General features: G+C 41.3%; 100 protein-coding genes, 1 rRNA gene, 4 pseudogenes, 1 riboswitch and 1 other annotated feature (1 of these 107 running past the window's edge). Of the genes and pseudogenes, 67 read left to right on the top strand and 38 right to left on the bottom strand.

Going from position 1 to position 115,343, the window contains the following annotated elements; genetic code table 11:
• The 5 genes from FTU39_RS04335 to FTU39_RS04315 all read left to right on the top strand — a co-directional run.
• Positions 1 to 798: the 3' portion of a mitochondrial fission ELM1 family protein gene (locus FTU39_RS04335; protein WP_180051772.1), read on the top strand. It extends 93 nt beyond the left edge of the window; the window shows 798 of its 891 coding nt (coding positions 94-891); its start codon lies off the left edge, out of view; its stop codon occupies positions 796 to 798.
• A 116-nt stretch (positions 799 to 914) separates the two neighbouring features.
• A complete protein-coding gene (locus FTU39_RS04330) occupies positions 915 to 1,943 on the top strand; it encodes a glycosyltransferase (protein WP_178318717.1) in 1,029 nt (342 codons plus the stop codon).
• A complete protein-coding gene (locus FTU39_RS04325) occupies positions 1,943 to 2,695 on the top strand; it encodes a polysaccharide deacetylase family protein (RefSeq protein ID WP_179991285.1) in 753 nt (250 codons plus the stop codon). Before FTU39_RS04330 ends, FTU39_RS04325 begins: the two co-directional genes overlap by 1 nt.
• Positions 2,692 to 3,462 carry a glycosyltransferase family 2 protein gene (locus tag FTU39_RS04320; RefSeq protein ID WP_179991284.1) on the top strand — a complete coding sequence of 257 codons (771 nt, stop codon included), beginning with the start codon at positions 2,692 to 2,694 and terminating at the stop codon, positions 3,460 to 3,462. The genes FTU39_RS04325 and FTU39_RS04320 overlap by 4 nt, the downstream gene beginning before the upstream one ends.
• Positions 3,459 to 4,490: a glycosyltransferase gene (locus tag FTU39_RS04315; RefSeq protein WP_180051771.1), complete on the top strand. Its 1,032-nt coding sequence runs from the start codon at positions 3,459 to 3,461 to the stop codon at positions 4,488 to 4,490. Before FTU39_RS04320 ends, FTU39_RS04315 begins: the two co-directional genes overlap by 4 nt.
• A 15-nt stretch (positions 4,491 to 4,505) precedes the next feature.
• On the opposite strand, the gene FTU39_RS04310 is transcribed toward FTU39_RS04315, so the two are convergent.
• Entirely contained in the window at positions 4,506 to 5,390 is an 885-nt protein-coding gene (locus FTU39_RS04310) for a hypothetical protein (protein WP_180051770.1), read from the bottom strand.
• A 219-nt stretch (positions 5,391 to 5,609) separates the two neighbouring features.
• On the opposite strand from FTU39_RS04310, the gene FTU39_RS04305 reads away from it, so the two are divergent.
• Both FTU39_RS04305 and FTU39_RS04300 read left to right on the top strand, forming a co-directional pair.
• On the top strand, positions 5,610 to 6,605 hold the full coding sequence (locus FTU39_RS04305; protein ID WP_180051769.1) for a glycosyltransferase: 996 nt from the start codon (positions 5,610 to 5,612) through the stop codon (positions 6,603 to 6,605).
• Positions 6,606 to 7,089: 484 nt separating this feature from the next.
• The gene (locus FTU39_RS04300) at positions 7,090 to 9,000 is read left to right on the top strand and encodes an acyltransferase family protein (protein ID WP_179991280.1); all 1,911 of its coding nucleotides are present in this window, start codon (positions 7,090 to 7,092) and stop codon (positions 8,998 to 9,000) included.
• Between the two features lie 59 nt (positions 9,001 to 9,059).
• Here the strand turns inward: FTU39_RS04300 and FTU39_RS13820 are convergent.
• The 5 genes and pseudogenes from FTU39_RS13820 to FTU39_RS04275 all read right to left on the bottom strand — a co-directional run.
• Positions 9,060 to 9,537 (bottom strand): annotated as a pseudogene (locus FTU39_RS13820) (hypothetical protein); the annotation flags it as partial.
• 44 nt (positions 9,538 to 9,581) lie between these two features.
• The gene (locus FTU39_RS04290) at positions 9,582 to 9,800 is read right to left on the bottom strand and encodes a hypothetical protein (protein ID WP_034686420.1); all 219 of its coding nucleotides are present in this window, start codon (positions 9,798 to 9,800) and stop codon (positions 9,582 to 9,584) included.
• Positions 9,801 to 9,923: 123 nt separating this feature from the next.
• A complete protein-coding gene (locus tag FTU39_RS04285; protein ID WP_180051783.1) occupies positions 9,924 to 10,793 on the bottom strand; it encodes a lysophospholipid acyltransferase family protein in 870 nt (289 codons plus the stop codon).
• 297 nt (positions 10,794 to 11,090) lie between these two features.
• Positions 11,091 to 12,875, bottom strand: coding sequence for an aspartate--tRNA ligase (gene aspS / locus FTU39_RS04280; RefSeq protein ID WP_104852494.1), 1,785 nt, complete (start codon positions 12,873 to 12,875; stop codon positions 11,091 to 11,093).
• Between the two features lie 209 nt (positions 12,876 to 13,084).
• Entirely contained in the window at positions 13,085 to 13,834 is a 750-nt protein-coding gene (locus FTU39_RS04275) for a DUF4184 family protein (protein WP_167846266.1), read from the bottom strand.
• 148 nt (positions 13,835 to 13,982) lie between these two features.
• On the opposite strand from FTU39_RS04275, the gene znuD reads away from it, so the two are divergent.
• Positions 13,983 to 16,145 carry a zinc piracy TonB-dependent receptor ZnuD gene (znuD, locus tag FTU39_RS04270; RefSeq protein ID WP_004975026.1) on the top strand — a complete coding sequence of 721 codons (2,163 nt, stop codon included), beginning with the start codon at positions 13,983 to 13,985 and terminating at the stop codon, positions 16,143 to 16,145.
• Between the two features lie 105 nt (positions 16,146 to 16,250).
• Positions 16,251 to 17,714, top strand: coding sequence for a phospholipase D family protein (locus FTU39_RS04265; protein ID WP_004975029.1), 1,464 nt, complete (start codon positions 16,251 to 16,253; stop codon positions 17,712 to 17,714).
• A gap of 78 nt (positions 17,715 to 17,792) precedes the next feature.
• On the opposite strand, the gene FTU39_RS04260 is transcribed toward FTU39_RS04265, so the two are convergent.
• A complete protein-coding gene (locus tag FTU39_RS04260; protein ID WP_004975032.1) occupies positions 17,793 to 18,245 on the bottom strand; it encodes a hypothetical protein in 453 nt (150 codons plus the stop codon).
• Between the two features lie 179 nt (positions 18,246 to 18,424).
• Between FTU39_RS04260 and FTU39_RS04255 the strand changes: the two genes are divergently transcribed.
• The gene (locus FTU39_RS04255; RefSeq protein ID WP_004975035.1) at positions 18,425 to 18,895 is read left to right on the top strand and encodes an RcnB family protein; all 471 of its coding nucleotides are present in this window, start codon (positions 18,425 to 18,427) and stop codon (positions 18,893 to 18,895) included.
• Positions 18,896 to 18,973: 78 nt separating this feature from the next.
• Here FTU39_RS04255 and FTU39_RS04250 read toward each other — a convergent pair whose 3' ends face one another.
• The 4 genes from FTU39_RS04250 to FTU39_RS04235 form a co-directional block, all read right to left on the bottom strand.
• A complete protein-coding gene (locus FTU39_RS04250) occupies positions 18,974 to 19,483 on the bottom strand; it encodes a phosphate-starvation-inducible protein PsiE (protein WP_004975036.1) in 510 nt (169 codons plus the stop codon).
• A 138-nt stretch (positions 19,484 to 19,621) separates the two neighbouring features.
• Positions 19,622 to 21,403, bottom strand: a complete 1,782-nt coding sequence (locus FTU39_RS04245; RefSeq protein WP_180051767.1) for an acyl-CoA dehydrogenase C-terminal domain-containing protein — start codon at positions 21,401 to 21,403, stop codon at positions 19,622 to 19,624.
• Positions 21,404 to 21,622: 219 nt separating this feature from the next.
• Positions 21,623 to 23,425: an acyl-CoA dehydrogenase C-terminal domain-containing protein gene (locus tag FTU39_RS04240; RefSeq protein WP_180051782.1), complete on the bottom strand. Its 1,803-nt coding sequence runs from the start codon at positions 23,423 to 23,425 to the stop codon at positions 21,623 to 21,625.
• Between the two features lie 310 nt (positions 23,426 to 23,735).
• Positions 23,736 to 24,353 carry a hypothetical protein gene (locus tag FTU39_RS04235; protein WP_180051766.1) on the bottom strand — a complete coding sequence of 206 codons (618 nt, stop codon included), beginning with the start codon at positions 24,351 to 24,353 and terminating at the stop codon, positions 23,736 to 23,738.
• Between the two features lie 138 nt (positions 24,354 to 24,491).
• Here FTU39_RS04235 and baeS point away from each other — a divergent pair, with 138 nt between their 5' ends.
• The 4 genes from baeS to FTU39_RS13815 all read left to right on the top strand — a co-directional run bounded on the left by baeS (position 24,492) and on the right by FTU39_RS13815 (position 29,502).
• Positions 24,492 to 26,147 (top strand): sensor histidine kinase efflux regulator BaeS, encoded by a 1,656-nt coding sequence (gene baeS / locus FTU39_RS04230; protein WP_180051781.1) that lies wholly within the window; start codon positions 24,492 to 24,494, stop codon positions 26,145 to 26,147.
• A 20-nt stretch (positions 26,148 to 26,167) separates the two neighbouring features.
• On the top strand, positions 26,168 to 26,854 hold the full coding sequence (locus tag FTU39_RS04225) for a response regulator (protein ID WP_131260771.1): 687 nt from the start codon (positions 26,168 to 26,170) through the stop codon (positions 26,852 to 26,854).
• A gap of 101 nt (positions 26,855 to 26,955) precedes the next feature.
• Positions 26,956 to 28,350, top strand: coding sequence for a hypothetical protein (locus FTU39_RS04220; protein WP_131260770.1), 1,395 nt, complete (start codon positions 26,956 to 26,958; stop codon positions 28,348 to 28,350).
• A gap of 138 nt (positions 28,351 to 28,488) precedes the next feature.
• Positions 28,489 to 29,502 (top strand): hypothetical protein, encoded by a 1,014-nt coding sequence (locus FTU39_RS13815; RefSeq protein ID WP_225543645.1) that lies wholly within the window; start codon positions 28,489 to 28,491, stop codon positions 29,500 to 29,502.
• 64 nt (positions 29,503 to 29,566) lie between these two features.
• Here the strand turns inward: FTU39_RS13815 and FTU39_RS04210 are convergent, their stop codons facing one another.
• The 6 genes from FTU39_RS04210 to FTU39_RS04185 all read right to left on the bottom strand — a co-directional run bounded on the left by FTU39_RS04210 (position 29,567) and on the right by FTU39_RS04185 (position 36,548).
• A complete protein-coding gene (locus FTU39_RS04210; protein WP_131260790.1) occupies positions 29,567 to 29,944 on the bottom strand; it encodes an MmcQ/YjbR family DNA-binding protein in 378 nt (125 codons plus the stop codon).
• Positions 29,945 to 30,071: 127 nt separating this feature from the next.
• The gene (locus tag FTU39_RS04205; RefSeq protein WP_180051765.1) at positions 30,072 to 31,517 is read right to left on the bottom strand and encodes a YdiU family protein; all 1,446 of its coding nucleotides are present in this window, start codon (positions 31,515 to 31,517) and stop codon (positions 30,072 to 30,074) included.
• Between the two features lie 124 nt (positions 31,518 to 31,641).
• On the bottom strand, positions 31,642 to 32,808 hold the full coding sequence (locus FTU39_RS04200) for an acyl-CoA desaturase (RefSeq protein WP_096901530.1): 1,167 nt from the start codon (positions 32,806 to 32,808) through the stop codon (positions 31,642 to 31,644).
• A gap of 289 nt (positions 32,809 to 33,097) precedes the next feature.
• Positions 33,098 to 33,811 (bottom strand): glycerophosphodiester phosphodiesterase, encoded by a 714-nt coding sequence (locus FTU39_RS04195; RefSeq protein ID WP_180051764.1) that lies wholly within the window; start codon positions 33,809 to 33,811, stop codon positions 33,098 to 33,100.
• A 168-nt stretch (positions 33,812 to 33,979) separates the two neighbouring features.
• The gene (locus FTU39_RS04190; RefSeq protein ID WP_180050503.1) at positions 33,980 to 34,564 is read right to left on the bottom strand and encodes a cob(I)yrinic acid a,c-diamide adenosyltransferase; all 585 of its coding nucleotides are present in this window, start codon (positions 34,562 to 34,564) and stop codon (positions 33,980 to 33,982) included.
• 139 nt (positions 34,565 to 34,703) lie between these two features.
• Positions 34,704 to 36,548 (bottom strand): TonB-dependent siderophore receptor, encoded by a 1,845-nt coding sequence (locus FTU39_RS04185; protein WP_180051763.1) that lies wholly within the window; start codon positions 36,546 to 36,548, stop codon positions 34,704 to 34,706.
• A 35-nt stretch (positions 36,549 to 36,583) separates the two neighbouring features.
• A riboswitch (cobalamin riboswitch) is annotated at positions 36,584 to 36,808 on the bottom strand.
• A gap of 192 nt (positions 36,809 to 37,000) precedes the next feature.
• Here FTU39_RS04185 and FTU39_RS04180 point away from each other — a divergent pair.
• The 23 genes from FTU39_RS04180 (at position 37,001) to der (ending at position 62,414) form a co-directional block, all read left to right on the top strand.
• Positions 37,001 to 37,654, top strand: coding sequence for a phosphoribosylanthranilate isomerase (locus FTU39_RS04180; RefSeq protein ID WP_004975062.1), 654 nt, complete (start codon positions 37,001 to 37,003; stop codon positions 37,652 to 37,654).
• Positions 37,626 to 38,870 (top strand): tryptophan synthase subunit beta, encoded by a 1,245-nt coding sequence (gene trpB / locus FTU39_RS04175; RefSeq protein ID WP_004975067.1) that lies wholly within the window; start codon positions 37,626 to 37,628, stop codon positions 38,868 to 38,870. Before FTU39_RS04180 ends, trpB begins: the two co-directional genes overlap by 29 nt.
• A 174-nt stretch (positions 38,871 to 39,044) precedes the next feature.
• Positions 39,045 to 39,566: a DUF1543 domain-containing protein gene (locus FTU39_RS04170; protein WP_096901526.1), complete on the top strand. Its 522-nt coding sequence runs from the start codon at positions 39,045 to 39,047 to the stop codon at positions 39,564 to 39,566.
• A 203-nt stretch (positions 39,567 to 39,769) separates the two neighbouring features.
• Positions 39,770 to 40,762, top strand: a complete 993-nt coding sequence (locus FTU39_RS04165; RefSeq protein ID WP_179995987.1) for a DUF2804 domain-containing protein — start codon at positions 39,770 to 39,772, stop codon at positions 40,760 to 40,762.
• 179 nt (positions 40,763 to 40,941) lie between these two features.
• Positions 40,942 to 41,748, top strand: a complete 807-nt coding sequence (locus tag FTU39_RS04160; protein ID WP_004975071.1) for an enoyl-ACP reductase — start codon at positions 40,942 to 40,944, stop codon at positions 41,746 to 41,748.
• Between the two features lie 176 nt (positions 41,749 to 41,924).
• On the top strand, positions 41,925 to 44,669 hold the full coding sequence (glnE, locus tag FTU39_RS04155; protein ID WP_096901524.1) for a bifunctional [glutamate--ammonia ligase]-adenylyl-L-tyrosine phosphorylase/[glutamate--ammonia-ligase] adenylyltransferase: 2,745 nt from the start codon (positions 41,925 to 41,927) through the stop codon (positions 44,667 to 44,669).
• A 34-nt stretch (positions 44,670 to 44,703) separates the two neighbouring features.
• Positions 44,704 to 45,630: a branched-chain amino acid transaminase gene (locus tag FTU39_RS04150; RefSeq protein WP_004975074.1), complete on the top strand. Its 927-nt coding sequence runs from the start codon at positions 44,704 to 44,706 to the stop codon at positions 45,628 to 45,630.
• Positions 45,631 to 46,308: 678 nt separating this feature from the next.
• A complete protein-coding gene (locus tag FTU39_RS04145; protein WP_180051762.1) occupies positions 46,309 to 46,839 on the top strand; it encodes a hypothetical protein in 531 nt (176 codons plus the stop codon).
• A 97-nt stretch (positions 46,840 to 46,936) separates the two neighbouring features.
• On the top strand, positions 46,937 to 47,653 hold the full coding sequence (locus FTU39_RS04140; RefSeq protein ID WP_180051761.1) for a molecular chaperone: 717 nt from the start codon (positions 46,937 to 46,939) through the stop codon (positions 47,651 to 47,653).
• A 3-nt stretch (positions 47,654 to 47,656) separates the two neighbouring features.
• On the top strand, positions 47,657 to 49,975 hold the full coding sequence (locus tag FTU39_RS04135; RefSeq protein WP_180051760.1) for a fimbria/pilus outer membrane usher protein: 2,319 nt from the start codon (positions 47,657 to 47,659) through the stop codon (positions 49,973 to 49,975).
• A gap of 31 nt (positions 49,976 to 50,006) precedes the next feature.
• Positions 50,007 to 50,432, top strand: coding sequence for a hypothetical protein (locus FTU39_RS04130; RefSeq protein WP_180051759.1), 426 nt, complete (start codon positions 50,007 to 50,009; stop codon positions 50,430 to 50,432).
• Between the two features lie 239 nt (positions 50,433 to 50,671).
• A complete protein-coding gene (locus tag FTU39_RS04125) occupies positions 50,672 to 51,955 on the top strand; it encodes a glycosyltransferase family 1 protein (protein ID WP_180051758.1) in 1,284 nt (427 codons plus the stop codon).
• Between the two features lie 25 nt (positions 51,956 to 51,980).
• A complete protein-coding gene (locus FTU39_RS04120) occupies positions 51,981 to 52,532 on the top strand; it encodes a phosphatase PAP2 family protein (protein ID WP_004975087.1) in 552 nt (183 codons plus the stop codon).
• A gap of 101 nt (positions 52,533 to 52,633) precedes the next feature.
• The gene (iscX, locus tag FTU39_RS04115) at positions 52,634 to 52,834 is read left to right on the top strand and encodes a Fe-S cluster assembly protein IscX (RefSeq protein WP_004975089.1); all 201 of its coding nucleotides are present in this window, start codon (positions 52,634 to 52,636) and stop codon (positions 52,832 to 52,834) included.
• 161 nt (positions 52,835 to 52,995) lie between these two features.
• Complete coding sequence (ndk, locus tag FTU39_RS04110; RefSeq protein ID WP_004975092.1) at positions 52,996 to 53,427, top strand: nucleoside-diphosphate kinase; 432 nt, start codon at positions 52,996 to 52,998, stop codon at positions 53,425 to 53,427.
• Positions 53,428 to 53,563: 136 nt separating this feature from the next.
• Positions 53,564 to 54,796, top strand: coding sequence for a 23S rRNA (adenine(2503)-C(2))-methyltransferase RlmN (rlmN, locus tag FTU39_RS04105; RefSeq protein ID WP_004975094.1), 1,233 nt, complete (start codon positions 53,564 to 53,566; stop codon positions 54,794 to 54,796).
• Between the two features lie 75 nt (positions 54,797 to 54,871).
• A complete protein-coding gene (gene pilW / locus FTU39_RS04100) occupies positions 54,872 to 55,660 on the top strand; it encodes a type IV pilus biogenesis/stability protein PilW (protein ID WP_371971077.1) in 789 nt (262 codons plus the stop codon).
• Complete coding sequence (locus FTU39_RS04095) at positions 55,651 to 56,460, top strand: RodZ domain-containing protein (RefSeq protein WP_004975098.1); 810 nt, start codon at positions 55,651 to 55,653, stop codon at positions 56,458 to 56,460. The genes pilW and FTU39_RS04095 overlap by 10 nt, the downstream gene beginning before the upstream one ends.
• A 22-nt stretch (positions 56,461 to 56,482) precedes the next feature.
• Positions 56,483 to 57,604, top strand: coding sequence for a flavodoxin-dependent (E)-4-hydroxy-3-methylbut-2-enyl-diphosphate synthase (ispG, locus tag FTU39_RS04090; protein WP_004975100.1), 1,122 nt, complete (start codon positions 56,483 to 56,485; stop codon positions 57,602 to 57,604).
• A 3-nt stretch (positions 57,605 to 57,607) separates the two neighbouring features.
• Entirely contained in the window at positions 57,608 to 58,903 is a 1,296-nt protein-coding gene (gene hisS / locus FTU39_RS04085) for a histidine--tRNA ligase (RefSeq protein WP_180051757.1), read from the top strand.
• Between the two features lie 30 nt (positions 58,904 to 58,933).
• The gene (locus FTU39_RS04080) at positions 58,934 to 59,638 is read left to right on the top strand and encodes a tetratricopeptide repeat protein (RefSeq protein WP_180051756.1); all 705 of its coding nucleotides are present in this window, start codon (positions 58,934 to 58,936) and stop codon (positions 59,636 to 59,638) included.
• Positions 59,635 to 60,783: an outer membrane protein assembly factor BamB gene (gene bamB, locus FTU39_RS04075; RefSeq protein ID WP_180051755.1), complete on the top strand. Its 1,149-nt coding sequence runs from the start codon at positions 59,635 to 59,637 to the stop codon at positions 60,781 to 60,783. Before FTU39_RS04080 ends, bamB begins: the two co-directional genes overlap by 4 nt.
• Before the next feature lie 218 nt (positions 60,784 to 61,001).
• On the top strand, positions 61,002 to 62,414 hold the full coding sequence (der, locus tag FTU39_RS04070; RefSeq protein WP_004975107.1) for a ribosome biogenesis GTPase Der: 1,413 nt from the start codon (positions 61,002 to 61,004) through the stop codon (positions 62,412 to 62,414).
• A gap of 93 nt (positions 62,415 to 62,507) precedes the next feature.
• On the opposite strand, the gene FTU39_RS04065 is transcribed toward der, so the two are convergent.
• Positions 62,508 to 63,281 (bottom strand): SDR family oxidoreductase, encoded by a 774-nt coding sequence (locus FTU39_RS04065; protein ID WP_180050489.1) that lies wholly within the window; start codon positions 63,279 to 63,281, stop codon positions 62,508 to 62,510.
• Positions 63,282 to 63,388: 107 nt separating this feature from the next.
• On the opposite strand from FTU39_RS04065, the gene mazG reads away from it, so the two are divergent.
• The 9 genes from mazG to yjgA all read left to right on the top strand — a co-directional run bounded on the left by mazG (position 63,389) and on the right by yjgA (position 70,099).
• Complete coding sequence (mazG, locus tag FTU39_RS04060; RefSeq protein ID WP_179988666.1) at positions 63,389 to 64,150, top strand: nucleoside triphosphate pyrophosphohydrolase; 762 nt, start codon at positions 63,389 to 63,391, stop codon at positions 64,148 to 64,150.
• A gap of 16 nt (positions 64,151 to 64,166) precedes the next feature.
• Positions 64,167 to 64,634: a ComEA family DNA-binding protein gene (locus tag FTU39_RS04055; protein WP_180051754.1), complete on the top strand. Its 468-nt coding sequence runs from the start codon at positions 64,167 to 64,169 to the stop codon at positions 64,632 to 64,634.
• 129 nt (positions 64,635 to 64,763) lie between these two features.
• Entirely contained in the window at positions 64,764 to 66,230 is a 1,467-nt protein-coding gene (gene pcnB, locus FTU39_RS04050) for a polynucleotide adenylyltransferase PcnB (RefSeq protein WP_096901516.1), read from the top strand.
• Entirely contained in the window at positions 66,227 to 66,715 is a 489-nt protein-coding gene (folK, locus tag FTU39_RS04045) for a 2-amino-4-hydroxy-6-hydroxymethyldihydropteridine diphosphokinase (RefSeq protein ID WP_004975118.1), read from the top strand. The genes pcnB and folK overlap by 4 nt, the downstream gene beginning before the upstream one ends.
• Positions 66,716 to 66,764: 49 nt before the next feature.
• A complete protein-coding gene (gene panB, locus FTU39_RS04040; RefSeq protein ID WP_096901515.1) occupies positions 66,765 to 67,574 on the top strand; it encodes a 3-methyl-2-oxobutanoate hydroxymethyltransferase in 810 nt (269 codons plus the stop codon).
• 1 nt (position 67,575) lies between these two features.
• Entirely contained in the window at positions 67,576 to 68,421 is an 846-nt protein-coding gene (gene panC / locus FTU39_RS04035) for a pantoate--beta-alanine ligase (protein ID WP_131260754.1), read from the top strand.
• 24 nt (positions 68,422 to 68,445) lie between these two features.
• Entirely contained in the window at positions 68,446 to 69,297 is an 852-nt protein-coding gene (gene rapZ / locus FTU39_RS04030) for an RNase adapter RapZ (RefSeq protein WP_154320378.1), read from the top strand.
• Positions 69,294 to 69,563 (top strand): HPr family phosphocarrier protein, encoded by a 270-nt coding sequence (locus FTU39_RS04025; protein WP_026438354.1) that lies wholly within the window; start codon positions 69,294 to 69,296, stop codon positions 69,561 to 69,563. The genes rapZ and FTU39_RS04025 overlap by 4 nt, the downstream gene beginning before the upstream one ends.
• 2 nt (positions 69,564 to 69,565) lie before the next feature.
• The gene (gene yjgA, locus FTU39_RS04020; RefSeq protein ID WP_154320379.1) at positions 69,566 to 70,099 is read left to right on the top strand and encodes a ribosome biogenesis factor YjgA; all 534 of its coding nucleotides are present in this window, start codon (positions 69,566 to 69,568) and stop codon (positions 70,097 to 70,099) included.
• Positions 70,100 to 70,208: 109 nt separating this feature from the next.
• On the opposite strand, the gene FTU39_RS04015 is transcribed toward yjgA, so the two are convergent.
• Positions 70,209 to 71,855, bottom strand: a complete 1,647-nt coding sequence (locus FTU39_RS04015) for an acyl-CoA synthetase (protein ID WP_104852462.1) — start codon at positions 71,853 to 71,855, stop codon at positions 70,209 to 70,211.
• Between the two features lie 202 nt (positions 71,856 to 72,057).
• Positions 72,058 to 73,086, bottom strand: a complete 1,029-nt coding sequence (locus tag FTU39_RS04010) for an AraC family transcriptional regulator (RefSeq protein ID WP_004975134.1) — start codon at positions 73,084 to 73,086, stop codon at positions 72,058 to 72,060.
• 121 nt (positions 73,087 to 73,207) lie between these two features.
• Here FTU39_RS04010 and FTU39_RS04005 point away from each other — a divergent pair.
• The 8 genes and pseudogenes from FTU39_RS04005 (at position 73,208) to FTU39_RS03970 (ending at position 81,913) form a co-directional block, all read left to right on the top strand.
• A pseudogene (locus tag FTU39_RS04005) lies at positions 73,208 to 74,925 on the top strand (neutral/alkaline non-lysosomal ceramidase N-terminal domain-containing protein).
• Between the two features lie 191 nt (positions 74,926 to 75,116).
• Positions 75,117 to 76,398 (top strand): annotated as a pseudogene (locus FTU39_RS04000) (D-arabinono-1,4-lactone oxidase).
• 58 nt (positions 76,399 to 76,456) lie between these two features.
• Entirely contained in the window at positions 76,457 to 77,626 is a 1,170-nt protein-coding gene (locus FTU39_RS03995; protein WP_178318757.1) for an alanine racemase, read from the top strand.
• A 188-nt stretch (positions 77,627 to 77,814) separates the two neighbouring features.
• On the top strand, positions 77,815 to 79,737 hold the full coding sequence (gene thrS / locus FTU39_RS03990) for a threonine--tRNA ligase (RefSeq protein ID WP_004975142.1): 1,923 nt from the start codon (positions 77,815 to 77,817) through the stop codon (positions 79,735 to 79,737).
• 5 nt (positions 79,738 to 79,742) lie between these two features.
• Entirely contained in the window at positions 79,743 to 80,291 is a 549-nt protein-coding gene (gene infC / locus FTU39_RS03985; protein WP_081402479.1) for a translation initiation factor IF-3, read from the top strand.
• 211 nt (positions 80,292 to 80,502) lie between these two features.
• A complete protein-coding gene (locus FTU39_RS03980) occupies positions 80,503 to 81,120 on the top strand; it encodes a glutathione S-transferase N-terminal domain-containing protein (protein WP_004975146.1) in 618 nt (205 codons plus the stop codon).
• Positions 81,121 to 81,192: 72 nt separating this feature from the next.
• Entirely contained in the window at positions 81,193 to 81,477 is a 285-nt protein-coding gene (locus tag FTU39_RS03975; RefSeq protein WP_131260748.1) for a hypothetical protein, read from the top strand.
• A 7-nt stretch (positions 81,478 to 81,484) separates the two neighbouring features.
• A complete protein-coding gene (locus FTU39_RS03970; protein WP_004975149.1) occupies positions 81,485 to 81,913 on the top strand; it encodes a YqaA family protein in 429 nt (142 codons plus the stop codon).
• A gap of 28 nt (positions 81,914 to 81,941) precedes the next feature.
• Here FTU39_RS03970 and FTU39_RS03965 read toward each other — a convergent pair whose 3' ends face one another.
• Positions 81,942 to 82,700, bottom strand: a complete 759-nt coding sequence (locus tag FTU39_RS03965) for an energy transducer TonB (RefSeq protein WP_026438356.1) — start codon at positions 82,698 to 82,700, stop codon at positions 81,942 to 81,944.
• A gap of 340 nt (positions 82,701 to 83,040) precedes the next feature.
• Between FTU39_RS03965 and rpmI the strand changes: the two genes are divergently transcribed.
• On the top strand, positions 83,041 to 83,235 hold the full coding sequence (gene rpmI / locus FTU39_RS03960; RefSeq protein WP_004975152.1) for a 50S ribosomal protein L35: 195 nt from the start codon (positions 83,041 to 83,043) through the stop codon (positions 83,233 to 83,235).
• Between the two features lie 11 nt (positions 83,236 to 83,246).
• Complete coding sequence (gene rplT, locus FTU39_RS03955) at positions 83,247 to 83,606, top strand: 50S ribosomal protein L20 (RefSeq protein ID WP_004975153.1); 360 nt, start codon at positions 83,247 to 83,249, stop codon at positions 83,604 to 83,606.
• A 602-nt stretch (positions 83,607 to 84,208) separates the two neighbouring features.
• Here the strand turns inward: rplT and FTU39_RS03950 are convergent.
• From FTU39_RS03950 to FTU39_RS03920, 7 genes and pseudogenes are all read right to left on the bottom strand, one after another.
• On the bottom strand, positions 84,209 to 84,511 hold the full coding sequence (locus FTU39_RS03950) for a TM2 domain-containing protein (RefSeq protein ID WP_167846242.1): 303 nt from the start codon (positions 84,509 to 84,511) through the stop codon (positions 84,209 to 84,211).
• Between the two features lie 112 nt (positions 84,512 to 84,623).
• Positions 84,624 to 85,265 (bottom strand): hypothetical protein, encoded by a 642-nt coding sequence (locus FTU39_RS03945; RefSeq protein ID WP_156157160.1) that lies wholly within the window; start codon positions 85,263 to 85,265, stop codon positions 84,624 to 84,626.
• Complete coding sequence (locus tag FTU39_RS03940; RefSeq protein WP_039964969.1) at positions 85,262 to 85,579, bottom strand: hypothetical protein; 318 nt, start codon at positions 85,577 to 85,579, stop codon at positions 85,262 to 85,264. The genes FTU39_RS03945 and FTU39_RS03940 overlap by 4 nt, the downstream gene beginning before the upstream one ends.
• Positions 85,580 to 85,649: 70 nt before the next feature.
• Entirely contained in the window at positions 85,650 to 86,111 is a 462-nt protein-coding gene (locus FTU39_RS03935) for an SRPBCC family protein (protein ID WP_154320384.1), read from the bottom strand.
• A gap of 110 nt (positions 86,112 to 86,221) precedes the next feature.
• The gene (locus FTU39_RS03930) at positions 86,222 to 86,629 is read right to left on the bottom strand and encodes a GFA family protein (protein ID WP_113907495.1); all 408 of its coding nucleotides are present in this window, start codon (positions 86,627 to 86,629) and stop codon (positions 86,222 to 86,224) included.
• Positions 86,630 to 86,736: 107 nt separating this feature from the next.
• Positions 86,737 to 87,969 (bottom strand): annotated as a pseudogene (locus FTU39_RS03925) (IS3 family transposase).
• Positions 87,564 to 87,681: a sequence feature (AL1L pseudoknot), on the bottom strand. Its footprint overlaps the pseudogene before it by 118 nt.
• Positions 87,970 to 88,186: 217 nt before the next feature.
• Positions 88,187 to 89,215, bottom strand: a complete 1,029-nt coding sequence (locus FTU39_RS03920; protein ID WP_180051753.1) for a hypothetical protein — start codon at positions 89,213 to 89,215, stop codon at positions 88,187 to 88,189.
• Positions 89,216 to 89,374: 159 nt separating this feature from the next.
• Here FTU39_RS03920 and pheS point away from each other — a divergent pair, with 159 nt between their 5' ends.
• The 3 genes from pheS (at position 89,375) to FTU39_RS03905 (ending at position 93,205) form a co-directional block, all read left to right on the top strand.
• Positions 89,375 to 90,355, top strand: coding sequence for a phenylalanine--tRNA ligase subunit alpha (gene pheS / locus FTU39_RS03915; RefSeq protein WP_004975156.1), 981 nt, complete (start codon positions 89,375 to 89,377; stop codon positions 90,353 to 90,355).
• A gap of 175 nt (positions 90,356 to 90,530) precedes the next feature.
• Positions 90,531 to 92,912 (top strand): phenylalanine--tRNA ligase subunit beta, encoded by a 2,382-nt coding sequence (gene pheT, locus FTU39_RS03910; RefSeq protein ID WP_104852457.1) that lies wholly within the window; start codon positions 90,531 to 90,533, stop codon positions 92,910 to 92,912.
• Complete coding sequence (locus tag FTU39_RS03905) at positions 92,909 to 93,205, top strand: integration host factor subunit alpha (protein WP_004649746.1); 297 nt, start codon at positions 92,909 to 92,911, stop codon at positions 93,203 to 93,205. The genes pheT and FTU39_RS03905 overlap by 4 nt, the downstream gene beginning before the upstream one ends.
• Before the next feature lie 370 nt (positions 93,206 to 93,575).
• On the opposite strand, the gene FTU39_RS03900 is transcribed toward FTU39_RS03905, so the two are convergent.
• The 3 genes from FTU39_RS03900 to trxA all read right to left on the bottom strand — a co-directional run bounded on the left by FTU39_RS03900 (position 93,576) and on the right by trxA (position 96,215).
• Positions 93,576 to 93,863, bottom strand: coding sequence for a hypothetical protein (locus FTU39_RS03900; RefSeq protein ID WP_004975160.1), 288 nt, complete (start codon positions 93,861 to 93,863; stop codon positions 93,576 to 93,578).
• A gap of 421 nt (positions 93,864 to 94,284) precedes the next feature.
• Entirely contained in the window at positions 94,285 to 95,553 is a 1,269-nt protein-coding gene (gene rho, locus FTU39_RS03895; protein WP_004975162.1) for a transcription termination factor Rho, read from the bottom strand.
• Positions 95,554 to 95,888: 335 nt separating this feature from the next.
• The gene (gene trxA, locus FTU39_RS03890) at positions 95,889 to 96,215 is read right to left on the bottom strand and encodes a thioredoxin (protein WP_004975164.1); all 327 of its coding nucleotides are present in this window, start codon (positions 96,213 to 96,215) and stop codon (positions 95,889 to 95,891) included.
• Between the two features lie 271 nt (positions 96,216 to 96,486).
• On the opposite strand from trxA, the gene ppx reads away from it, so the two are divergent.
• From ppx to FTU39_RS03865, 5 genes are read left to right on the top strand one after another with little or no spacing between them, the layout of a single operon-like run.
• Positions 96,487 to 98,007 carry an exopolyphosphatase gene (gene ppx / locus FTU39_RS03885; RefSeq protein WP_004975167.1) on the top strand — a complete coding sequence of 507 codons (1,521 nt, stop codon included), beginning with the start codon at positions 96,487 to 96,489 and terminating at the stop codon, positions 98,005 to 98,007.
• Between the two features lie 32 nt (positions 98,008 to 98,039).
• Positions 98,040 to 98,861 (top strand): acetyl-CoA carboxylase carboxyltransferase subunit alpha, encoded by an 822-nt coding sequence (locus FTU39_RS03880; RefSeq protein WP_004975170.1) that lies wholly within the window; start codon positions 98,040 to 98,042, stop codon positions 98,859 to 98,861.
• Positions 98,798 to 100,144: a tRNA lysidine(34) synthetase TilS gene (gene tilS, locus FTU39_RS03875; RefSeq protein WP_104852453.1), complete on the top strand. Its 1,347-nt coding sequence runs from the start codon at positions 98,798 to 98,800 to the stop codon at positions 100,142 to 100,144. The genes FTU39_RS03880 and tilS overlap by 64 nt, the downstream gene beginning before the upstream one ends.
• Before the next feature lie 30 nt (positions 100,145 to 100,174).
• Complete coding sequence (gene proC, locus FTU39_RS03870; protein WP_096902428.1) at positions 100,175 to 101,002, top strand: pyrroline-5-carboxylate reductase; 828 nt, start codon at positions 100,175 to 100,177, stop codon at positions 101,000 to 101,002.
• Between the two features lie 42 nt (positions 101,003 to 101,044).
• Positions 101,045 to 101,614, top strand: coding sequence for a YggT family protein (locus tag FTU39_RS03865; protein WP_004975174.1), 570 nt, complete (start codon positions 101,045 to 101,047; stop codon positions 101,612 to 101,614).
• Positions 101,615 to 101,776: 162 nt separating this feature from the next.
• Here FTU39_RS03865 and polA read toward each other — a convergent pair whose 3' ends face one another.
• Positions 101,777 to 104,536 (bottom strand): DNA polymerase I, encoded by a 2,760-nt coding sequence (gene polA, locus FTU39_RS03860; RefSeq protein WP_004975176.1) that lies wholly within the window; start codon positions 104,534 to 104,536, stop codon positions 101,777 to 101,779.
• A gap of 182 nt (positions 104,537 to 104,718) precedes the next feature.
• On the opposite strand from polA, the gene FTU39_RS03855 reads away from it, so the two are divergent.
• The gene (locus FTU39_RS03855; RefSeq protein WP_180051752.1) at positions 104,719 to 107,730 is read left to right on the top strand and encodes a DUF2339 domain-containing protein; all 3,012 of its coding nucleotides are present in this window, start codon (positions 104,719 to 104,721) and stop codon (positions 107,728 to 107,730) included.
• A gap of 48 nt (positions 107,731 to 107,778) precedes the next feature.
• Here the strand turns inward: FTU39_RS03855 and FTU39_RS03850 are convergent, their stop codons facing one another.
• Both FTU39_RS03850 and FTU39_RS03845 read right to left on the bottom strand, forming a co-directional pair.
• Positions 107,779 to 108,702 carry a mechanosensitive ion channel family protein gene (locus tag FTU39_RS03850; protein ID WP_096902425.1) on the bottom strand — a complete coding sequence of 308 codons (924 nt, stop codon included), beginning with the start codon at positions 108,700 to 108,702 and terminating at the stop codon, positions 107,779 to 107,781.
• A 9-nt stretch (positions 108,703 to 108,711) separates the two neighbouring features.
• Positions 108,712 to 109,533, bottom strand: coding sequence for a hypothetical protein (locus FTU39_RS03845; RefSeq protein WP_004975182.1), 822 nt, complete (start codon positions 109,531 to 109,533; stop codon positions 108,712 to 108,714).
• A 102-nt stretch (positions 109,534 to 109,635) separates the two neighbouring features.
• On the opposite strand from FTU39_RS03845, the gene gspE reads away from it, so the two are divergent.
• Positions 109,636 to 111,123, top strand: a complete 1,488-nt coding sequence (gspE, locus tag FTU39_RS03840; protein WP_180051751.1) for a type II secretion system ATPase GspE — start codon at positions 109,636 to 109,638, stop codon at positions 111,121 to 111,123.
• Positions 111,124 to 111,203: 80 nt separating this feature from the next.
• Here the strand turns inward: gspE and FTU39_RS03835 are convergent, their stop codons facing one another.
• The 4 genes from FTU39_RS03835 to FTU39_RS03820 all read right to left on the bottom strand — a co-directional run bounded on the left by FTU39_RS03835 (position 111,204) and on the right by FTU39_RS03820 (position 114,684).
• Positions 111,204 to 112,028 (bottom strand): carbon-nitrogen hydrolase family protein, encoded by an 825-nt coding sequence (locus FTU39_RS03835; RefSeq protein WP_154320390.1) that lies wholly within the window; start codon positions 112,026 to 112,028, stop codon positions 111,204 to 111,206.
• Between the two features lie 21 nt (positions 112,029 to 112,049).
• Positions 112,050 to 112,577, bottom strand: coding sequence for an anti-anti-sigma factor GigB (gigB, locus tag FTU39_RS03830; protein ID WP_004975187.1), 528 nt, complete (start codon positions 112,575 to 112,577; stop codon positions 112,050 to 112,052).
• A 113-nt stretch (positions 112,578 to 112,690) separates the two neighbouring features.
• Positions 112,691 to 113,659, bottom strand: coding sequence for an RsbU family protein phosphatase GigA (gene gigA, locus FTU39_RS03825; protein WP_180051750.1), 969 nt, complete (start codon positions 113,657 to 113,659; stop codon positions 112,691 to 112,693).
• A gap of 101 nt (positions 113,660 to 113,760) precedes the next feature.
• Complete coding sequence (locus tag FTU39_RS03820; RefSeq protein ID WP_180051749.1) at positions 113,761 to 114,684, bottom strand: VacJ family lipoprotein; 924 nt, start codon at positions 114,682 to 114,684, stop codon at positions 113,761 to 113,763.
• A gap of 546 nt (positions 114,685 to 115,230) precedes the next feature.
• On the opposite strand from FTU39_RS03820, the gene FTU39_RS03815 reads away from it, so the two are divergent.
• Positions 115,231 to 115,343 (top strand): 16S ribosomal RNA (locus tag FTU39_RS03815); the annotation flags it as partial.

The raw sequence follows: 115,343 nt of genomic DNA, 5'->3' as shown, positions 1-115,343 counted from the left end.
CTGACTTTTGAAGAAATTTCAATTGATCATTTACCACTGTTGAGTTTATTGACCGCATATAAAAAACAAAAACATGCGGCTGTATCGCAGCAACCAGATTACATTTTTGGGGTAGGCAGTCATACGCAATTACGTGTTTTCTTGATGGGTAAAGTTTTTCCATGTGCAAAAACTGTCATTTTAATGAAACCCAATTTTCCATTATCTTGGTTTGATCATGTGGTTATTCCTGAACATGATGGTGTGCCAGAGCAGGCAAATGTGATTGTTACACAAGGTGCGCTGAATCCAATTGAAAATGAGCAGCGACACATTCCAAACCGTATTTTGATCGCATTAGGTGGTTCATCTAAACGGCATCTTTGGAATGCAGATAAGGTGTTGTCTGCGATTGGGCAGATCGTGCAGCAGAATATGCAGTGTGACATTATTTTGACGAGTTCTAGGCGTACACCTGCTGATTTTTTAGCGACATTGGCTCAGCAAAGTTTTGCTTCACGACTACAAATTTTTCCAGTTGAAGAAACGCCGCAGGGTTGGATTTTTGAAGAGATGCAAAAAGCGGAAGCGGTATGGGTGACTGAAGATAGTGTGTCTATGATATACGAGGCCCTCACCGCAGGTTGTAAAGTAGGGCTTATTCAGATAGATCGAGTGAAAGAGGATCGTATCACCCGTTCGGTACAGCATTTGCTTGATCAAAAACTTGTATCGAATGCTAGACAAATTGCTGAATTATATTCTACGACTGCTTTTAAAGAAGCAGAGCGTGTGGCGAATAGGATGCTAGTTAAATGAGTTGTAGTTGTTTAAATTGTTATGATGGACTAGCTTATATCCTATTATTCTTTTTTAACAACGATTAAAATATACCAATCTATAAATGGAACATTCATTTGTTTCTTGAGTGATTTATGAAAATATTACATATTGCGAATTTTGGATTCAACAAACAAGGTGCTCATTTTTATTGTACAGACCGTAAGATTTCTGCGGGTTTGATTGAAAATGGTCATTTTGTATATGACTTTAGTTTTCGTGATATGGCTAGAATGGGAACTATTTTTAAAACAAAAAAATTAGGGGCAAATTGGGCAAATAAAGAAGTTCTTAAAATAGTTTCTAATTTAGAACCAGATCTAGTTTTGATTGGACATAGCGATTTAATGAGTCCAACGGTGTTAAAAGAGATAAAGCAACAATTCCCAAAGACAAAAATTGCATTTTGGTATGTTGATCCTTTGTATTTGGAGCAAAAACTTGGTTTTGTTCGTGAATTTTCTCCATATTTAGATGCTATTTTTTGTACGACTGGTGGAGAATATCTTCAAAAATTGAAACAGCCAAATTTAAAAGTAGCTTATTTTCCTAACGTCGGGCATTCAAATGTTGAAATACTAAAACAATTTGAATCTACAAATATTGATAAAGAATTTATATTCTGTGGTGTTGTTTATAAAGAACCAGAACGTGAAAAATTTTTGAAAGACTTGGCAAATACTCTCCAAGCACATTCATTGAAATACCAATATTATGGTTGTTTTGAGCAAGCTGGCGTGTATGGAAAAGGTTATTATAAAGTGCTTTCAGAAGCGCGTATGGGGTTAAATTATTCACGTAAAAACGATGTAACTTTATACAGTTCAGATCGTATTGTGCAGTTAACGGGTAATGGCCTGTTGACTTTTAGCCCTCGTATCCCTGATTTTGAAAAACTGTATAGTGAACAAGAAATTGTCTATTTTAACGACCAAAATGATTTAGCTGAAAAAATTAAGTACTATGCAGATCATCCTGATGAGGCAAGAAAAATTGCAGAATTGGGTTGGAGCAAAACGCGTCATAGTTTTAATGCTAAACGTATTACTCAATTTATGCTTGAAGTTACTTTTGATCAGCCGTTATCTGAAGCATATGAGTGGGCATATGAGGTGTATATCTAATGTGGTTTGTTTATGTGGTACTTGGTTTAATTGTTTTTGCTGCAATACTTTACTTATTGGGTAATTATACCTTTTGGTTACCATTACGCAGTGCAAAATTGCCACGTATCGTGATGTTGCATCAAGTAACCCCCCATGCAGAAGCTTCAGGTATGAATATGCCACCGGCTAAATTTGAACAGTTGTTGCAGTATTTGGTAAAAAAACGGGCTATTTTTTGTTTTGTTTCCGAACTTGACCAGTATGAGGGGCAGAGTAATGTTTTTGCCTTATCATTTGATGATGGCTTTCAGGATAACTACCAGTATGCATTTCCTTTACTCAAAAAATATAATGCGAAGGCAACAATTTATTTAGCAACACAAATTGAAGGTATTGAGAAGTTAAATACAGCACAAATTCAAGAAATGTCAGCTTCTGGCTTAATTGAGTTTGGTGCACATACTCAGCATCATGTAAATTTGCTGAAATTGTCTGATGAGGAAGCATTTGCAGAAATGCAGGCATCAAAAAAAGATGTGGAAGTTTTAGTAGGGAAATGTCCAAGCTTTGCTTATCCATTTGGGCGTTTTAATGACAAACATCAACAAATGGCAAAAAAAATTGGTTTTAAAAATGCTGTATCTACACGTAAAAAAGTAGAACCTTATACAGAAACTAATCAATTTAATATTCCACGTGTCAGTACACATGGTGCAATGAATGCTTTGCAAATGCGTATTGCTTTAGCCAAAGGACGTTATAAATTATGATTCCTTGTAGTGTTTATATCGTAACCTTAAATTGTGCTGAATGGCTTGAGAGTACACTGGAAAGTGTAAAAGACTTTTCAGAGGTCATTATTTTAGACTCAGGCAGTACAGATCATACTTATGCTATTGCAGAATCATTTCCCAATACGCGGATTTCTCATCAAGATTGGCAGGGCTATGCTGGTCAAAAAAGCTTAGCCTTGGCGCAATGTAAAAATGATTGGGTTTTAAATTTAGATGGTGATGAAGTTTTATCTTCTGAATTAAAAGCTGAAATTGAGCAAACGATACAAAGTAATCAATTGGATGCTTTAATTACACCAATTAACGATGTGTTTTTAGGTGTTCCCAATAGTAAACATACAAAAAAGCATGCCAAGGTACGTTTTTTTCGTAAATCTAAAGGGCGATATGACTTAGAAAATAAAGTGCATGAAAATGTGATTGTAGATGGTCAGAGTGTTCGTGCAGAAGGTGATATTTACCATTATGGTGAATCAAGTATTTTTGTTAAAGTTGAAAAGAATAATCAATATTCTGAATTAAAAGCACAAGAAAAATACCAAAAAGGTAAAGCGCCGAGTTTATTAAAGTTGGTTTTAGTCATGCCTCTTACTTTTGTGAAGTCTTATTTTATTAGACGTAGCTGCTTAAATGGGTGGAGGGGCTTTGTAAACAGCATGGTAAATGCTTTTTATGCATTTTTAAAGGAAGCTAAATTATTTGAGCAACATCAAAAAATGAAAAATAAACAGGATAATCTATGAAGATTGTTCAAGTTTTGGCAACAAGTGGTGGTGTTGGTGGTTTAGAACAACACACTTTTAACTTGGTTAATGAATTATCTCAGCAACATGAAGTACATATTATTGCACACCCTTGCTACGTGGATAAATTTAATGCGCATGTATGTTTTCATGCTGTAGATTTTTCTCGTAGTCGTTGGAATATATTTTTACTTTGCCAGCTAAAATCTATTATTAATAAAATTCATCCAGATATTGTACATGCACAAGCAGGAAAAGCAGCTGAATTGATCTCTAAAATAAGAACATGGCTAAAACCTGTTAAATTTGTAACAACAGTCCATGGTACGAAAAAGAAAAAATCAATTTATACTTTTGCAGATGCCGTTATTGCAGTAAGTCAGGCTTTAACGCAGGGAATTCCTAGTGAAAAAGCGTATGTGGTTTACAATGGTGTATATACACAACCAAATTTATCTGACGAGCAAAAACAACAACTAAAGTCGGAAATCTATACTCAATATTCTTTATTAAATTCTTCTAAAAAAATAGTAATGTGTATTGGGCGTTTAGAACCTGTAAAAAATATAAGTTTATTGCTTCATGCAATGTCTAATATAGATGCACATCTTTTTATTATTGGTGATGGGTCATTGCGCTCAGATTTAGAGCAACAAACAGCAGCACAAAAAATGCTAGATCGTGTTGCTTTTTTAGGTTTTAGGACAGATGCTCGTGATTTAATCCAAATCGCTGATGTTGTTGTATTGTCCTCGGATCGTGAAGGATTTCCATTAGTGATGGTTGAAGCTTTACAAGCAAATAAAACGATGGCATCTACTCGTGTAAATGGTGTTATAGAATGGTTGCCAGAGCCATATCTTGCAAATATTGGACAAGTGAAAGAGTTGCAACAAGCAATAGAAAATGCTTTAACTCTACAAGCACAAATAGATTTTTTACCTTTGTTCATGAGAGCAAGGCAAGAGTTAACTGTTACAGCCATGGCACAGCAAACGCTCAATATTTATGAGCATTTGCTAAAATAGTTGTTTTGGGCTTATTTACTTTTTAACTGATAAGCGTATTGCATCTAAAACTACAAAATTATGTTCAACATTTATTGTATGGCAACCATCATCGTTATTGTTCCATGTGGGTAAAACAACTTCCAAAAGTTGCTCTTTGTATGAGGTTGGGCTAAGTTCAAGAATTTCTTTGAATTCAATATTTCCGCCATAACGCTTTAATGAGTCTTGACTAGGTCTTATAAGTTTTTCTTTATAAATAAAAGGCTTACCAGCCATTCTGAATTGCTGATGACCTTTGCAGACTGGATTTTGTGGGTGTTCTTGCCAGTTAGGATTTAAAATATCTTGAGTAAAGAAAATATCTAAACGGTCACCAAATTTTTTGCAGTTTCTACGTGTGGAAGTCAATAAATACCACATACCCTCATGGTAAAAGGGAGTGGTATCTACAGCCTCAATATTTTCAAATAGGTTTGAATGTTTTTCCCATTTGAGAGGAAAATCAGTACATTTCCATAGTTCAATTGTTCTTTTAGCACTTGTTTCTGGAATCATATACCAGTCATTTTTTACCTTAAATACACAAGGATACGATAGGTGGTAGTCTAATTTTAAAATAGTTTGTGGCTTTGAGTAAGTTCCGTCTTTAAAAATCTCCAAGACTGATAAAAAACCTACGGGATGAACATCATTTACTTCTTCGAAAAATATAAAGTGTCGATCATTGTCTTGGATGTAGAAGCAATCGGCAAAAGTAAATTTGTGAGGTGAGTGAATTTCAAAAAGATCTTTAAGCTGTTCTTGATTGTTAAAGGATTCATCTAACCAACCAAAACGTATATACCAATGTGAATTAAATTTTTTGGCTTGTTGGTTTTGTTGAAATTTGTACCATTTCTTTAAAATTGTTCGCATCATAAAAATTAGATATATAAAACTATCTATCTAATTCTACATTAGATATTATACTTATTCAGTAAAATATTGGTGCTTAGCATGAGCTTATGCATCAATAGTATCGTATTTTTAGTCCGTATAACTTTATTTTCATCTTTATATTTCATTGTTTAGATTTTACAATTGAAATTTAAGGGATTTCTGAAAGTACTATAGTCATAGGGAAATTTAGGAAGACAGATGAGGATTCTTCATACACTGCATTGGGTTCAATTTGCTGGCACAGAAAAAGTCTGTGTTGATTTGTGCAATGAGATGGTCAAAGAACATCAAGTTTATCTTTTAAGTCAGGAGGAAATTCGTCCTTATTTGAATGATGAGGTACAGCTAATTGAATTTGATTTTGAGAAGAATCGTTATAACCCACTATTTTTGTATCAAACGGCTAAATTATTAGAAAAATTATCTCCAGATATTATTCATTGCCATAATACAAAAGAAATTGAGATTATGAAATATGCGCAATTGTTTCTGATAAAGAAAATACCAATTGTAGGCACTCGTCATAATCCAATATTAAAAAAGAAATTTGCTTATGCGGATTTAGGTATAGCTGTGTCTGAAGAAACTCTAAATTATACAAATGCAAAAAAAAATATACTTATTACAAATGGCGTAAAATATAATCCACCTAAAGACTTAGAATTTCCAGATGTTTTTAATATTCTTGCTGTTGGAAGGTTGGCTAAAGTCAAGGGTTTTGATGTATTAATCAAGGCTCTTGCTCAGGTCAATTTTGATTTCAAAATGAGAATTATTGGTGATGGGGAGTTAAAACAAGAGTTACAGCAACTAATTATTAATCTTGATTTAGAGAGAAAAGTTGAGTTAGTTGGTTTTGTTAATAATGTGAATGACTATTTGTATAGTTCGGATTTACAGGTAATTTCTTCTTTTGAAGAGGGATTGTCTATTGCTTTGATTGAAGGTATATTCTATGGCAAAGCTGTTTTAGCGAGCGATATTGCAAGTCATAAAGTATTACTTGGGAAAAGATCTGTATTTGATATTTCTAAATCAAATAATGTGCAATTGCTAGCACAAAAGTTAAATGAAATTTATGCTAATTATCAGGAATTTTTAGATTCATTTGCTGATCTAAAAGCTAGAAAACAAGAATTTAGCATTGAGAAAATGACAAGTAGCTATTTAGAAGCCTATCAAACGCTTATTTAGAACTAGAGTCTTAATTAATTTTTTTTCATCAGATTCTAACGCTTAAAATTTTTAAATTGTGAGGTAAAGCTATGTGATATAGCTAGCACTCTCCAATGCAAAAAGAATAGATAATATTTATCTAGGAGAGCGGTGGTAGTCAAATGCAGCCAAAATATCAATTATAGCGGTTGATTTACTTAATGATTTTCTATTACCTTTCTGTTAATCCCATAATTTACCAATTTGCACATTCTTACAGATAGAGAAACTGATTATTAGTGTAAGGTGGAACAATATGACTGTGAGTTTATTTAACCTTCAATAACATTGAACATGCGAAGGGCTTTGTTGAAAAAATATGTAATACTATGTTTTCATTGAACTTATTTTTAGATAGAAATTTATGCAAACCTTTAAAGATCAGTATCTTGCAAAATGTTTATACAACAATGTTAATTTGGTATAGAATTCGAGAAATTTTTGTTCTACAAACTTGTTATTTATGCAATTTAGACATGATATAAATGGACTCAGGGCATTAGCGGTACTTGCTGTTGTACTGTTTCACTTCAACCCTCAGTGGCTACCAGGTGGATTCGCAGGAGTAGATGTTTTCTTTGTCATTTCTGGATTTCTAATGACAGCTATTATTTTTAATGGCATAGAAAAAAATAATTTTAATTTATTTAAGTTTTATACAGCTCGTGCTAATCGTATTATCCCTGTTTTAGCATTAATGTCTACTGTATTGCTTGTATTCGGATGGTTTTATTTAACACCTGCAGATTATGAAGATTTAGGCAGACAAGTAGAAAGAAGTTCTTTCTTTATTTCAAACCTCCTTTTTGCCAGAGGTGGTGGATATTTTGACACTGCCGAACATACAAAATGGCTTTTACATACTTGGTCTTTGTCTGTGGAGTGGCAATTTTATATATTTTTTCCAATTATAATTATTACACTTAAAAAATATTTAAGTTTAAGAAAAATTAAGTATTTAGTTATCAGTTTATTCTTGATAAGTTTCATTTACTGTATTTATGCAACATATAAAGACAGTAAAACAGCTTATTTCTTATTAACGAGTCGTGCCTGGGAAATGCTTTTAGGAGGGATGGCTTTCCTTTATCCTTGGTCATTAAATAAAAAATTACATTGTATTATTATACAATGTTTTGGTTTAATACTAATAATAGCTTCATATTTATTGATTTCTAAAGATACTCCTTGGCCAGGTTATATTGCTTTAATTCCTGTAATCGGCGCTTATTTAATAATTGTGAGTAATTATCAGAGTAATTTTTTAATTAGCAATTCAATTTTTAATTATATTGGTAAATGGTCATACTCTATCTATGTATGGCATTGGCCATTAGTCGTTTTGGGATTCTTTTTTTCACTCAATGATTGGTGGATGTACGGCATTCCTCTTTCGATTTTACTAGGATTTTTAAGCTATCAATTCATTGAAAAAATTCACTTCCCTCGATATTCATTATGGAAAGATATATATAAAGTTAAAGTGTTTTATATGTTTTTGTTTATTTTAGCATTTGGGCATATAGTAAAATCTACTGATGGAATGGTGTTACGTCTTTCTAAAGCAGAAAAAATTGTAAATAGCGAAATCACCAACTCCAATCCTTATGAATGTGATAAAAATGAATTATATGAATGTGTTATTGGGAATTCTTCTAAGATTAAAGCAATTATTATTGGTGATAGTCATGCAGATTCATTAACAACGTCTCTAGCTTCTATTTTTGATTTAGAATCAGAAGGAATTATTTCATTATCAACAAGCTCATGTCCTTTGATCTATAACATGGAACTTTATGAAGATCACCCCTGCTCTGAGATCAATAAAAAACGATTGAATTTAATTTTATCAAACAAATATATAAATATTCCTATTTTTTTAGCAGGACGATATTCACACTATTTAATTGGAGAAAATGATCCAGATCGTATACCTACTGATGGTGCAAAACCATTAATATATTTTGAAAACCAGAAAAACGTATCTATGTATAATAGATTTACCTTGTTCGAAAAAAATTTAACAAAAACTTTATGTGAAATTTCAAAAAGCAATCCACTTTATATTATTCAACCTATTCCAGAGCTTGGTTTTAATGTTCCACAAAGAATTTTGAAAAACTCATATTACAATCAGAGCAAAAAAACATCAATTTCATATGAGAGTTATTTGGAAAGATCTAAAAAAACTCGTGAAATTATTAGTAGAAGTGCTGTTAAATGTAATGTGAAAGTTCTAGATCCTTCAATAATATTATGTAAGACAGGACAATGTATTAGTGAGTATAAAGGTCGTCCTATTTATCGTGATGGTGATCATTTAAGTGAATATGGAAATAAATTACTGATTCCTATGTTTAAAAATGCTATGTAATACATACCTAAATAAATACTGACTTTTTACATTAGACACCATTCGTGGTGTCTTTTATTTAACATATAGGCTTTTACCAGAGTATGTCCTTTTTTACTACTGTAGAACTTACCTCTGATTTTCGGGCGTTCTAAAGTGTTCATCTGCTGTGGCAATGCTGTTTTGGCTGAGTAAAACGTCTTGATTTCATCAATATATCTTCAACCATTTTTAATGGTTCGATTCACATTTTTTTTGGCTATATGGTAGTGTGCCTCCAATTCCAATTCCAATTCCAATTCCAATTCCAATTCCAATTCCAATTCCAATTCCAATTCCAATTCCAATTCCAATTCCAATTGAGTATTGTAGTTCCGTAAGTAATTGGGAGTTAATAACAACTGATTCTCTGGATTTAAGGTATTAGGATGACCTGATTTCTTTTTGTGTGATTCTGCTTTTTCTAAAATCTTTGCCTTTTGGAAAATACAGGTCGAAGTACGCTAACCAAGTGGTTAAATTCAGAATCTGAAAATGGACTAATTTCTGATATCTCATGAAATTTATATTCAGGGGGGGTACTTTCGCAAGAGATCTAATAATTACTGTTTATCCGCATTCCCCGCCAACACCATATAAATCAGCCCCACAAAAATCACAAATGCACCGCCAATAGAACTTAAGCTAAAGTACAAAATGCGGTCATTGGTGTCTAAGGCAAACAGGTTATTGGCCAGAATATAACGCATGAACAACCATTGAGCGACAGCAAATACAATTAGCATAATGCCACGATTACGAACTGCAGGACGCATAGCCATAGTAACGCTCAACTTAAAACTCAAAACGAAGCGCTATTATGCCATTGTTGAAAATTGATCTCAATTGAATAACCTAAATCTTGGTTTTATACGTGCAAAAAGAGCAAACGTATTTAAAAAAATCTACTCTTTACGGTACATATTGACATTGCCCAAGCAATTTCTAAAGCGCTTGTATGACCAAATATATTGCTCAGGTGCTTGATCAATCATATTTTGCATTGAAAGGTTTAGACAGTCTACAGAGTGCTGTAAATCTTGAGACAGAATAGCATCTGGCAATTTTTGACAGTGAATATTGAAATATCTTAAATCTGGACTTCGAATACAGCTTAATCCAATAATATTGCACTGTGTTTTTGCTGCAAGCTTGGAAACTAGCGTGATGGATAAAGTCTTTTTCCCAAAAAAAGCAGAATATATACCACCAGATGGCTTGGGTAAATGATCTGGTAAAATGACTGTTAAACCGCCGTGTTTCAAATGTTTAAAAATAGAACGAATACCAGTTTCATTGGTGGGTACTAAAGTGGCATTAAATTTTTCTCGAGCTTCTAGTAAATATCGGTTTATCCCTTTGTTTTTATTCGGCTTATACATAATCATGGGGGCTGTATATACACTGAGCCATGCATTGAGTAACTCCCAGCAACCAAAATGAGGAACTACCACGATAACTCCTTTTTTATTTGCAAGAGCGTCAGTTAAAACCGTTTCACCATAAACATTTTTTAGCAGATTCAAACTGTAATTTGGTGGCATTCCCCAGCATTTAATAAACTCTAGATAACTGAGACATTGACTTTGTACACTCTTTTTTATGAGCTGTTCTTGTTCGGCAGATGAAAGCTTTGGATAAGCCAGTTTAATATTAATTGCAGTGATGCGTTTGATAGATAAATTAAAATAATAAATAAGACCAGCAGCCATCATTGCAATTGCTTGCAGCAGGCGTAACGGAAAGACAGATATTATTTTTAAAATTAAGTACATCAGACAGCCGATCTCAAAATATAAGGTACAAATGAAGCATAAATTTTGCAGTGAACGCGAACGTGCTTGTTTCACAAGAAAAATGATCAGAAGCCTTAAAACAAAATAAAATGAGGTATGAAATTGAATTATTCAATGTTATTCATAATTAGGCAGTTTAGCATAGTGCAGTGTAATCGTTTTGCTATTAACAAAGTAAAGTAATTATTATTTTTATTGTTCAACTTGGAATTTATCCAAATTGAAGTTAATAAAAAACCCTGCAAATTTGCAGGGTTCTTCTCACATTCTCAAAACTTATTCTTGAGATTCTGCTTTGGGTTTTTCACGTAAACGAATACCCAAATCACGCAATTGAGTCGCCTCAACTGGTGCAGGTGCTTGAGTCAATGGACATTCAGCTGTCTTGGTTTTCGGGAAGGCAATCACATCACGAATAGACGATGCGCCTGTCATCAACATCACCAAACGGTCTAAACCAAATGCCAAACCACCGTGCGGAGGCGCACCGTATTTCAACGCATTCAATAAGAAACTGAATTTCTCTTCGGCTTCTTCTTCTTCAATACCTAAAGCTTCAAAAATCGCTTTTTGCATTTCTAAAGTATAAATTCGCAGTGAACCACCACCAATTTCAGTACCGTTCAATACCATGTCATACGCGACAGATAAAGCTTCACCAGGGTTGCTTTTCACATCTTCAACGCTTGATTTTGGTAAAGTGAATGGGTGATGCACAGAGGTCCATTTACCATCATCAGTTTCTTCAAACATTGGGAAATCAACCACCCAAAGCGGTGCCCATTCGCAGGTTGCAAGGTTCAAATCGTGACCGATTTTGACACGAAGTGCGCCCATTGCATCGTTTACAATTTTAGCTTTATCTGCACCAAAGAATACGATGTCGCCATTTTCAGCGCCTACACGTTTTAATAAATCAAGCACGATTGGCTCAATAAATTTCACAATTGGAGATTGTAAGCCTTCGATGCCTTTTTCAAGCTCATTGACTTTAATATACGCCAAACCTTTCGCACCATAGATGCCTACAAATTTAGTGTATTCATCAATCGCACTACGTGGCAATGAACCCGCGCCAGGAACGCGAAGGGCAACAATACGACCTTTCGGATCTTTCGCTGGGCCAGCAAATACTTTGAACTCAACGTCTTGCATCAAGTCAGCAACGTCTACCAATTTCAGTGGGATACGCAAGTCTGGCTTATCAGACGCATAATCACGCATCGCTTCTGAATACGGCATACGTTGGAATTTGTCGAATTTCACGCCTAGAAGTTCATCGAACATCTTCACGGTCATGCCTTCCATCAAATCCATAATATCATCGTCACTCATGAACGATGTTTCAATGTCGATTTGAGTAAATTCTGGCTGACGGTCTGCGCGTAAATCTTCGTCACGGAAACATTTAGCGATTTGGTAATAACGGTCAATACCACCCACCATCAACAATTGTTTAAATAATTGTGGAGATTGTGGCAGAGCATAGAAGCTACCGTTAGATACACGGCTTGGTACTAAATAGTCACGCGCACCTTCAGGCGTTGCACGTGTTAAAATTGGTGTTTCAACATCCAAGAAACCATGATCGTCTAAATAGTTACGAATTAGGTTGGTGACTTTAGAACGGAAACGTAAGCGATCTAACATTTCTGGACGACGGATGTCCAAGAAACGGTATTTCAAACGAATTTCTTCTGAAATGTTGGTATTTTCATCGTTCAATGGGAACGGAGGCGTTTCAGATGCTGCAAGAACTTCAATTTCCTTGCCTAACACTTCAATTTGTCCACTAACCATATTGGCATTTTCTGTGCCTGCATAGCGACGACGTACACGACCTGTGATTTTTAATACAAATTCTGAACGTGCTTTGTCTGCAGTTGCAAATGCTTCTGGAGTGTCTGGGTCAATCACGACTTGCACAAGACCATCACGGTCACGCATGTCTAGGAAAATTACACCACCGTGGTCACGACGACGGTGTACCCAACCACACAGGGTCACGGTTTGATCAATTTGAGCTTCGGTTAAAGAACCGCAATAATGAGTTCGCATCATAGCGTTAAAAATCCAACTATATGGGTTAAGGAAGCGAATACGTAAACAGCGCACCGCCTTTAGCAAAGGTAGGATTATGCCTCTTTGGGCATGTGGCTACAAGAACCTGCTGCAAAAACAGTGGGTTTTTACAAGGAATGTGTCTGAAATAGGATAATGCAGCAAGATTCAGGATAAAGTGATGAGCTTTGACTTTATTTTATCTACCCTTACCGATCCAAAAACAAAAATAACAGACAACCTAAACTGAACATGAGTAATGCCCCTTGGCTAAACTCATTGATGGCACGTCCCGTAAAATAATACAGTTCGGCTTGCCAAGTCGCATCGGGGATATAACGCGCATAATCCCAAAGGGAAAAACCACCAAATACAATCGACAAGAGAATGAGAGCAATGGCATAAACGCGAATTTTAGTGCTTACAGAACTGAGCTGTCGATGCTTGCGATAATAATGCAGGCTCATACATAACAAAAAAGGCAGCGCCAAAATAGAACTGCCAATTTGCAGTATGCGATGCATCGGATAAATACCTGTGCCTAATTGTACCGATTGCGCTAAAAAATCCTGAAAGGCAAAACTACGAAAGTCGTGATGGGTTAAACCATCCCAAATTAAATGGGTGGCATTGCCAATCAGTAAGGCCAGAATCAAGCCACATACAAACCCAAGTACAGATTTTATCGTGTTTAGATTTAACGGGTGATGCACGCCCACAAAGCGATACAATGCAGGGCGATAGAGTAAATACCACAGCGCACAAAAGACAAGACCCAATAATAAATTTGGATACAGCAATGCTGACCATAAATGTGGAGTGGGATCATGACGCAAAGTAAACAGACGGTGTAAATCTGGCAACATCGTACCTATAGCGAGTGCAGCGATAGGCAGACGTTGTCCTGAAAGCTTGGCGAGTGGTGGGGCAAGTACCGCATGTGAGAGCGTAAAGGGCATACCAATTCAAAGTAAAGAATATAAAAAATCAGAATAAATTGTGATGAATAGCTTAATTGAGAATACAGAGGAACAATGTTTTTTATTGCAACGTTAATGAAATGTTATATTATAACATCAATTATTTTTACTAATTTGAGCATGGGTCATGGCGTTCCATAAGAATTTAATAACAGTTTCAATTTTTGCAGTACTTAATCCAGCAGCATTTGCAAATACGGATGTTACCAATACACAACTGGAAACGATTCAGCTACAAGCACATCCTTTGGTACAAACTGCGGCAGATTTCGCTGTAGCAGATCATGTGATTGATCAGAAAACGTTGGCAGAGCGCAGCACCACTATAGGTGATGCAATGGCAGATGAGCTAGGGGTCTATTCTAACCAATATGGTTCAGGCTCTAGCCGACCTGTCATTCGTGGGCAAGATGGCCCACGTGTTAAAGTGCTGCAACATGCTTCAGAAACTGCCGATGTGTCTATGCTTTCACCAGACCATGCTATCACTGTCGATCCAATTTTGGCCAAACAGGTTGAAATTATTCGTGGCCCATCAACATTACTTTATGGTGCAGGAACGGTTGGTGGCTTAGTCAATGTGACTGATCAAAAAATTCCAACTCAAATGCCAAATAATGGTTTAGAAGGGCAGGTAGGTTTACGTTACAACACGGGTAGCGATGAAAAGCTGGCGAGTGCGGGTGTAACTGCCGCATTGAGTGATCAGTTTGCGCTGCGTATTGAAGGTTCTAAACGTAAAGCCAATGATTACATCACTCCCAATTATTGGGTAGAGCATCATAATGATGAAGCAGGGCATGACGATCATGATCATGGACATAATAACCCTGCGCATGATCATGATGATAAAGGCACGCATTTTGATAAAGCACGTCGTGTAGACAATACCTTTGCTGAAGGGCAAACGGTGAATATTGGTGGATCATGGATTCATGACCGTGGTTTTGTGGGGTTGTCGTACAGTAACCGTCAGGACAAATATGGTTTGCCAGGGCATAGTCATGAATATCATGATTGCCATCCACATGGGAATAAATTGCATTGCGGAAGCCACGACCCTGCACCACAACCAGATCCACATGACGAACACGAACATGCACATGGTGGCCCGTGGATTGATTTGGAATCACACCGTTATGATTTGCGTACTGAGCTTGATCAGCCCTTTGCTGGCTTTGAGAAACTGCGTGCGCATGCCAGCTTTACCGATTATGAACATGATGAATTAGAAGAAAACAAAGTCATTAGTAACTTTAAAAGCAAAGGCTATGATGCGCGTTTAGAGTTGGTGCATCAACCTATTGCGGGTTGGGAAGGTGTGTTTGGTACCCAGTATAGCCAGCAAAAAATTGATTTGACCGGACAGAAAGAAAAACATGGCGATCATTTTCATGAAAGCGTACCTATGCCAGATACCAAAACGCAAAAATATAGTTTGTTCGGTTTAGAGCATAAACAATTTGGCGATGTGCATGTTGAACTCGGCGCACGGGTTGAACATCAAAAAATTGATGTCGATGCGAAGCAAAAAGATTATTCAGATACGGGCGTATCTGCTTCTGCAGCAGCCAACTGGCAGTTTGCACCGAACTATAAACTATCCTTTACAGGCTCACACCAACAGCGTTTACCGTTGGCACAAGAGCTTTATGCAAATGGCATCCACTTTGCAACAAACACTTATGAGCGTGGCAATGCAAATTTAGATGTGGAAAAATCGAATAATTTAGAACTTGGTTTGCACTATGAAGCTGACAAACTGGATTATTCGTTGCATGTCTATCATAACTGGTTTGATAACTATATTTATGGTGCAACCACCGACCATATAGAAACTTTCCGTTTAATTGATTATCAACAAGACAAAGCCAAGTTTTATGGTACAGAAGCTAAGCTAGGGTATCAGATTAGCCCTGATTATAAACTCAGTGTGTTTGGTGATTATGTGCGTGGTGAAATTGACAATCAAAATGCACCACGTGTACCTGCAGGGCGTTTGGGGACTAAAGTGGATGCCAACTTTGCCGATGGTTGGTCGGGTATGGCGGAATATTATCGTGTCTTCAAACAAGACAAGGTTGCTTATTTAGAGCAAGAAACAGCAGGCTATAATATGGTCAATGTTGGTGTGGCTTATGCGGGCAACTATGCCAACAAACAAGATTACCGTGTGTATTTTAAAGCCAACAACTTGCTCGATGATGAAGTGTATTCACATACATCGTTCTTGTCGAATATTCCACAAGTGGGTCGTAACTTTACAGTCGGCGTGGAATTTGGCTTCTAAAATTCAATTTGCCTTGAGCAGGATGTCTGCGTGAAAACACAGAAATCCTCTTGAAAATCCAAACAATTAAACCTAGTCTGAGCGCATCGGACTAGGTTTTTTGTTATGCGTATCTTTCAGCGAATTCATCAAAAATTGAATTGGTCGCCTCGGGCGTATGTGGGACTTATTATAAGTTTTCTGGCTTTAGGTTATTTGGCGTCTGCGACCTACCACAGCTTAAAACCATTACCCGAAGGGCTGAATTACACTGGAAAATTACGTCATGCGCCTATTAAATTTATTGCCGATCAGACCTATATCGACGCGCAAGGTGTTCAGCAACAACAGCATCAAATTTTTAATGAAATTTTAGAGCTGATTGATGCAGCACAAAGCACGATTGTATTGGATATGTTCTTGTTTAATCCTGAAGTGGGAACATCTAAACAGCAGCATCAGCCACTGACACAGCAACTCACCGATGCTTTAATTCATAAACGTCAGCTGCAGCCAAATATTGAAATTAAGGTCATTACAGACCCAATTAACTCAGTATATGGCGGTATTGCACCTGAGCATTATCGTCAATTGCGTCAAGCAGGCATTGATGTGATTGAAACCGATTTAACGCCTTTACGGGCATCGAATCCATTGTGGTCAGGTTTTTGGTATCTCTGCTGTCAGGGTATTCCAAATAATGCAGAAAAAGGTTGGCTACCAAGTCCTTTCGGGCAAGATAAAATTACCTTGCGCAGTTATTTTAGTCTGTTCAATTTTAAAGCCAATCATCGTAAAACCATGGTGGTTGATACCACCGAAGGTTGGAAAGCGTTGGTGACCTCATTGAATCCGCATGATGGTAGTTCGCGTCATTCTAATATTGCCTTAGTGGTCACAGGCAATACAGCGGTTGATATTTTGCAGACTGAACAAGCCGTAGCACGTATGTCGCAAGGCAATGTGTCTGGGGTGATTGTGGGAGAGTTTGAGGCAGATTCGTCCTATCCTCAAGTGCAAGTCCTCACTGAACAAGCCATTTTAGAGGCCAGTTTGACACTGATTCGGCAGACCAAAGCGCAAGAACATCTGGATTTGGCAATGTTCTATTTATCGGAGCGACAAATCATCAAAGCACTGATTGCTGCACAGCAACGTGGCGTACAGGTGCGGGTATTACTCGACCCGAATAAAGATGCTTTTGGACGTGAAAAAAATGGCATTCCAAACCGACAGGTGGCGGCAGAATTACATGCTGCAGGGGTGAAGGTACGTTGGTGTAATACCCAAGGTGAGCAATGCCACAATAAAATGCTGATGAAATCGAATGCCACACAGGCTGAGTTGATTTTAGGTTCTGCTAATTTCACCGCACGTAATTTAAAAAACTATAATTTAGAAAGCAACTTGCGTGTGGTCGGACAGGTGCAAGACCCTGTATTTCAGGATGCTCAACACTATTTTAATACCGCATGGTCAAACCTTGAGGGTAAAAATATGAGTGTGGATTATGCGGTTTATGCCGATGAGTCGAAGTGGAAATATGCGCTGTATCGCTTTATGGAGTGGAGTGGTTTATCGACATTCTGACTTTAAACTTTTTCAGTCAGATGTAATATTCCTAGAAAAATCCCTCTTGTTTAAAGAGGGATTTTTTAGACCCGAATATTACTTTACAGGATTTGGCGGCACCATTTCATCCAAATCTTTATCACTCATTTGATCTAACTCGGCAATATCGGTTTTGATTTTCCATTGTGCTTCATCATCCACAGGATTCGGTAAACGCGCTTCTAACCAATCACAAACCACATCTGGGCTAAATTCTGGATGGTTGCATTGAATTACCCACGATAAAAAATCTTTGGCTTCACCATTCATATACGGTGGCGGTGAAACAGGTAAGAATTGAGTCGGCAAGCGCTCATCTCTGGAAATATAATTCAGCACATGTCCCAATTCCTGCACAGTTTGCCATGCTAACGGATGTTCTACATCAATTTGAAATTTGAACCACCATGCATGCTGACCGTCTGAACCATAAGCGTCTACACGGGCTTGCTGTACACTCGGAACTTTGCAGAAAAACTGATGAAGGCGGTCAAAATTTAATTCAGGCACGAGGTTTCATCCAATTTCAAAAAAAATGTATCTTAGCATAGGGGTTGGAGATATTTCATAAATGGCGAGCCGTGTCGGTGAAATCTGCGGAGATGAAAGTTTAAAATTGCTGATTTTTTATTCATTATTTATCCTTAATTTGAGCTTAGAATAAAAATATGAAAATAGGAGTGCTAGATATGAAAGTGGCGATTTTAACTGCATTGAGTGGCATGCTATTTTTAGGTGTGTCGATGCAGAGCTTGGCCGAAACCAATCGTTGGGCAGGATATACAGGCGTCAATACACAGCGTGATCAGCATCGTCCTTATTCGCCACAACATCGTCCTGCTTATCCGCAGCATCGACCTTATCATTCACAGCAACCCTATTCCTATCCACCACATTATCCATACCATCAACGACCTGTGCCGCAGTGGGGGCAGCCCACGATTCGTAGTGGCATCAATATTCAATACAATGCGCCAAGTACTGTGCAATATAACCACCAAAGTTACAGTTGGGTAAATGGTGAGCCAAGTAGCGCACATATTGAAAGTTCGACCTATCGTGTGGTGACCGACTGGCAGCACTTGGGTTTACCCGCTCCGCCACGAGGTATGTACTGGATTTTTGAACATGGGCGTTATGTGTTGGTGGCAAATCGTTGAGAAAAAAGTGAAATCATAGACATCAATGCTTCTAGATATTGAGTATCTAGAAGCATTTTTTTGACCTATTTTAGATTTTTACGCCAATTCATCATCTTCTGGGCGAGGGGTTTTGCCTTGTGCTAAAGGCTTTTCACTGTGCTTGTCTCGAATAACGGAAGGGTAATGCCAAGATGCAAAACGCACCACTAAAATTGCAGCGGCTAAAATTAAAATTGAACCAGTAATAATCACTAAGTCGAGATCAGCTTTATGGTCGTGTTGAATATCTGAAATTAGCAAACGGGTTAGTGCGGTAATGGCAATATAAATTAAAAAACGCACAGGCATGTGATTGGTTTTAAAATAAATACCCACCATTGCACCTAGTTCTAAATAGATAAAAAGCAATAAGATGTCATCAATAGTGGCATATTGTTTGATGGTGAAAATATCAATTACCGTATGTCCAGCAGACCAAATGACCATACAGCCAATGATAAAGAGCGCAAGATAATGAAAACTTTCTACAGCCCAATTGCCATATTTGTCTAATAGGCTTTCAACTGCTTGAATATTTTTATCTATTTTTGAACGACGTACTGCCATTTTCACCTCCTGTTTAAGTATGGATATTCAGACTTCAACAAAGGTGATGCAAATTTCATGCACAAATTAGAATAGGGATATAAAATTTAGTATAAAAAAACGCCTGATGATTCAGGCGTTTTTGCGATACTGTATGAATTAAGACTGGTTGGTGAAGTAATCTTCACTGAAGTTCATTACCACTTCTGCACCCGCTTTCACTTTTGTAATGCGTAAAGCTAGTTCTGGCAAAATACGTTGTACAAAGTACAGTGCCAATGACAATTTGTTTTGATAGAACTCACCCTCTTTTTGTTTGGCTGCATTGGCAATGCGCGCAAACATATATGAGATGCTGAGCAAACCTACCGCATGTAAATAATCAACCGCTGCTGCGTTCGGGAAATCTACATTTTCTTTGGCTGCATTTAAAACGTATTGTGTAACAGATTCAACTTCAGTCGCTGCATCTAAAGTTGCATCTTTAATGAAGTTGAGGTCTGCATCTAAACCATTGGTAAAGTCACGGATTTCTGCAATGTATTCTGCAATAAATTCGCCATTACATTTAATGGTTTTACGACCAATCAAGTCTTGCGATTGTACGCCGTTGGTGCCTTCATAAATTTGGGCGATACGTAAATCACGAACACATTGCTCCATACCCCATTCACGGATATAACCATGACCACCGAAGCACATTTGCGCATCAAGTGTCGCATTGAAAGCAGTATCGGTTAAGTAGGCTTTGGCAATTGGAGTTAACAATGCAACACGGTCATTGGCTTTTTTCACAGCTTCTGCATCGGTAGAGAATTTAGTGATATCCAATTGTTGACCCACATATACCGCAAATGCACGTGAAGCTTCGTTATTGGCACGTGCATTGAGCAGCATACGACGTACATCGCCATGTACCAAAATGCTATCCGCTGCTTTGTTTGGTGATTTTACACCCGATGCACTACGACCTTGGATACGGTCAGTCGCATATTGTGCAGCATTTTGATAGGCAAATTCTGATGCACCTAAACCTTGAATTCCCATAGACAGACGTTCGTAGTTCATCATTACGAACATGGCAGCCAAGCCTTCGTTTTCTTTGCCGACCAAGTAACCTTTGGCGCCATCAAAGTTCATCACACAAGTTGCAGAGGCTTTAATGCCCATTTTGTGTTCGATTGAGCCTGGACCTACTGGGTTGCGCTCACCCAACGAACCATCTTCATTCACCAAGAATTTTGGCACGATGAATAAAGAAATACCGCGTGAACCTGCAGGAGCGTCTGGTGTTTTCGCTAAAACTAAGTGAATGATGTTTTCTGCGAGGTCGTGATCACCACCTGTAATAAAGATTTTAGTCCCTGTGATGTTGTATGTACCATCTGCATTTGGTTCAGCTTTGGTTTTAATAATCCCTAAGTCTGTTCCTGCATGCGGTTCAGTCAAACACATGGTACCTGACCATTCACCTGAGTAAATTTTAGGTAAATACGTTTCTTTCTGTTCTTGTGATGCATAGCTGCTTAATGCCATACCTGCACCGACAGACAGCAGTGGATACAACATGAAGGATGGGTTAGTGGCAAACAGCATTTCATCTGACAATACTGTCAGCATTTTTGGCATGCCTTGACCACCCCATTCTTCATCTGCGCCTAAACCAATCCAGCCGCCTTCGGCATATTGTTTAAATGCTTCTTTAAATCCAGCAGGTGTGGTGACTTCGCCATTGTTATAGGTCGCGCCTTCTTCATCACCCGTGCGGTTTAGGGGTAAAGTGACGTCTTGGGTAAATTTCGCCATACTTTCTAAAATCATGTTGGCGGTATCTGTATCAACATGTGCAAGTTTTTCATTGGCTTGCCAAAATTGTTCTGCATTGAATACATCATTTAAGATGAATTTCATATCGGCAAGTGGGGCATTATAAATTGGCATGTGAGTTCACCTGTTTATTGTTTGAATCTTGATTCGTTGAGTTCAGTGTAATCTACAATTGTGAATGTTGTAGACCACTAAAGCGAAAGAATGCTTTATTTATAAAGAAAAAGGACTGTCAATGCTATGACCGTCCTTTCTCAATTTCTGTACTCAAGAGTACAACATTTTGAATATCCCGCTAAATATGTTCAATATTTAGCGAGTTTCAATTTTCGCTTAGAAAGCAAAGTGTTCAGCATCTAATGCAAATAGTGGCTCTACACCTGTTGCAATCACGTCTACGTGTGAGCGAACACGTGGCAAGATTTTCTTGAAGTAGAAACGTGCAGTCGTCACTTTAGCATTATAGAAGTCTACATCGGTTGTGCCTGCTGCAAGTGCTTCTTGAGCGACCAATGCCATACGTGCCCATAGGTAAGCTAGTGTTACATAACCAGAGAAGTACATGTAGTCTACTGCTGCAGCACCTACTTCCTCAGGGTTTTGCATTGCACGCATACCAATTTGCATGGTCAAATCGCCCCATTCTTTATTGAGCGCTGCGAGCGGTTCAACAAATTCTTGCATTGCTGCGTTGTCTTTGTTGGCTTCTGCAAATTTATGGATGATTTTGGTGAAGTCTTTCAACATTGCACCTTGTGTACCCAAAACTTTACGACCTAACAAGTCGAGTGCTTGAATTTCAGTTGTACCTTCGTACAAGCATGAAATACGTGTATCACGCACAATTTGTTCCATGCCATGCTCAGAAATGAAGCCATGACCACCGAAGACTTGTACACCATGTTTTGCAGATTCAGAACCTGTTTCAGTTAAGAATGCTTTTGCAATTGGCGTCAATAAAGACAAGATGTTGTCAGAGTATTTACGCTCTTCTTCGGTTGCACCTTGTTCAACGATATCTGCGTGTAGAGACAACAGATACACTAGTGCGCGACCACCTTCAGCAAACGCTTTTTGAGTCAATAGCATATTGCGTACAGCAGGATGCACAATAATTGGATCTGCTTCTTTTTCAGGAGCTTTCGGACCAGAAAGTGAGCGCATTGCTAAACGGTCTTTGGCATAAGTCAACGCACCTTGGAAAGAACCTTCAGATGCTGCAAGACCTTGTACCGCTGTACCGATACGTGCAGTGTTCATGAACGTGAACATGCAGTTTAGACCACGGTTTTCAGGGCCAATTAGGAAGCCTTTCGCGTTATCAAAGTTGATCACGCAAGTCGCGTTACCATGAATCCCCATTTTGTGTTCGATTGAACCACAGCGTACGCCGTTGCGCTCGCCTACAGAACCGTCAGCATTGAGGTTGAACTTAGGAACGATGAACAGAGAAATACCTTTAGTTCCTTTAGGTGCACCAGGTAAACGTGCCAATACGATGTGCACGATATTCTCTGCCATGTCATGTTCACCAGCAGAGATAAAGATTTTCTCGCCCGAGATTGCATAGCTTCCGTCGGCCTGAGGTTCAGCTTTAGTACGGATAATACCCAAGTCAGAACCTGCATGAGATTCGGTTAAACACATGGTACCTGTCCACTCACCTGAAACAAGCTTTGGCAGATAGGTTGCTTTTTGTTCATCTGAACCGTGGTGTTCTAAAGTACGTACAGCACCATGAGAAAGACCTGGGTACATGCCCCATGCCCAGTTTGCTGTACCGACCATTTCTGAAATCACGTTTCCTAGAGAAACAGGTAGACCTTGACCGCCGTATTGTTCTTCAGCAGAAAGAGACGGGAAGCCAAGTTCGATATATTTTTGATACGCTTCTTTAAAGCCCGTTGGTGTAGTCACCACGCCATCATTCCAAGTACAACCTTCACGGTCACCGCTTTGGTTGATTGGAGAAAGTTCATTTTCACAGAAATCTGCTGCAGCTTCCAAATATTGGTCAACCAATTCACGGCTTACGTTTTCTTGGAATGCAGGTAATTTTGCATAGTGATCTTCGGCATTTAATAATTCATGCAAAACGAATTGCATATCACGTAAAGGCGCTTTGTATTGTGGCATATCGGTTTCCTCAATACTGGTTTGACCAGCGTTATATTTTAAATGGATTTCAGCACATGCCTTCTCAGACATGCCATGTTGGAATGGCTGTAATCGTGCAACATCTTCTAATTCGGTACAAGCATCTGCATAGCATTTCTTGGTGACTGTAAAGTCAAAGATTTTTACCTTGAAATGGCTAAGTTGTTTGAGTGTAAATAGTTTTGCTGAATTTGAAATGATACAAATAGTCAAAAAGCGTAAAGAGATATGTCCAATAAAAAAGGCGCAATTTGCGCCTTTTTTATCTATTTATGCTTTTTAGAGTGGCTTAAGCAGCCTTATCCGGTGCTGAAACAGGTGCGTTAGGCTGGAAGTGAACGATACATTTGCCATCTATTGTTTGTGTGCCGACTTTTAGCTGCACGGCTTTACCATGGGTTTGACCTTGGCAGGCTTTGGTCGCAGCTTGTTCACGCGCTTGACGTTCAGCTAAACGTTGATCGTATTGCTGGGTTAACTCAGCACGTTTCGCATCGGTTAGTGGTTCGCCACGTTGCATATGCATGCCACGGAATTCACCACGATCGACCTGATCGCCACGCATTGGGCGATGTTCACCACGTTTCATTTTATCACGGTTCGGTTTAAATGTAATCGCACATGTGCCTTGTAGTGTTTGCTCACCTGCTTTGACTTGGACTACTGAACCCACCACTTTGCCATCGCAGGCTTTTTTAATGTCTTGCATGACTTGTTTACGTTCAGTACGCATTTTTTCAAATTGTTTGCGTTGTTCAGGCGTCATGTGACGGTCTTTTTGATAATGACCATGCATATATTGCGACTGCTTCATATCTTTTGGTGCTTGGGTGGATTGACAGGCAGTCAACGCACCTACAGATAAAACGCTGGCAGTGGCCAAAGCAATTTTTATCATCTTATTCATTCTAAATTCCCCCATACAAGAGCATGTGATTTTGGATGATTAAAGATTAAATAATAAAGATGAAGAAACAATGGAGAGTTTTTTCTAGCACTGTTGGTTACAATGCTCAAAATCGACAAAAAAGCTGAGATTGCGCTTTTGAAAATTCGCCGTATACCCATCGCATTACGCCTGTTCTTAACAGTGCTGCTGACGACCTTTCTGATTACCACGGTCAGCTTGGGGGTATTGCATGTCAATATGCAGCGAAACTTCAGCAAATATGTGGCCGATGTCGAAATGCAAAAGCTGGACTTGCTCACTCAAAACTTGGCAGAAGTCTATGCGGTATATCACGATTGGGGCAATGCCATTCAGGCGCAAATTCTCCAAATTGAAGGTGAAGCTGCGCCCGATGATTATGACCGTTTATCGCGGTGGTGGTTGCGTCGTCAGTATGACATTGCTTTGCAGCAGCGTTATTTTCAGGAACACACCCTCGCCAATGTAAACCCAAGTGTGGTCGAGCCTGATCTAGCTAAACGACAAGCCAATGCCGCAGAACTTCGCTGGTTAGAACTGAATTTACCTTCACAGTTTCAGCCATTTGAAGGTTTGGTCTTTCCTTTAAGTGCCAATCAAAATGCTTTCCGTTCAGATCGTAAAAATGAAGGGCAAAACAACACGACAGAATCTTCAGGGAAAAAACAATTTATTTCGATGCCTGACCGTTTGGGTTTGAGTTCGCGTCTATCTTTATATGATGCACAGCGGCAATTTGTAGTGGGAGAGCCTGCTGAAACTCAAATTTCCTATCGTCCAATTATGGTCGGTGAAAAAATCGTGGGTTATCTGGGCTTAAAACCTGTTTTAGATCAGGAAGATGCTTTAAGTATTAATTTTTTTAGTAAACAAACTCGTTATTTATTATTGGCTTATGCTTTAAGTATTTTGGCGAGCTTGATTGCTGCCTTATTGTTGGCGACCTATTTTAAAAAGCCAATTCAGCGCTTATTAAATGGCACACGTGAATTAACCAAAGGCCATTATCAGCATCAGGTCAAGGTCAATCGTAATGATGAGTTGGGTGATTTATCTACCGAATTGAATCATTTGGCGGTGATTTTAGATCAACATGAAACTTCACGTCGTCAGTGGGTGGCAGATACTTCGCATGAATTAAAAACGCCATTGGCGGTGTTGCAGGCGCAAATTGAAGCCATGCAAGATGGTATCCGCAAAGCCACACCAGAGCATTTGGCTGCGATGATGCATCAGGTCAATAATCTGAAAAAACTCACACAGGATTTATCGGACTTGGCGCAAGCCGAAGCCATGCAGCTGAAATGCTATTTCTCGAGCATTGATCCATGGCAAGTGATTGAGCAGGAAATCGAAAGCTTTAAGCCGAAATTTGAACAGGCGCAGTTGGACTTGATCGTGTCGGGTGAAGGCACGCAATTACAATTGGATATAGACCGTTTTAAACAAATTATGCTCAACTTGCTCAGTAATAGTATTCGTTATACCGAAGCGGGTGGGCAGGTGCATATTCACACCAGTCAAAGTGCAACAGAATGGACAGTATATGTAGATGACAGTCCGTTTGGTTTAAGTGATGAACAGTTGGCACGTTTGGGTGAGCGTTTTTATCGTGCCGATGATTCACGTACACGCGCCACAGGTGGGACAGGTTTAGGTCTGGCTTTATCGGTCAAAATTGCCAAAGCATTGGGCGGAGAGTTAAGTTTTGCACATTCACCGTTGGGTGGTTTACGCTGCAAATTAAGCTTTCCCAAAACAATCAAATCTTGAAGGACTTTAAGGAATCGTGCATGAAACATATCTTGCTGGTTGAAGATGAAATTGAACTTGCCCAGTTGGTGCGAGATTATTTAGAAGCTGCTGGATTTGAAGTCAGTATGTTTCATGATGGACAAGAGGCCTATGACAGCTTTTTGCAGCGTAAACCGAGCCTGATGATTTTAGACTTGATGATTCCGCGTATGGATGGTTTGACCATTTGCCGCAAAGTGCGTGAACAGTCCGATGTGCCTATTATTATGGTCACGGCACGTACTGAAGAAATTGATCGGGTACTAGGTCTAAACATGGGCGCAGATGACTATGTGTGTAAGCCTTTTAGCCCGAAAGAGTTGGTGGCTCGTGTGCAGGCAGTATTGCGCCGTCTGGAACGTAAAAATGAGCCAGAAAGTAATGATTTATTCCGTATGGATAAAGCACAGCAGCGCATTTGGTATCAACAAAAAACCTTGAATTTGACCCCAACCGAATTCCGTTTATTGGAATTGTTTTTAGAGCATGTCGGGCAGGTGTATTCACGCGCGCAGTTGCTAGACCATATTAACCCAGACAGTTTTGAAGTGGCAGATCGTGTAATTGATAGCCACATTAAAAACTTGCGCCGTAAAATTTCTGACGCTGCCGAAACGGGAAATCGTCATGAATGGATTCAGGCGGTGTATGGTGTGGGCTATCGTTTTGAGTATCCTGAAGAGTGATTTAGAATAAAAGATATATTTATAATATATTGTTAAGCGGTTGAAAAAGTGATATTTTTCAACCGTTTTTTTATAACAATTATTTTAGAGGGAAACTCATGATGAAAAAAACGATTTTAACTGTGTCTTGTGCCTTAATTTTGACAGCTTGTGGTGGTGGTGGTGGAAGTGACACTTCACCCAAAAATCCTGCAGATGGTAGTGTCATTCAACAACCAGCCAATGATTTGTCTAATGCAAAAGAGTTGATTCAGACGGTAAATAATATTGTTGCGTATTATGATGGCTTTGCTGATATTAGTGAACGTTATCAACAACCAATACAGGCGATTAATGGTACAACAAGTGATTTGATTGACGCTGCGGATATTGTTATTACATTAGTACGTTTGGCACAGGCAGATGCGGGTGGGAGTAATAAAACATATACAGCCAAAGATTTAGAAAAATTATTAGCATTAGGTGGTTTTACTCAAGAGTACAACATAAAAAATAATACGTTGCAGGTGGTAACGAGTGCAAATAGTGTAAAAGTATCGGGTACATTAAAAGCTGAAACTTTTCAGAATTTTGATTTTGATAAAGCTCAACAAGATAATTGGCCTGATGGTTGGTTTTCAAATCCAGAATATGCTATTTATGGTGATGAAATGGCTATTACTGTAGGTAATTTTACAGTTGAGGAACCTGTTTTAGATCAGGTAAATACTACTTTAAATGCGACAATTGGTGCTAACAGTATTTTAGAAGTACAAAACTTAGCTAATAATAAAAAAGCAAAATTAAGTTTTAGTAACACCAGTGCAATTGCAGTAACGTATGCGGATGCAATGAAAATGGATGAGCGAGCTGCAGAAGAATTACCACAAAATGCTCAATTAAAGTTTTTAAATGTACAGTTTGAAAGTGAAGGATTAACTGCTATTTTGACTGAGTTTTCAGCTCAAGCTAAAGTTGCAAAGTTGACTGATGGCGTAGCTAGTTATGATCAGTTAATACCTGCAGAAATTATTTTAAAAGGTAGTCTTGATCTCAATGATGAATTGCTTCAACTAGATGCAAAGTTAAACTTAAATAATGATTTTAATAAAGTTTATAATATTCTTGTAGAAACACCAGATAATTTTATGGATGCAAGCGTATATCTTAAATTAGCTGGTAATTTAAAAGGTGCTCAAGCTACGACAAAACCATTTGTGTTAAGTGTAAATGCAAAGCGTTCAGAACTCACTAAGGGAACAGCGAATATTGAAGTTGCCGTAGATAAGTCTGTACTAGATATTAATCTAGTAGCACAACAGTTGAATGCTGAACCATTTTTATCTGCTGTTATTAAAAATAAAACAGGTGCTTCGGTCACTATTGAAAATATTGATACATTTACTCAGGCAGATATTATGGTAAATGGAAAATCTCAAGGTAAGGTGACAAAAAACTCAACAGGAAACTATATCGCTTCATTTGTTGATAATCAGATTCTTGTTATAGCTCCTTAATATTATAAGGAAATGGTTTCTTGATACAGTGATGTCTATACAAATAGATTTTTCTGAAATTAAGAAACCATTTTATTTTTTATGAAATATCTATTTTTAATTCTATGTTTTTTTTCAGTTTTCACCTATGCTGCGAGCGTGGAATATCGAGCGGATGCGTCATTATATAGTGAGCCTATTGCTATTGATGCTTTTTTAGATGATTGGCAAGATCCTGATTTTAAAAGTGGCAAGTACGCCTTTGCTCATGGTTTGATGCAGCTTTCTGTGCAACAAGATCAATGGAATTTAGGTTGGTTGTGGCGTTATGATTACATTTTAAAATTTAGTCCAGATATGGCAAAGCTTTATTACCAAATTGAAAATGATTTGCCTTTAGATGCAGAGAGTATGTATGAATTAACACTACATGCACAACATTTAGAGCGTATTGGCGCACGTATAGCATATGACTGGGTGCCCCAATCAAATTGGATACTTACAGCCGGTGTAAGTGCATTATATGGTCGACATTTTGTAGACGGTCAATTTAATGCTTTTGGTGAAACTAATTTAATGCCTCGTTTAGCAGACCGTGTGCAATGGTTGAATGGACAACTTAATTATTATTATGACCAGCCAGCATTAAAAGAGGATGAGTTAGGTCTTGGAGATTTTAGAGCAAAAGAAGGTTATGGTTATGCTTTAGATCTTACCTTACAAGGGGAGTGGTTAGAAAAATGGTACTTGAAATTCCAATTGGAGGATATTTTTAGCTATATGTATTGGGATGAAGCTCCCTATAGCCAATACCAAGCAACATTTGATCAAAACTCTCGACCTCGAATTAATTTAACCGGCACAGTAGCTACAGATAAGAGTTATAAGCAAAAAATTCCATATAAAATTTCGACCGAATTACTTTACAATATTCATTCAGAAATCCAATTAGGAGTTAGTAGTTTTTCTAACCCGTTCACAAGTTTATGGCAAATGCACTTTTTATGGCAACCTGACTCATTGCAATTAGGTCTACATTTTGAGCCACAAACCAAAAGCTTAGGTGTTTCTTTTAGGCATGAAAATATTGGAATGAAGTATTTGACGGATAATTTAAACACAAATCAAGCGCATAGAATGGAAGCCTATTTATTTGCACAATATCAATGGTAAAACTTATTTATTATATTTTTTTCTTTAAATAGGTGTGAGATATAATGATTCCAAAAGAAGAATATTAGGGTGATTTTGTATGAAATGCTTTAATTAGCCCAACCCGTTGTTTTTCTACTTTCCTTAATTTTGCGACCACCAATTCATACGAGTTTAAGACCAAATCTTGCACCAATTGCTCATCTAAATTGTCATCTGCAAAAATTGAAATCCAATGTTGTTTATTCATGTGCCAGCCCGCACGAATATAAGGATAAAAATCACGTAACATCGCACCATGCTCAGGTTTAACTTTTAGATTGATGATGGCATGACCATTTAAATACAGACTCAGCATAAATACTTTATCGAAAATTTTATGCACCAAGCAGCCATCACCAAAAGGTTCGCTCAGGCTAACCGCAGGCAATTGTGTTGCAACCCTTGCTGCGATTTGATGCATAGATGACGGTGTTTGTGCCACTTATTTTCCCCGAAAAGTTTATCCTGTGGATAACCACAGCTTTTTCCACAGAAAATGTGTATAACTTTGTTGGAATTCTAAACGTCCTTTGGCGAGTGCATCAGTATTAAGATGAACAACTCACCATCACTTCTGGCACATCACTTGGTAAAGGTGCTAAATCTTCAGGTTTTTCCAATGCTGTTTGCTGAATATAGGGTTGGCTGAGCAAGTTAAATAAACGCTCAACTTCTGAAAAATCATCACGCTCTGCTTGCTCAATCGCCTTTTGTGCCATGTGATTGCGCAAAATATACTGAGGGTTCACCTGTTGCATAGCAGTATCTAAGGCATCGGTATACTGATGTTCACGAATTTGTAAATACTGCGCCAAAAAGCTTTCCCACTGACGACGATCCAAACAATCATCCAGTATTTCAGTATATTGTTTATTTTGTAGGCGGATAAAGCTCTGGGTGTAATCCAGTTGCTCACTTTGCAAAATACGTAAGAAGTTGGTTGCGCAGTCAAAACTGTCTTTATGGAAGCTTGGCAGTCCCATTTTTTCACATAAACCGAGTTTATAATGCTCCAAAAAAGTGGGTTCAAAATGCTCTAAACATGCTGCCAGTGCTTGTTTCCAGTGTTCTTTCTGATTTGGGTTTTGTTCAAGCGGAATTAAGTTGTTCAACCAGACCCACAAATTCCAGTGCGCCACGCTTGGTTGTTGTTGGTAGGTATAACGTCCCTGATAGTCTGAGTGATTGTTGATCCAGTTGGGACGAAAACGCTCCATAAAGCCATACGGGCCGAAATCGAGTGTTGAACCTGTGATATTTAAATTATCAGTATTCATTACGCCATGTGCAAAACCGACCAATTGCCATTTGGCAATCATAACAGCAGTACGTTGAATGACTTGTGTAGCAAAGGCGAGTACAGGCTGTTCGGCTGCCAAGCATTCTGGATAGTGCCATTCGATACACTTTTGCACAAACTCTGGCAGTAATTCAGGTTGATACTGATTGATCCATTCAAAATGCCCCAAACGAATATGACAGTCTGATGTGCGTAATAGCATTGCACCAAGTTCTAATTTTTCACGTTGTACACCTTGAGTGGATGAGGTAAATCCAACAGCATTGCTTGATGGCACACCCAGCGCATTTAAAGCATGACCTGCCAAATATTCACGAATCACTGAACGTAACACGGCACGTCCATCGCCCATACGTGAATAAGGCGTTTCCCCCGCACCTTTTAAATGCAGGTCGATTGTACGTTGATGTGTGTCCAAAACTTGCGCAATGAGTAAACCGCGTCCATCTCCCAATTGACCTGCCCACTGACCAAATTGATGTCCTGCATAGACCATTGCCAAAGCAGGAAATTCTTTAAACGTCTTTTGACCACTGCAAATTTCCACCCATTGCTGTTGTTCTTCGGCTGTCCATTGCAGTTCTTTTGCCAAGGCTGCATTAAAGTGTCCTGCTTTTGTACCTTTTAAAGGTAAAGGCTGCTGCATGTGATAAAGACGGGCGGGCAGGGTCGGATAACGTGGATTAAATTGCATGATGATGAAGCGCTTGGCACAAAGTGAGTTTCACTATAGCAAACTTGGACTTTAAAAACTGTAGTCTAAAAATGCAGAAAGCCCTGAACAGGTCAGGGCTTTCGCAGTGCATCAGAACAGAGGTTTATTCAGATACAGGATTCTTTTTCAGGTTGCGCATCAGCAAGTTCAAGGTTTCACGATGGTGTGAAAGACGCTGTTCAACCAACTGGAATTCAACTTTCAATTTGTCATCCATTTGGTGAATTTTTTCTGCTACAGAAGCTTTTTTCGCCTGAATTTCTTGCTCTTTTAACTTTGCCCAATCGTTCAGGGTTTGGGTAAAGGCATCATATTCTTGCGAAATACGGCTTTTAACTTGGCCAATGTCATCATTTACATTGTGTCCATAGACCGCCAAGTCTTGCTCTGCATATTTAAAACGCATCGCCAATTCTGCTTTTTTAATATTAAAGCTTGGAATACGGCGTAAGTTTTTCGCTAAGCCCAACTTCGAGCATGACCAAATTAACCATTTGGTTGGGTCATATTGCCACCATTTTACGCCATTACGATAATCATACTGGAAAATGTGGTGATAGTTATGATAACCCTCGCCCCAAGTGGCAATTGCTAACCAGAAGTTATCACGCGCGGTATTTTCGTCAGTATAAGGACGCGAACCCCACATGTGGCACAGCGAGTTAATAAAGAAGGTAACATGGTGGCTTAAAATCAGACGCATTAAACCGCCCAATAACAACACGCCCCACATATCGCCCACAGCCCAACCAATTGGCACCAAAATGCCAACGTGAACTGCAATTACGAGCGGAATATAGTATTTGTGTTGGAACATCACCAGTTTGTCATTTAACAAATCTGGCGCATTTTTAAAGTTTGGCTCTGCGGCAGGGTAGTCACGTAGCATCCAGCCCATGTGCGCAAACCAAAAACCATTATTAATTGAATATGGGTCTTTTTCGACATCATCAACATGGCGGTGATGGGTGCGGTGACCTGAACCCCAGAACAAAATACTGTTCTGAACGGCAAATGTTCCCATAATCATTAAAATGATTTTCAAGGGAAGGGTAGCTTCATAAGCACGGTGTGCCCATAAACGGTGATAACCTGCTGTAATACCCAAGCTACTTACGCCAAGTAATACAAACATGCTGATCCAAGCGGCTAAGCTAAAATCATGGTGATAGGCATACCAAGGAATCGCGATCACTGCAACAATAGGTAAGAAAACCAGTGCAAAGATGGCAATCCAGTTGATTGGGGCTTTGGGTAAGGGAGCATTCATCTCCAACAGCACTCCTAGAACCTTGGGAGGTATAAATGGACGCTTAATCCGTTATAACGCTATGACCGATCTATAGATTGAAATCATAGTATTAAATTTTTTAGGGATTAATTTTTTCGCATATTAGCATGAGCGTATTCACGATCACAGCATTATTGTACAGTTGTATTGTACTGGGTGGTAACAGAATATAATGGTATCTGCGAGATTTTACGGAAATATGATATACGGTAGCCAAACAAGCACGATAAATCATTTATTTATTCATCAATATGCTTAAGGTTACCGCTTACAAGTGTTGCATCATCAGTTTAGGATAATCGGTAATTAAACCTTGAACACCCAAATCTTTAAGCTGTTTGGCGCGTTCAATCTGGTTGACTGTCCAAACGCTGATATTCAGTTTGGCCTGTTGTGTGGCTTGAATGAGCGCACCGGTTGCGAGTTCGTTCATCCAACCAATTTGGCAACAACCTAATTCTAAAGCCTGATCAATGGCTTGATATTGCAGATCATCTTCAACCAATAAACCGCGTTTAAAGCGTGATTTTTGTTGTTGCAAAGCCCAGTGAATTTTCGGATCAAAACTGGTGATGATGGCGTTGTGTTCAAAACCCTTCAAATGTTGCTCTAAACTTTGGGTAATTTTTTCGGCAGCGGCATGCGAGTTGACCGCTTTGACTTCTACTTCAATATGATCAAAATTTTGAATAATGGTCATGGTTTGATTGAGTAGGGGCGTGGTTTCGACTTTATTCCAGTCCGACCACATCACCGCATGGTTATAATGGTTTAAATCTTCCAGACTACATTCATACAGTGCTTTGTCTTGTCCTGTGGTGCGAATGAATTGATCATCATGCATAACCACTAAGGCATTGTCTTTGAGTTGACGCACATCAAACTCAACCGCACGAATGCCAATATTCTGAATGTATTCAAAACCACCGAGTGTGTTTTCAGGCGCTTCGCCACGCGCACCACGATGACCAATTATGCGCATAATGTGCCCATGAATTGAAAGTTTGCTTTCATTTTGCAAGTACGACGTGACAAAGAGATGACATCTCTTATTTTGGTCGGATGGTGTGAAATTTCAAGCAGCATCCGACGTGATTTTTTAGATGCAAAATCAGGGCTTTATTTTAGTTTCCGATTTTAGCTTGTAATGTTAGTTGTCGATACTGTCATTGATGTTCTTTTGCCATAACACTTCGCTGCCTCCTTCGGCACGTTGTAAGCTGCGAGATGCGACAAATAGCCAGTCAGACAGTCGGTTCAGTAATTGCAAAGACGGTGCCTGAATATTTTGATCACGGTTGTGTACGGTCATTAAACTGCGTTCTGCACGACGACATACAGCACGAGCTTGATGTGCATAACTGCATGCCAATGTACCTGCAGGTAAAATAAATTCTTTGAGCATTGGCAGGCTTTCATTCATACGGTCAATGTCTTGTTCTAGGTACTCAATTGCAAGCGGTTGTACGAGGTGGTAATTGGGGATACAGACTTCACCGCCTAAATCGAATAGCCAGTGCTGAATCAGGCTGAGCGATTTGTCCCAAGTGTTTTTGTCTTGAATGCTGCTATGTGTAATTTGTGAGCGCAATACGCCAATGCAGGCATTGAGTTCATCGACATCACCCAGTGCATGAATGCGTAAGTCGTCTTTGGCAACACGTGAGCCATCGCCCAGTCCTGTTGTACCTGAGTCGCCTGTGCGGGTGTAGATTTTGCTTAAACGGTGGCCCATGATCGTTCCTTGTTTGAAAGTGAAAGTTGCGTTTACTTGGTCGTAAGAAATAAAAGCTGGCGCAATAAAAAAGGATAATGTCGGTCATTACATTATCCATAAACTGCGCTGTTTTAAAGTTTTTGTTGTTATGCGGGTTTTAGTAGCGGAAAGTTACACCTGCTGAAGCGAGGCGACCGCCGTTGATGTAGTAATAACCTTGATCTTGGTATGCGGTCTTGTATTCAACATCCCCAATATTTTGAATATTGGTAAATAGTTTGACATTTGGGTTTACATTCCAGAAAGCATTTACATCAACTGTTGCATAACCTGGGTTCTTATAGTTTTTATCCCAATCTTTGGATTTGGATTTAGCGACCAAAGATGCGCTAATACCATATATTTCATTTTGTAAGCCAGTTGTTAAGGTAAAACCTTGACGTGGGCGACGATTTAAATCTTGATGAGTTGCAGCATTTTGAGGTTTAACGTAACTATAGGTTGCTTTAGCAAATAAATCATCTTGCTGCCAACCTAAATAAGCCTCACCCCCTTGGTACGTCGCCTTTTGAATATTTGTCAGTTTGCCATTGCGGTCTGAGGCGATTAAATCTTCAACTTCTGTATAGTAAGCAGATAAACCTGTTTGCAAGCCATAAGCTAGATTTTGGTCAAAACCAATTTCATAGGAGGTGCTTTCTTCTGGGTTCAGATTAGGGTTGCCATTCCATGAATTATAAAGTTCATTCAAGGTTGGCGATTTAAATGCTGTACCTACATTTACATATGCGCTAGTTGATGGTAGCAATTGATACCGAGCAGCAATTTGACCTACAGTATGCGTCCCATATTTTTCATTGTCTTCTACACGAACACCCACTTGGGTATTAAGTTTAGTCCCGTTAAGTTGATGCTGAATATAATATCCGGTTGAGTCTACTTCTTCATCATAGGGTGTGCCATAAGATAGAATATCGCCATCGAGATTGCGATGAGTCACACCCGTAAGTAAAGTCTGCTGAGGCATGAAGTTCCATTTACCATAGAATTCTGCTTCTTGAGTTTTACCATGTACAAAGTCGGTTGAATCTTTTTGGTCGACTTCATCTGTAAATTGAGACAAACGTGCATTCAGTTCAAATTGATCGGTCAGGTTTATACGACCGCGAAGATTGATAATTTCATTTTCAAAGTCTTGTTTCAGCAATGCACCGTTAAATGTATAAGCATCATATAAGCTAGTGCCTTTATTTGTGCTGTAGTCAATTGATGTTGCAAAGTTTTCTTTTTCTACACCAAGTTTGGTACTAAAGCCTTTTTGATCAAAAGAAGCAGTTTCATTGCTGCTAGTTTTTTGGTTGGTTACTTTTGTTGCATCAGATTCTAATCGTTGGCCGCGAATTTGAGCATAAAAACTGTCTTCATATAAATCAGCACCGATGACGGATTTATAGGTTTTGTTTTCGCCCACTTCACCTGTAATAAAGGCACCTGTTTTTTCAGGTTTTTTTGAAATCAATTGAATCACACCGCCAATAGCATCTGTACCATAGAGAACAGATGCAGGACCTTTTAGAATTTCGATTTGTTTGATATCTGTGGTGTCAATAAAAGCAAGATTTGCTGTACCCGAAGATGCATTATTTAATCGTATACCATCACGTAAAATCAAAGTATGGTCTGATTCAGTACCACGCAAATAAATATCGGCAAGTTGCCCCATACCACCACTTTGAACCATGTTGATGGCAGCATTGTATTTTAGTAAATCAGGAAAAGAAGCAATTGGCGATTGTTCCAAAATCTTTGGCTCAATAATATTAATCCGCGCAGGAACATCTTTAATATTTTGTTCACTACGTGAAGCAGTAACAACAAGCGTATCTAAAGCAGCATTCACCACACGCTGATCTTGCGATTCTGCAGCAAAAACTGAAGTTGAAAAACCCATTGCAAGCGCAATTGCGCCCACTAAAGCAGTAGGCTGAAAAAGAGTAGACATGACTTTGCTCCATACATTCACCCCACGTGAATGATTGAGTTAAGGGCACAACAAGCAGGTCTCCGGACTTCAATGTGCCAAGCATCTTCTAATTTATGATTGCTTCGCTATATATCCACCTTCCCATATTGTTCATACAGTGGTGTAAATCATAAGATTTAAATTGATATACGTTTCATGGTTACCGTTGCGGGGGCAGTGTTGGACTTTCACCAACTTCCCTAAAGCTCAAAGCTAGGACTCGTTGCATTTGCGCGAAGTATAAAGTCTGTATGCCATTTAAACAACGGAAATGCAGAATAATCCGCCTGAACTTCACTCAACCCCTTAAAATTGCATTACAATGATTCGCCCCAATATCTGATTCTGTGAGTGTGAACAGACAATTTTAAAGTCACGCACAGCAAGATCAGCAAAATGAAGATTGAAAATCAGGATTAGAGTCCAAAACGATGCGTACCCGTGCCAAAATTTGCGGAATCACGCGAATTCAAGATATAAACAGTGTGGTGCATGCGGGTGCAGATGCAATTGGCTTGGTGTTTTATCCTCCAAGTCCACGCAATGTGAGCATTGAGCAAGCACAAGGCTTGCTGCAACACATTCCCGCTTATGTGCAAGTGGTTGGTTTATTTGTCAATGCAACGGCAGAAGAAATAGCCGCTGTACTGAAACAAGTACCTTTAGATATTCTGCAATTTCATGGTGATGAAACACCCTTGCAATGTCAGCAAATAGCACAGCAAGTTGGACGTCGATGGTACAAAGCCATTCAGGTCAAACCTGATTTAAATGTGTTAGATGCGATAAAAAGCTATCAACAAGCAGGTGCAAGCGCAGTATTATTAGACGCGTGGCATCCTGAACTCAAAGGTGGAACAGGACACAGTTTTGACTGGTCAAAATTCCCCAAACTCGATATTCCTTTAATTTTGGCGGGTGGTTTAAACCCTGAAAATATTGAAGATGCAATTCAGACGACTCAAGCCTATGCCGTTGATGTCAGTGGCGGAGTTGAGTCTGCAAAAGGTATTAAAGACCAACAACTCATAGAAAACTTCATGCAAGGAGTCCAACGTGGATCAGCAAAGTACAAATCACAATAACTCAGTGATTGACTATACCCAATTCCCAGATGCAAAAGGGCATTTTGGTATCCATGGCGGACGTTTTGTGTCAGAAACGCTGATGGCGGCTTTACAAGATTTAGAGAAATTGTATTTCCGCATGAAAGATGATCCGCAGTTTTTGGCAGAATTCGACCGCGATCTCGCCTACTATGTAGGTCGTCCTAGTCCTTTGTATTATGCTGAGCGATGGTCAAAAGAGTTGGGTGGTGCACAAATTTACTTAAAACGTGAAGATTTGAACCATACTGGCTCACATAAAGTGAACAACACCATTGGTCAGGCACTGTTGGCAAAACTATCTGGTAAAAAACGCATTATTGCCGAAACAGGTGCAGGTCAGCACGGTGTAGCAACCGCGACCATTGCCGCTCGTTTAGGCTTGGAATGTGTGGTGTTCATGGGTGCAGAAGACGTGAAGCGTCAGGCCATGAACGTGTACCGCATGCGCTTACTCGGGGCAACTGTTGTACCTGTAGAAAGTGGCTCTAAAACCTTAAAAGATGCCATGAACGAAGCTATGCGTGACTGGGTGACCAATGTCGATTCAACGTATTATGTGATTGGTACTGTGGCAGGCCCACATCCGTATCCACAATTGGTACGTGATTTCCAATCTATTATTGGTCGTGAAGCACGTCGTCAAATTCAAGAGCAGGCAGGTCGTTTACCTGATGCATTAGTAGCTTGTGTAGGCGGTGGTTCTAATGCCATGGGCTTGTTCTATCCATTCTTGAACGATGCCGAAGTGAAAATGTACGGTGTCGAAGCTGCAGGTTTAGGCATTGAAACAGGCAAACACTCTGCACCATTGAATGCAGGACACGTGGGCGTATTACACGGTAACCGTACTTATTTAATGTCGGATGCACAAGGTCAGATCATTGAAACCCACTCTATTTCTGCAGGTCTGGATTATCCAGGTGTAGGACCAGAGCACAGCTTCCTGAAAGATATGCACCGTGTCGATTACGTGCCAATCAATGACCAAGAAGCCTTGCAAGGTTTCCGTGATTTAACCCGTATCGAAGGGATTATTCCTGCTTTAGAAAGCTCGCATGCTATGGCTTATGTGAGCAAGCTTGCACCAACGATGGATAAAGACCAAATCATTATTGCGACTGTTTCAGGTCGTGGTGATAAAGACTTAATGACTGTTGCCCGCATTGATGGCGTGGAAATGGTGGATATGTAAATCGTAAGCTGCTTGAAATAAAGTATGCTACATTTCAATTCAATCGTGCTGAAGCAATTCGGCACGATTTTTTATTTGGAGGATTGAAAAATTCTCGCTACTTTAAACAATCATGCTTAAAAATCATCAACCATAAAAGCCATCAAGCTTAGGATATTTGCGCAGGAGTCGGATATGCCCAGTTTATTTATCGTGATGTTAGGCGGACGTCATGCGCGAGCCAATACCGAAGTGCATGATGTGGTACTTGCGGTAGGTGATTCTTTAGAACAGACCTATCCGCAACTCAAGCAGGCTTGGTTTGCAGAACCGAAAGGTTTGCATATTGACGCATGGGCGCAAATTAATGGTGTTGAGTTTGAAGGTAAATCCTACTATTTAAAATTTACCGATGCGCAGCCGAATCAGGCAGAAAACCGACTGTATTTAATTAATTTAGGTGGATATGATCCGCGTGAGTTTGGCGAGTTACATCGTTATGTACTGGTGGTGGCGCAAAATCCAATGGTGGCAAAACAGCGTGGTAAAGCCTATTTTGCCCAGCACTGGCAAAAACAACATACCGATCGGGTCTTAGAGGTAGATGATTGTATTGCGATAGATCAGGTGCATGGTCGCTATGTGCAATTGGTTGAAGGCTCATTTTCAGGCAATCGTTGGGAAAATACCTATCTGACTTTGAATGCTGATGCTTAAATACCTTCAGAATATTGAGGGGAAGATATCTATTAATTTATATTTTGTATATTTAGTGAACGCTCAAGCCTTAAAATAGTAAAACAATCTATGCTTTTATAGTTTTTTGAACAAAATCATAAGCTGCGGGTTTTTTGTACATGCATTTGTAGGCATAATACGACCAAAGATGAATTGTTTTTAGACAATAGGGAATGTCTTCAATGGATTTAATTCAGGCGAATGGACAACCGCATTATGGACGTTTTAGTGAACTTCCCAAAAAAATTGATTATCAGGCTTATCAATATAAATCACCGTATGGTGAAGTATTGTCGGGTTGGCGTAAACGCTTAAAATATAAAAAGTTTAAATTTTGTAGTATTCAGCACGAACACTATACCATTGGGCTTGCGATTGCCGATATTGCTTGGGCAGGGCACGGTTTTGTCTATATTTATAATCACATGACGGGCGAAGTGCAGGAATGGAATGCGATTAATTTTTTATCGCGTAATACGGTTTTAGATGAGCAACCGTTATTTAATCAAAGTTTTTTTGAAAAATCGCCATTTCAAATTGAAATTCAACATGCCAATGGTGTGCGTTATATCTGCGTGACCAAATATGGTGAAATTAAACTCAGTGCGCGGATATTTTGTGCAGGCACAGACCCGCTAAGTATGTGTAGCCCAACAGGTATTAATGGTTGGACTTACACCCAAAAACTGACCACACTCGGCTGTGAAGGCTATTTTGTTAATAAAACAGGACAAACCATTCAATTCCATGAACGCACCTTTGCTTCTTTAGATGATACCTGCGGTTTTTTACGCCCTGAAACAGCATGGTTTTGGTTGTCGTGCAACTTTTGGGATACCGAAGACCGTCGTGTAGGCTTGAATCTGGCTTCTGGTGTGAATGAAAGTTTTGGCAACGAAAACTGTTTGTGGATTAATGGCGTGCTGTATCCCTTAACAGATGTGTTGTTCCAACCTGAGGATGATGGCTCGTGGAGCATTCGCTCACTGGATCATCGTTTGAATTTAACTGTCAGCACAGGTTGGCGCCGTTATGAAAACCTGAATTTGCGTCTAGTCGGCAGTCAGTTCAGCCAATGGCAAGCTAAAATTAGTGGTACTATTCAACAAGACGATACCGAAATTATTTTGTTAAACGAATACGGCTTGCTTGAACAGCATTATGCCAAGTGGTAGGGCAAGTTTTTAACCAAGATTGTACGTCACCACTTGCAGATTATCATGTGACGTCATCTATCACTCACTTGAATCGCCATTGAGTTTTTACATAAACGGCAAAAAAAGGCGCATTATGCAATTTCACTATGCGTTCAGAATTGGCATGATATTGCGAAATATATCAAGGTGAGTTTCACATGGCACAAGGTCTTTTGGCGGGTAAGCGTTTTTTAATTGCTGGTATTGCAAGTAAATTATCTATCGCATTTGGTATTGCAGAAGCATTGCATCGTGAAGGTGCAGAATTAGCATTTACTTATCCGAATGAAAAACTCAAAAAACGTGTTGATGACTTCGCTGCACAATTTGGCTCAAGCATTGTATTGCCTTGCGATGTAGGCGTAGATGCAGAAATTGAGCAAGCTTTTGCTGACTTGGCAAAGCACTGGGATGGTTTGGATGGTTTGGTTCACTCGATTGGTTTTGCGCCTGCGCATACTTTAGATGGTGACTTTACCGATGTTACAGATCGTGATGGTTTTAAAGTTGCGCATGACATTAGTGCTTATAGCTTTATTGCGATGGCACGTGCTGCAAAACCATTATTACAAGCACGCCAAGGTTGCTTATTGACTTTGACTTATCAAGGTTCTGAGCGTGTGATGCCAAACTACAACGTCATGGGTATGGCGAAAGCATCTTTAGAAGCAGGTGTACGCTACTTGGCTTCAAGCTTGGGTGCTGACGGTATTCGCGTGAATGCAATTTCTGCAGGCCCAATTCGTACGCTTGCCGCATCAGGCATTAAATCATTCCGTAAAATGTTAGACCTCAATGAAAAAGTTGCACCTTTAAAACGCAACGTGACCATTGAAGATGTTGGTAATGCGGCATTATTCCTTTGCTCACCATGGGCGAATGGTATTACTGGTGAAATTCTGTATGTCGATGCAGGTTTTAACACGGTTGGTATGAGCGCAGAATTAATGCTAGATGCTGAATAAGCATTGCATCAAGCAGATAAAACCGAAGTTTAGGCTTCGGTTTTTTTATCGCTGCATTTTAAGTAAGAGGTATTTTGCAGATTGCTGTAATTTTATTTTCTTCTTTGACGCATCTGCTGCTATAAATAGATGAGTTGACAATATTTCAAAATAAAACTGGGTTTTAGGTCTTAAAAATGAATGCGGAACAATTGCAAAAAACGTTACATGCCAGTCAATATGCAGAACAAGTCTTGGCAAATCACGAAAGCCTGTTACAGCAGGATTATGCAATTGACCAATTTCTAAAACCGCTGAGCGCAGACTATATTCATCAATTGGTGATTTCGACTTTACAAGACATTCAAGATGAAACCTTGTGGATGAAAACCCTGCGAATTTTACGCGCGCGTTTAATGTTCCGCTGGATTTGGCAAGATGCCAACCAACTCACCGATGTGGTGACGTTGACGCAGGAACTTTCAGACTTTGCTGATATTTGTGTGCAAGTAGCCAAAGATTTTGCTCGGATTCCGTTGGTCGCCAAGCATGGCGAACCGATGGGGTATAACGGTAAAGTCCAAGACCTGATTGTGGTCGCCATGGGCAAACATGGCGCGCAGGAACTGAATTTATCCAGCGACATCGACCTGATTTTTGCCTTTGATGAACAAGGCGAAACCAATGGACGCAAGTGTATTGAAGTGCAGCAATTCTGCATTTTATGGGGACAAAAACTGATCTATCTATTAGATCATATCACCGCCGATGGTTTTGTTTTCCGCGTCGATATGCGTTTACGCCCGTGGGGCGATGGTTCTGCTTTGGCGATTAGCCATGTCGCACTGGAAAAATATTTAAGCCAGCATGGACGCGAATGGGAACGCTATGCTTGGATTAAGGCACGTATTATCACAGGTGGGCAAGAAGGTTATGAACTGCTGGAAATGACCCGACCTTTCGTATTCCGCAAATATGTCGATTACACCGCCTTTGAAGCCATGCGCGAAATGAAAGCCATGATTGAGCGCGAAGTGCAGCGTCGTAATATTGAAGACAATATTAAATTGGGCGCGGGCGGTATTCGTGAAGTTGAATTTATTGTGCAGGTTTTTCAGCTGATTTACGGTGGTTCAAAACTAGAATTACAAGACCGCCAGTGTTTGGTGAGTTTGCGCCATTTGGGCGAAGCTGAATTGCTAGAGCCACAAGCCGTACTGGATTTGGAAGATGCCTATTTATTCCTGCGTCGAGTAGAACATGCCATTCAAGCCTTGAATGATCAGCAAAGCCAAGCTTTACCGACTGAACCTGAGTTACGCGCACGCATTAGCGATACTTTGGGCTTTGCCGATTGGGACAGCTTTATGCAGACCCTAAATGAAAAGCGTGTCAAAGTCATTTATCAGTTTGAGCATTTAATTAAAGAAAATGAACCCGATTCTTTGCTGGAAAATTACAGTCAGCTAGAAAAACAGCTCGATGCGGTACTAGACGATCAAGCGAAAAATTTAGTGCATGAGTTCTGGTATGGACATGCCATTAAAAAACTCACCGCCAAAGCTTTACAGCGTTTAAAAACCTTTTGGCCACACTTGATTGAAGCAGTGTTGCAGTCAGAAAATCCACAAATGGCATTGATGCGTTTAATGCCACTGGTCGAATCTGTTCTGCGTCGTACCGTGTATTTGGTCATGCTGATTGAAAGCAAGGGGGCACTGCAACGCTTGGTAAAAATGGCCACAGTCAGCCCGTGGATTTGTGAAGAATTGACGCAATATCCTGTGTTGTTGGATGAATTTTTATCTATGGATTTTGAATTGCCAAAACGCAGCGATTTGGAAGATTCTTTGCGCCAACAATTGCTGCGCATTGAACTGGATGAAGTTGAAGACCTCATGCGGGTGCTACGTTTATTCAAAAAATCCAACGTATTAACAGTTGCGGCCAGCGATGTACTGGCAGAAAGTCACTTAATGAAAGTGTCAGATGCGTTAACCGATATTGCCGAAGTGACCGCAAATGCAGCCCTACAACTGGCCTATCAGATGATTGTCAAAAAACATGGTTATCCGCTAGACAGTGAAGGGCAGCGCTGTGGTTTGGAGCATAACGCTTTTGCCATTATTGGTTATGGCAAAGTAGGTGGCATCGAACTTGGTTACGGCTCAGATTTAGACGTGGTTTTTATTCACAACATGGATGAACAAGCCGATACTGATGGCATTAAACCGATCAGTGGCTTTGAATTTGCTATGCGGGTGGCACGTAAATTTGTATCTTTAATGACCACGCAAACTTTAGATGGTCGAGTTTATGATGTCGATACCCGTTTACGTCCTTCGGGAGATGCGGGTTTATTGGTGACCAGTTTACGGGCCTTTGAGCAATATCAACTGAAAAGTGCGTGGCTGTGGGAGCATCAGGCTTTAGTGCGTGCGCGCAGTATTGCGGGTGAGCAATGTTTACGTGACAAGTTTGAAGTGTTGCGTTGTCAGATTTTAACCCAGCCGCGAGATGAAGCTTATGTCCGCAGTGAAGTGCTGAAAATGCGTCAAAAAATGAAAGATCATTTGGGTTCATCTAAAGAGCAAAAAAAAGATGGAATTTTTCATTTAAAACAGGATGCAGGTGGTATCGTTGATATCGAATTTATGGCACAGTATGCGGTATTAGCCTGGAGTGGGTCGAATCCTGATCTCGCCCATTATTCCGACAACGTAAGAATCCTTGAAGATGCCGCAAAAACAGGTTGCTTATCCAGCGACGATGCGACAGCATTGATTCAAGCTTATCTCCGTGAACGAGCCGAAAGCCACCGCTTAGCCCTTGCAAATCAATCCATGCAAGTCAATGCTGCGGACTGGTACGATACCCGTGAGGTCGTTTGCAAGTTATGGCAAAGATTAATTGATCCGACTGCTATGTCTGCGTTGGATTAAAATGACTATTGTATAAACATTTGGAGTGTGTGCCATGAATTTGGCTGATCGTGATGGTTTTATTTGGCAAGATGGACAATTGGTTGACTGGCGTGATGCAAAAATTCACGTCTTAACGCATACCTTACACTACAGTATGGGTGTGTTTGAGGGTGTCCGCGCTTATGAAACGCCAAACGGAACTGCGATTTTCCGTCTTCAGGACCATACTAAGCGTTTGTTAAACTCTGCAAAAATCTATCAAATGAAAGTACCATTTGATCAAGCAGCTTTAGAACAGGCGCAAATTGATGTGGTACGTGAAAACAAACTTTCATCGTGCTATTTACGTCCATTAATTTGGATTGGTTCTGAAAAACTGGGTATTGCTGCAACCAATAACACCATTCATGCTGCTGTTGCGGCTTGGGGTTGGGGTGCATACTTGGGTGAAGAAGCGATGGCTAAAGGTATTCGCGTTAAAACTTCATCGTTTACGCATCATCATCCAAACGTGACCATGTGTAAAGCTAAAGCTTCTGGTAACTACACCTTGTCTATTCTTGCTCACCAAGAAGTAGCGCAAGCAGGCTATGACGAAGCGATGTTGATGGATCCACAAGGTTATGTATGCCAAGGTTCTGGCGAAAACGTATTCTTAATTAAAGATGGCGTTTTACATACACCAGACATCGCAGGCGGTGCTTTAGATGGTATTACGCGTCAAACGGTGATCACCATTGCTAAAGACTTGGGTTATGAGGTAGTTGAACGCCGTATTACGCGTGATGAATTCTACATTGCCGATGAAGCTTTCTTTACAGGTACAGCAGCAGAAGTTACCCCAATTCGTGAATACGATGACCGTGTAATTGGCTGTGGTTCACGTGGCCCAATTACCACTGAAATTCAAAAAACTTTCTTTGACGCAGTTCAAGGCAAGAATGACAAATATGCACATTGGTTGACTTACGTTAAATAAGTCACGCGTGTGTACCTGAGTCTATATTACTGACTCAGGTGTGATGACCCTATTCAGGCAGTGGCTTGAATGGGGTTTTATTTTGTCTGCTATTGCGTTATTGAACGGCTAAACTTCTTGCGAGGTTTATTTCTCACGTTACAGACATAGATGAATGATCAACTGTTTCTTCGTTGAGTTAGTGATGTACAAATTTGATCTTTTGGATAAATTCAGTCGTTTAAAGCATGGTTTTTTATAGCGAAGGGTAATCCCTGTAATTGGTGAGATTTGATGTTAAAAAACGCTTAATCTGTCGAATATGATAGAAAATAGTGAATTAAATACATGAAAAGTGTAGTAAAAATTGAGTTGAAAATTAATTAAAAACAAAAACTTATTCTAGATGTAAATAAATATATATTTTTCATTATCCCTAAAATTTGGATCACAAATTTTAGGGAGTGAGCTGCTCCCTAGTTTTTTGTGATGTCATTTAAAACAGTACTTTAATCTCCTAATTAGCTGAATTCCAAGGTTTATTTAATATTGTGTGAATTAGGGCGTATAGATGGCTTTTTGTGAGAAATACCTAAAATGAAGAAGCTCGCTAAGGATTGAGTTTCAATAATTCTAACGATATCTCAAGTGAGTGAATGATTAAAAAATGGTTTTTTATAAGAGTTATGGAGAAGTGACATGTCTAAATTTATTAAAACTGCTGCTGCTTTGATGGTTTTCGGAGCTTTTTCAACGGTAACAATGGCGGGTGGTAATCATCATCCTAAACCAGACCCTAAGCCAACCCCAGTATGTAACGAAGGGCCATGTACAGGAAGTATTCCAATTCAAGTGATTGTGCCTAAGCGCTGTGAGCTGAAAGTGAAAACACCAAGTATCTCATTAAAAGATGGTGCAGAAGCTTCTGGTCAATTTATGGTTGGGGCGAATGCAAAGTACAACTTATTGGTCGATACCGACAACCGTGTTGGTGGAGGCAAAACAACCAAATCTGCAGCCAAATCAGGTAGCCATGCAGTGGGCTTAACAGTTGAAACCAAGCTTACGGGTTCATCGTCTGTGATTCAGTTAAATGATCAGCAAACCAACATTGCGCCAGGTAGCAATGGCTGGAATTCTTACAATGTCTTGGTTAAAAGTGAGGGCGTAGGTATTTCTAAACCAGCGGGTACTTATACCGATAATTACAGCATTGAAGTTTCATTCTAATACGTTTGAACTCAATCTGAATGAGTTGGCTTTGCCGATGGGTGGAGTCAACTTTTTAGTCTAAATAAATACAAAATAAGACATTGCTGGGGGAAGCATGAAACGATTATTGAAATATATGCTGATTGCAAGTTGCTTATGTGTAGAAGCTGTTTATGCAAACATGGTGATTTCACCTACACAAATGTATTTGGGCGATAAAGCACGACAACGCAGTGCAACGGTTGTGATGGAAGCCACTGATCTTACCGAACCGAAAAGCTTTGAAATGTTTGCCTATAAATGGTCGCAAAATGCTCAGGGTGAAGATGTACTAGAGCCAGATCAAGACCTTTTAATTAATCCAAAAAACTTTGTTTTACAACCTAATACACAACAAATTATTCGTGTAGGTTTTAGCCGACCACTTTTGAAGGAAGAAATGGCGCAAGAAAAAACTTGGCGCATTGTTTTTAAAGAAATTGCTCCTGTAGTGGAAGAAGACGCCTTACAATTTTTATTCACAATTTCTGTTCCTTTATTTGTGGGTAAGCAAGAAGCCATTCAGGTAACAGCAACTCCGCGTTATCAAAATGATCATTTATTTTTAGAGATAGAAAATCATGCTGCATCGCATGTGCAAATTTCTTCAATCAGCATTTTAAATCAACAAAAACAACCCATTGCAACCACACGTGAAATGAAATATTTGTTAAATCAACAAAAACACAGCTTTGATATGGGGCAAATCAAACTTAGTGATTTGAAAAATTACATACTCAAACTTGAAACAGATAAAAGTGAGCAAGCCATTGAGTTAAAAATGAAGGGCTAAATCATGCATAGAACTCGACTGTTTTTTGCGCTGCAATGTGTCCTGTGGGGGATACCATTACCTGCCAATGCTGCCAATGCTGCCAATGCTGAAATGGCGTTGAATAGTGTTTGGCTGAATGGCGTAGATCGTGTCATTGAAAGTTTGGTGTTGCAGCAGGATGGGCAACGCTATATGGAATGCGAGGTCTTGCAGCAACTTGGTTTACAGCAAGACCGTTTACAAAAACACAGTGCACAAACTCAGTTCTGTTCTGTAACCACCAATGAAATTCAGTCTGAACAAGACTTTGCGCTGCAAGCGATTAAATTGACCGTACCTGCCAGCTATTTTATAGATGCACAACTGAGCCAAACCCATGCGATTCCGTCTAAAGCAGAGTTGGGCGGTTTTTTAAATTATAATGTGCTGTATGCACGTTATGATAATTACAATGAATTAAATGGTTTGGCGGAGCTTGGTATTTTTAAAGATTACTGGATTTTTAAAAATGGCATGATGTATCGCAAAGAGGCAGAACAGGATCAAGATAAGCTACTGCGTTTGAATACCAGTTTTGAAATTGAATTTCCATCACGTTATCAGCGTTTAACTTTGGGTGATAACACCAGCGTTTACAATCCTTTATTAGATACATTCAGATTTGGTGGTGTGTCTTTTGGTTCAAATTTTAGTAGTTATCCAGACTTTATTTATTGGAATGTACCCACCTTAAGAGGCAGTGCTGTACTGCCATCCACCGTCGATTTATACATTAATGGCATCAATCTATATCAGCAACAAGTGACGCCTGGGCACTATACCTTAAATACGGGTGCAAATATTCAGCAGTCGGGCGAGGCGCAAGTGGTGGTGGAAGATGTATTGGGAAATCGTACCGTGCAATCTTTTCCAGTTTATGTCACCACGCAACTACTCAAACCAGGACTGAACGAATACAACTTTTCTGCAGGAAAGCTGCGTTATGACTACGACTACGTGTCGGATGATTATCGGGAGTTTTTTGGCAACCTTTATTTCAGACGTGGAATTACAGACAGCACGACTTTAGGAACCAATTTAAGTTATAGCAAAGATGTGCAGAATGTCGGGTTGCTATGGACGCAATCTCTCAGCAAATATGCCTTGTTAGATACGCATGCTGCGTCTAGCCACAGTGATTGGGGCGATGGTTATACCTTTGGCGCTTCGTTAAGCCGTAATGGAAGTCGGGTTGCACTTGGTGCAAGTCATAAATACTACAGTCCTGAATATCGTGGTTTGGGTTATAGCGATATGACACAAACAGTGGAATACGACAACTTAGCTTATGTCAGTATTTTCAATATTCCTTTCATTAATACCTTAAATGTGAACTATCTAGAGCGCCGTTATCATCCCAATGCAAATAATAGCTTTGCAGATAGCCAAATGCTTACAGTTGGTTTTTCTCGTATGTTTGGGCGTCAAACTTCACTGTCGTTTTCTTATTATAAAGATTTGAAAGTGCAGGATAGTGACGGGGCATATTTAACACTGAATTATCAATTTGACCAACGCCGTAGTGCGCAACTTTCACATAATTTTGATGAGCAAACCCAGTTGCGTTATGCACAAAGCAGCCTGACGCAAAATGGTGTGGATTACACTCTTGCTGTGCGTCATCAACAAGCAGAAGGGGATGTAGGAGTAAATGCCTATACCGCCCTGAAAATGCCGATGGGCAATTTATATTTAAGCCACGATGAAAGTGAGCGCTTTAGCTACAGTCAAGCCAATTATCAGGGGGCAGTAGTGTGGTTAGACCGTAAATGGGCCATGACCAAATACGTAGACAATGCTTTTGCTTTGGTGAATGTTGGTGATATTCCAAATGTGGAAGTACAACGTGCCTTAACACCTGTTGGTAAAACCAATCAACACGGCTATGCGTTTGTGCATGACATTGTGCCTTACGTCAATTACGACGTGTCTTTTGATCAAGACCAGTTAGATCTGTATGACAGCTTTGAATATTCAAGCCAAAAAGTGATTGGCATGAATCAACGCGGCTATAAAGTGAATTTCCCTGTTCAGCGTACAGGGTTGATCATATTGCGTTTACTCAGGTCCGATCAGCAGACCTTTGTGCAGGGCAGTGAAGTGTATTTAAGTGATGATGCAACTGAATTTGTACCTGTGGGCAGTGATGGAAAAGTACATTTATATGGTGTGAAAGCAGGCAGTTATACGCTGAAGGTTAAAACCAAAGGTGGAAAAGTTTGCCATAGTTCACTTGAAGTCCCTCAAATTAAAGCAGGCACTGTTCCACAAACCAGACAGTTAGATTTGATTTGTCAGTAAGTATATCAGCAGGATGATTGAGGATGAGAACATGAAAAAATTAGGGATGGTAAAAAAATTAAGTCTAGTGCTGTGTGGATGCTGGATTTGTTTTCCTGCACAGGATTGCACCATTGGTTCGGTCAGTGAATCTTTATTGCAAATGAGCTCACAATACCGTAGCCAGACTGCAACCAGTTTTAATGTGCGCTGTGATCGAGGTTATAGCATTCAGTTCAGTAGTCATAATTTACGTGACAAACATGGCAGCAGTTTTGTGAATAATGGCACACACCGTTTACGCACCAGTATGAGTATTATGGGAGCAAAAACAAATCTGTGGAACACGCCTATCGCAGGGCATGTTTCTACGACAGGACATAAATACAGTGTCGCGGTACGCTTGGATGAACAACCGAGTTTGACAACGCCAGCAGGTCGTTATACCGATGAGTTGTATATTAATTTACTTTTTTAGAGGGCTTCGATGTGCAGCAGATCAGGTATTCAGCAAACAAGATATTCAGCAGGCAGGTATCCAATATCTGCTTTTTTTATCTATTTTTTGCTGAATGACAGCAAAGGATATACATAAAACTAGGTATGAGTGGTCATCTAGTTGTTTAAAAAATGACAAATGTGTCACCAAAGCATCATATTACTGCAATGCTGCTGCTCTATGCTAGCAAGCATAAAATAAGAATTGAGCATAAGGCGATGAGCAATGTATTGGCAAAGCAGAGCAGTAAGTTAGAGCGTTACAGCGATGCGTTTAAATTTTATTTCAAACAAGATCAAAAACAAAAAAGCAGCCAGCCTACCTCTGAACTCTCAGACCTTGTCCGCCCACGTTTAAAAATTGCCCTTGTAACAGAAACTTGGCCACCTGAAATTAATGGTGTGGCACGTTCACTGTTGCAGCTTTGCAAAGGATTGCAGGAACTTGGACACAAAATTTTATTGATTCGCCCTGAACAAAAACAAGCCTGCACTCAATTCCAACCGTATCAAGAATGTCTGGTAAAAGCACAAGCCATTCCTAAATATCATAATTTACAATTTGGCTGGCCGCAGTGGTCTAAACTTTCGCAGGCTTTAGATGAGTTTCAACCTGATGTGGTGCATATCGTGACTGAAGGTCCTTTGGGTCTAGCTAGTTTACAAATTACAAAGTCCAAAAATATTCCAATATCGAGTGGTTTTCACTCTGCTTTTCAGGATTTTAGCCGTTTTTTCGATTTGGCATTTTTACTCAAACCCATTCAGCACTATCTAAAATGGTTTCATAACAATACATCGCTGACTTGTGTGCCAAGTAGCCACACCGAAAAATCATTGCGTCAGTTTGGCGTGCAAGGGCCTTTAGTGGTGGTTGGGCGTGGTGTCGATGTTGAATATTTTTCCCCGTATTTTCGTTCGACCCAACTGCGAGCAAGCTGGGGTGCGAGTGAAAATACGCGGGTGATGTTGTATGTAGGGCGTTTATCACCTGAAAAAGAAGTCAATCTTATTATTAATGCCTATCAGCGTATGCCAAAAAATACCGAACAGCCTGTGAAATTGGTGATTGTTGGAGATGGGCCAGACCGTGAACGTTTAGAAGCCATGAACGCTCAGGGAGATATCATTTTTACAGGTAGTTTAAGTGGCACAGCACTTGCACAAGCCTATGCCAGTGCCGATGTGTTTGCTTTTGCCAGTCAGGTCGAAACCTTTGGCAATGTCGTGTTAGAAGCCATGGCCAGTGGCTTACCTGTCATTGCGTATGATTATGCTTGTGCACGTTTACATCTAAAACCGAATGAAACAGGTTGGTTGAGTCCACTCGGTCAGCCAGAAGATTTGGTCGGTCATATCCACCGACTTCCCGATCTTACAACCCTTAGACAGATGGGCGAACACGCCCGCAAAGCGACTTTAAATATTGGCTGGCAGTATCCAGTCCAACAATTTGAGCAGGCGTTATATCTGGTGGCGAAGGAGCTACACATGCCATCTTAGCTATACGCCAAAGAGGAGAGAACTGATGAAGTTTAAAAATGCAAAAATAAGAATGCTGGATCTCGACTTAAAAGGCTGTTTGTATCTTAACCATTTTTCCCACTCTCAGCGGGTGGCACAATTTTTTAAAGTTATTAGCCGTTTGGGCGATGGTGTGTTCTGGTATGTCATGCTCGCAAGTGCATGGATGATGCAGGGCATTGGTTATAGTTTACAAATTATTTATCTGTTGTTAGGCGGATCTGTCGGCACAGGTATTTATAAATATTTAAAACAAAAAACCGTCCGTCCACGTCCGTATCAGGTACACCAAGTGATCCGTTTGGGTGAACGTCCCTTAGATCATTTTAGCTTCCCATCAGGTCACACTTTGCATGCAGTCATGACCACAACGGTTTTGGGTTATATCCAGCCAGTATTGTTGATGTTGATGTTGCCCTTTACGATTTTGGTGGCCGTTTCCCGTATGATTTTAGGCTTGCACTATCCGAGTGATGTGGCAGTCGGGGCGATGATTGGCGGTTCAGTGGCGAGTGCGATTATTTTGGCTGCACCTTATGTAAATATTGTTTTATAAGCTTGGATAAAACCAAATCGAAAATTCAGTGCAGTAATGGCAGGCAGCCCATGCGAAATTTGTTAAAGTAGTCGCTGTCTTGACTAGAATAGGGAATACACATGGGTTTACGTTGGACGGACAGCATCGACATTGCCATTGAGTTATATGAGGCGCATCCCGATGTCGATCCGCAATGGATTCGTTTTACCGATTTGCACGCTTGGGTCTGTGCTTTGCCAGAGTTTCAAGATGATCCCGAAAAATCGACTGAAGGCATCTTAGAAGCCATTCAAATGGCGTGGATTGACGAAGCACGTTAATCTAGCGGTGTGAAGCAAGATTGATTTGCCGATCAAGGTCCTGCACAATGCGCTTCATATCGAAAAAAGCAATTTTTTTACACATCAAAAGCAGAAAATAGCCCATTATTCGGTATAATGCGGCAAAATTTTCGCGTCAACATTGACTTAAGGAGCCAATCATGGCTATTGAACGTACTTTATCTATCGTAAAACCAGATGCAGTTGCTAAAAACCACATCGGTGACATCTTTGCTCGTTTCGAAAAAGCTGGTCTTAAAATCGTTGCGACTAAAATGAAACACCTTTCTCAAGCTGAAGCTGAAGGCTTCTACGCTGAGCACAAAGAACGTGGTTTCTTTGGTGACCTAGTTGCGTTCATGACTTCTGGTCCAGTCGTTGTTTCAGTTCTTGAAGGTGAAAACGCAGTTCTTGCTCACCGTGAAATTTTAGGTGCAACAAACCCTAAAGAAGCTGCACCTGGTACAATCCGTGCAGATTTCGCTGTAAGCATCGATGAAAACGCTGCTCACGGTTCAGACTCAGTTGCATCTGCAGAGCGTGAAGTAAACTACTTCTTTGCTCAAACTGAAGTTTGCCCACGTACTCGTTAATACGCAGTATTCAAACCAGATAAGTGTTATTATGCTTATCTGGTTTTTTATTCTCCGATTTTTATTTTCTGAATAAACCTTTGCTCACCTCTTGAGCTTCTCCTTTCATCTTTAGACATGGTTTAGGTATACACACATGAGTACAGAAGTCCTCGCTGCATCTGCGACAGATGTTCAGCAAGCATCTGCGTCCGCTCCTGCACAGTCTGCGACTGCAGAGAAAGTGAATCTCCTTGGCATGTCACGTCCACAAATGGAAAAATTCTTTGAAGATTTAGGCGAGAAGAAATTCCGTGCAGGGCAGGTGATGAAATGGATTCACCAGTTTTTTGTTACAGATTTTGCTGAAATGACCAATATTTCAGGCAAGTTACGTGAAAAACTGGAAAAGATTTGTGAAATTAAAGCGCCTGAAGTGGTGCATAAAAATTATTCTAAAGACGGTACTCGTAAGTGGGTATTCCGTGTCGGTGATGGTGAAGGCTCATTGGTCGAAACCGTTCTGATTCCTGCCGAAGACAAAACTGGCTCACGTAAAACCCTGTGTATTTCATCGCAAGTAGGTTGTGCACTGGACTGTTCATTTTGTTCTACGGGTAAACAAGGTTTTCAGCGTGACCTAACCCAAGCCGAAATTATTGGTCAGTTGTGGATGGCAAACTATTCCTATATGGAAGATGTGCCTGTGATTGAACGTGAGCGTTCTGTGACCAACGTGGTGATGATGGGTATGGGCGAACCGTTGTTGAATTACGATGCCGTCTTGAACGCCATGCGCATTATGCTAGATGACTTTGCTTATGGCATGTCTAAGCGTCGTGTGACTTTATCGACTTCGGGTGTTGTACCTAAAATTGACCAATTGGCACAAGATATTGATGTGGCTTTGGCAATTTCTTTGCACGCCACCAATAACGAACTGCGTGATGAACTTGTTCCAATCAATAAAAAATATCCATTGGAACAATTAATCGCAGCTTGTCAGCGTTATATTGGCAAAGATGGCAACGAAAGTGCGCGTAAACACGTGACCATTGAATATGTCATGTTAGATGGTGTAAATGACCATCCTGAACATGCGCAGCAAATGATTAAGCTACTCAAGAACCTGCCAAGCAAGATTAATTTGATTCCATTTAACCCATTTCCACACGCGCCGTATGGACGTTCAAGCCGAAATCGAATTATTTCTTTCCAAAAAACTTTGTCTGATGCAGGTTTTGTGTGTACGATTCGTCAGACACGTGGTGATGATATTGATGCCGCGTGTGGGCAATTGGTCGGACAAGTGGCAGACCGCACCCGCCGTGCCGAACAGTGGAAAAAGAAAGTTGCAGCGCAAAATGAAATCATACGCTCGCAAGGATAATGACTTGTATAGATAACTAACTTGCATCGAACGAAGACGCAAAGGGGATGTCCATTGAATAAGCCTGTATTTAAAATCGCACAAATTACAACTGTTTGTATTTCGGCAATTTTTGCTGCAGCTTGTCAAACCACAGCTCCAACCTTAGGGCAAAAAGACCCTGAAAAAGCGGTGCAAGTACGTACGCAGTTGGCAGCAGAATACTTAAAAAATGGCGATTTAGACTCAGCCAAACGCGCACTTGATCAAGCTTTGGAAAGCGATTCACGTGATTCCACCGCTAATATGATGATGGGCGTGTTGCTGCAACAAGAAGGCAGCAAGCTGAATTTAGAAAAAGCCGATGCGTATTTTAAGCGTGCCATTGCCGCTGACCCAAAAAATGCACAAGCGCGTAACAACTATGGTACGTATTTATATCAAGTAGAACGCTATAATGATGCGATTGAGCAGCTCAGTATTGCAGGTGCAACACTGGGTTATGATCAACGCTTTAGAGCATTGGAAAATGTAGGTCGTATTTACTTGAAATTAGGCGATATAGAGAATGCCGAAAAGTCATTCAAACAAGCCTTGCAAGCCAATCGCGATTCTTATGTTTCAATGTTAGAGTTGTCGGAAATTTTATATTTAAGACAACAATTTGCACCCGCGCGACAATTGTATGAACAATTTGTACGTGCTGTGGGGCAAAAAAATCAGGGTGCGCGTGCCTTATGGATTGGGATTCGTTTAGCACGTGCCAATGGCGATCAATTGGGAACTCAGGTTTTAGTGAACCAGCTGCGTGCATTATTTCCCAATAGCCAAGAATACCAACGTTATTTGCAATTACAGTACAGTACTGAGGCCGTATGGAAGTAAATCCTAATTCACCGCAACCCACACAGGGGACAACGCCTGTACCCCATGCATTAGGAAATGTTCAACGTCCAGGTGAGTACCTTCGTCAAATTCGCGTCAATCAAAAACGCGAACTGGATGATGTTTCAAAAGATTTGAAAATTCCATTAAAAACGCTGATGGCGCTAGAGCAAGACGAATATACCGCTTTGCCTGAAGCGACCTTTATTAAAGGTTATTATCGTACCTATGCCAAATATTTACAGGTCGATGCTTCAGCCATTATTCAGCGTTTTGATGAAATTTATGCCAACGATACAGGGTTGTTGCCAAATCACGCCTTGAACAATTCACCCATCAAAATTATGGGAAAACTGCCAGGCTCTAACCGCGATCGCAATAAAAAGTGGCTCACACGTATCGCTGTGATTGTGGCGGTATTGCTGTTGTTGTGGGCATTGGTCGCGCTAATTCAAAACTGGATGTCGTCTGGTCAAGAGGGTGCAGAACCTGAAATTGCAGTACTGCAATCCGATGTGCAAATCATTTCTGACAATGCGACAGGCAGCACGCCTGCACTTGCTTCGGGCGATCAGCTGAATTTGCAATTTGCTCGTCCAACTTCAGTGCATATTGTTGACTCTGCTGGCAATGTTTTAGCGACAGGACGTCAAGCCTCTACTTTAAATTTACAAGGCGAAGCCCCATTTCAAATTCGCTTAGATGATGCGACTGCTGTGTCATTAAGTTTGAACAATGAGTCGATTTCATTATCGCCATATACTGTGAACGGAAAAGCAGAATTCCGTTTATCTCGATAATGCAGCAAGGTAGAGCGATATCATGATTGTAAATCCAATTCAACGCCGTCCGACCCGTAAAATTCGTGTGGGTTCTGTCTATGTGGGTGGTGATGCGCCCATTAGCATCCAAAGTATGACCAATACGGAAACCTGTGATGTTGCTGCAACTGTGGCGCAAATTCAGCGTTGTGTAGATGCGGGCGTAGACATCATGCGTGTTTCTGTACCAACCATGGAAGCCGCAGCTGCATTTGGCGAAATTCGTAAGCAAGTATCTGTGCCGTTGGTGGCAGACATTCACTTTGATTATAAAATTGCATTGGCAGTTGCCGATGCGGGTGCAGACTGTTTGCGGATTAACCCGGGTAATATTGGTTCGGAAGCCAAGATTCGTGAAGTGGTGGCTGCTGCCAAACATCATGATATTTCTATGCGAATTGGTGTGAATGCAGGATCGCTGGAAAAAGATATTCAGAAAAAATATGGCGAGCCGACAGGTGCAGCATTGCTGGAATCTGCTATGCGTCATATTGATATTTTAGACCGTTTAGATTTTCAGGAATTTAAAGTTTCAGTCAAAGCATCGAATGTGTTTTTAACCATGGATGCTTATCGTTTGTTATCACAACAAATTGATAATCCATTACATTTAGGCGTAACTGAAGCAGGTATTTACCGTACAGGCACCGTAAAATCTGCAATTGCCTTGGGCGGTCTGCTCATGGAAGGTATTGGCGATACTATGCGTATTTCGCTTGCGGCAGAACCTGAAGATGAAGTCAAAATCGGTTTTGATATTCTAAAATCTTTAGGTTTACGCTCTAACGGGATTAACTTTATTGCCTGCCCAAGCTGTTCACGTCAGGAATTTAACGTCATTTCTGTAATGCAGGCATTGGAGGAGCGTTTAGAAGATATTCGTACTCCAATGGATGTATCGGTCATTGGTTGTAAAGTGAATGGCCCGGGCGAAGCTAAAGAAGCTGATATTGGTGTGGTGGGCGCAAGTCCGCGTTCATTGGTTTATCGTAATGGTGAAAAGAGCCATTTAATTGATACCAATCAACTCGTTGATGAAATCGAAAGCATGGTTCGTCAGCGTGTTACAGAGCTTGAACAAGCTAAATCTAAAGAGATTATTCGTACAAATTTTTCTGAGTAAGTCATGAGTTCAATTGTTGCAATTAAAGGTTTTAATGACATTCTTCCAACGCAAACACCTGCGTGGAGACGTCTAGAGCAACATTTAGCATCTTTAATGGATGCTTATGGTTATCAACAAATTCGTTTGCCAATGGTTGAGCAAACCAATTTGTTTAAGCGTTCAATTGGTGATGCGACCGATATTGTTGAAAAAGAAATGTACACATTCTTAGACAAGGGTAATCCGCCTGAGTCTTTGACTTTGCGTCCTGAAGGAACTGCGGGTTGTGTACGTGCCATGTTAGAGCACAATTTGCTACGTGGTGCGACACCGCGCGTGTGGTATATCGGCCCAATGTTTCGTTATGAAAAACCGCAAAAAGGTCGTTATCGTCAATTCCACCAATTTGGTGTAGAAACTTTTGGCGTTGCAACACCAGATATGGATGCCGAACTTATTTTAATGACTGCGCGTTTATGGAAACGTATGGGCGTTGCCGATAAAGTTCGCTTAGAGTTGAATACGCTGGGTGAGTCGGATGAGCGCGCAGCGTATCGTGCCGCTTTGGTTGAGTTTTTGGAAGCGCACAAAGCCGATTTAGATGAAGATTCACAGCGTCGTTTAAGTACTAACCCACTGCGTATTTTGGACTCGAAAGATGCTAAAACGCAAAGCATCCTAGAAAATGCTCCAAAATTGCATGATTTTATGGGTGAAGATACGCTGAATCACTTTGCCCAATTACAGCAGTATTTAACCGATGCAGGCATTGAGTTTGTGATTAATCAAAAACTGGTACGCGGTTTAGATTATTACAATAAAACCGTTTTTGAATGGACAACCACGCATTTAGGTTCGCAAGGCACAGTTTGTGCAGGCGGGCGCTATGATGGTTTGGTTGGGCAGTTGAAGGGTAAGGCAGATCAGTCCGTACCTGCCGTGGGCTTCGCCATGGGCATTGAGCGTTTATTGTTGTTGCTTGAGCAAGTCGAAGACAATACGCCTGTACGTGATTGTGAAGTATTCTTGTTGGCAGATCCAACAACTCAAGGCAAGGCGTTGGTTTTAGCTGAGCAAATTCGTGACCAATTCGAACAAGCGGGCAGCCAGATTCGCTTAAAAGTTGGTTCACAAGGCTCAATGAAAAGCCAAATGAAAAAAGCCGATCAATCAGGTGCAATCTATGCCTTGATTTTTGGTGAGCGCGAAGCGGAAGCACAGCAATTGGCAGTCAAAACTTTGGCAACTGCCGAGCAAACTGCAGTCGCTGTTGCTGAAATTGTGCCTTTCATCATTGAAAAATTTTCTTCACAATAAGCCAAATAACATAAGGAAAAGGGTAATCCAATGAGCGCATTGAGTGATGACGAACAACTTGATAGTTTAAAATCGTTTGCGAAAAAATATGGCTCGGCCATTATTAGCGGGATTTTAATTGCGTTGATTGCCTTTTTCGGATGGCAATATTGGCAGAAAAAAAACTTGGCTGAGCATCAAATGAATACTGCCAAAGTGCAGCAACTGATGGATGATGCACGTACAGCAGAAGGCAATCCAGATGCCTTCAGTCAATTGTCTGCAACTGCCGATAAAATTGTGAAAGAAGTCCCTGATTCTGCGCAAGCTATTCAAACTCAATTCTTAATGGCTAAACTCGCTTACGATCAGCAAGATTTTGCTGCCGCAGAAAAAGCCTTAAAGAAAGTTGAAAACTCTAAAGTAAAAGACCAAGGCTTAGTGCAATTGGTTAAGTTGCGTTTGGCTTATGCACAGTTGGCGCAAAAGAAATACGATGAAGCTATTCAAAGTTTGGCCGCGGTGACTGATCCTGCATTTAAAGCGACTGCAGATGAAGCGCGTGGCGATGTTTATGTCGCGAAAAATGACCGTGAAAATGCCAAAAAAGCCTATCAAAGTGCATGGGATACTTTGGTGGAACGTAAACAAGAACGTCAAATTTTACAAATAAAACTCGAAAGTGTTGGTGTTTTGGTGGATGATCCTGAAATTGAACGCCCAGTATTAGAAACACAAGTGGATGAGAGCCAATGAATAGAAAGTATAAAATACCGTTTGCACTGACCGTTTTAACCCTCGCTTTGGTGGGATGTTCTACAAATAAAATTAAAGTTGCAGAAGTTAAGCCAAATCCACTCCCAAAACTTGAACAAGCACAGAGTTTAGTGCCTGTATTTTCGCAAAATGTATCTTCTACAACGGCAGCAGATCCACTGCGTTTACAGCTCGATGCTGCAAATGGTGTAATTTTTACGGTTGATCCTAAAGGTGAAATGGCCGCCTATCAAGGCAAGCAACGTCTTTGGCAAAAACAAGTGTCTAAGCAAGGCTTAACTGCAGGTGTCAATGCTGCTGATGGCATTGTGGTTGCAGGAAACAGTAAAGGACAATTGTTTGCTTTAGATCAGCAAACAGGTGAGCAAAAGTGGGTTGCACAGTTAACAGGTGCAATTCTTGCGCCATCGTTAATTCAGGCGGGTCGTGTGGTGACTGTAAGTAATGACGGCACGGTATATGCACACAATGCCGAAACAGGTCAGTTGGTGTGGACTTACAACTTGCCAAACGTGCAATTTAGTTTGCGTGGTATGGCTGCACCTGTGGCGCTCGATTCACGTACTGTACTGATTGCTTCTGCAAATGCCTATGTCTATGCACTGGATATTGTTACAGGCGTACCACGTATGCAGCGCCGCGTTGCCATTAGTGAAGGCCGTTCAGACATTCAACGCTTAAATGACATTGATGGCGACCCAGTGGTTGCTGGTCAATTCTTGGTGACCACAAGCTACCAAGGTCAGGTCACCGTATTGGACTTGGCTTCACAACAAGTGATTTGGAGTGAAGATGCAAGCAGTACCAAACGTCCAGAAGTTGCGGGGAATGGTGTATTTGTCAGCACTGCAGATGGTAAAATTGCAGCTTACGAAATCACATCAGGACAAGCACTTTGGGAAAATGACAGTTTGCTCAACCGTCGTTTATCTAATCCTGTGTTGTTTGGACAATATTTAGTGGTCGGTGATTTAGATGGTGTTTTACACCTCATTGATCCAAGCTCAGGGCAACTGGTTGGACGTTCAAAAACCAATGGCGAAGTCCGTTCATTGCGTGTAATTGACAATCAACTCTATGTCGCAACGCAAAAGGGCGCATTAAGCGTTTGGCAGAACCGCTAATTTTGTTCTGACTTTTATGCTAAAATAGTTGTCCGTATTTTTACGCGGGGTAATTGAATCATCAATGCCCCGTGTTTTTATTTAATAGAGTGGTCGATGTTCTCTCTGTCGTTTGCGTGGTCGCAACGCTGAACCCAACATCCATACTCTGTTCTTTCTTCCACAGTTTCGGATGTACAGACCATTGAAACTGACTGATCTTGAATAAAGGTTAATCTATGAAACCCGTAATTGCGCTCATTGGTCGTCCGAACGTCGGAAAATCAACGCTGTTTAACCAGATTACCAAGAGCCGTGATGCACTTGTTGCTGACTTTGCAGGTCTGACACGTGACCGCAAATATGGTGATGCAACCTATCAAAATAAATCTTTCATTGTGGTCGATACTGGCGGTATTGGCGAAAGTGAAGGTGGCATCGACTCTTACATGGCTGAACAATCTAAAACAGCCATCCATGAAGCCGATATGATCATTTTTGTGGTCGATGCACGTGCAGGCTTGTTGGCATCGGATGAGCAAATTGCGCGTGAATTGCGTACTTTGGGCAAAAAAGTATTCTTGGTGGCGAACAAAGTAGATGGCGTACATGCCGAAGCCGCTTTGGTTGAGTTCTTTAAACTGGGTATGGGCGAGCCATTGCAAGTGGCTGCCAGCCATGGTCGAGGCGTTCAGCAAATGCTGGAAGACGTTTTGGCAGATGTTCCTGAAGATGAAAACCCAGATGCACATGATCAAGACACAGGTTTGCGTTTAGCCATTATTGGACGTCCAAACGTGGGTAAATCGACACTGGTTAACCGTTTATTGGGTGAAGAACGTGTAGTGGCATACGATCAGCCAGGTACGACACGTGACTCAGTCTATATTCCGTTTGAGCGCAACGAACGTAAATACACCTTGATTGATACTGCAGGTGTGCGTCGTAAAGGTAAGGTCGATGAAATGATCGAGAAATTCTCGATTGTGAAAACCTTGCAAGCCATGAAAGATGCACACGTGGTGGTGATTGTGGTTGATGCACGTGATGGTATTGTCGAGCAAGATTTGCACTTAATTGGTTACGCACTTGAAGCAGGGCGTGCCATGGTGATTGCGATTAACAAATGGGACAATATGTCCGAATATGATCGCAAACAATGTAAGTTAGATGTTGAGCGTCGTTTTGACTTTATTCCATGGGCAAAAATCCACCTGATTTCTGCCTTGCATGGTACAGGCGTGGGTGACTTATATCCATCTATCCACCGTGCGTATGAGTCATCGCACTTAAAAGTGTCACCTGCCAAATTGACGCAAATCTTGAATGATGCAACAGATGCACACCATCCACCTAAAGTGCAAGGTCGTGCTATTAAAATGCGTTATGCACACATGGGTGGACAGAACCCGCCAACCATCGTGATTCATGGTAATAAGGTCGATAAAACTCCTGCAGATTACCGTCGTTATTTAGAAAACGTGTTCCGTAAAGTCTATAAGCTAGAAGGTACACCTGTAAAAATTGAATTTAAAACCTCTGAAAACCCATTTGAAGGGCGTAAGTCACAAGTGGATGAGCGTACTGCGGCACGTCGTCGTCGTTATGTGCAGAAGTTTAAGAAAGCCGAGAAGAAGTTTAAGCGAGGCTAAGGCTTAAATTTTGACGCGTTTGATTAAAAAATCCCGAATGTGAATTCGGGATTTTTTTTGAGCAACTTAATTTAAATATAGATAGATGTAGAATTAATGACGCTTCGCCAACAAGCTATTCGACAGACGATTTAACCATTGTGGGCTAATACTCGAAAGTTGCATTAGGGTTTTGGCTTTTAAACCGACCGCACGATGCGTATTGGTCAGAATCGAATCTTTAACCGTCGCTTGTTGATACACCACCTGGGCGACATCTTCTGTCGATAAATGCACGCCCATGTTTTGAATGGTGGCTGCATCCATATCTTTCACCATTGCAGTTTGTACAAATAGCGGCATGACATCTAAGACCCGAGTGCCGTATTTTTGCCACTCTATATCTAAACCTTCCGTAATGCCACGTACTGCAAATTTGGAAGCAGAATAAGAAATTAAATCGGCTTGTCCATAAATCGCAGATGCCGAAGACAGGTTAATCACCCGTGCAAAACTTGCTTGTTTTAAATAAGGCAAAGCCGCATGACAACCGTTTAATACACCATTCACATTCACTGCCATAGTCCGATGATGCGCTTCTATGGGTGTGTCTTCAAATGCGCCTGAGTAGAGAATTCCTGCATTATTCACCAAAATATTCAATTCACCTGCCCATTGGCAAAAATCGGATAATGCAGCTTGCCAACTGGTATAGTCTGCTACATCAAGCAAACCTGCATGCGCACGCTCACCCAATTGTTCTGCCAATTGCTGTGCTTGTGTGAGATGAATATCATAAATACCGACACGGTAACCTTGCCGATAAAACAATTGTGCGATTGCCGCACCAATGCCTTGTGCAGCGCCACTAATCAAGATACTGTGCATTTGAACTTGCTCCCTGATGTTATTTTTGTTGTGCATATCGTCCTTGCCATCTGAGCATAACAAAAAAATGGTGCATTCGTGCAATAAATTGAAATAAGGAACAACCCATGCAGCAATTGCTTTCAATCATGCAACAGTTACGTCAACAATGCCCGTGGGATCAAAAACAAACCCCAGAAAGTTTGACTAAATACGCGATTGAAGAAGCTTATGAAGTTGAAGCGGCAGTGCGTTCAGGCAAGGTAGATGATGTACGTGATGAGCTGGGTGATTTGTTGTTGCAAGTGGTGTTTCAGGCACAAATGTATAGCGAGCAAGGTGCATTTGATTTTCAAGATGTGGTACAAGCCATTTGCGATAAATTAATTCGTCGGCATCCACATGTGTTTCAGGCAGAACAGTTTGCGCAGCTTAGCGCAGAAGATGTCGCTGCCTTATGGAAAACCATCAAACAACAAGAAAAACAGGGTAAAGCAAAGTCCCGTTTAGATGAGGTGAAACATGCACCCGCTTTGGTGCAGGCACAGCAAATTCAGCAGCATGCGGCACAATTGGGCTTTGACTTTCATACCGTGCAAGATGCGTATGGCAAGTTAGAAGAAGAATTGCAAGAATTACAACAGGCGATTCAACAGCAACAATCCGATGAAATACAGGATGAGTTAGGGGATTGTTTGTTTTCTTTAATCAATGTTGGGCGTAAACTTGGCGTGTCCAGTGAGTTGGCATTATTGGGCACAATTCATAAATTTAGAACACGCTTTGCTTACATTGAAGATCAGGCCGAATTACAACAAAAAACAATAGAAGATATGACTTTAGAAGAAATGGATCAACTTTGGGAGCAGGCAAAACAACAATTAAAATGACAGGTTTTGCGGCAACATGAATATATCGCAGCAATTAAAAGTTTCTTTTCGCTTTTTTTCTTTCGGATGGCAGTACTGGCTTGCATTGCTGTTATGCAGTATCAGTGTATGGACTACAGCACAAAATGTGCAATCTAAGCCTGCGCAGGTGGCTGGGCACAGCTATGATCAAAACTATTTAAAATGGAAAGCGCAGCAAGCCGCGCAAGATCAGCGTTTAAGTGCGGCTCAAACCACATCATCAAGCGCAGAACATTATTTAGCACGTCCTACTCAGCAAAGTGCGCATACAAATCAAGTGCGTTTAAATAGCGCTTCACTAGAACAATTGCAGCAATTGTCTGGGGTGGGCATGAAAAAAGCACAAGCGATTGTGGAATATCGAAAACAAAATGGAAAATTCCAAAGTATTGAAGAACTTCAGCAAGTCAAAGGGATTGGGTCTGCCTTATTTGCCAAGAATAAACACAAGTTGGCATTGTAGCTGCAAGCAGAATTTTAGCACTGCACATTGCAAAATTAGCATGTGAATCAAATTGCCCTTTGATTGTGTTAGAGATATGATTAGCGACATCTTATCTGTTTTACGTTCAGACGTAGGAGACAGCGTCTTTTGCAAACTTTGCGCGCGTCAAAATGTGGTTTATCTACCGCTCAATTACCTTCTTCCATTTTAGATGTTCTAGATGCTTTAACCAAAGCAGGCTATGAAGCCTATATCGTCGGTGGTGGAGTTCGTGACTTAATGTTAGGGCTAAATCCGAAGGATTTTGATGCCGTAACCAATGCCACACCCTCACAAGTGAAAGAAGTTTTCGGACGACGTTGCCGAATTATTGGACGACGTTTTGAGCTGGCGCATGTCTATGCAGGGCGTGAACTAATTGAAGTGGCCACTTTCCGTGCGCCACCGAAAAAAGCTGTGACTTCTGCGGCGGGGATGATTCTGCGCGATAATAACTGGGGCACAATCGAGCAAGATTTTGCCCGTCGTGACTTTTCAATCAATGCGTTGTATTACCAGCCACGCAAAGGCATCGTGTTAGATTTTTGCAATGCCGTAGATGATATAAAGCACAGAAACTTGCGTTTATTGGGCGATCCAACTTTACGTTTTGAAGAAGACCCAGTGCGTATGCTGCGTACTTTGCGTTTTGCTGCCAAATTAAATTTCAATATTGATCCAAAAATTCTTAAAATTTTTACGCCTGAAATGACGCAGTTATTGCGTGATGTATCGCCACACCGTTTATATGATGAGTCGCAAAAACTCTTTACGATGGGACATTTAAATAAAGTCCTGCCGATGTTGATTGAGTTTGGTATTTGGCGTCAGTTATTTGCCGACATCAAGCCAGACATCAACTCATTTATTGAACGTGCAGCAAAAAATACCGATCAACGGATTGCGATTGGTAAAACCATCAACCCTGCATTTTTCTATGCGGTGCTGTTGTGGCAACCGTTTTTAGAGCGTTGTGACTTTTATCTTTCTAAAGGTGTGGTGGCAGCCGAAGCGCGAGCCCAAGCAGGTTTAGATGTACTGAAACGTCAGGCGACACGTACCATTATTCCTCGTTTTGCTGAAACTTTTATTCGTGAAGTTTGGGAAATGCAAACCCGTTTATTGCAACCGAAACCACAGCAAATTGAAGCATTGTCTGGGCATGCGCGTTTCCGTGCAGGTTTTGACTTTTTATTACTGCGTGAAAAAGCAGGCGATAGCTCGACTTTAGGAATGGGTCAGTGGTGGGATGCCTACCAGCTTATGAGCACCGATGAAAAAGAACGTGCGATTGCCCAATATAACCGATTACGTGCCAAGAGCCGCCGTAAAACAGCGCAAGAACCTGTTGATGTGGCACCAGCAACACATGCTGCCGATATGCAGATTGAACCCTTGGTGAATGAGCCTGAGCCTCGTAGTCGACGTGCGCGTAAAGCCAAACAGTATGAAGAAAATCGGGCGCAATTGACTGCTACAGCAAACGGTTCAGGTATTGGTGCAGATCATCCGATTTTAAAACGTAAACGTGTGCAACGTGATTTAAGCCAAGTGATTTTTGGGCCAACACAATGAGCAACATCACCTATATTGGTTTAGGCAGTAATTTGGGCGATTCGCGTCAAATTTTGACTGAAGCGGTGCAAAAACTGGCAACTTTGGGGCAAGTGCAGACTTCTAAACTGTATCAAAGCCCACCAATGGGGCCACAAGATCAGCCTAATTATTTGAATGCTGTGGTACGTTTAGATACCGAACTTGAAGCCTTGGCATTGTTAGATGAATTACAGCGTTTTGAACAAGAGTCGGGTCGGGTGCGTTTACGTCATTGGGGTGAGCGTACGCTAGATTTAGACTTGTTGATTTATGCTGATGCCAACATTCAAAATGAACGTCTGACTGTACCGCATGTGGGGGTGTTAGAACGTGATTTTGTCGTCATCCCGTTGTTAGATTTGGATGCTAACTTAAGCGTTAAGGGACAATTATTAAAACACTCGCCATTGCTTGAACATCCGAGCTTAACTGTTGTAGATGCCAGCAATTGGGCAGGGCTATAAAGTTTTAAATTAAGCATGCGTGATGCTTTTTCCATAGAGGAATATTTTCATGATTAGTTTAAGTGACCTAAGAAAATTTAAAGCGGAAGGTCGAAAATTCTCCTGCCTGACTTGCTATGATGCAAGCATGGCGAAAGCAATGGAAATTGCTGAAATTGATACGATTTTAATTGGCGATTCTTTGGGGATGTCCATTCAGGGGCGTGACTCAACCTTGCCTGTCAGCGTGGCGGATATGGCTTATCATACTGCGGCGGTGCGTCGTGGTAATCAACATGCTTTTATTTTGACTGACTTGCCATTTATGAGTTATGCCACCTTAAATGATGCATTGCAAAGCTCGAAAGAGGTGATGCAAGCGGGTGCACAAATGGTCAAAATGGAAGGTGGTGCATGGCTCAGCGAAACCGTTGCAACACTGACCCGTAATGGTATTCCTGTCTGTGTACATTTAGGTTTAACGCCACAATCGGTGCATGTATTTGGCGGTTATAAATTACAGGCACGTACCCGCGAAGCTGCAGATAAACTGATTGCTGACTGTAAAGCTGTGGTAGAAGCAGGCGCGGCGATTCTGTTACTAGAATGTGTGCCAGCACAGCTAGGTCAAGAAATTTCTGCCTTGTTCCCTGAAATTCCAGTGATTGGGATTGGTGCAGGTGCAGACACTGACGGTCAGGTACTAGTGGTGCAAGACATGCTGGGGCTGACTTTTGGTCGTGTCGCAAAATTTGTACGTAACTTTATGAAAGAACAAGCGGGTGAAACTGCCATTTTGGATGCATTTAAAGACTATCATGCTGCAGTTCAAGATGGTTCTTTCCCAGCACGTGAACAAACTTTCCAAGTCGAGTTGTAATATGAAAACTGAAACCACAATTCAAGGCTTAGCGGCTTCATTACAGCCTGCACGCGCTGCGCGTAAAACCATTGGTTTTGTTCCGACCATGGGCAATTTGCACGAAGGGCATTTGACCTTGGTGCGCGAAGCGAAAAAAATATGTGATGTGGTGGTGGTCAGTATTTTTGTCAATCCAATTCAATTTGGCCCTAATGAAGACTTTGACAGTTATCCGCGAACTTTAGACCAAGACAGCCAATTGTTGGCAGAGGTCGGTTGCGACATTATTTTTGCGCCTTCAGTTGAGCAAATGTATGGTAACAAACCACGTTTGACCAATATTTCAGTGAGTGAGATTACGGCAGACTTGTGTGGCTTGCAGCGTCTTGGACACTTTGATGGTGTTGCGGTGGTCGTGACCAAATTATTCAATATGGTACAGCCAAACTATGCTTTCTTTGGTGAAAAAGACTATCAACAACTGGCAGTCATTCGTCAGTTTGTACGTGACTTGAATATTCCGCTAGAAGTGATTGGTGTGCCAATTGTACGTGCAGCAGATGGTTTGGCACTTAGTTCACGCAATGGGTATTTGAGCGCTGAACAGCGTCAAATTGCACCGACAATCTATCAAAGTTTAAAGGCTGCTGCACAAGCATTACAGCAAGGTGAAACTTTGTCACAAGTGTTAGCGAATATTAAAGCAACATTGACAGCAGCAGGCTTTGTTGTGGACTATGTAGAGGCGCGTACAACAGAATTGCAGAAAATTGAAGCATTTAGTGAAGATCTGGTGTTGTTCGTTGCAGCAAAATTGGGCAATACACGTTTAATTGATAATTTGCAGGTCAAACATTCTGCATAGCTGGCAATAGAAGGGTTGCATGCCATGAAACGTATTTTGATCGTGACAGGTCAATCGGGTTCAGGAAAATCTTCGGCATTACAAGTGTTGGAAGATTTGGGTTATTACTGTATTGATAATTTACCTTTGGCATTGCTCCCCGAAATTGTGGATAAACTGGATCAGGAAAATAACTTGGAGCAGTTGGCATTGGGGGTAGATGTACGCAGCACCCGTGCCGACTTGCAAGAGTTTGATTTGGTATTTGAGCAACTGCAAAAGCATGGTTCAGTCGATATTATTTATCTGACCACGCAAGATCAGGAATTGATTGCCCGTTTTAGCGCATCACGCCGTCCGCATCCACTCTCTAGCCGTTTTAAAAGCTTGAATGAATGTATTCAAGAAGAAAAAAACTTGTTGATGCCGATTCAGTTCCGCTCTACGGTTCATATTGATACCACTGACAAAAGTGTGCATGATCTAAAACACGTATTGTTGTCTAAGCTTGGACAAACCGACAATCTTATTGTAATTTTACAATCCTTTGGCTATAAGCACGGAATTCCTTTAGATGCCGATTATGTGTTTGATGTGCGCCATTTGCCTAATCCACATTGGGATTTGGAGCTCAGGAAATATTCAGGCTTAGATGCCCCTGTGCAGGAATTTTTGCAACAAAGTTCACAAACGCATGAAATGTTTCACGACATTCAGCAGTTTTTAGAAAAATGGTTGCCAGCCTTTGCCGAAGGGCATCGACACTACATTACCATTTCAATTGGCTGTACGGGTGGGCAACACCGTTCCGTTTATATCGTTGATAGACTAAAAAAAGCACTTGAGGCAAAATGGTCTATTCAAGTCTTACACCGAGAAATGAAGCACTGGTCATGATTGACACAACTGTTGACGTAATTAATAAACTAGGTTTACATGCACGGGCATCTGGGAAACTGATTGAAGTGACCACCAAATTCCGTTCGTCAATCCAAATTGGTAAAGGCGACAAATTGGTTGATGCCAAAAATATTATGTCCTTGCTCATGTTAGGTGCAGGCAAGGGAACTACTTTACGCTTGGTGATTGATGGTGCAGATGAAGAAAAAGCTTTATCTGATATTCAAGCACTGTTTGCAGCAAAATTTTACGAGGCAGATTAATCGTGGCACGTCGACCGCAACGTTTTACCGAAGATGACTTTGAATCTTTAGAAGGGCGTGCAAGTAAAACCGAACAGAAAAAAGCCGTACAACGTATGGCCGCGCTTGGCGAACAATTGGCGCAGTTAAGTACTAAACAAATTCAAAAACTTCCAGTAGAAGAGCGTTTAATTGATGCTTTACTGGAATTGCAAAGTATTACTTCACATGAAGCACGTCGTCGTCAGTGTCAGCGTATTGGTAAATTGTTGCGTAATGAAGATGAAAGCGTAATTTTGTCTTATTTGACGCCGCAGCAAGGTGCGAAAAAAACCGCACAGTTACAGCGTTGGGTAGAGCGAATTATTAAAGACGGCGACCCTGTGATTAATGATTTTAGTAAAACCTATAAAGCAGCTGAGCGTCATACGCTGCGTCAGCATGTGTTGCGTATCCACCGTGATATGAAACAGGAAGTGTCTGCGGAAGAACTTGAAGCATCTAAGCTCAAGTTGTTTAACTATGTGCAGCAAGTGGCTTTATTGTCAGAAAGCTAGATTAGCGTACCTTATCTAAGAAGATAGATAGCGTGAGCTGATGATTGCACAAAAAAACGACTCATGACGAGTCGTTTTTATTTGGTCTTAATATAGAGATTTTCAAATTTTAGCCAAACTCACCGACTGAACGCTCTTTGGCCCATTCACGCAGTACAAATTTTTGTAATTTACCTGTCGATGTTTTTGGAATTTCAGTAATCACCACATCCTTTGGTACTTTAAAACGCGCCAAATGTTGACTGCAATAGGCAATAATTTCTTCAGGGCTGACCTGCTTGCCTTCTTTCAGTTCAATAAAGGCACACGGGACTTCCTGCCAACGTGGATCTGGTTTTGCCACCACTGCGGCTGTCAAAACTGCAGGATGTTGATACAACACCTCTTCCACTTCGAGTGAAGAAATATTTTCACCACCTGAAATAATCACATCTTTAGAGCGGTCAGTAATTTTGGCGTAGCCATCGGGTTGGCAGACAGCTAAATCGCCCGTATGGAACCAGCCACCTGCAAATGCTTCTGCGGTGGCTTCTGGGTTTTTCAAATAACCTTTCATCACGATATTGCCACGGAACATAATTTCGCCCATGGTTTTGCCGTCTTTTGGTACAGGTTGCATGGTTTCTGGGTCTAAAACTTTCATGCCATCTTGCAGCGGATAAGGCACGCCTTGACGCGAATGTAATTGTGCTTGTTCTTGAATGGATAGGTCGCTCCAGCCTGCTTGAGAAGCACACAGCGCAGATGGGCCATAGGTTTCAGTTAAGCCATAAACGTGAGTTACGTTAATGCCAATATTGCGCATACCTTCAATAATTGCTGCTGGCGGTGCAGCACCCGCAACCATCACTTCAACACGGTGATCAAACTGGGTCTTTTTCTCCTCAGGGGTGTTGATGAGCATCGACAAGACAATTGGCGCACCGCAGAAATAATCGACTTTGTGCTCTGCAATTAATTTAAAAATCAGTTCAGGGTCGACTTTACGTAAGCAGATATTGGTGCCACCGTTGGCTGCCATCGTCCATGCAAAGCACCAGCCATTACAGTGGAATAGGGGCAGTGTCCATAGGTAGGTTGCACGTGGGGTCATCCCGCAGGCAATAATATTACTGGCTGCATTAATGTAGGCACCGCGATGATGATAGACCACGCCTTTCGGGTTGCCTGTCGTGCCAGACGTATAGTTCAGGCTAATTGCATCCCATTCATCTTGTGGCAAATGCCATTCAAAATTTGGGTCACCTGCAGCCAGCCAAGTTTCGTATTCAATCTGTCCGATGCTAAGGGCATTGGCAGCATGCTCATATTCTGCATCGTTGACATCAATCACGTAAATTTCATGATTGACCATCGCTAAGGCTTCTTGTGCCAAAGCCGCAAATTCAGGGTCAACCAAAAGCACTTTGGATTCTGCATGATCGAGCATAAACGCCAGTGTTTTGGCATCTAAACGAGTGTTTAGTGTGTTCAGCACTGCACCCGCCATTGGCACAGCAAAGTGTGCTTCTAGCATGGCAGGAACATTCGGAAGCAGCACCGAAACAGTGTCATTTTTGCTGATGCCTAAATTTTGAAGTTGATGTGCAAATTGGCAGCAGCGCAAATAAGTTTCGCGCCAGGTAATTTGACGTGAACCGTGAATAATCGCGTTTTGGTGCGGGTAAATATAAGCTGCCCGTTCTAAGTAACGTAACGGGGACAAGGCGACAAAGTTCGCAGGGGTACGCGGTAATTCATCGTATGCGCTGACCATTGTTATTCTCCATAATATGTGTCGTTATTTTATCCAACTTAAAAAGATAGGGATTTTATGACAGCTTTGCAGTTATGCTTTAGTCGAAAATCTGTTGTTTTTGTTTTGAATCGCTTGTAAGTAAATTTAAAAAATAGTTTAAGTAAAATTTAGCAGCTATTTTTTATTCAATAAAAATAGTAGCTTATTGGAAAATATTAACTTATTCTGTCATTTGGCTTTTATAGAGTGATGGGCTGAGACCTGTCCAACGCTTAAATGCACGTCGAAATTCGCGTAATTCACTAAAGCCAAGTTGTTGGCTAATTTCAGTCATGCTCAAAGGCTGTTGTAGCAGTTGTTTGGCTTTATTTTCCAAAACGTGTTGGCGCAGGTTTTGGAAGTTGCAGCCTTCGGCAAGTAATTGTCTGCGTAAATGTCTTTCGCTCATTTGAAAATGTTGTGCCGCTTGGTGCATATCAAAGTGCTGAGGTAAATGCTGTTCGATTAGATAACTCAACACGTGTGCATATTGCTGTTGATTAATCGCCTGCATATCCTGATACGCTTGTTGGCAGACACGCAGGGCGGTGCTGTAATTGGCGGCACTAGAGGTTTTAATTTGGCGTCCTAAAATCTCTGGTCGGAACACCAAAGCATTCATGTATGATGAAAAGTGCAGAGGACATTGATAATGCACCTGATAAGCCTCTAAATAGTCGGGTTGGGCAAAACTAAAATGCACTTCGACCAAATCTTGATGATTGCCAAGCATGACGTCTAAGCAGCTAACAATACTGGAGAGGACTTCATCGCAAAAAAAGCGCAGTAAGTTCCCCGTGGGATAACGCTCTTTCATCACCAGTGTAGGAGAGGTCGAGGAAAAATCGTACTCCAAATCCATCACACTGCCTGAAATGGGATGGTACTGCAGTCCTGTCTGTAAGGCTTCTACAACATTTTGACTGGACACCATGGCAAAACCGAGCATGCCCATGGAAATCAGCCCCTTGTCACGTCCAATTTCTAAGCCTAAATGTGCACATTGAGTGTCTTGCAGGGCGCGTGTCACCACTTTGCAAATATCTTGAAATGAAACAAAACCATTGCCTTGGACGATTTGATCAAGATCTTGAGAAATTCCCTGAAACCATGGTTGATAGGGGATCTGTTGTTCTTTGGCGTAATGAATCAGACCTGACAATAAGGCAGGCGGCACGTGCTGCAGCAAGTAGTTTGAAGTTGCTGACATAAGTCCGATTATCCCCCCATGCCATTGTCGCTTTGACCCTTATTTGCCGTGATGCAATTTTGTTTAATGGCGTTGATCAGCGTCATGACTGATTGTATAGATGAAAAGGAATACGATTGCAATGTATTTGGTGGGTTGGGATAAACAGGAAATTCATATTCAGCCAAAAGGGCTTGCCATGTTTGGTTATGGCAACTGGAAACATCGTGCCTATGAACAACGAACAGCTTTATTTGCCCGCAGTATTTGTATTCAAACCTTAGACAATGACTTATTAATTTTTTGCTGTCTGGATATGGGGTGTGTGACCTATGCCATGCGTCATTTAGCGATACAGCGTTTACAGCGTAAACTGGGGGAGCGTTTTCAGCCGCAGCGTTTGGTATTGATGGCAACGCATACTCATTCTGCACCTGGCGGTTGTGCACATGAAGCGTTGTACAATATGCCCACACCTGGTTTTGTGCCTGAACATTTAAATGCAGTGGTCGATGCGATTGTGGGCAGTGTGCTCAAAGCTTTGGCGACCCAGAAAAAACCGATATTTATATGAGCAATGGTCGTTTTGCAGAAGAAACGCCAGTGGCATGGAATCGCTCTTTAACAGCGTATAACCGTAATCCTGATGTATCTCGTAGAACGCTGGAACAGGCACATTTGGCCTTAGATCGTGATATGCAATTGCTTGGTTTTTATCGCGAAGGTAATTTACAGGCAGTTTTTTCTTTATTTGGGGTGCATGCTACCTGTTTAAGCAGTCGTTTAAGCGCTCATGATGGTGATAACAAAGGTTATGCCGCACTTTGTACCGAGCGTGCACTGCAACAACGTGGGGTCAAAAATCCTGTGGCAATTTTTGCCCAAGCCGCAGCGGGTGATGTTTCTCCACATTATCATGGCCCTGAGCAGTCACAGGTACGTGCTGCAATGCGCGATGAAAAAGAATACGAATATACACAGCAAAATGGTCGCTATCAAAGTGAATTGGCACTGAAAGCTTTGGCACATAGAGGTACGCCGTTAATGGGAGCTTTAGATGCTGTGTGCCATTATGTCGATTTAAGCAATATTGAAATTCCAGTTGAATTTGCGATGGGGCAAACAGATGCAAAAACCAGTGCAGCCTGTCATGGTGCAGCATTTTTTGCAGGAACACCTGTAGATGGTGCAGGTGTGGCACAACCGATTTTTAAAGGTATGCAATGGTTAGCGCAGCGAGTGAAAAAGAAAAAGTTGAGTAATCCTCAAGCCGCAGATTATAGCTATTATCAACAGCTATATGCCTCACAAGGCCCCAAAGATATTGTGCTGGAATGTGGTTCTAAAACCATTTTTGGCAAGCCACTGAATCATTATCCTAAATTTTTAGACAAACTGATTGCAGAAATGAACAAGCAGGCCAGTGTAGGCGCAATTGATCATAGCTTGTTGGTACCGAATGTAGTGCCATTACAATTAATTAAAATTGGCGACTTAACCTTGCTGTGCTGTCCTGGGGAAATTACTACTGTTGCAGCTAAGCGGCTCAAAGTAACCGTACAACAAGAATTGGAATCGACTCAAAAAGTATGGTTGGCTTCATATTGCAATGATTATATGGGCTATGTGACCACCTTCGAGGAATATCAACAACAAGCCTATGAAGGTGGTCACACTTTATATGGACAGTGGACTTTGGCAGCGTTGCAAACTAAATTTCAATATTTCGCAGAGCAATTGAATTTGCCTATTCCACAACGCGATACAGCATCGTTATTACCGCCCGCTGTACCTTTGGATGAATTAGAAAAAAGAACATATCGTGACAGTTTGAAAGCTAATGCGCTAAATGAATTGTAGTTTTTTTATACATTGTTCCATGTGAAACATATTCTAAATCATGTACTAGTCAGGAGGTTAATCTAAATCAATATGGATAGAGAGGTCATTTATCTCATCCATGTGTCTCTATTTTTTTAATGCGGTACTTTAAAAAGTAACGCAAAACAAACTGCAATAAAAATAAATGCCACGCAGAAAAAGGAAGGATTATGAAACAGCGTTGGAGTAACTGGTCTGGAAAGCAAACAGCCTATCCAGACTTTTTACAGCCGAAAAATGTAGATGAACTGAAAAAAATTGTGCGAAAGCACGACAAAATTAGAATGGTCGGAGCAGGGCATTCCTTTAGCCCCTTAGCCACAACCGATGATGTGATGGTGAATTTAGATCATATTCAGGGGGTGCATCAATTTAATGCACAAAAGCAGCAATGCACCTTACATGCAGGGACTCGGCTGTACAAACTGGGTGAATGTCTAGCTCCGATTCATCAGGCGCTGCAAAATCAGGGCGATATTGATCATCAGAGTTTGGCAGGTGTGGTTGCAACAGGAACACATGGCACAGGTGTGGATTTATTGTCTATCGGCTTTGGTGACTGATTTTGAACTGCTCACAGCAGAGGGTGAGGTGTTGCAATGTTCACCTGAACACAATGCTGAAATTTTTCAGGCAGGTCGGGTCGCGCTGGGCAGTTTTGGGGTGATGACCAAAATCACTTTACAAAACCGTTCGCGCTATAAACTCAAAGAGCAGCTACGTTTATGTGCCTTGAGTGATATTTATCAATATATAGACCGTTGGAAGCATCAACATCGCCATATTGAGTTTTGGGCATTTTTACACAGTGATCAGGTGATTTTAAAAACCTTAGATGAGAGCCGAGGATTGACGGATCCTCGTCCGCAATATTGGTTATCAGAAGACCGTTTATTAAATTTTTGTTCGGAAATAACCCGTGTTTTTCCACAGTTAAATCCGTATTTACAATCTTTGTTGGGCGTGTTTATCAAACCGAGTACTCATGTCGATTGGTCGAGTCAAATTTTCCCAACGCCACGCAATACCAAATTTAACGAAATGGAATACCAATTGCCTGCCGAGCAAGGTTTGGCGTGTTTAGAAGAATTATTGGCGGTTTTGAAACAACAGCGTGTCGCCATGTTTTTCCCAATCGAGTTTCGCTATGTCAAAGGCGATGATATTTGGCTGAGTCCTTTTTATGGACGGGATTCGGTGTCTATTTCAATCCACCAATTTTATAAACAAGATTGCCAACATATTTTTAAATGGGTTGAACCGATTTTACAAAAATATCAGGGACGTCCACATTGGGGCAAATTGCACAGTATGCAAGCGGATCAATTACGTGAGTTATATCCAAAATGGGATGATTTTATGCAACTTCGTGAGCAGCTTGATCCACAGCAAAAATGGATTAATCCATATTTAAGACAAATTTTCACGATTCCAAGTTTGAGTGCAGCGTGATGTTCAATAAACAACTCAAGCAATCGCAAAATAAGAGCATTCAATTAGGGAGCGTGACATGCAAAGTGATTATTTTCAGCAACTCACCCACAGTTTGCAGCAACAGGGTACAGGAACACCGCAACTGATTGTGGATATGGCACGTTTTCAGCATAACTTGGATTATGTTGCAGCCCATTTGCCTGCACGGTTGCAACCACGACTGGTGGTGAAATCGCTAGCGTGTTTGGAGATATTGCAACACGCAAGCCAAAGTCTGAATACGCAGCGTTTTATGTTGTTTCATCTGCCACATTTGTATGAAGTGATGCAGCACTTTCCACAAGCAGATGTACTGTTTGGCAAGCCAATGCCAATACGTGCGGTAGATGCTTTTTATCAGCAGGTGATGGCGTCTGCTGAGAATATCCAATTGCATTTACAATGGTTGGTTGATCAACCTGCACGTTTACAACAGTATTTACATTTGGCACAACAACGCCAGCTTTGTTTGAATATTAATCTTGAAATTGATATCGGTTTGCATCGTGGTGGGGCGCAAGATCATGCTGGATTTATGCAAATGCTGGAATTGATTCAGCAGCATCCACAACATTTAAAACTGTCAGGTTTGATGGGGTACGATGCGCATGTGGTGAAATTACCAAATGTATTTCATGCACAAGCCAAAGCCTATCAACACTCACAGCAGCAATATAGAAATTATAAACAACTGATTCAGCATCATTTTCCAAAGTTGTGGCAGGATGACTTGTGTTTTAACGGTGGTGGTAGCCTGACATTTATGCAGCATTGTCAGCACAGTGAATGTAATGATCTGGCTTTTGGTTCGATGTTGCTTAAACCCAGTGATTTTGATTTAAAAATCTTGTCAGATTTGCAATCGGCTTTGTGGATTGCAACACCTGTTTTAAAGGTATTGGCTGCGGTACAAGTGCCAGGCTTAGATCGTTTGCAGTCCTATTTGCCACAATCCAATCAAGCCGTTTTTGTTTATGGTGGCTATTGGATGGCAGATTATGTTTATCCTGAGAGCAGTCATCCACATGCTTTATACGGACGCAGTAGCAATCAAGAGTTGATTCAAGTACCCAAACAGCATCGCATCCAAATAGATGATTATGTATTTTTACGCCCGCAACAGAGTGAGGCGGTGTTGCCACAGTTTGAAGCGGTGTATGCCTATCAACATGGACAATTCACGCCGTGGGCAACCTTTAGGGAATAAAAACAGCTGAAATGCCGATTCTTTGGCTTTTTTAGTACACAAAGGTTTAAACCTGTACGCAAGCCGTGTAAAATTTAAGGCGCTTTTTATTTATACACCGTTTTTATCTTTTGAGGGTCTCCCTTAATCATAATCTCGCGGTGATATGCTCCATGGTACGGGGCATCACTCCTTAAGGATTTTTATCTATGCCTATTATCACTTTGCCAAATGGCGATCAAAAACAGTTTGATCAAGCCGTATCTGTGATGGAAGTTGCTCAAAGCATCGGTCCGGGTCTTGCCAAAAATACAGTTGCTGGACGTGTGAATGATCGTTTGGTCGATGCTTGTGATTTAATTACCGAAGATGCAACCCTACAAATTATTACGCCTAAAGATGAAGAAGGCGTAGAGATTATCCGTCACTCATGTGCGCACTTAGTGGGGCATGCGGTAAAACAGCTTTTCCCTGAAGCGAAAATGGTGATTGGCCCTGTCATTGAAGAAGGTTTCTACTATGACATCTGGATGCCTCGTCCATTTACGTTAGATGATTTGGCAGCAATCGAAGAGCGTATGAAAAAGCTCATCGACCAAGATTATGATGTTGTGAAAAAAATGACCCCGCGTGATGAAGTAATTGCAGAATTCACAGCGCGTGGCGAAGAATATAAATTACGTTTGATTGCAGACATGCCAAACGAAACTCAAATGGGTTTGTACTATCATCAAGACTATTTGGATATGTGCCGTGGTCCACACGTTCCAAACACTAAATTCTTAAAGTCGTTCAAACTCACCAAAATTTCAGGCGCTTATTGGCGCGGTGATGCGAAAAACGAACAGTTACAACGTATTTATGGTACGGCTTGGGCAGACAAAAAGCAGCTCGCGGCGTATATCAAACGTATTGAAGAAGCAGAAAAGCGTGACCACCGTAAAATTGGTAAAGCTTTGGACTTGTTCCATATGCAAGAAGAAGCACCAGGCATGGTGTTTTGGCATCCAAATGGTTGGACGATTTACCAAGTACTTGAGCAATACATGCGTAAAGTACAACAAGACAACGGTTACCTAGAAATTCGTACCCCGCAAGTGGTCGATTTCACGCTATGGGAAAAATCAGGACATGCTGCCAACTACGCAGACAATATGTTTACCACCCATTCTGAAAACCGTAACTATGCAGTAAAACCAATGAACTGCCCATGTCACGTACAAGTCTTTAACCAAGGGCTAAAGTCATATCGTGATTTGCCAATTCGTCTGGCAGAATTTGGTTCATGTCACCGTAACGAGCCATCAGGTTCACTGCACGGCATTATGCGCGTACGTGGCTTTACTCAAGACGATGCCCACATTTTCTGTACCAAAGAACAAATTGGGCCAGAAGTTGCAGACTTCATCAAACTGACTTTAGATGTTTATAAAGATTTCGGTTTTGAAGAGGTGCAAATGAAACTGTCTACACGTCCTGAAAAACGTGTGGGAGATGATGCACTTTGGGATATGGCAGAAAAATCTTTGGCTGATGCCTTGGATGCTGCAGGTCTGGAATGGGAGTTACAACCGGGTGAAGGTGCGTTCTACGGCCCGAAAATTGAATTCTCACTGAAAGACTGCTTAGGTCGTGTGTGGCAATGTGGTACAATTCAGTGTGACTTTAACTTGCCTGAGCGTTTAGAGGCATCTTATGTCACTGAAGACAATGATCGTGATCAGCCTGTAATGTTGCACCGCGCAATTCTTGGCAGCTTTGAACGATTTATTGGTATACTTATTGAGCACTATGCAGGCTTTATGCCACCATGGTTAGCGCCAGTGCAAGCTTGTGTCATGAATATTACCGATTCACAAGCTGCTGCAAGTGAACAGGTCGTCGCAAAACTTAAAGAAAACGGTATTCGTGCTATTTCTGACTTGAGAAATGAGAAAATCGGCTTTAAGATTCGTGAGCGTACATTAGAGCGTATTCCATACTTACTGGTACTTGGGGACCGTGAAGTGGAAGAAGGAACGGTAAACGTCCGTACTCGCTCAGGAACAAATTTGGGTACTATGTCAATTGATGCTTTCATTGACCTAGTGAAAACAGCCGTCGCAGAACGCGGCCGGTATATTGTGGAGTAACAGCGATTAAACAGCCTGACCGTAATCAACAGGGCGGAAAATCTAACCGTCCTGCTTTGAATGATGAAATTCGTGCAAAAGAAGTCCGTCTTGTAGACGAAAATGGTGAGCAAAAAGGTATTGTAAGCTTGGCTGATGCATTACGCGCAGCAGAAAGCGTTGACCTTGACTTGGTGGAAATTGTGGCAAATGCCGAACCACCGGTGTGCAAAATCATGGACTTTAACAAGCATTTGTTTGATCTAAAGCAAAAGCAGAAAGAAGCGAAGAAAAAACAACATCAAGTACAGGTGAAAGAAATCAAGCTCCGCCCTGCGACTGATGTTGGTGATTACAACGTAAAATTACGTGCAATTATCAAATTCCTTGAAGAAGGGAACAAGGTAAAAATCACTTTACGCTTCCGTGGTCGTGAAATGGCTCACCAACAGTTAGGTTTGGCTCAATTGAAAAAAGTTGAAGCAGATGTAATTGAATATGGTGTAGTTGAACAAGCACCAAAAATGGAAGGTCGTCAAATGGGTATGTTGCTTGGTCCTAAAAAGAAAAAGTAATCCCATCCTGAACAAAAGAAGCACTGCACCTTGGCGGTGCTTTTTTTTGCGTGATGAAAGTGAGCATCTATGTTTCATGTTTATGAGATATGCCATTCGATAAAAAAACTCTACGCAGCGACACGCAACAAACGCTTAAAAACATGCTATAACTAAAACCGCAGTAGAAGAATGCTGGTCAAAAAGCAAAAAAAGTAATGAAGGATAAAACATGATTGATCTTTATTATTGGGGCACCCCCAACGGTCATAAAATTAGTATTGCACTTGAAGAAATGGGCTTGGAATATCAAATTTTCCCCATCAATATTTCAGAAGATGATCAATTTCAGCCAGATTTTTTAAAAATTTCGCCCAATAATAAAATTCCTGCAATTGTCGATCAGAACGGTCCGCGTGGTGAGCCAATCTCTGTGTTTGAGTCGGGTGCAATTTTGCAATATCTAGGGCGCAAAACTGGCATGTTTTATCCTACCGATGAACAGGAGCGTGTTGAAGTAGAGCAGTGGCTCATGTGGCAAATGGGTGGTTTTGGTCCAATGTTAGGACAGAATCATCATTTTAGCCGTTATGCACCAGAGAAAATTCCTTATGCGATTGAACGCTATATCAATGAATCCAAGCGTTTGTATGGCGTGTTAAATAAGCAGTTGATGGGGCAAAAGTACGTGGCGGGCGAATATTCAATTGCTGATATGGCTATTTTGCCGTGGGCGTTACGTCATGACTGGCAAAATATTTCGCTGGAAGATTATCCGTATGTACAAGACTATATTACACGGCTGACTGCGCGCCCTGCAGTGCAGAAAGCACTCGCGATTCAAGTTTAAATCTACTTTTATGCTAAGATGCCAGCCACCTGATACCTCACTTTTTCAGGTGGCTTTTTTATTGGATGAGCTATGCAAGAATTTTTTTTAAACTTTACCAAGATTGTTGAGCAAAATGCCAAAGTGTATTGGAGCATTATTTTGGGCATTGTGTCTTGCTTGATCTTATTTGTGATCGAAGCATTTCATGTGCAGAATATGATTGCGGCTTTAAATAGCACAGATCAACAGGTTTTACGTGCTGCGATTGAGCCTGTTACTCAGCGTTATGCATGGGCACGTGCGGCACTTATTTTGCTTAGTATTGTTTGGGCGAACTGGGAATATCGTAAAACCAAGCAGGCTTTAGGGCTTTAAATCGTCTATGCTTTGGACGCTGTTTGGTTTATTTTTATCTGCATTTGGTGCGGCAACTTTATTGCCTTTACAGTCCGAAGCTGTGTTGTTGGGGCTGTTATATGAAGGCAGCTATGCACCCATTTGGCTGATTAGCATTGCCAGTCTAGGCAATATTTTAGGTTCTTGTGTGAACTGGTATTTGGGACTCAAGATCGAACATTATAAAGATAAAAAGTGGTTTCCTGTTTCGGCTACACAATTAGAAAAAGCACAGCACACCTACGCCAAATATGGGTTTTGGTCTTTACTGCTCAGTTGGGTGCCGATTATTGGTGATCCAATTACGCTGATTGCAGGTTTAATGAAAGAACATTTTGCCCGTTTTGTGTTGATGGTGAGTCTAGCCAAAATCGGGCGTTATCTGTTTATTTATTTTGTTTATACATGGGTTTAAGCAAGCAACCCCTATTATTTATAGACACTTATGACTGTTCTTGAGCATCACACGTGTTTAAATCAAAATAAATTTCATCTTTTAATTTTGACTTTTTATACAGCCAAAATTGACGCGGTACATCTACTTGAGCAGCTTTCACTGCAGCTAAAACTTGTTGATCAAGTGCGTATTGTCCCGAACCTTGTGTCAATTTCACACGTTTCACTTCGCCATGCTTATTTACTTTGAATTGAAACTTTAACTTACGTGAGTGATTTTTTAAATCTTCCGCACTTAAGTTTAATTGTGGTTGACTACGATACTTAAATTGAACTTTTTGCTGTTGTTGCTGTGCTAACCATTGTTTAGATTGAAAATCAAACTGGCAATCTTCGTGCTGGTTATCCTGAAATCTTAAATTAAAGCTTTGAAAACCAATGGTCGGTACGGCAGTATCTTCTACATAGGTCGGTTGAATTTCAGCAGTGCGAACCGCTTGTAATAAGGCATCATCTAATTTTTTCAGCCCTGTACTTTCTTGAATAGTGGCTTGACTGATTTTGCCGGTTTCATCTGCATAAATACGCACAATTGCAGCTCGGTTTTGTTGATTTAAATCTTCATTTTTATATTTGGGTTGTGGAAACTTGCGCCATGCTAAGCGTGTGGTGAGATGAGCAGGCAAGGCAGCACTTTTTTGTACTTCGAGTGTGGCTTTTGGTGTCGATTTCTGCTGCGGTGGTTTTGCAAAAAGATGCGTCGCACTGAGTCCAAGCAATAGAGTTATATATAAAGATGTTTTCATCATATTACGGTCTTTTTTATCTCACACAAGACGAGGCGAAGTATTGATGGAATTGTGGATAATCGCAAGGGTAATCCGCAACTTATTGCAAGTTTTTAGGGTGTTGATCTGCACAATTTTTGACAGAGCTTTAGCTTTATTTTGAATTGTAGTGGGTGTTCACAATTCCAGTATTTTTTCCTGAGTTGAATTACGGCAAATGAGTGAGGTAATGATCATTTTTTATTTAGCCAATATGCTTTTGTTTTAAGCAAAGATGCTTTAGAATACTCGCTCCCTTACCTGCAGGTCGTTTTTGCAATGGTGCAGACGTGCCGAACAGGTGTTTAAAGAGGTTGTTATGGCTAAGTTAAAAACTCGCCGTGGTGCAGCTAAACGTTTCAAAGCGACTGCTAACGGTTTCAAGCGTAAACAAGCGTTCAAACGCCACATTTTGACCAAAAAATCTGCTAAACGTATCCGTCAATTGCGCGGCTGTGTAATGGTTCACGTGAGTGACGTTGCTGCTGTTCGTGCTATGTGCCCATACATCTAAGGAGATTATAAATGGCTCGTGTAAAACGTGGTGTACAGGCTCATCGCCGTCATAAAAAAATTCTTGCTCGTGCTAAAGGTTACTATGGTGCTCGTTCACGCGTATATCGCGTAGCGTTCCAAGCGGTAATCAAAGCAGGTCAATACGCTTACCGTGACCGTCGTCAAAAGAAACGTCAATTCCGTGCTTTATGGATTGCGCGTATCAATGCGGGCGCTCGTCAAAATGGTTTATCGTACAGCCGTATGATCGCTGGCTTGAAAAAAGCACAAGTGATTATCGACCGTCGCGTACTTGCTGACATCGCTATGCATGACGCAGTTGCATTTGCTGCTTTAGCTACAAAAGCTAAAGATGCATTAGCTGCATAAGTCTTTATGACTTAAAAGAAAGACCGCGAAAGGAGTATATAGTAAAAACAGTGTCTATTCGCGTGTGAGTGAGTGACAGGTCTTTACATATAACGTCAGCGGCTTTCATTTCAAACGTACATACTGTGTATAATGGTATGTACGTTTTTTATTTGCGCCGAGTCCTTCGGCGGTAACCATTCATCCATGAATTTTTGTTCAGTGTTTAATTGCACCTTGTGAGTGCGACTTGTTCCAACAAGTCGGGAGAGATAGGAGTTACGTCATTGGTTTAGCAGGACGGGGATAGTTATTTGCGGCAAGTACAGAGTTGTCGCCGCATCCATGCGGCTTTGACAGTTCAGTTGTTCACTCATTGATTCACCTTCTTGATTAATTGCACTTAATTTACCACCACATTGCAACCGCTCCTTACCAGGTGTTGCAAATTAATCGCACCACAACTTTCACGGAAAGTACCACTTCGTCGGATCTCGGCTTTGTGCCAATTGCAGACATTCCAACTTTAAGGCTGTAAAGTCCGCTTTTAGGTGTTAGCAGAACGCCCAGCATCAGCGGAGGCGCGAAGCGCCGTCCGCTGCATGCTATTGTTAGCTTTCGTTTTATGTTTGGCCATACTTTTGTTCCCATGCAGCATCATTGGTACAAAAAAACACTATGGCTTCAATGAACGCAATAATTGAGGGAATGAATGTCCAAACGAAAAGCAGATAGAAAAGCCCCCACCACTGCCCCAGATAAAACCGATGAATGCCGAAGCCACCAAGAAATAAGGCAAGAACACCCGCAACAACTTTGCTCTTACCTTGTCCCCCAGTTCGCTGAACTGCCCCACAATGGGGGCAGGATCGAGCACTTTCGTGAATCTCTTTGCCGCACCCGCGACAAAACATCATACCTGCCATACTTCTTCTCCTTTTTGGTTGTAAAGCTAACGTTTGAGCTAACCGGCGTGCAAAAGCAGAGTGAAGCGCCGCTTTTGCACGTCCGTGTTGAGCGATTTGTTAGCGGAATACATCAGAATTTAATCGAGCGTTTGACTCGCTCAAGTATCGGGCGCCATACAATCGCATCCGACTGCCTGTGCGACAAGGTTATTTCAATAAGACGATTGGAAACAGGAATCTTGTATTGCGTCACTTGCCAAGGAGAAGGCCCATTAACCCCCGCGCGAATGTAAGGCATTACGAGCACTCGGTAATTATTGAGCCGCTCAATGCGGACAGGCTGCATCTCAATTATCTTTGGGCCGCCAGACGCCTCAAGTTGCCTGAACATTTTTAACATTTCAGTTCCAACCTCTTGGAGGTCTGCGGGGGTAGCTGCTGCAAGATCGGATTGTGTGTAATCAGGGGGGGACGTGACACTTACACGAATCATCGCACCGGTTGGATTAGGCGTAGCATTCATCGCCAGCAAGGATTCTTTTCGACCACTTGATCCTTCGATGCCGGCATTATCAGTCATTGCTTGGCCAGCAGCGCCGAGATTTTTGCGATTTTCCAGAGACAATACCGTCCAATGAGATGGAACATCGAGTGAGATGCCGTAGGCCAACTGAACACTACGAAATGAAGTGTCTTGCGCGAATGCTGAATGTGCAAGCAGCGTTAAGGCAATAAACGCGGCAAGAAATAGATGTTTGATATTCACTCTCATTGCTCCCCTCCTGCGCTAGGCGGTTGCTTTTTCTCTTGTCTATTAAGAAATGAGAAAAACAGCCAAGCAAATACAAATGCGCCCCCCATATCGAGTGGGTTTTGTGGACTGATCGGCACGCCGACGCTATCGGAAATGGCCTGATACCTGAGCACCTTCAGGACCGATAGCGCGACCACACTCACAATAAACATCAAAATGGTCAACGACCATGCAGCCAGGCGAGACGCCGACTTCTGCTTAAATGCAGTCACGTTCAGTAGCTTTGCCGCACCAAACACGAGCAGTCCGTAAATGAGCCAATCGACGAGCATGGGTAGTTCTCCTATCCGCTAACGCCTGAATTAAGCCGCGCCGCGAAGCGGCGTCGGCTTGAATGAATTGTTAGGTGCCACTGACGGCGGCATCAGGGTTTTTGTCAGAGATAAGCCGTAGATCAATTCCGTGTTCAAGCAATGCCTTGCAGGCAGAGATTACGAGATTGAATCCCTCGGTGGAATCCAGTGCCTGCGCAACCTTTTCATCATCGGTTCCCGTGAAGCCTGAGGCGACGATAGAAACAAATGTTGTGTCATTGCCTTTAGGCGTAAAAGTCCATTCAACAGGCGTGGGCCATTCAATGGCAATTCTTTGGTTCTTCTCCAGCGCCGTGACCGTCACTTCCCCCGAGACGCCGTATTGATCCCAGTACCAGGTTACTGTCTTACCAGGAGCTAGTTGCCCACTGGAACGACTAAACCAAAATCTGGTGGTCACGGTGGGATCGACGAAGGCATTGAACACCTCCTCGACGGGTCTGCGGATAAGCATTGTTGCTCGCGCAACAGGCGACTTTATGAGTGTCATTTCAGCTCCCGAAAATCTGTGTGTGGCACCTAACGCCCGGTTAAGCGGTGAGCCACGCAGTGGCGAGTCCGGCGACCAACGGAAGCGAACTTGAACCGCTTGTTATGTGTTTATTCATTGCTTTCAAAGTGAGCAAATACTTCGGCTCCAGTCATGTTTTGAGTTTCGTTTGAGAAGCTATAGTATTGAGGTTTTTCGTCAATGAAAATTTGATGACTCAGTTTGTAGTCTGAACCATCATCTAACAGCCCGATCGGAAAGTGATAATGATTAGCTGGCTTTAAAAAGTAAAATAAATGTGTGCCGCATTTAGAGCAGAAACCCCTCTCTGCCCACTCAGATGATTGATAGCGTGTTACAAGCGATTCGTTTGATATGCTTTTTAGTTCGCCGCTGTCGATAGCTAGCATTGGGCCACCAGACCATTTCCGACACATACTGCAATGACACGCAGCTACTTCGGTATTTGATAGTTCGACCTCAAGCTCAACCGCACCACATAAACATTTGCTTTTCATTTTCTCAATCTCTCACTTTTCAGACAGTTGTATGACAAGCCGCACAAGACACATAACAGTTATTATGTTGAACCGTACCGGGTTTGTCGGAGACTTTTTTATTTAAGTTAGGCCACCTGACCTAACGGGTTAATCTTATCATAGTACATTGCTTCAAACTCAAAAGGCGATACATAACCCAGTGCACTGTGTACACGCTTTTTATTGAACCAATCTACCCAGTTTAGTGTCGCAAGTTGTACATCTGCTAAACCTTGCCAATCTGCTTTTAAATATTCAATCACCTCTGTTTTGTATAAGCCATTCACCGTTTCAGCCAAAGCATTATCGTATGAATCACCAGTCGTACCGACTGATGCTCGTAAATTTGCAGCTTCTAAACGATTGGTATAACGAATGGAAAGATATTGCACGCCTCTGTCACTATGATGAATCACGTTCTTTGGCATGCCTCGATCATGCAATGCTTGCTCCAGTGCATCGAGCACCATATCTGTATTCATACGTGTTGATACTTTCCATCCAACAATTGCTCGCGAGAACACATCAATAATAAAGGCGGTATAGACCCAGCCTGAATGAGTTTGAATATACGTGAAGTCAGCGACCCACAGCTGGTCAGGATGATCTGCATTAAAATTGCGTTTTACTAAGTCATCTGCTCGTTTTTGATCATCTCGGCTACGGGTGGTTTGTTTATTCTTACCACGCCAAACACCTTGTATACCTAGCTTCTGCATCAATCGAGCAACTGTACAGCGCGCAATAACATAGCCTTCACGTTTCAGTTTTTGCCAGACCTTACGCACACCATATCGACCTAAACTTTCTTTCCAAATACGTTTTATTTGCTCTGCATGATGTAAATCATGCAGAGCACGTTTCGCTCGATGTTCTGGATTGTCAGCGAGATCTAAAGCCCGATAATAGGTCGAAGCTGCAATCGGTAAAATTCTACAAATCGCTTCAACACTATATCGATCTTTATTGTTCTGGATAAAATCCACCATTATTTGTGTGGGCGGTCGAGCTCCGCCTGGGCGAAAAAAGCGGCTGCTTTACGTAGAATTTCATTGGCACGTTTTAATTCTTTAATTTCACGTTCCATTTGCTTCATTTTTTCTTGGTCAGATATCTGTTGTACTTTGGCAGGATTTAGTTGATCCATATGCTTTAAATACCAAACACGCAATGTTTCAGGAGTACAACCCTTGCGCAGCATGCTGCTCAGGTGCAATAGCTGTGATTGCAGCCCAAGTAGAAGGATAATCTTTTTCAGATTCAATCAATAATTGAACCGCTCTTTCTCTGATTTCAGGGGTATATTTTGGTTTTGTCATTGGAACATTCTCTCAAGAAAGTTGGTCTCCGACAAACCCGGTGCGGTTCACTGCTTTGTTTGCAGCGGAAGGCGCAGCGAAGGACAAGCATATTTTTTGCTGCTATTGCGTTATGTGCAGGTCATTTAGAATGACTAAATTTCCTGTCCCATGCCTTATATCAGCTAAAAAATATGCGTTGTCGCAAACATAGACGAATTGTCAACAGCCCCTAAGCTTATAAACCAAAATAATAGGCAGCTGCACAAATAACCACAGTCATTAAAATCAGTTTAATCACGGCAGATGTACCCACTTTATGCGTAGCTGCAGGTGTTGGTATTTGTGGTGAAGCGATGTTTTGTACTTGGCTAGGCGTTGATTCAAAAGGATCAGGTGTTTGCACTGGCGTGAGCTGTGCGGTCTGATAAAGGTTCGCAACCTTGGTGATAAATTTGGCGTGTAAATCTTCAAGTTTCTGAGAAAAATGACGTAAATTGAGTTGTTCGCTTGGTTCAAGTTCTGTGCCATCGGCATGATAAGGATGCTGGATTTTATTCTGAATGTGTTGATCCAGTGCATCTAAACGATACAGCATCTGATGTGCATAGGCAGCAGGGTAGTCTGCGGGAATTAACGCCAAAGTTGGGTACATGCTTTCAGTTGCGTTTTGAGTAAGATCTACACCGAAATAAGGTTTAGCGCTTTGCTCTGGTTCAACAAACTCTGTAGCACAAGGATTTAAAAATAATTCGGAGCGAATAAAGCGATCAATTTCATCCCAGTTTGGAGAGGCAAAATCTGCATCGAGCTGTTTGGCGAGTTTGTGATTTAATTGATAGCGCCACATGACTTCCTGACGCAGTGCACTTTGTTGGGTCGCAGGTGCAATATAGTCTTGTTCTGCGCTGTACCATTCGGCAAGTTCTTTGCCAAAAATCCAAGCATGTTTATGTTGTGCTTCATGACTCACAATAAAATGTGAAAAAGGCAGGAGTTCAACATTTGGGTTTGGATTTTTTTCTTCGTTTAAAATGCTAGAGCTGTGCAAGCTGAGGCGTTGTACACCTTGTTGTTTAAGATGCTCTAACCAGATTTGAAAGTGTTGTGCCAGTAAATGTTGTGACAATAAATCACGAAACTGAATTTGATGCTGGTTAAACACTTGATGCTTGAGCCAATGATTAAAACTTAAATCTTGAGCCAAATATTCATTGCCATAAGTCACAAGGGCAAGTTGCTGTTTCCAAATCTGATCGAGCGCCATAATGTTGAGATCTCGTGGTGATTGGCTTTATCTTATACTTTTTGTATTTCAAGATGCTAATCTAATTTTCATTACATCGAAGCTTCATCAAAGCGACTAAAAACTGTTAGAATACGGGGTTTTTAAATTATTTCTAAATTGTTGCTTTTGAGAGTTACTATGTCACTGGAAGCCCTGACCAATGAAGCGCTCGCTGCAATTGCAGCAGCAGAGGACCTTGCTACACTCGACCAGGTGCGAGTGCAATTTACGGGGAAAAAAAGCCAGCTTGCGGAACAATCCAAAGCACTGGGTAAAATGGACCCTGAACAGCGTAAAGAATTTGGTGCACAAATTCATGCTGTGCGTGAAGCAATCAATGCGGCATTAACTGCGCGTCAAACTGAATTACAACAAGCGGCTTTGGCACAAAAACTGGCGAATGAAACCGTTGATATTACTTTGCCAGGTCGTGGTCAAAGCATCGGCAGTATTCACCCAGTTACGCAGGTACAGGAACGTATTTGCCAATTCTTTACCAAAGCAGGTTTTACCGTGGCAACGGGCCCAGAAGTTGAAGATGACTATCACAACTTTGAAGCGTTGAATATTCCAGGACATCACCCTGCGCGTGCCATGCACGATACTTTCTATTTTGATGTGAATCATTTATTGCGTACCCACACGTCGGGCGTACAAATTCGCACCATGGAAAATCAACAGCCGCCTATTCGTATTGTTTGTCCAGGTCGTGTGTATCGCTGCGACTCAGACCAAACACACTCACCAATGTTCCATCAAATTGAAGGCTTATACGTCGCAGAAAATACCAGTTTTGCAGAACTCAAAGGTTTGTTAATTAACCTGTTAAACGAATTCTTTGAAAAAGACTTAAAAGTACGTTTCCGTCCATCTTATTTCCCATTCACAGAGCCAAGTGCCGAAGTGGATATTATGGATGAACGTGGTCGCTGGTTGGAAGTTTTGGGCTGCGGTATGGTGCATCCAAATGTGTTACGCGCTTCAGGCATTGATCCAGAAAAATATAAAGGTTTTGCCTTCGGTTTAGGGGTAGAGCGTTTTGCGATGTTGCGTTATGGCATCAATGACTTGCGTATGTTCTACCAAAATGATGTGCGTTTCTTGCGCCAGTTTGCTTAAAACTTTTTAAACAACCTTTCCTAAAATTAGGAGAGGGAAAAGAGATTATTTTTAAATTTTAAAAATCCCCCCTAAATCCCCCTTTGTAAAAGGGGGACTTACGCGAAATAAATAGAAGTGTGGGAATTCTCCTCTTTATTAAAGAGGGGGTAGGGGAGATTCAGGAAATGAATGTATGAAAATTAGCGAAAATTGGCTACGCACGTGGGTTAACCCAGCCATTGACAGCGATACTTTATCGAATCAACTCACGATGCTGGGTCTAGAAGTTGATGATATGTCACCAGCAGCAAAGCCATTTACAGGCGTTGTGGTGGGTGAAGTCTTAACGGTTGAACAGCATCCAGATGCAGATCGTTTACGTGTGACTACGGTAAATATTGGTTCAGGTGAGCCGTTGCAGATTGTGTGTGGTGCGCCAAACGTGCGTGTAGGTATGAAAGCACCTGTGGCAACCATTGGTGCGGTATTGCCAGGCGACTTTAAAATCAAAAAAGGCAAACTGCGTGGTGTGGAATCACAAGGGATGCTCTGTGGCGCATCAGAAATTGACCTTGAAGATAAACTTGATGGTTTATTGGAACTGCCTGCAGATGCACCTGTAGGTGTGAATGTACGTGAATATCTTGATCTAGATGACCATGTCATTGATATCAGTATTACTCCAAACCGTGGTGATTGTTTCAGTATTCGTGGTATTGCCCGTGAAATTGGGGTGATTAACCAATTGCCAGTGAATACACCTGACATTCAGGCAGTAGCGGCAACTATTCAGGATGAAAAAACTGTACAAAGTTTGACGGAAGGCTGCCCACGTTATTTAGGTCGTGTGATTAAAAATGTAAATACCAAAGCCGCTACACCTGAGTGGATGGAGCGCGCGTTGGCACGTTCAGGTATCCGTCAGCACAGTATTTTGGTTGATATTACCAACTATGTCTTGATTGAATTGGGTCAGCCAATGCACGCTTTTGATGGTGCTAAAATTCAAGGTGGCATTCAAGTTCGTCAAGCGACTGCAGCAGAAAAATTGGTGCTGTTAAACGAGCAAGAAGTTGAGCTGCAAGATGATGTGATGGTGATTGCCGATGACGCAAAAGTATTGGCGATGGCGGGCATCATGGGTGGTTTATCTTCTGCGGTAAGTGATGAAACCACAGAAATTTTCCTTGAATCCGCTTTCTTTGCACCATTGCATATCGCAGGTCGTGCACGTCGTTATGGTTTGCATACCGATGCCTCACAGCGTTATGAACGTGGTGTCGATTTTGAATTGCCATTATTGGCGATGAACCGTGCATCACAACTGATTGCAGAATTTGCTGGCGGCGAATTTGGTCCAATTACAGTGGCAGAACAAGCAGCACAATTGCCAACACGTGAAGCAATTGCGTTAAATCAAGCGCAAGTCGATCAGCTCTTGGGTTATCACGTTGATGCTACATTTATTGCCGATGCTTTAACTCGTTTAGGCTGCGAAGTTACTGTTCAAGCTGAAGGTCAGTGGAGCGTTGTACCACCATCACATCGTTTTGATATGGCAATTTACCAAGACTTAATTGAAGAAGTTGCTCGTATTCACGGTTATGACAACATTCAAATCAGTTTGCCTGTGATTGATGTGCAATTAGCAAAATACCAAGATCAGTTTGAAGTTGCGCAATTACGTCAAACCGCAGTGACTTTAGGTTATCAAGAAGCAATTAGTTTTAGCTTTGCCGATGCAAAATTGGAAAAACAATTAAACCCTGCAGTGAATCCGTTGGCATTGGCGAATCCAATTTCAAGCGATTTGGCAGTAATGCGCTCAACGTTGTTATCCAGCTTAATTCCATGCGTTCAGTACAACGTGAATCGTCAACAAAACCGTGTGCGTTTCTTTGAGTTGGGTTTACGTTTTGATTATCAACATGCAGCAAGCATTCATGACTTGAAGCAAATTCCAACTTTGGCATTGATTGCGGTGGGTGCTAAACATGCAGAATCTTGGCATGCTAAAGCTCAGCCTATGGATTTCTTCGATTTTAAAGGCGATATTGAAGAAATTTTAGCTGCAGGTCGTGTGCAGGTAGAGTATGTTCGTTCAGAGCGTACTTGGTTGCATCCTGGACAATCTGCTGAAATTTTGGTAGATGGTCAGTCTATTGGTTACTTTGGTCGTTTACATCCATCTTTAGAAGATGAGCTGGATTTAGGCACGGCTTGGGTAGCAGAACTCGATCAAACAGCAGTTTTGCAAACTTATGTATCTAATTTTACAGAATTATCACGTTTTCCATCGGTTAGACGTGATATTGCGCTTTTAATTAGTGATAAGATAAATGTAAGCGAAATTCAGCAACTTATTGAAAAAACGGGTGGAGCGCTGTTAGACTCAACTTGGTTATTCGATGTGTATACTGGACAAGGTGTTGAACAAGGCAAGCGTTCTTTGGCTTTTGCTCTGTTATGGCAACATCCAACACGTACACTTGAAGATGCTGAAATTAAATCTGGTATGGATAACATTCTGCAAGTGTTGGAAAACACTTACCAAGCGACATTGAGGGCTTCATGACAGCATTAACAAAAGCAGAAATGGCTGATCATTTAAGTGAGCTCACGAGTTTAAACCGCCGTGAAGCGAAACAAATGGTCGAGTTATTTTTTGATGAGATCAGCCAAGCACTGATCTCTGGCGAGCAAGTTAAACTTTCAGGGTTTGGGAACTTCGAGTTACGTGATAAACGTCAACGACCTGGTCGCAACCCGAAAACAGGCGAAGAAATTCCAATTTCAGCCCGCCGTGTAGTCACATTCCGCGCAGGGCAGAAATTCCGCCAGCGTGTGGGAAATGAGCAGATCGATTGATCTGCTTTTTTTTATGCTTTTTATAAGAGATTTTAGAAAGACGCTGTGATTTAGCAAGACATAGTGATTGATCTTGCAATTGAGAGACTTGAATCAAACTATGGATATGAATGAAAACACTGTAGAGCTGAACAAGACGCTACCTAAGAATTGAGCGTGGAGATGAGAAACCAAAAGGTTATATCGAAATAAATGCCGAATGGGGTTAAGTGTTTTGGTTAAATGCTTTTATATGCTGAATCATCTACTTGAAAAAGATGGATTGAGCGATTTGGAGATATTGTGCTGAGTAAAATAAATTTTAGACAAAATATTCAGAAATAAAAAAGAGAGCCATCGGCTCTCTTTTTGTACTGCATAATCGTATCGATTATTGAGCAGCAGCTTCAGAAGCAGCAGCAGCAGCGTCTACAGCAGCATCAGCAGCGTCAGTTGCAGCAGCAGCAGCAGTGTCAGCAGCATCTACAGCAGCTTCAGCGCCAGAAGCAACTTCTACAGCAGCAGCGTCAGCAGCAGCTTCAGCTTCAGATGCAGCTACAACAGCTTCAGATGCAGCAGCGTTAGCGTCAGCAGCAGCTTCTTCAGTTTTTTTAGCACAACCAACGAAAGCTAAAGTAGTAGCAACTGCAGCAGCAATAGCGATTTTTTTGAATAACATGGCATCACTCTCTAAAATATGAGATTAAAAAAAACCGACGTTAGTCTGTTGTATGCTTTTATTATTCCTAAATTTTGTTAGGCACTAACAACGCAGGCGCAGTCTAACTGGTCTGCGAATATGCTATCACTGCGCTTTTTGAATTGCTACTAGGTTGATTGAAAAAAAGGCAAAAAAACGCGAAAAATACGTGCTTTTTTAACAGAAAATAACAATTAATTTGGCATTTTAGATTGGAGAGTTGCACGGTAACTGGCTAAAAACTAAAAGGTTTTTACTAAATATTTTTTTATAATCATTTACTTAAAAATAAGTTTACATATACCGCGTGCAATTGTGTCTTTATGTAAATTTTGTCAACCAAATAAAAAAGCCATCGTTTTAAGATGACTTTTTTAGGTGTTCTAATATTTATAGCCGTTTAATTGGCTGCTTTACGTTTCATTTGATCAAAGAAGTCGTCATTAGTTTTGGTTTCTTTCATGCGATCAAGCAAGAATTCCATTGCTGCCAATTCATCTTGAGTGTGTAACAATTTACGCAAAATCCAAACTTTACGCAAATTATCTTCACTCATTAAGCGCTCTTCACGACGTGTACCTGATTTTTTGATGTTCATGGCAGGGAAAACACGTTTTTCTGCAATACGACGGTCTAAGGTAATCTCTTGGTTGCCTGTACCTTTAAACTCTTCGTAAATCACTTCATCCATTTTACTGCCAGTTTCAATCAGTGCAGTTGAAATAATGGTTAGAGAACCACCTTCTTCAATATTACGTGCAGCACCAAAGAAGCGTTTTGGACGTTCTAAAGCGTGCGCATCAACACCACCTGTTAAAACCTTGCCTGAAGAAGGTACGACAGTGTTGTAGGCGCGTGCCAAACGGGTAATCGAATCCAGTAAAATCACCACGTCTTTTTTATGTTCAACTAAACGCTTGGCTTTTTCAATGACCATTTCTGCAACTTGAACGTGACGAGCAGGTGACTCATCAAATGTTGATGCAATCACTTCACCGCGCACGGTGCGTTCCATTTCAGTCACTTCTTCAGGGCGTTCATCAATGAGAAGTACAATCAAGAACACTTCTGGGTTGTTACGAACAATCGACTGAGCGATGTTTTGTAGCAACATGGTTTTACCCGCTTTAGGCGGAGCCACAATAATTGAACGCTGACCTTTACCAATTGGCGCAACCAAATCTACCACACGTGCAGTTAAGTCTTCAGTTGTTCCATTACCTAACTCCATCACCAACTGTTCTGTTGGGAAAAGCGGGGTTAAGTTTTCAAATAAGATTTTATTACGTGAATTTTCAGGGGTGTCATAGTTAATTTGATTGACTTTGAGCAAAGCAAAATAACGTTCGCCTTCTTTTGGTGGACGAATCGTACCTGTAATGGTGTCACCCGTGCGCAGGTTAAAGCGACGAATTTGCGAAGGGCTGACATAAATATCATCTGGGCCAGCAAGGTATGAACCTGCAGCTGAGCGTAAGAAACCAAAACCATCAGAGAGAATTTCTAGAACGCCATCACCAAAAATCTCTTCACCATTCATGGCATGGCGCTTTAAGATGGCAAAAATAATGTCTTGCTTGCGGTTACGCGCCATTCCTTCAAGGCCCATAAACTCGGCAATCTTGATGAGTTCGCCAATCGGTTTTTTCTTGAGTTCGGTTAAATTCATAGAGGTTCTGATAGAATTAAAATTCTGGGGTACAGGTTAGAGAGGGAGCAACATTTAGCCGCATTCATACAATAAAATGAAAGCAATTGTATTTGCACAATAACGATTCAGAGCACTGATTCATTGTTTGATTGAAAAATGTGAAAAACAATTTCTGTTGCCGAGCGGCATTTTTGTGTTGTGTCTTTTCAGAAAGAGGATGAAAGATCCTGCGTTTCCTGAGCATGCAATATAAGAGAGAAACGTCTACTTGTCAATTTGTAGGCAAAAAAAATACGCCAATGCGTGGCGTATTTTTTTCATCATCTCTATAAATAGACGATGGATCAATCGACTTAGATATTTTCGTCAATAAACGCAGTCAATTTAGATTTAGGTGCTGCACCGACTTGCTGTGCAACCACTTCACCATTTTTGAACATCAATAATGCTGGAATATTACGGATGTTGTAGTTCACTGCAGTTTGTTCGCAAGAGGTTACATCAACTTTTACAATTTTAACTTTGCCTTGGTATTCGTCTGCAAGTACTTCAAGTACAGGTGCAATTGCTTTACATGGCGCACACCAGCCAGCCCAGAAGTCAACCAATACAGGAGTATCCGATTGAAGAACATCTGCTTCGAAGTTTGCATCAGTGGTGTTTACGATGTTGCCAGACATGGATTACGCTCCAAATAATTTTTAAGATAGCTTTAGTTAGTATTACATAGCCATCTTGAACAAAGTAGGGGAATCTGTGGATTTTCCATTCAAAATACAAATTTGTCCAATTGATCGTGACGATAACGCTAAACGAAAATGCGAATTCTGTAACACAATTGTCATATATGCGGAAAATTTAAATAGTCGTCAAATTGTGCTGATAAATGGCTTTTAAATTAGGTGTATGTGAATTACTCTAGGCACAATTCTGTCTAGGTTTGTTTGAAGAATGTCTGATTTTTTAATTGATGAAGAGTTACTCGCAGCCATCGATATGGGGTCGAATAGTTTCCACTTGGCGATTGCTCGAGTGGATCATGGTGAAGTAAAAAAAGTGGCATCAATGTCAGAAAAAGTACAGTTGGCCGCAGGTTTAGATGAAAATAAGAATTTGACCGAAGCTGCTCAACAACGTGGTTTGGCATGTTTGGCGCGTTTTGTGGGACGTTTAACTGCGGTGCAGTCAAACCGTTTGCGTATTGTGGCAACCAACGCATTGCGTCAGGCCAAAAATGGACATGAGTTTATTCAAAAAGCCGCAGAAATTTTGCCTAAACCTATTGAAATTATTGCAGGGCGTGAAGAAGCCCGTTTAATTTATTTAGGCGTATCGCACACGATGGCAAATAGTGGTCGTCGTTTGGTAATTGACATTGGCGGTGGTTCGACAGAGTTGATTATTGGCGAAGAATTTGAGCCAATTCATACCGAATCTTTACAAATGGGCTGTGTGGCCTATACCAAAGCCTATTTTGCCGATGGTGAAATTAGCAAGAGCAGTTTTGAAAAAGCAGTGGTTGCAGCGCGTAAAGAACTGTATTCGATTGCCAATACTTATAAAGAAGCAGGTTGGGATACCGTTGCAGGTTCGAGCGGTACCATTAAAGCCTGTCGTCAAATTACGGTAAATATGGGCTGGAGCAATGAGCAGGAAAATCTGACTCGTGAAGGTTTAGAAAAACTCAAAGACCGTTTGCTCAAGTTTAAACACGTATCAGAAATGGAATTTGATGGTCTAAAAGAAGACCGTCGAGCAGTTTTGCCAGCAGGTTTGGCAATTTTATATGCGGTATTTGATGTATTAGATATCGATAAACTGGTGTATTCCGATGGGGCTTTGCGTGAAGGCGTAATGTATGACTTGTTGGGACGTTTCCAGCATGAAGACATTCGTGATCGCAGTGTACAGGCCTTGATGGGGCGTTATAACTCAGACCCGAAACAGGCTGGACGTGTGGTGAAAACTGCGCAACATTTATTTGACAGCGTGGCAGAATCATTAAAATTAAATAACGAAGATAGTGACTTATTGCGTCGTGCTGCGTACCTACATGAAATTGGTTTAGCCATCAGTCACAGCAGTTATCATCGTCACGGTGCATATTTATTGCAACATTCGGACATTCCCGGTTTCTCACAAATTGACCAAAACTATCTCTCGCATTTGGTCGGCAACCATCGTCGAAAGTTGCGCCAAGACGCGAAAACAGAAGCACTGAAAGCGGGTGGCAATAAAATTGTTTACTTAAGTTTGTTGCTTCGCCTTGCAGTTTTGGTCAACGCAAGTCGTAGCGATGCGATGCTTCCTGCCATTGAATTAAGCATCCGCAATGCGCAACAATGGCAGCTCAGCGTGTCGGGTGATGCCAAACAATGGCCATTGCTTGTCGCTGAATTGCACGATGAACAAGTGCAATTCAAGAATTGGGACATTGAATTGAATATTCAGTCGGAACAATTTGTCGATTAAGATTTGGTTAATTTAGGGATAACAGTCGACTTATGAAAAAAGCTGCTCAATCTAAAGCATGGAAAACCGTGCAAATTGCACGTCATCCTGAACGTCCGCAATTTCTAGACTATGTGGGTGAAATTTTCACTGAATTTGATGCCTTACATGGCGATCGTTTATTTGGTGATGATGGTGCAATGATCGGTGGATTGGCACGCTTTGATGGTCAGCCTGTCATGGTGATAGGTCAACATCGTGGTCGCAGTACCCGCGAAAAATTACAACACAACTTCGGGATGTGTAATCCAGAAGGCTACCGTAAGGCACAGCGTCTTATGGATATGGCAGAGCGTTTTAATCTGCCAGTTTTCACTTTTGTTGATACGATGGGTGCATACCCAGGTGTAGGTGCAGAGGAACGTGGTCAGGCAGAAGCGATTGCGACCAGCTTAGCGCAATTGTCGAACTTAAAAGTACCTGTAATTGCTACAGTATTGGGCGAAGGTGGTTCAGGCGGTGCGTTGGGTATTGGCGTGGCTGACCGTGTGGTAATGTTGTCACACAGTATTTACTCTGTTATTTCACCAGAAGGTTGTGCGTCTATTCTGTGGAAAACTGCAGAAAAAGCCGAACAAGCCAGTGAAGCATTGGCATTGACTGCAGAAAAACTGCAAAAGATTGGTATTGTAGAATATGTGGTTGATGAAGGTGAGGGTGCGCATTTAAACCCTGAACAAGTCATGCACAGTCTGAAAAATGTGTTAAAAGAAGCTTTGGATGAATTGCAAGCGATGGATGCAACACAACGATGCGAAGAACGTTACCAGCGTTTAATGAAGTTTGGCAGCGACAATTTAGGTCTAGCGTCTTAAGCCAATTACAGGCTTTTTCTGCACAGACAAAATTTTTAATCGGATGTAGTGGCGGCATGGATTCCATGCTGCTACTGCATCTTTTGTCGTTTTTGTGCCCTGAAAAAGTACGCGCGATTTATATTGATCACCAATTGCAAAGTCCAAGCGCAGCGTGGGGCACATTGGTGCAAGCCACCTGCCAAAATTTAAATGTGCCGTGTGTGCTGCAAAAAGTCAGTGTGTCTGAGGGTAATTTAGAAAATCAGGCACGTCAGGCGCGTTATCAGGCCTATATGCAGCACTTAGATAGCAACGAAGTTCTAGTATTGGCGCATCATCAGCAAGATCAGGCAGAAACCGTATTGCTGCGTTTGTTTTCAGGCGCAGGTGTGCAAGGACTTGCTGCCATGCAAGCTGTCGATGTGCGTGATGACATCAGTATTTGGCGTCCGTTATTGGATATTTCGCGTGAGCAGATTTGCCAATGGAGTGCTGAATTAAAGCTCGATTATGTGCAAGACCCAAGCAATCAGGATGTGCATTATGACCGAGCTTGGGCAAGAGAAATATTGTGGCCTGTCGTGCAACAGCGTTTTCCTAAAATGCAGCAAGCTGTGACGCGTACTGCAAACTTGATGCAAGATACTGAAAACATTTTGGCAGAAGTTTTGGCGCAGGATTTAGCTGCATGTGGCACAGACTCGCAGTTGAATTTAATTCAGTTACAACAATTGTCTTTGTCACGGCAACGTCAGCTATTATCGGCATGGATGAAAGGACAGGCACAATATCGCCCAAGTTTTGATATGGTCGAACGCTTGCAACGTGAGGTGATTCAAGCCAAAGCCGATGCACAAGCGGCATTACATTGTCAGGATTATTATTATCTGCGTTATCAGCAACAATTATTTCGTTTGCCGAAAGCGGAGTATTTAGCTGCAGAACATTTTGAGGCAGAAGAACAAGTGTTATGTTTGCAGGCAGATCAGACTTTTCAAGTGTGGTCTGGCTGTTATCAACTGCAACAAGCCAAAGTCGGTTTATCTGCAACTTTGCTGAATCGTCCGTTAACTTTACGGCCACGTTTGGGTGGTGAAAAAATTCATTTGTATGGTCGGGTGGGCACATGGCCACTGAAAAAAGCCATTCAGGAAGCACAAATTTTTCCGTGGACGCGTCATACAATTCAAATATTAAGCCTAGATAATGTTATGCTAGGCGTTTTTAGCCCCAAAGGCTTTTGGCTTGCACAGTCGGACTATTGTGTCGCAGATGGATGGCAACCGAATTTAGTCTCTTAACGACAAAGAACTCAACGAAGAGCGTGAATCATGAGTGCAGTATTGAATTGTAATATTAGTTTCATTGGCGGTGGCAACATGGCGCAAGCCTTGATTGGTGGTTTGATTGCCAGAGGTTTGCCGCCAACCCGTATTACAGTTTCAGACCCTGTAGAACAAGTGCGTGAATTATTAAAAGAAAAAGATGTGCATGTCACTGAGGATAATTTGGCCGCGATTGCAGATGCAGATATTGTGGTATTTGCAGTCAAACCACAGGTTTTGGCACAAGTATTGCGTCCATTGCACGGTCAGTTTGAAGATAAACTGGTGATTTCGATTGTTGCGGGCGCAGAAATTGCCACGATTTCTGAGTTATTACGTACAGAACGTGTAGTGCGGGTAATGCCAAATACGCCTGCTTTGGTGCAAACAGGTGCACATGGTTTGTATGCAACCGAACAGGTCAATAGCACTGACCGTGAATTGGCAAGTCAGGTTTTGGCAGCGACAGGTTTAACTATTTGGGTAAACTCTGAGGCGCAAATTGATGCTGTGACTGCAGTATCTGGTTCAGGGCCAGCATATTTCTTCTATTTGATGGAAAGTATGATTCGTGCAGGCAAGAACTTAGGTTTAGATGAAAAAGTGGCGACAGCACTGACGTTACAAACTGCTTTGGGTGCAGCACAAATGGCAATTACCAGCTCGAATACACCTGCAGAATTACGCAAAAATGTAACTTCACCAAATGGCACGACCCAAGCGGCAATTGAAGTGTTTGATCATGCGCAAATTTCACAAAATATTCAGGCGGCATTGGCTGCTGCTAAAACGCGTAGTCAAGAATTAGCGCAAGAGTTGAGTGATAGTATTTAATTATTGAAAAACAATGAATTTAAATTTTAGGAAAGTTTAAGTATGGGTGCAAATTCTGCGCTAATTTTTGGCATTATCATTAACGTAGCGATTTTGCTCGTATTCTTCCGTTTCTTAATGCAATTGGCAGCGGTGAGTCCTTATAACCCTGTGGTGCTTTCAACCATTAAAGCCACCAAAATTGTAGATGTATTTGGACGTATTTTTCCAACGGTTGGCAAAGGTCGAGTTAACTCTGCAGCCTTGGCTTTGTTGGTGGTGTTGTATCTACTCAAAATTTTTGGTGTTATGTATCTCAATGGTGCGATGCCGAATAGTCCAATTCACTTACTGATTCTGACTTTTGTGACCATGATTCAGGATTTAATCCGTTTCTGTCGTTATTTGATTTTTGCCACCATTATTTTGAGTTGGGTGGTGATGTTTACTCAATCTCGTGGCCCGTATATTGAGGTGATTCAAGAGTTGGCAGAGCCGTTATTAGCACCATTTCGTCGTTTATTGCCGAACATGGGCATGATTGATTTGTCGCCAATTATTGCATTTTTGGCTTTATATATCGCTGAAATTATTATGAATCAGGTAGCGATTGTATTGCTGACTGGCTTATAAGTCGCATTATCCTAAAACATTAAAAAGGACTCGATTTGAGTCCTTTTTTTGTAGTTTAAGTTTGGGCTGACGACCTTAATGAGTCTTCAGAAATACAAATAACCTGCATCCTGACCTCCTTCTAGGCGAAGGAAGGTGCTGGAAAAAGAGAGCGCAACGACTTTAATGCGCTTCATCCCAGTTATTGCCTTTTCCGACTTCCACCACCAATGGTACAGAAATTTCCACCACAGATTGCATGACTTCTGCCAACTTCGGCGCGAGTTCATCTGCCGCATCTGCATCGACTTCAAATACCAATTCATCGTGTACTTGCAGCAACATTTTGGCTTGCGCTTGCGGTAACATTTTGTCGACTTCAATCATCGCCATTTTAATAATATCAGCTGCAGAGCCTTGTAATGGCGCGTTAATTGCCGCACGTTCTGCCGCTTTACGTACCATCATATTACGTGCAGCAATATCTGGCGTATAGAGGCGACGACCTAAAATAGTTTCTACAAAACCTTGTTCTAGCGCGACTTGGCGGGTACGTTGCATATATTCATAAATGCCCGGATAACGCTGGAAGTATTGCTTGATGTAGTTTTGTGATTCTTCACGGGTAAACCCAAGCTGACGAATTAAGCCAAATTCCGACATGCCGTAGAGCAGACCGAAGTTTACAGCTTTGGCCTGACGACGCTGATCTGAGGTTACGTCTTCTAAGGCAATACCCAAGACTTCTGCCGCAGTACGGCGGTGCACGTCTTGTCCATGGTTAAAGGCATCGAGTAGGGCATCATCTTGTGAAAAATGTGCCATTAAACGCAATTCGATTTGCGAGTAGTCGGCTGCCAACAACACGCGACCTTCAGGTGCGACAAAGGCTTTACGAATTTGACGACCAATTTCGGTACGAATTGGAATGTTTTGTAAGTTTGGATCAGTAGAAGATAAACGCCCTGTTGCAGTCAAAGCTTGGTGATAACTGGTATGCACTCGATGCGTATCGTTGTTGGCTTGTTTCAGTAAGCCATCGGTATAGGTGCTTTTGAGTTTAGATAAACCACGGTAGTCTAAAATTAAACTACTGATCGGATGCTCAATTTTTTCCAAAACACTTTCACTGGTACTGTATTGACCTGTTGCGGTTTTCTTGCCGCCTTTGAGTCCGAGTTTATCAAACAGGATTTCGCCCACTTGTTTCGGTGAGCTGACATTAAAGTTTTCACCTGCCAATTCTACAATTTGGTTTTCCAAATCTTGCATGGTTTGGGAAAAATCGACACCCAATTGATCTAAAAATTTCAGATCAAGCTGAATGCCATTTTCTTCCATACTGGTCAGCACACGCGCCACAGGCATTTCGATGTTGTGCAAAATATTGACCAATTCAGGATGCTTTTGTAGCTTCGCAGACAGCACTTCATATAAACGATACGTAACATGCGCATCTTCTGCAGCGTAGTGCGCAGCCGTTTCAATTTCAATTTGATTGAAAGTTTTTTGCTTGACGCCTTTGCCTGCAATTTGCTCATAAGATGTGGTCAGGTGGCTTAAATATAAGCGTGCCACATCATCCATGCCGTGACGGGTTGCGACAGAGTTAAGCACATAAGATGCCAACATGGTATCGAAATACCAACCTTGTAAATGAATACCGTGATTTTCAAGCACATGCGCATCATATTTTAAATGATGCCCAATTTTATCCACCGCATTATTTTCTAAAATAGGTTTGATTTGTGCCAAAACCTGATCACGGTTGAGCTGCTGTGGTGCGCCCTCATAATCATGCGCCAAAGGTACGTAATAGGCATCTTTGGCATCGAACGCGATAGAAAAACCAACAATTTCTGCAACGCGATAATCCAGACTGGTGGTTTCTGTATCAAAGGCAAAACGCTGTGCAGTTTGCAAGCGTTGCAGCAAAGCATCCCAATGCGCCTGATCTAAAATGGTGTGGTATGTTGCTGCACCGAGTTGATCATCAACACTGCTTTGCGTGGCTTGATCTTCAGTTTCAATTTCATTGGCTGTCGGTGCGGCGACTGTTTTTGCAGCTTGTTTATAATTGCTGTTATTTGGATTATTTGGATGATCGAGCGATTGTAATTGATTACGGAATTCTAGCTCGGTATATAAATTGCGTAAGGCTTCAACATTAGGGTCTTGTAGTTTTAGATCGGCATAACCAAAGTTCAGATCAAGGTCACAAACAATGCTGGCCAGTTGATGATCTAGCGCGATGCCATCGGCATTGTCTTTAATATTTTGTCCGACTTTGCCTTTAATATGATCGACATTTTCTAAAATCGCACCAATCGAGCCATATTCGGTCAGTAGTTTTGCAGCAGTTTTGGCGCCAATGCCAGGCACGCCCATAATACCATCGGAAGCATCACCCATGAGGGTCAGATAATCAATAATTTGATGCGGCCATACGCCAAACTTGTCAAATACAGCCTGAATATCCATTGGCTTTTCTTTGAAGCTGTCTTCAAGGGTAACTTTTTCAGTCACCAACTGCGCCATGTCTTTATCGCCCGTAGAAATCAGTACTTGCTGTCCTTCGGCTTCGGCACGTTTGGCTAAAGTTCCAATAATATCATCGGCTTCTGCGCCTGGTAGCATGTAAAGTGGAATACCCAAAGCACGAATTAAAGCATGTAAGTATGGAATTTGCTGAGAAAGTTCCTCAGGCATACTTGGGCGGTCACCTTTATAAATTGGCGATAGTTCGTGACGGAAAGTCGGCTCAGGCGTATCAAAAATTACCGCCATGTGAGTAGGCTGAGTACGACGCATCAACTTTTGAATCGCAGAGATCGCGCCACGAATAGCATTGGTATGTAAACCAGTTGACGTGGTTAATGGTGGTAGTGCGTGAAAGGCACGAAATAGAAAATATGAGCCATCGACCAAGACAAATGGTGGCATGGATTGATTCCTTCTGCAAATAAGCAGTTTATTGTACGTGATTTTTGCAGTTGTCGCAGAAACTGATTTTTAAGGCAAGTGTTGCAGACGCACAGTTACCGAATTGCTGATGAATCCTGATTCAGAATCGTGCTGTCTGTTGTATGATCGGAGCCATGACAATATCAATAAAATGAAGAGCAATGCAGACAGGGCAGAATGAAATTCGAATCATTTGGTTCATGCTATTAATCATAATTTCAATTGGCGCATGGTGGCTCGGTGTGCCGATGCTGAGTTATATCTGTGCAGTTGCTGCGGTGGTCAGCGTGATGTTTTTTGTGGGACGAGTGCAGAACTCACTGGAACAGGTTGTGGATGCACAGTCACAAGTACAACGCCAAAGCTCTAAAACTCCTTTATATATCGCCGCTTTTATTGCTTTTTTAGGAATATTGCTGGATTGGTATTTACTGACATCTATTGCTTTAAGTGCATGGATTTTTATGTTGTTGCGATGGTTGCAGCGTTTGGAGCAAGGACTGTATCAATTACAGCAATTACAAAGTGCCGCTAAGCTTCAGGCGCATGCTCAAAAGAGCTATCCTCAAAAGACCAATGCTCAAGAGAAAAAGGTTCAAACGCAATTCGCAGAGCATATTTTAGCCAATACATCTGAAGTTGATGCAAGTCTTTCATCAGTTAAGGCAAATGTGGATGATGGTGTTATATCAACCGCTTCTCAACCTGAAACCATCGCTATTCAATCTGATTCCACATTATCGAGCGAGCCGAATTCTGTTCGGGAACAAGCAGCTCAAGTTTCCTATCCATATCAAGACCAAGAGTATCTACATCAAGAATATTCAGCTCCAGATTTAGCCAAATCCTCAAGGTCTGTTGCACCTTTTGCAACTCAGTCGCGCTCATCAAGTAACAGTTTATTGCAACAAGCTCAATCATGGCTGATACATGGTAATCCTGTATTAAAAGCAGCAATTGTAGTGTTACTCATAGGCGTGGTGTTACTGCTACGTTTTGCTACTGAACATTGGCAATTTAGTTTGGCAGTGAAACTTTTGTTCGTTGCTGGCGTGAGTGCAGCAGTGACAGTATTCGGTTATCTGTTACGCAACAAAAATCGCAGCTTTGCTTTGGGTGTGCAAGGTTTGGGGTTGGCTGGGCTGTGTCTGACCTTATTTTTTGCCTATTACAATTTGGTCATTCCAAATTTAGCTATCGCCAGTCTGTGTTTTATTGTGGTGATGTTGCTCACGCTCTGGCTGAGTTTAAAACAACAATCAGTCGAACTTGCCCTCATGGCAATGCTGATTGCGTATTTCGCACCGTTTACTTTACCTGTTCGTAATGCAACAGCCATTGAATTTATTGCCTATTATTTGCTGATTAATATTTCGGTTGCCATTTTAAGTAGTTTACGTCCGTGGAAATATTTAAATCAAATTGCGTTTTTAATGACGGTTGTGGTGGGTGGCAGCTATGCCTTTTATCATGGTTATATCTTTGAACGGCAGGTGCTAACGCTTTTAGTTTTGGCGCATGCGGCTATTTTTATTTGGTTGGGTTTTCGCTTTAGTCAGCTTTTGGCACAGGAAGATGTCGCCACGTTTCAGCTGAAACCTATTTTAGACCTTGCCTTGATTTTTGGCGCACCCATTGTCGGTTATGCCTGTTTATATCTGATGTATTTTGAAGAAACAGCAGAGCAGGCAGCCTTTAGTTTGTTATTTGCGGTGGTTTTTGCAGGTTTGTATTGGCTGACCAAACAGCATCGGCAGACACAATTTATTGCACAAAGTTATTTCAGTTTGATGCTGATTTTTAGTGTGTTGATTCCACCTATTTTACTGCCTGAACAATGGAGTGTCATTGGTTGGGCATTACAAGGCGTGGCTGTGTTTATTTTTGCCTTTATTCAATATTCTAAAATTAGCCGTTATTTGGCACTAGGTTTGTTTGCCGTAGCGGGCTTATCTGGGCTGTATTATTTAGTAGAGTTGCCTTATTTCGAGCGCAGTATTTATTGGGTACTGAGCCTAAGTTATGCCACGGTTGTGGCGTTTTCCAACAGCCGTGCAGCTTTCAGACAACAACTGAGCACAGCAACCACGAGCGTACTGTGTTTAATGATGTTGTCTGCAACCAGTTTATGGCTATGGTTAGGTTTAGATTACTTTGATGGAGAACTTGCAACCGTACAGACGCTTTTGGCGGTGGTGGTCATTTATTTACTTATCAACGAAGTACTACTTTCTCGTCAAGCGACATGGTCATGGCTATTGCCCAAATGGTTAGGTCTAACGCCAGTTTCGCTCACTGCAGCAGGTTTATTATTCAGCCGTAGCTATGATGGAGCGGTGCATTGGGTTTCGGGTACTGAACGTCTGCTATTTGCCTTGTTTGCAGGCGTGCTCAGTGTGTTGTGGTTGCGTCCTTTATGGACTGTCCGCAGCGACAAAGAATGGCTGAGTTTAGGACTGTTACCCATTTTGGCGATGGCGAGTTTAACGCTGTTACCACAGCATCCGTATAGCAGCGTGGTGATTTTACCATTGCTCTTTGCGGCGTGGTGTTGGTGGCAACAACCGGATTCAGATTGGCGCAAATTTTGGTATGCGCGTAGCAATTTAATCTTCATGTTGATGTGGATGCTATGTTCACAACTGTTGACTGAACACGCATTTTACGGCTATGTACTGCCTATTTTGAATCCATTTGATTTGGTTAGTATAGCCATGTTGGTGGCTATTTTGTGGATGTTGAATCTGCAACGCAAAACCCATTTAGACCAAGGCTTGGCAGCGGTAATTATGGTCTTGAGTTTACTGTGGCTAAGTAGTTATGTGCTATTACGTGCCTTACATCTGTATTTGGGAACGCCAATCAACCAAATTGCTGTTTGGCAAGATGCCACTGTGCAGCTCAGTTTGACCTTGCTTTGGGTGAGTTTGGCTTGTATCGCCATGTGGATTGCCAGTCTGAAACAATTACGTGCCTTGTGGATTTTAGGCAGCAGTATTTTGGTGATTGTGACCTTAAAATTGGTGCTTTTAGATTTATCTAATATTGGAACTTTAATGCGCGTGCTGTCATTCTTTGCTGCAGGTTTAGGTATGCTACTGATTGCATATATTGCCCCAATTCCTGAGCCAGATCTCGTAAAAAACAACACTTCGCCGTCTTCCAAAGCTTGAGCAGATCCTCAAGTTTAGTTAGAGGCAAAGTGTCGAAGACTGAAACGATTACTTTAAGTCAGGTTCTCGTTTCAGTGCTTGGGCATTGGCATATTGATCAAGTTCTTCATTATTTAAAGGGCGCGATAAAGGATGATCAACAAAACCCATTTTGGGTACAGGAATTTCGATTTGGTTGTCTAGGAAACCATTACGGATACGTTCCTGCATTTCATCACGTACCTTTAAAAAGTTTTCTTGCTGACACCACACCGCAAACAACAATTCAATTGAAGATTCACGGAAAGCTGTAACTGTCACCGCGGGTTTAGGGTCAGACAGCACGAGCGGATATTGATTGGCGACACTGAGCAACACTTCACGCACTTTAATAATATCTTCGTGAAAATTAATCGCGAGGGTAATGGGCACACGTCGGATTGGAAACTTGGACAAGTTATGCACGGGTGCACGAATCAATTGTTCATTGGGTAAACGCACATAAATATTGTCTTGGGTCAGCAATTTAACTGAAAGTAAGTCAATTGAGATCACTTCACCTTCAATGGTGTGTCCGCGAATCAGGGTGATTTGAATGGTATCGCCCACTTCAAAAGAACCTTCACCAATCAGGAACATACCACTAATTAAATTGGATGCCGAGGTTTGTGAGGCAAAACCCAAAGCCACGGTTAAAATACCCGCTGCACCTAAAAACACGCTGAGTTTAAAGCCTGCTTCTTTCAGGCTCGCCATCACAAACAGCAGGAAAATAAAGTAAAAAATCCCGCGTCGCCAAACTAAGCGTTGATGCGCATTAAAACGTGCGCCAATAGTGCGTACAAAAGTATTGGAAACAAAACGTGCAATTAAGAAACCAATCAAAGACAATACAATTGCGACCAAAATTTCGGTCAGACGATCTGTATTGATACTGGTAAAAATTCCTTTGAGGCTGTTGGTGATTTCTTTGGAAATATTGGAATCTGCCATAACATCCTCTTAGAAAAATGAATCAAACATATTAAATAAAGCACCTGCCGTTTCACGCGGTGGTTGCAAATAGGTCACTTCACCTGCATGTGGCGGGGTGCGATTTTCAATCCGAATTCGTGGCGGGCGGTCTAAACCTTCATGCATCACTTTAATTTGTGAAGTCCATAAACGACCTGTACTTTCGCTGAAAAATAAAGGCAGCGCAGGCACAGGCACATTCATTCGGTCAAAACGCAATTGTTGATTGCTGGTGTTGTGAAATTCAATCGGCGTGACGGCACGAAATGCACGTGGTTTTAATTGATGTAATTCGGTACGGCCATCGACTGCTGTGGCATAGCAAATTTCACCTGTACGATGATTGGGGCCAAACCAAGTATCTTTCGGGCGAATAATCGGCAAATCAAAAATGGGTTCACGTTGACCATCGACAAAGGCAGACATCCACAACGGTGTGCTGATATATAAGGTGCCGCGTTGCCCCGCAGGAATATAAATTGGATCGACAGGTTTAATCACCACTGAACGGTCTGCCAAACGAGGCATGAGCTGTAATTTACTTTGTGTAGATTTGAACATATAGCGTTCAATTTTCACAGGTTGTGGAAAGGCAAATTCAGGATCATCAATGTTATGCCATTGCTGTTCATAATCGTATTGAACCTGCGGGCGATAATATTCCAAACGCCATTCTTGCATACCACGGGTCAAACGTACTAAGAGTGAGCCAAATTGCCACGTTTTAGGACGATTGAGCTCAAACTCATAGTCACCCCACCATTTTAATTTAGCCGAATCAGTTTCTGAAATCTCATGATTTTGTGACAATGGCCTATCCCTTTCTTGATAAATCAGCGAAAACAGACTTCACGCTGTCATACGCTTAGAGTACACTCAAATTAAATTTTTTCATCATTATTATAATCGCTGATGCAAGTACTGAAACAATTACAAATACCGTATAGCTTTGCCAAACGCCATGGGGTGTTAATTCGTTATGAGGGCGATCATGCCTTTATTGTACGTCGTGAAAATACGCCGATGCTTGCCATTCAGGAGGCGCGTCGTTTTTTGGGGTATCCTGCACAGCATCAACTTTGTAGCGATCAGGAATTTCACCAATTATTAAGCAGCAGTTTTGCAGGTGATACAGGCGAGTCGCAGCAAGTCGCTGCGGGATTGGAAGATCACCCTGACTTGCTTAGTTTGGCAGATTCAGTTCCTGAAGCAGAAGACCTGATGGATCAGGAAGATGATGCACCGATTGTACGTTTAATCAATGCTTTACTGTCTGAAGCGATTCGGGTTGGCGCATCGGATATTCATATCGAATCTTTTGAGAAAAAACTGTCAGTCCGTTTGCGGGTCGATGGTCAGTTGCGTGAAATCGTGCAACCGCGCCGTGAACTTGCGCCTTTATTGGTGTCACGTATTAAAGTCATGGCAAAACTGGATATTGCCGAAAAACGTATCCCTCAAGATGGTCGTATTTCGCTCAGACTAGCAGGTCGTGAGGTCGATGTACGTGTGTCAACGCTGCCATCTTCGCATGGTGAGCGGGTGGTAATGCGTTTGCTGGATAAGCAAGCAGGTCGTTTAAACATGACGCACTTGGGGCTGATGCAAAATGATTATGAGCGCTTAAAGCAACTGGTACATCGACCACACGGGATTATTTTGGTTACAGGGCCGACAGGTTCGGGTAAAACTACGACCTTATATGCAGCTTTGTCAGACCTGAATGACGGTTCTAAAAATATTTTGACTGCAGAAGACCCGATTGAATATCAACTTGAAGGGATTGGGCAAACACAGGTCAATACCAAAGTGGATATGACCTTCGCTCGTGCTTTAAAAGCCATGCTGCGCCAAGACCCAGATGTGGTGATGGTGGGGGAGATTCGTGACTTAGAAACCGCCGAAATTGCAGTGCAGGCTTCCTTAACTGGTCACTTGGTACTGTCTACCCTACATACCAATACGGCCATTGGTGCAGTCACCCGTTTAAAAGATATGGGCATCGAGCCGTTCTTGCTGTCAAGTTCATTAATTGGGGTGATCGCACAGCGTTTAGTGCGCACCTTATGTTCGCACTGCGCCACATGGCATGCTGCAGATGACTTTGAACAAGAACTCTTTAAAAGTGTGACCGATGCAAGCGATTTAAAACTTCCGCAACCGAAAGGCTGTGAACATTGCTCACATACAGGTTTTACTGGGCGGACTGCAATTTATGAAATTGTCCCTGTGGATGAAGCAATGCGCCGTTTGATTCATGGCAATGCCGCGGAATATGAACTGGAAGATTATGCACGACAGCAATCAGGTTCGATTCGTGAAGATGGATTGCGTAAGGTATTGGCAGGTAAAACCACTTTGGAAGAAGTGCTGCGCGTGACCAATGAAGCGGCTGAATAGCTAAAAAGTAAGGTTAAGATAAGAAATACAAAGAGTTGATCACTATATTGTTGATCAACCCTTTTTATTGAAATTCAATTTTAAAATTGCAATAAACGACGATGCTGCATTAACGGCATCGACTCTCGAATTTTGCTTTGTTCATCTAAATCAAAGGGCACTGTAATCAGTTGCGTACCTTCGTCTTGCACCATTGACAATAACTGTCCGCGTGAATTGGCAGCGCCTGAATGTCCCCAAGTCTGACGTTTTTCACCATGCCAACCTTGTTGGGCTGCACCTAAAACCTGACATTGACTGTCCATGCCACGCGCCTGCAAGAGCAATTGCCAATGCATTTGACCTGTGGTGTAAGTAAAAGCCGATGGCGCAGTTAAAATATTGGCGCCTTGCGCACGTAAAGTTAAGGCCAATTCAGGAAAGCGCAAGTCATAACACACCATTAAGCCAATGTTGCCAAACGGTGTTTTCGCCACAACGACTTCAGAGCCGGGTTCAAAAAACTTAGATTCCTGATAACCACCAACAGAGTCACCAACTTGCACATCAAACAAATGAATTTTGTCATAACGTGCTTCAGTTTTTTCTGGGCTAATACATAAACTGATCGTACGCACACGACCATCTGCAATTGTTGAACCATCAGGGCGATATGGGCAGGGCAATGTACCCGCCACAATCCAGATTTGATATTGATGTGCAAGCTGTTCCAAACGCTGTTGAATACTTTCAAACTGTGCCGCGGTTTCGCATTGTTTGCCTGCTGCAAAGCAAACAAAGTTTTCTGGAAAAACGATCAGTTCTGCACCATCGGCTTTACTTTGTTGAATCAATGTTTCAATGATTTTGAAGTTTTCCTCAATATCATTTTGTGAGTTCATTTGAGCAACAGAAAGTAAAGTCATCAAAGCATTCCTGAGTGAAGATCAAGCGTTCTGCTGATTTTGCTCAGCACATTGATCGAGATTATCTTGTTCTTTTTGTAGCTGTTTCACCAAAGGTTCGAACATATTTTGGTTATTTTCATTCAGCTTCATGAGGGTTTTATGGGCATCTAATACCGTAGTGAGCATATTGCTATGCGTGACGTGTTCTTCTACCAGCTCACGCGTGCAGACAGTTGGGTCACCACAGTAATTTAAAATCACAAACACCTGTCCTAAGCCCATGCTATTGGCGAGCGTAGTAATGTCTGGATTAGTAGATAGCATAACTGCTTGAATGTTATGGATTTGTTTCAGTTTTAAGCCTAGCTTAGCCAATACACCTAAAACTGTACTGTCAATAAATGTAGTTTGGGTTAAATCTACAATTGCACCCACCACATTAGATTGCTGTTCAATTTTACTGAGTAGTTTGTCTAGACTAATACAAGATTGGGCACGCACTTCGCCAAAAAGCTTAAAGATATGCGTTCCATTCAAACTTGCATATTCAACATGACCTGTTGACATATAAATGCCATTTGCAGAGAAGGATTAGATAATTATCCCATAGCGACTATATAGACTCAAGTGGCTTACAGTCGTATATCTTGGGTTGAGAAGTTAACTGGCTGATTTATTGGTTATTTTGTTCGACACAAACTCAAGATCGCAATATCATCTGCTACATGATCGGGGGCTTGGAATGATTGATTTTGCAAGTGAAAGACCAATTGTTCAAACTGTTCATTCAAACCACCACTATAAGGTTCTAACGCACCATCGGAGCAGATAATAAACCGCGCCTGTTTATTTAATACGCACTCAAATTCCTCAACTTCTAAATCTTCAGTCAGTCCCAAAGGAAAACTACTGGTATTTAAAATTTTAGGTGCTTGATTGGGTTCGATAATAATGGCAGGTGGATAATGCCCCGCACTCGACCAACGCAGTTCGTGGGTTTCAATATTTAAAATCCCACTAATCATGGTGATATGCTTTTCAATATTTTCTTGAACCAACATGCCATTCAGCTTCTTAATCAGTTCGCGTGGTGTTTTGGAGCGACCATGAAATGCAGCCATCCAAGACGTTAGTAAACTACTAGTTACACCATGCCCAGAGACATCGGCTAAATAGAACATGATTTCTTTATCACTGATTTTCCAGTAATCAAACCAATCGCCCGACAAATAAGCCGAAGGCTTAAATAACGTATCTACACGGTAGTTGTACAGTTCGATAGGATTGGGCAGTAATTTTTTTTGTAGTTCAGCAGCTGAAGGTAAGTCGCGGCTGTCTTGATTGCGTTTATATTGTGCGTCTATTTTGCGTAAGGCTTGTGGTGGATTTTCAGGTAAACGGCTCCACAACCAACCTGCTAAAGCACCTTGTTCCCATGCTTGTACCAATGCCGTGCCTTCATCTTCAAAGGCTAAAACAATGGTGGGTAAATTCCATTGATGGGTTAAATAGTCTTGCACATCGGCAATGGCAATAATGGTTGGGTCATACAAACTGATGTCATCTATGTGAATCATTTGCACACTAGGAAGTGTGTCGAGCACCTGTTCTAGATATGGAATATCACGTGTGGGTTGAATGAAATACATAGAGGCTTATGTTGACCCTGAACCTAAACAAAGCGTTACTATAACAATGCCTGAATACTCAAGGAAAGTAAAAACTCACCTTGAGTAAAATGTTTTACAAATTATTCTTTGCTTTCATCAGGCAGATTTATTTCTTCTTGATCATCAAAAAACTCTTCGGTTTCATCATCCACAAAAGAAATACTTTCGGCATCTAGTCCTTTCTTTTCTGCAATTTCAAAGTTTTTACGTTGCAAATAAATATCCCGGATTGCCGCATATTTATCGCCTTGTAAAACTTGTTCTACATCTAAAAGTTGAGAGCGTGTATCTAGGCCACGCATGACTTGCTCAGACCAATATAAACGGTCATTGCCATCTAAAATATATTTTTGAGGACGAGCCTGACCATCTACTAGCGTTCCAAAACCATCACGGAAAGTACTTGGGCCGTAAATTGGCAACATGACATAAGGCCCCGATGGTACGCCATAATAGCCCAGTGTTGTACCAAAATTTTCTTCTTCAGTGTCTAAACCTAAACGACGTGCAGGGTCAGCCATGCCTAAAGTGGTGATGGTGTTTAAACTAAAACGTCCAAGAGTTTTAACTGCACGTAATGGACGACCTTGAATCAGTTGATTGACTGCATTCCAAGGTTCACCTAAGTTTTTACGAAATTGACGATATGACCCGCGCACTTCACCAGGGACTTTCTTTGTATATTGAACCGCAAGTGGACGCGCGATATTACGATCTAACATATCGTTGAATGCATAAATCTGACGGTTCAAAGGTTGCAGTGGGTCTTTGACTTCATCGGGTTGTGCAGCATTTGCATTCACTTTTAAATCTTTGGCTTTTACATTTTTTAATTCTTTAAGCGCATTCAAACGACTACTTTTAGTTTCAGAAGATGAATCTGCCGCAATAACTTCAGTAGTTTCTTCTTGAGCAACTTCTTCAGTAGAAGGCATTGTCGCATGTGTTGAGGTGATGAATCCTAAAGAAACAAGGCACACCCAAAGATATTTTTGTTGATACATAAAGAATCCTAGCGCTTAAATCTGAGTAAGCAAAAGCTGTTATATCGCCGATGGGTATATAGTAACAGTTAATTGAAACGATGTATTAAAGCAAATTTGCTCAAAATGTGTGTAGAAAAAGCAAAAATGAACAAAAAATAAACACCCGATATATTTCCTTTGAAAAAAGTCTTGCAAGGTAAAATATTTGCCCTATAATGCACATCCATCGGCGGTGATGAGGATTAAAACTTCTGATAAAACAATGACTTGGTTAAGAGTAATTGAGTTGAGTTTTAGAGAGAAAGTTTAAAATAATTTAAATTACCAGTTGACACTTTAGAAATAAAGCGTAATATAGCCGACCTAGCTTGATGCTGACGAAGCATCGAGAAGATCATTAAGAGATTATGAAGAACAACTTGTGTGGATTTTTACTGATTGATTGATCGAAGATATTTCATTGATTGATTGGTTTAAATTACTCGAAGTTTATTTGAGCGAAATTTAAGTCAGAAAATTGATGAGCCAGATTTGGAAGTTTAGATTAAAGCTTCAAAATGATTTTAACTGAAGAGTTTGATCATGGCTCAGATTGAACGCTGGCGGCAGGCTTAACACATGCAAGTCGAGCGGGCGAGGTTGCTTCGGTAACTGAGCTAGCGGCGGACGGGTGAGTA

Source organism: Acinetobacter sp. YH12099 (genome assembly GCF_013419195.1).
GTDB lineage: Bacteria > Pseudomonadota > Gammaproteobacteria > Pseudomonadales > Moraxellaceae > Acinetobacter > Acinetobacter towneri.
Note: the sequence above shows the minus strand (reverse complement) of the source record. Positions and strands in the feature narration are given on the sequence as shown.

Excerpts from the sequence above, each read along its gene's own strand:
- panB (WP_096901515.1), top strand. The coding sequence starts at position 66,765 with ATGATTAGTTTAAGTGACCTAAGAAAATTTAAAGCGGAAGGTCGAAAA.
- FTU39_RS04160 (WP_004975071.1), top strand. The coding sequence starts at position 40,942 with ATGGCACAAGGTCTTTTGGCGGGTAAGCGTTTTTTAATTGCTGGTATT.
- FTU39_RS04015 (WP_104852462.1), bottom strand. The coding sequence starts at position 71,855 with ATGGTCAGCGCATACGATGAATTACCGCGTACCCCTGCGAACTTTGTC.
- FTU39_RS04205 (WP_180051765.1), bottom strand. The coding sequence starts at position 31,517 with ATGCAATTTAATCCACGTTATCCGACCCTGCCCGCCCGTCTTTATCAC.
- FTU39_RS04210 (WP_131260790.1), bottom strand. The coding sequence starts at position 29,944 with ATGCATCAAATCGCAGCAAGGGTTGCAACACAATTGCCTGCGGTTAGC.
- FTU39_RS04250 (WP_004975036.1), bottom strand. The coding sequence starts at position 19,483 with ATGGCAGTACGTCGTTCAAAAATAGATAAAAATATTCAAGCAGTTGAA.
- ispG (WP_004975100.1), top strand. The coding sequence starts at position 56,483 with ATGATTGTAAATCCAATTCAACGCCGTCCGACCCGTAAAATTCGTGTG.
- FTU39_RS04200 (WP_096901530.1), bottom strand. The coding sequence starts at position 32,808 with ATGAATGCTCCCTTACCCAAAGCCCCAATCAACTGGATTGCCATCTTT.
- FTU39_RS04225 (WP_131260771.1), top strand. The coding sequence starts at position 26,168 with ATGAAACATATCTTGCTGGTTGAAGATGAAATTGAACTTGCCCAGTTG.
- FTU39_RS04010 (WP_004975134.1), bottom strand. The coding sequence starts at position 73,086 with ATGTCAGCAACTTCAAACTACTTGCTGCAGCACGTGCCGCCTGCCTTA.
- FTU39_RS03865 (WP_004975174.1), top strand. The coding sequence starts at position 101,045 with ATGGGTGCAAATTCTGCGCTAATTTTTGGCATTATCATTAACGTAGCG.
- gspE (WP_180051751.1), top strand. The coding sequence starts at position 109,636 with ATGCAAGTACTGAAACAATTACAAATACCGTATAGCTTTGCCAAACGC.
- ppx (WP_004975167.1), top strand. The coding sequence starts at position 96,487 with ATGTCTGATTTTTTAATTGATGAAGAGTTACTCGCAGCCATCGATATG.
- pheT (WP_104852457.1), top strand. The coding sequence starts at position 90,531 with ATGAAAATTAGCGAAAATTGGCTACGCACGTGGGTTAACCCAGCCATT.
- FTU39_RS04300 (WP_179991280.1), top strand. The coding sequence starts at position 7,090 with ATGCAATTTAGACATGATATAAATGGACTCAGGGCATTAGCGGTACTT.
- polA (WP_004975176.1), bottom strand. The coding sequence starts at position 104,536 with ATGCCACCATTTGTCTTGGTCGATGGCTCATATTTTCTATTTCGTGCC.
- FTU39_RS04320 (WP_179991284.1), top strand. The coding sequence starts at position 2,692 with ATGATTCCTTGTAGTGTTTATATCGTAACCTTAAATTGTGCTGAATGG.
- FTU39_RS04055 (WP_180051754.1), top strand. The coding sequence starts at position 64,167 with ATGAATATATCGCAGCAATTAAAAGTTTCTTTTCGCTTTTTTTCTTTC.
- bamB (WP_180051755.1), top strand. The coding sequence starts at position 59,635 with ATGAATAGAAAGTATAAAATACCGTTTGCACTGACCGTTTTAACCCTC.
- FTU39_RS03970 (WP_004975149.1), top strand. The coding sequence starts at position 81,485 with ATGCTTTGGACGCTGTTTGGTTTATTTTTATCTGCATTTGGTGCGGCA.
- FTU39_RS03940 (WP_039964969.1), bottom strand. The coding sequence starts at position 85,579 with ATGCTCGTCGATTGGCTCATTTACGGACTGCTCGTGTTTGGTGCGGCA.
- FTU39_RS04290 (WP_034686420.1), bottom strand. The coding sequence starts at position 9,800 with ATGGCTATGCGTCCTGCAGTTCGTAATCGTGGCATTATGCTAATTGTA.
- FTU39_RS03965 (WP_026438356.1), bottom strand. The coding sequence starts at position 82,700 with ATGAAAACATCTTTATATATAACTCTATTGCTTGGACTCAGTGCGACG.
- FTU39_RS04145 (WP_180051762.1), top strand. The coding sequence starts at position 46,309 with ATGTCTAAATTTATTAAAACTGCTGCTGCTTTGATGGTTTTCGGAGCT.
- FTU39_RS04315 (WP_180051771.1), top strand. The coding sequence starts at position 3,459 with ATGAAGATTGTTCAAGTTTTGGCAACAAGTGGTGGTGTTGGTGGTTTA.
- mazG (WP_179988666.1), top strand. The coding sequence starts at position 63,389 with ATGCAGCAATTGCTTTCAATCATGCAACAGTTACGTCAACAATGCCCG.
- FTU39_RS04265 (WP_004975029.1), top strand. The coding sequence starts at position 16,251 with ATGCGTATCTTTCAGCGAATTCATCAAAAATTGAATTGGTCGCCTCGG.
- FTU39_RS04025 (WP_026438354.1), top strand. The coding sequence starts at position 69,294 with ATGATTGACACAACTGTTGACGTAATTAATAAACTAGGTTTACATGCA.
- FTU39_RS03930 (WP_113907495.1), bottom strand. The coding sequence starts at position 86,629 with ATGAAAAGCAAATGTTTATGTGGTGCGGTTGAGCTTGAGGTCGAACTA.
- rlmN (WP_004975094.1), top strand. The coding sequence starts at position 53,564 with ATGAGTACAGAAGTCCTCGCTGCATCTGCGACAGATGTTCAGCAAGCA.
- ndk (WP_004975092.1), top strand. The coding sequence starts at position 52,996 with ATGGCTATTGAACGTACTTTATCTATCGTAAAACCAGATGCAGTTGCT.
- FTU39_RS03950 (WP_167846242.1), bottom strand. The coding sequence starts at position 84,511 with ATGGCAGGTATGATGTTTTGTCGCGGGTGCGGCAAAGAGATTCACGAA.
- FTU39_RS04065 (WP_180050489.1), bottom strand. The coding sequence starts at position 63,281 with ATGCACAGTATCTTGATTAGTGGCGCTGCACAAGGCATTGGTGCGGCA.
- rplT (WP_004975153.1), top strand. The coding sequence starts at position 83,247 with ATGGCTCGTGTAAAACGTGGTGTACAGGCTCATCGCCGTCATAAAAAA.
- FTU39_RS03855 (WP_180051752.1), top strand. The coding sequence starts at position 104,719 with ATGCAGACAGGGCAGAATGAAATTCGAATCATTTGGTTCATGCTATTA.
- hisS (WP_180051757.1), top strand. The coding sequence starts at position 57,608 with ATGAGTTCAATTGTTGCAATTAAAGGTTTTAATGACATTCTTCCAACG.
- FTU39_RS04275 (WP_167846266.1), bottom strand. The coding sequence starts at position 13,834 with ATGCCCTTTACGCTCTCACATGCGGTACTTGCCCCACCACTCGCCAAG.
- znuD (WP_004975026.1), top strand. The coding sequence starts at position 13,983 with ATGGCGTTCCATAAGAATTTAATAACAGTTTCAATTTTTGCAGTACTT.
- proC (WP_096902428.1), top strand. The coding sequence starts at position 100,175 with ATGAGTGCAGTATTGAATTGTAATATTAGTTTCATTGGCGGTGGCAAC.
- FTU39_RS03975 (WP_131260748.1), top strand. The coding sequence starts at position 81,193 with ATGCAAGAATTTTTTTTAAACTTTACCAAGATTGTTGAGCAAAATGCC.
- FTU39_RS04165 (WP_179995987.1), top strand. The coding sequence starts at position 39,770 with ATGGATTTAATTCAGGCGAATGGACAACCGCATTATGGACGTTTTAGT.
- FTU39_RS04150 (WP_004975074.1), top strand. The coding sequence starts at position 44,704 with ATGAATTTGGCTGATCGTGATGGTTTTATTTGGCAAGATGGACAATTG.
- der (WP_004975107.1), top strand. The coding sequence starts at position 61,002 with ATGAAACCCGTAATTGCGCTCATTGGTCGTCCGAACGTCGGAAAATCA.
- FTU39_RS04195 (WP_180051764.1), bottom strand. The coding sequence starts at position 33,811 with ATGCGCATAATTGGTCATCGTGGTGCGCGTGGCGAAGCGCCTGAAAAC.
- iscX (WP_004975089.1), top strand. The coding sequence starts at position 52,634 with ATGGGTTTACGTTGGACGGACAGCATCGACATTGCCATTGAGTTATAT.
- glnE (WP_096901524.1), top strand. The coding sequence starts at position 41,925 with ATGAATGCGGAACAATTGCAAAAAACGTTACATGCCAGTCAATATGCA.
- FTU39_RS03835 (WP_154320390.1), bottom strand. The coding sequence starts at position 112,028 with ATGACTTTACTTTCTGTTGCTCAAATGAACTCACAAAATGATATTGAG.
- trxA (WP_004975164.1), bottom strand. The coding sequence starts at position 96,215 with ATGTCTGGCAACATCGTAAACACCACTGATGCAAACTTCGAAGCAGAT.
- tilS (WP_104852453.1), top strand. The coding sequence starts at position 98,798 with ATGCGAAGAACGTTACCAGCGTTTAATGAAGTTTGGCAGCGACAATTT.
- folK (WP_004975118.1), top strand. The coding sequence starts at position 66,227 with ATGAGCAACATCACCTATATTGGTTTAGGCAGTAATTTGGGCGATTCG.
- gigB (WP_004975187.1), bottom strand. The coding sequence starts at position 112,577 with ATGTCAACAGGTCATGTTGAATATGCAAGTTTGAATGGAACGCATATC.
- FTU39_RS04310 (WP_180051770.1), bottom strand. The coding sequence starts at position 5,390 with ATGATGCGAACAATTTTAAAGAAATGGTACAAATTTCAACAAAACCAA.
- aspS (WP_104852494.1), bottom strand. The coding sequence starts at position 12,875 with ATGATGCGAACTCATTATTGCGGTTCTTTAACCGAAGCTCAAATTGAT.
- FTU39_RS04235 (WP_180051766.1), bottom strand. The coding sequence starts at position 24,353 with ATGAATAAGATGATAAAAATTGCTTTGGCCACTGCCAGCGTTTTATCT.
- FTU39_RS04285 (WP_180051783.1), bottom strand. The coding sequence starts at position 10,793 with ATGTACTTAATTTTAAAAATAATATCTGTCTTTCCGTTACGCCTGCTG.
- FTU39_RS04185 (WP_180051763.1), bottom strand. The coding sequence starts at position 36,548 with ATGTCTACTCTTTTTCAGCCTACTGCTTTAGTGGGCGCAATTGCGCTT.
- gigA (WP_180051750.1), bottom strand. The coding sequence starts at position 113,659 with ATGTATTTCATTCAACCCACACGTGATATTCCATATCTAGAACAGGTG.
- FTU39_RS04095 (WP_004975098.1), top strand. The coding sequence starts at position 55,651 with ATGGAAGTAAATCCTAATTCACCGCAACCCACACAGGGGACAACGCCT.
- FTU39_RS03820 (WP_180051749.1), bottom strand. The coding sequence starts at position 114,684 with ATGTATCAACAAAAATATCTTTGGGTGTGCCTTGTTTCTTTAGGATTC.
- FTU39_RS04325 (WP_179991285.1), top strand. The coding sequence starts at position 1,943 with ATGTGGTTTGTTTATGTGGTACTTGGTTTAATTGTTTTTGCTGCAATA.
- FTU39_RS04245 (WP_180051767.1), bottom strand. The coding sequence starts at position 21,403 with ATGCCAATTTATAATGCCCCACTTGCCGATATGAAATTCATCTTAAAT.
- FTU39_RS03945 (WP_156157160.1), bottom strand. The coding sequence starts at position 85,265 with ATGAGAGTGAATATCAAACATCTATTTCTTGCCGCGTTTATTGCCTTA.
- FTU39_RS04255 (WP_004975035.1), top strand. The coding sequence starts at position 18,425 with ATGAAAGTGGCGATTTTAACTGCATTGAGTGGCATGCTATTTTTAGGT.
- panC (WP_131260754.1), top strand. The coding sequence starts at position 67,576 with ATGAAAACTGAAACCACAATTCAAGGCTTAGCGGCTTCATTACAGCCT.
- FTU39_RS04170 (WP_096901526.1), top strand. The coding sequence starts at position 39,045 with ATGCCCAGTTTATTTATCGTGATGTTAGGCGGACGTCATGCGCGAGCC.
- FTU39_RS04125 (WP_180051758.1), top strand. The coding sequence starts at position 50,672 with ATGAGCAATGTATTGGCAAAGCAGAGCAGTAAGTTAGAGCGTTACAGC.
- FTU39_RS03980 (WP_004975146.1), top strand. The coding sequence starts at position 80,503 with ATGATTGATCTTTATTATTGGGGCACCCCCAACGGTCATAAAATTAGT.
- FTU39_RS04120 (WP_004975087.1), top strand. The coding sequence starts at position 51,981 with ATGAAGTTTAAAAATGCAAAAATAAGAATGCTGGATCTCGACTTAAAA.
- FTU39_RS03900 (WP_004975160.1), bottom strand. The coding sequence starts at position 93,863 with ATGTTATTCAAAAAAATCGCTATTGCTGCTGCAGTTGCTACTACTTTA.
- FTU39_RS04135 (WP_180051760.1), top strand. The coding sequence starts at position 47,657 with ATGCATAGAACTCGACTGTTTTTTGCGCTGCAATGTGTCCTGTGGGGG.
- pheS (WP_004975156.1), top strand. The coding sequence starts at position 89,375 with ATGTCACTGGAAGCCCTGACCAATGAAGCGCTCGCTGCAATTGCAGCA.
- FTU39_RS03995 (WP_178318757.1), top strand. The coding sequence starts at position 76,457 with ATGCAAAGTGATTATTTTCAGCAACTCACCCACAGTTTGCAGCAACAG.
- FTU39_RS04190 (WP_180050503.1), bottom strand. The coding sequence starts at position 34,564 with ATGGGCCACCGTTTAAGCAAAATCTACACCCGCACAGGCGACTCAGGT.
- FTU39_RS04130 (WP_180051759.1), top strand. The coding sequence starts at position 50,007 with ATGAAAAAATTAGGGATGGTAAAAAAATTAAGTCTAGTGCTGTGTGGA.
- FTU39_RS04080 (WP_180051756.1), top strand. The coding sequence starts at position 58,934 with ATGAGCGCATTGAGTGATGACGAACAACTTGATAGTTTAAAATCGTTT.
- FTU39_RS03920 (WP_180051753.1), bottom strand. The coding sequence starts at position 89,215 with ATGGCGCTCGATCAGATTTGGAAACAGCAACTTGCCCTTGTGACTTAT.
- FTU39_RS03935 (WP_154320384.1), bottom strand. The coding sequence starts at position 86,111 with ATGACACTCATAAAGTCGCCTGTTGCGCGAGCAACAATGCTTATCCGC.
- FTU39_RS03880 (WP_004975170.1), top strand. The coding sequence starts at position 98,040 with ATGAAAAAAGCTGCTCAATCTAAAGCATGGAAAACCGTGCAAATTGCA.
- FTU39_RS04240 (WP_180051782.1), bottom strand. The coding sequence starts at position 23,425 with ATGCCACAATACAAAGCGCCTTTACGTGATATGCAATTCGTTTTGCAT.
- FTU39_RS03905 (WP_004649746.1), top strand. The coding sequence starts at position 92,909 with ATGACAGCATTAACAAAAGCAGAAATGGCTGATCATTTAAGTGAGCTC.
- thrS (WP_004975142.1), top strand. The coding sequence starts at position 77,815 with ATGCCTATTATCACTTTGCCAAATGGCGATCAAAAACAGTTTGATCAA.
- FTU39_RS04220 (WP_131260770.1), top strand. The coding sequence starts at position 26,956 with ATGAAAAAAACGATTTTAACTGTGTCTTGTGCCTTAATTTTGACAGCT.
- rpmI (WP_004975152.1), top strand. The coding sequence starts at position 83,041 with ATGGCTAAGTTAAAAACTCGCCGTGGTGCAGCTAAACGTTTCAAAGCG.
- rapZ (WP_154320378.1), top strand. The coding sequence starts at position 68,446 with ATGAAACGTATTTTGATCGTGACAGGTCAATCGGGTTCAGGAAAATCT.
- FTU39_RS04305 (WP_180051769.1), top strand. The coding sequence starts at position 5,610 with ATGAGGATTCTTCATACACTGCATTGGGTTCAATTTGCTGGCACAGAA.
- FTU39_RS04180 (WP_004975062.1), top strand. The coding sequence starts at position 37,001 with ATGCGTACCCGTGCCAAAATTTGCGGAATCACGCGAATTCAAGATATA.
- FTU39_RS03850 (WP_096902425.1), bottom strand. The coding sequence starts at position 108,702 with ATGGCAGATTCCAATATTTCCAAAGAAATCACCAACAGCCTCAAAGGA.
- FTU39_RS04140 (WP_180051761.1), top strand. The coding sequence starts at position 46,937 with ATGAAACGATTATTGAAATATATGCTGATTGCAAGTTGCTTATGTGTA.
- rho (WP_004975162.1), bottom strand. The coding sequence starts at position 95,553 with ATGAATTTAACCGAACTCAAGAAAAAACCGATTGGCGAACTCATCAAG.
- FTU39_RS04330 (WP_178318717.1), top strand. The coding sequence starts at position 915 with ATGAAAATATTACATATTGCGAATTTTGGATTCAACAAACAAGGTGCT.